86 protein-coding genes, 1 tRNA gene and 1 pseudogene are annotated in these 96,870 nt (G+C 59.5%); 71 read left to right on the top strand and 17 right to left on the bottom strand.

Translation table 11 applies throughout. The annotated features are described in order from the left end of the window. The first annotated feature begins 89 nt into the window (after positions 1-89). From fdhF to AC1D3C_RS25235, 5 genes are all read left to right on the top strand, one after another. Positions 90-2,969, top strand: a complete 2,880-nt coding sequence (gene fdhF / locus AC1D3C_RS25255; protein ID WP_477484805.1) for a formate dehydrogenase subunit alpha — start codon at positions 90-92, stop codon at positions 2,967-2,969. A 223-nt stretch (positions 2,970-3,192) separates the two neighbouring features. Continuing rightward, positions 3,193-4,020, top strand: coding sequence for a formate dehydrogenase accessory sulfurtransferase FdhD (fdhD, locus tag AC1D3C_RS25250; RefSeq protein WP_477484804.1), 828 nt, complete (start codon positions 3,193-3,195; stop codon positions 4,018-4,020). Further along, complete coding sequence (locus AC1D3C_RS25245) at positions 4,010-4,369, top strand: formate dehydrogenase subunit delta (protein WP_247037651.1); 360 nt, start codon at positions 4,010-4,012, stop codon at positions 4,367-4,369. Before fdhD ends, AC1D3C_RS25245 begins: the two co-directional genes overlap by 11 nt. Before the next feature lie 75 nt (positions 4,370-4,444). Next, the gene (locus AC1D3C_RS25240; protein ID WP_477484803.1) at positions 4,445-6,103 is read left to right on the top strand and encodes an OFA family MFS transporter; all 1,659 of its coding nucleotides are present in this window, start codon (positions 4,445-4,447) and stop codon (positions 6,101-6,103) included. Positions 6,104-6,342: 239 nt separating this feature from the next. Continuing rightward, the gene (locus AC1D3C_RS25235; protein WP_477484802.1) at positions 6,343-7,392 is read left to right on the top strand and encodes an aldo/keto reductase; all 1,050 of its coding nucleotides are present in this window, start codon (positions 6,343-6,345) and stop codon (positions 7,390-7,392) included. A gap of 142 nt (positions 7,393-7,534) precedes the next feature. Here the strand turns inward: AC1D3C_RS25235 and AC1D3C_RS25230 are convergent, their stop codons facing one another. The 5 genes from AC1D3C_RS25230 to AC1D3C_RS25210 all read right to left on the bottom strand — a co-directional run bounded on the left by AC1D3C_RS25230 (position 7,535) and on the right by AC1D3C_RS25210 (position 17,096). Beyond that, a complete protein-coding gene (locus AC1D3C_RS25230) occupies positions 7,535-8,014 on the bottom strand; it encodes a chemotaxis protein CheW (RefSeq protein ID WP_038546443.1) in 480 nt (159 codons plus the stop codon). Then, the gene (locus tag AC1D3C_RS25225; protein WP_247037628.1) at positions 8,014-9,801 is read right to left on the bottom strand and encodes a methyl-accepting chemotaxis protein; all 1,788 of its coding nucleotides are present in this window, start codon (positions 9,799-9,801) and stop codon (positions 8,014-8,016) included. Before AC1D3C_RS25225 ends, AC1D3C_RS25230 begins: the two co-directional genes overlap by 1 nt. Positions 9,802-10,207: 406 nt before the next feature. Next, the gene (locus tag AC1D3C_RS25220) at positions 10,208-14,701 is read right to left on the bottom strand and encodes a translocation/assembly module TamB domain-containing protein (RefSeq protein ID WP_477484801.1); all 4,494 of its coding nucleotides are present in this window, start codon (positions 14,699-14,701) and stop codon (positions 10,208-10,210) included. A gap of 27 nt (positions 14,702-14,728) precedes the next feature. Continuing rightward, complete coding sequence (locus tag AC1D3C_RS25215; RefSeq protein WP_477484800.1) at positions 14,729-16,654, bottom strand: autotransporter assembly complex protein TamA; 1,926 nt, start codon at positions 16,652-16,654, stop codon at positions 14,729-14,731. A gap of 178 nt (positions 16,655-16,832) precedes the next feature. Then, entirely contained in the window at positions 16,833-17,096 is a 264-nt protein-coding gene (locus AC1D3C_RS25210; RefSeq protein WP_038546432.1) for a glycine zipper domain-containing protein, read from the bottom strand. Positions 17,097-17,408: 312 nt separating this feature from the next. On the opposite strand from AC1D3C_RS25210, the gene AC1D3C_RS25205 reads away from it, so the two are divergent. The 4 genes from AC1D3C_RS25205 (at position 17,409) to hemA (ending at position 22,618) form a co-directional block, all read left to right on the top strand. Beyond that, positions 17,409-17,897, top strand: a complete 489-nt coding sequence (locus tag AC1D3C_RS25205) for a (2Fe-2S)-binding protein (protein WP_037081659.1) — start codon at positions 17,409-17,411, stop codon at positions 17,895-17,897. A 126-nt stretch (positions 17,898-18,023) separates the two neighbouring features. Continuing rightward, positions 18,024-20,369 carry a xanthine dehydrogenase family protein molybdopterin-binding subunit gene (locus tag AC1D3C_RS25200; protein ID WP_477484799.1) on the top strand — a complete coding sequence of 782 codons (2,346 nt, stop codon included), beginning with the start codon at positions 18,024-18,026 and terminating at the stop codon, positions 20,367-20,369. An 11-nt stretch (positions 20,370-20,380) separates the two neighbouring features. Beyond that, positions 20,381-21,178: an FAD binding domain-containing protein gene (locus tag AC1D3C_RS25195; protein ID WP_477484798.1), complete on the top strand. Its 798-nt coding sequence runs from the start codon at positions 20,381-20,383 to the stop codon at positions 21,176-21,178. A 225-nt stretch (positions 21,179-21,403) separates the two neighbouring features. Beyond that, positions 21,404-22,618, top strand: coding sequence for a 5-aminolevulinate synthase (gene hemA, locus AC1D3C_RS25190; protein ID WP_477484797.1), 1,215 nt, complete (start codon positions 21,404-21,406; stop codon positions 22,616-22,618). A 36-nt stretch (positions 22,619-22,654) separates the two neighbouring features. Here the strand turns inward: hemA and dxr are convergent, their stop codons facing one another. Continuing rightward, the gene (gene dxr, locus AC1D3C_RS25185; protein ID WP_477484796.1) at positions 22,655-23,842 is read right to left on the bottom strand and encodes a 1-deoxy-D-xylulose-5-phosphate reductoisomerase; all 1,188 of its coding nucleotides are present in this window, start codon (positions 23,840-23,842) and stop codon (positions 22,655-22,657) included. A gap of 130 nt (positions 23,843-23,972) precedes the next feature. On the opposite strand from dxr, the gene AC1D3C_RS25180 reads away from it, so the two are divergent. Beyond that, on the top strand, positions 23,973-25,193 hold the full coding sequence (locus tag AC1D3C_RS25180) for an FAD-dependent oxidoreductase (RefSeq protein WP_477484795.1): 1,221 nt from the start codon (positions 23,973-23,975) through the stop codon (positions 25,191-25,193). Positions 25,194-25,247: 54 nt separating this feature from the next. Continuing rightward, positions 25,248-25,787 (top strand): DUF2937 family protein, encoded by a 540-nt coding sequence (locus tag AC1D3C_RS25175; protein WP_477484794.1) that lies wholly within the window; start codon positions 25,248-25,250, stop codon positions 25,785-25,787. Positions 25,788-25,898: 111 nt separating this feature from the next. On the opposite strand, the gene AC1D3C_RS25170 is transcribed toward AC1D3C_RS25175, so the two are convergent. Both AC1D3C_RS25170 and AC1D3C_RS25165 read right to left on the bottom strand, forming a co-directional pair. After that, positions 25,899-27,134, bottom strand: a complete 1,236-nt coding sequence (locus AC1D3C_RS25170; protein WP_477484793.1) for a tyrosine-type recombinase/integrase — start codon at positions 27,132-27,134, stop codon at positions 25,899-25,901. Positions 27,135-27,137: 3 nt separating this feature from the next. Then, positions 27,138-27,416, bottom strand: coding sequence for an Arc family DNA-binding protein (locus AC1D3C_RS25165; RefSeq protein WP_477484792.1), 279 nt, complete (start codon positions 27,414-27,416; stop codon positions 27,138-27,140). Between the two features lie 101 nt (positions 27,417-27,517). Between AC1D3C_RS25165 and AC1D3C_RS25160 the strand changes: the two genes are divergently transcribed. The 8 genes from AC1D3C_RS25160 (at position 27,518) to AC1D3C_RS25125 (ending at position 31,274) form a co-directional block, all read left to right on the top strand. Beyond that, positions 27,518-27,718 carry a DNA-binding protein gene (locus AC1D3C_RS25160; protein ID WP_477484791.1) on the top strand — a complete coding sequence of 67 codons (201 nt, stop codon included), beginning with the start codon at positions 27,518-27,520 and terminating at the stop codon, positions 27,716-27,718. Then, entirely contained in the window at positions 27,715-27,912 is a 198-nt protein-coding gene (locus AC1D3C_RS25155) for a hypothetical protein (protein ID WP_477484790.1), read from the top strand. The genes AC1D3C_RS25160 and AC1D3C_RS25155 overlap by 4 nt, the downstream gene beginning before the upstream one ends. A 249-nt stretch (positions 27,913-28,161) precedes the next feature. Next, positions 28,162-28,869 (top strand): hypothetical protein, encoded by a 708-nt coding sequence (locus tag AC1D3C_RS25150; RefSeq protein WP_477484789.1) that lies wholly within the window; start codon positions 28,162-28,164, stop codon positions 28,867-28,869. Beyond that, the gene (locus tag AC1D3C_RS25145; RefSeq protein WP_477484788.1) at positions 28,838-29,143 is read left to right on the top strand and encodes a hypothetical protein; all 306 of its coding nucleotides are present in this window, start codon (positions 28,838-28,840) and stop codon (positions 29,141-29,143) included. The genes AC1D3C_RS25150 and AC1D3C_RS25145 overlap by 32 nt, the downstream gene beginning before the upstream one ends. Before the next feature lie 64 nt (positions 29,144-29,207). After that, positions 29,208-29,642 (top strand): hypothetical protein, encoded by a 435-nt coding sequence (locus tag AC1D3C_RS25140; RefSeq protein WP_477484787.1) that lies wholly within the window; start codon positions 29,208-29,210, stop codon positions 29,640-29,642. Then, on the top strand, positions 29,639-30,070 hold the full coding sequence (locus AC1D3C_RS25135) for a hypothetical protein (RefSeq protein ID WP_477484786.1): 432 nt from the start codon (positions 29,639-29,641) through the stop codon (positions 30,068-30,070). The genes AC1D3C_RS25140 and AC1D3C_RS25135 overlap by 4 nt, the downstream gene beginning before the upstream one ends. Then, positions 30,067-30,648 carry a DUF6362 family protein gene (locus AC1D3C_RS25130; RefSeq protein WP_477484785.1) on the top strand — a complete coding sequence of 194 codons (582 nt, stop codon included), beginning with the start codon at positions 30,067-30,069 and terminating at the stop codon, positions 30,646-30,648. Before AC1D3C_RS25135 ends, AC1D3C_RS25130 begins: the two co-directional genes overlap by 4 nt. Positions 30,649-31,199: 551 nt before the next feature. After that, positions 31,200-31,274 (top strand) — tRNA-Met (locus AC1D3C_RS25125). On the opposite strand, the gene AC1D3C_RS25120 is transcribed toward AC1D3C_RS25125, so the two are convergent. Continuing rightward, positions 31,234-32,961 (bottom strand): recombinase family protein, encoded by a 1,728-nt coding sequence (locus AC1D3C_RS25120; protein WP_477484808.1) that lies wholly within the window; start codon positions 32,959-32,961, stop codon positions 31,234-31,236. The genes AC1D3C_RS25125 and AC1D3C_RS25120 overlap by 41 nt on opposite strands. 803 nt (positions 32,962-33,764) lie before the next feature. On the opposite strand from AC1D3C_RS25120, the pseudogene AC1D3C_RS25115 reads away from it, so the two are divergent. From AC1D3C_RS25115 to AC1D3C_RS25090, 6 genes and pseudogenes are all read left to right on the top strand, one after another. Further along, positions 33,765-35,855: pseudogene (locus tag AC1D3C_RS25115) on the top strand (ParB/RepB/Spo0J family partition protein); the annotation flags it as partial. A 24-nt stretch (positions 35,856-35,879) separates the two neighbouring features. Beyond that, entirely contained in the window at positions 35,880-36,002 is a 123-nt protein-coding gene (locus AC1D3C_RS25110; RefSeq protein WP_477484784.1) for a hypothetical protein, read from the top strand. Positions 36,003-36,123: 121 nt separating this feature from the next. Further along, positions 36,124-36,255: a hypothetical protein gene (locus AC1D3C_RS25105; RefSeq protein ID WP_477484783.1), complete on the top strand. Its 132-nt coding sequence runs from the start codon at positions 36,124-36,126 to the stop codon at positions 36,253-36,255. A gap of 42 nt (positions 36,256-36,297) precedes the next feature. Beyond that, positions 36,298-36,714, top strand: a complete 417-nt coding sequence (locus AC1D3C_RS25100) for a hypothetical protein (RefSeq protein WP_477484782.1) — start codon at positions 36,298-36,300, stop codon at positions 36,712-36,714. Between the two features lie 143 nt (positions 36,715-36,857). Next, positions 36,858-37,154 (top strand): hypothetical protein, encoded by a 297-nt coding sequence (locus tag AC1D3C_RS25095; protein WP_477484781.1) that lies wholly within the window; start codon positions 36,858-36,860, stop codon positions 37,152-37,154. Positions 37,155-38,011: 857 nt separating this feature from the next. Further along, a complete protein-coding gene (locus AC1D3C_RS25090; RefSeq protein ID WP_168329326.1) occupies positions 38,012-38,323 on the top strand; it encodes a DUF736 domain-containing protein in 312 nt (103 codons plus the stop codon). A 421-nt stretch (positions 38,324-38,744) separates the two neighbouring features. Here the strand turns inward: AC1D3C_RS25090 and AC1D3C_RS25085 are convergent, their stop codons facing one another. Together AC1D3C_RS25085 and AC1D3C_RS25080 are read right to left on the bottom strand one after the other, a co-directional pair. Further along, positions 38,745-39,422 carry an HAD hydrolase-like protein gene (locus AC1D3C_RS25085; RefSeq protein ID WP_477484780.1) on the bottom strand — a complete coding sequence of 226 codons (678 nt, stop codon included), beginning with the start codon at positions 39,420-39,422 and terminating at the stop codon, positions 38,745-38,747. A gap of 160 nt (positions 39,423-39,582) precedes the next feature. Then, positions 39,583-40,737 (bottom strand): ROK family protein, encoded by a 1,155-nt coding sequence (locus AC1D3C_RS25080; protein WP_477484779.1) that lies wholly within the window; start codon positions 40,735-40,737, stop codon positions 39,583-39,585. Positions 40,738-40,929: 192 nt separating this feature from the next. Here AC1D3C_RS25080 and AC1D3C_RS25075 point away from each other — a divergent pair, with 192 nt between their 5' ends. The 21 genes from AC1D3C_RS25075 (at position 40,930) to AC1D3C_RS24975 (ending at position 60,650) form a co-directional block, all read left to right on the top strand. After that, positions 40,930-42,237 carry an extracellular solute-binding protein gene (locus tag AC1D3C_RS25075; protein ID WP_477484778.1) on the top strand — a complete coding sequence of 436 codons (1,308 nt, stop codon included), beginning with the start codon at positions 40,930-40,932 and terminating at the stop codon, positions 42,235-42,237. Positions 42,238-42,296: 59 nt separating this feature from the next. Further along, positions 42,297-43,187 (top strand): carbohydrate ABC transporter permease, encoded by an 891-nt coding sequence (locus tag AC1D3C_RS25070; RefSeq protein WP_477484777.1) that lies wholly within the window; start codon positions 42,297-42,299, stop codon positions 43,185-43,187. A gap of 4 nt (positions 43,188-43,191) precedes the next feature. Continuing rightward, positions 43,192-44,106 (top strand): ABC transporter permease subunit, encoded by a 915-nt coding sequence (locus tag AC1D3C_RS25065; RefSeq protein ID WP_477484776.1) that lies wholly within the window; start codon positions 43,192-43,194, stop codon positions 44,104-44,106. Between the two features lie 2 nt (positions 44,107-44,108). Further along, positions 44,109-45,221, top strand: coding sequence for an ABC transporter ATP-binding protein (locus tag AC1D3C_RS25060; RefSeq protein WP_477484775.1), 1,113 nt, complete (start codon positions 44,109-44,111; stop codon positions 45,219-45,221). A 2-nt stretch (positions 45,222-45,223) separates the two neighbouring features. Then, on the top strand, positions 45,224-46,081 hold the full coding sequence (locus tag AC1D3C_RS25055; RefSeq protein ID WP_477484774.1) for a glycerophosphodiester phosphodiesterase family protein: 858 nt from the start codon (positions 45,224-45,226) through the stop codon (positions 46,079-46,081). Positions 46,082-46,114: 33 nt separating this feature from the next. Next, positions 46,115-47,017 carry an inositol monophosphatase family protein gene (locus AC1D3C_RS25050; protein WP_477484773.1) on the top strand — a complete coding sequence of 301 codons (903 nt, stop codon included), beginning with the start codon at positions 46,115-46,117 and terminating at the stop codon, positions 47,015-47,017. Between the two features lie 183 nt (positions 47,018-47,200). Further along, positions 47,201-48,844 (top strand): Na/Pi cotransporter family protein, encoded by a 1,644-nt coding sequence (locus tag AC1D3C_RS25045; protein ID WP_477484772.1) that lies wholly within the window; start codon positions 47,201-47,203, stop codon positions 48,842-48,844. A 279-nt stretch (positions 48,845-49,123) separates the two neighbouring features. Further along, on the top strand, positions 49,124-50,320 hold the full coding sequence (locus AC1D3C_RS25040) for a DUF932 domain-containing protein (RefSeq protein ID WP_477484771.1): 1,197 nt from the start codon (positions 49,124-49,126) through the stop codon (positions 50,318-50,320). A 261-nt stretch (positions 50,321-50,581) separates the two neighbouring features. Then, positions 50,582-50,794 carry a helix-turn-helix domain-containing protein gene (locus tag AC1D3C_RS25035; RefSeq protein ID WP_168329337.1) on the top strand — a complete coding sequence of 71 codons (213 nt, stop codon included), beginning with the start codon at positions 50,582-50,584 and terminating at the stop codon, positions 50,792-50,794. Between the two features lie 152 nt (positions 50,795-50,946). After that, entirely contained in the window at positions 50,947-51,210 is a 264-nt protein-coding gene (locus AC1D3C_RS25030; RefSeq protein ID WP_477484770.1) for a DNA -binding domain-containing protein, read from the top strand. A 159-nt stretch (positions 51,211-51,369) separates the two neighbouring features. Beyond that, the gene (locus tag AC1D3C_RS25025) at positions 51,370-51,654 is read left to right on the top strand and encodes a transcriptional regulator domain-containing protein (RefSeq protein WP_477484769.1); all 285 of its coding nucleotides are present in this window, start codon (positions 51,370-51,372) and stop codon (positions 51,652-51,654) included. A gap of 31 nt (positions 51,655-51,685) precedes the next feature. Further along, positions 51,686-52,150 (top strand): DUF2285 domain-containing protein, encoded by a 465-nt coding sequence (locus AC1D3C_RS25020; protein WP_477484768.1) that lies wholly within the window; start codon positions 51,686-51,688, stop codon positions 52,148-52,150. A gap of 196 nt (positions 52,151-52,346) precedes the next feature. Further along, on the top strand, positions 52,347-52,619 hold the full coding sequence (locus AC1D3C_RS25015; protein ID WP_477484767.1) for a helix-turn-helix transcriptional regulator: 273 nt from the start codon (positions 52,347-52,349) through the stop codon (positions 52,617-52,619). A gap of 9 nt (positions 52,620-52,628) precedes the next feature. Further along, positions 52,629-53,504: a replication initiator protein A gene (locus AC1D3C_RS25010; protein ID WP_477484766.1), complete on the top strand. Its 876-nt coding sequence runs from the start codon at positions 52,629-52,631 to the stop codon at positions 53,502-53,504. A 261-nt stretch (positions 53,505-53,765) separates the two neighbouring features. Continuing rightward, positions 53,766-54,305 carry a DUF2840 domain-containing protein gene (locus AC1D3C_RS25005; protein WP_477484765.1) on the top strand — a complete coding sequence of 180 codons (540 nt, stop codon included), beginning with the start codon at positions 53,766-53,768 and terminating at the stop codon, positions 54,303-54,305. Continuing rightward, positions 54,302-54,859, top strand: coding sequence for a S26 family signal peptidase (locus tag AC1D3C_RS25000; protein WP_477484764.1), 558 nt, complete (start codon positions 54,302-54,304; stop codon positions 54,857-54,859). Before AC1D3C_RS25005 ends, AC1D3C_RS25000 begins: the two co-directional genes overlap by 4 nt. Positions 54,860-54,894: 35 nt before the next feature. Then, positions 54,895-55,221: a DUF736 domain-containing protein gene (locus tag AC1D3C_RS24995; protein ID WP_477484763.1), complete on the top strand. Its 327-nt coding sequence runs from the start codon at positions 54,895-54,897 to the stop codon at positions 55,219-55,221. 5 nt (positions 55,222-55,226) lie between these two features. Continuing rightward, a complete protein-coding gene (locus AC1D3C_RS24990; protein WP_477484807.1) occupies positions 55,227-56,234 on the top strand; it encodes a lytic transglycosylase domain-containing protein in 1,008 nt (335 codons plus the stop codon). A 241-nt stretch (positions 56,235-56,475) separates the two neighbouring features. Continuing rightward, entirely contained in the window at positions 56,476-58,215 is a 1,740-nt protein-coding gene (locus AC1D3C_RS24985; protein WP_477484762.1) for a relaxase/mobilization nuclease domain-containing protein, read from the top strand. 23 nt (positions 58,216-58,238) lie between these two features. Next, positions 58,239-60,224, top strand: coding sequence for a conjugal transfer protein TraG (locus tag AC1D3C_RS24980; RefSeq protein WP_477484761.1), 1,986 nt, complete (start codon positions 58,239-58,241; stop codon positions 60,222-60,224). A 9-nt stretch (positions 60,225-60,233) separates the two neighbouring features. Beyond that, entirely contained in the window at positions 60,234-60,650 is a 417-nt protein-coding gene (locus tag AC1D3C_RS24975; protein WP_477484760.1) for a CopG family transcriptional regulator, read from the top strand. Positions 60,651-60,828: 178 nt separating this feature from the next. On the opposite strand, the gene AC1D3C_RS24970 is transcribed toward AC1D3C_RS24975, so the two are convergent. From AC1D3C_RS24970 to AC1D3C_RS24960, 3 genes are all read right to left on the bottom strand, one after another. Continuing rightward, positions 60,829-61,884, bottom strand: a complete 1,056-nt coding sequence (locus tag AC1D3C_RS24970; protein ID WP_477484759.1) for a LacI family DNA-binding transcriptional regulator — start codon at positions 61,882-61,884, stop codon at positions 60,829-60,831. Between the two features lie 91 nt (positions 61,885-61,975). Further along, the gene (locus tag AC1D3C_RS24965; protein ID WP_477484758.1) at positions 61,976-63,148 is read right to left on the bottom strand and encodes a Gfo/Idh/MocA family protein; all 1,173 of its coding nucleotides are present in this window, start codon (positions 63,146-63,148) and stop codon (positions 61,976-61,978) included. Positions 63,149-63,161: 13 nt separating this feature from the next. Then, positions 63,162-64,214 (bottom strand): sugar phosphate isomerase/epimerase family protein, encoded by a 1,053-nt coding sequence (locus tag AC1D3C_RS24960; protein ID WP_477484757.1) that lies wholly within the window; start codon positions 64,212-64,214, stop codon positions 63,162-63,164. A 214-nt stretch (positions 64,215-64,428) separates the two neighbouring features. Between AC1D3C_RS24960 and AC1D3C_RS24955 the strand changes: the two genes are divergently transcribed. From AC1D3C_RS24955 to AC1D3C_RS24920, 8 genes are all read left to right on the top strand, one after another. Then, complete coding sequence (locus AC1D3C_RS24955) at positions 64,429-65,187, top strand: sugar phosphate isomerase/epimerase family protein (RefSeq protein ID WP_477484756.1); 759 nt, start codon at positions 64,429-64,431, stop codon at positions 65,185-65,187. Then, a complete protein-coding gene (locus AC1D3C_RS24950) occupies positions 65,184-66,359 on the top strand; it encodes a Gfo/Idh/MocA family protein (protein ID WP_477484755.1) in 1,176 nt (391 codons plus the stop codon). Before AC1D3C_RS24955 ends, AC1D3C_RS24950 begins: the two co-directional genes overlap by 4 nt. Before the next feature lie 34 nt (positions 66,360-66,393). Continuing rightward, positions 66,394-67,731, top strand: a complete 1,338-nt coding sequence (locus tag AC1D3C_RS24945) for an NAD(P)/FAD-dependent oxidoreductase (RefSeq protein WP_477484754.1) — start codon at positions 66,394-66,396, stop codon at positions 67,729-67,731. A 65-nt stretch (positions 67,732-67,796) separates the two neighbouring features. Continuing rightward, complete coding sequence (locus AC1D3C_RS24940) at positions 67,797-69,467, top strand: peptide ABC transporter substrate-binding protein (protein WP_477484753.1); 1,671 nt, start codon at positions 67,797-67,799, stop codon at positions 69,465-69,467. Between the two features lie 83 nt (positions 69,468-69,550). Continuing rightward, on the top strand, positions 69,551-70,501 hold the full coding sequence (locus AC1D3C_RS24935) for an ABC transporter permease (protein ID WP_477484752.1): 951 nt from the start codon (positions 69,551-69,553) through the stop codon (positions 70,499-70,501). 10 nt (positions 70,502-70,511) lie between these two features. Next, a complete protein-coding gene (locus AC1D3C_RS24930; RefSeq protein ID WP_477484751.1) occupies positions 70,512-71,390 on the top strand; it encodes an ABC transporter permease in 879 nt (292 codons plus the stop codon). 2 nt (positions 71,391-71,392) lie between these two features. Continuing rightward, a complete protein-coding gene (locus AC1D3C_RS24925) occupies positions 71,393-73,051 on the top strand; it encodes an ABC transporter ATP-binding protein (protein ID WP_477484750.1) in 1,659 nt (552 codons plus the stop codon). A 9-nt stretch (positions 73,052-73,060) separates the two neighbouring features. Continuing rightward, positions 73,061-74,434: an MmgE/PrpD family protein gene (locus AC1D3C_RS24920; protein WP_477484749.1), complete on the top strand. Its 1,374-nt coding sequence runs from the start codon at positions 73,061-73,063 to the stop codon at positions 74,432-74,434. A gap of 45 nt (positions 74,435-74,479) precedes the next feature. Here the strand turns inward: AC1D3C_RS24920 and AC1D3C_RS24915 are convergent, their stop codons facing one another. Then, complete coding sequence (locus AC1D3C_RS24915) at positions 74,480-74,839, bottom strand: cupin domain-containing protein (protein ID WP_477484748.1); 360 nt, start codon at positions 74,837-74,839, stop codon at positions 74,480-74,482. 147 nt (positions 74,840-74,986) lie between these two features. Between AC1D3C_RS24915 and AC1D3C_RS24910 the strand changes: the two genes are divergently transcribed. The 17 genes from AC1D3C_RS24910 (at position 74,987) to AC1D3C_RS24830 (ending at position 93,945) form a co-directional block, all read left to right on the top strand. Beyond that, on the top strand, positions 74,987-75,874 hold the full coding sequence (locus AC1D3C_RS24910; RefSeq protein ID WP_477484747.1) for a LysR family transcriptional regulator: 888 nt from the start codon (positions 74,987-74,989) through the stop codon (positions 75,872-75,874). Positions 75,875-76,061: 187 nt separating this feature from the next. Beyond that, positions 76,062-77,066: a P-type conjugative transfer ATPase TrbB gene (gene trbB / locus AC1D3C_RS24905; protein WP_477484746.1), complete on the top strand. Its 1,005-nt coding sequence runs from the start codon at positions 76,062-76,064 to the stop codon at positions 77,064-77,066. Further along, positions 77,063-77,407, top strand: a complete 345-nt coding sequence (locus AC1D3C_RS24900) for a TrbC/VirB2 family type IV secretion system protein (RefSeq protein WP_477484745.1) — start codon at positions 77,063-77,065, stop codon at positions 77,405-77,407. The genes trbB and AC1D3C_RS24900 overlap by 4 nt, the downstream gene beginning before the upstream one ends. Beyond that, positions 77,407-77,688 carry a VirB3 family type IV secretion system protein gene (locus AC1D3C_RS24895; protein ID WP_477484744.1) on the top strand — a complete coding sequence of 94 codons (282 nt, stop codon included), beginning with the start codon at positions 77,407-77,409 and terminating at the stop codon, positions 77,686-77,688. Before AC1D3C_RS24900 ends, AC1D3C_RS24895 begins: the two co-directional genes overlap by 1 nt. A 10-nt stretch (positions 77,689-77,698) precedes the next feature. After that, entirely contained in the window at positions 77,699-80,203 is a 2,505-nt protein-coding gene (trbE, locus tag AC1D3C_RS24890) for a conjugal transfer protein TrbE (protein WP_477484743.1), read from the top strand. Beyond that, positions 80,200-80,979, top strand: coding sequence for a P-type conjugative transfer protein TrbJ (trbJ, locus tag AC1D3C_RS24885; RefSeq protein WP_477484742.1), 780 nt, complete (start codon positions 80,200-80,202; stop codon positions 80,977-80,979). Before trbE ends, trbJ begins: the two co-directional genes overlap by 4 nt. Before the next feature lie 15 nt (positions 80,980-80,994). Beyond that, positions 80,995-81,282 carry a putative entry exclusion protein TrbK-alt gene (gene trbK-alt / locus AC1D3C_RS24880; protein ID WP_477484741.1) on the top strand — a complete coding sequence of 96 codons (288 nt, stop codon included), beginning with the start codon at positions 80,995-80,997 and terminating at the stop codon, positions 81,280-81,282. Further along, on the top strand, positions 81,279-82,670 hold the full coding sequence (gene trbL / locus AC1D3C_RS24875; protein WP_477484740.1) for a P-type conjugative transfer protein TrbL: 1,392 nt from the start codon (positions 81,279-81,281) through the stop codon (positions 82,668-82,670). The genes trbK-alt and trbL overlap by 4 nt, the downstream gene beginning before the upstream one ends. Then, on the top strand, positions 82,670-83,359 hold the full coding sequence (gene trbF / locus AC1D3C_RS24870) for a conjugal transfer protein TrbF (RefSeq protein ID WP_477484806.1): 690 nt from the start codon (positions 82,670-82,672) through the stop codon (positions 83,357-83,359). Before trbL ends, trbF begins: the two co-directional genes overlap by 1 nt. After that, positions 83,356-84,396 (top strand): P-type conjugative transfer protein TrbG, encoded by a 1,041-nt coding sequence (trbG, locus tag AC1D3C_RS24865; protein WP_477484739.1) that lies wholly within the window; start codon positions 83,356-83,358, stop codon positions 84,394-84,396. The genes trbF and trbG overlap by 4 nt, the downstream gene beginning before the upstream one ends. Further along, entirely contained in the window at positions 84,393-85,613 is a 1,221-nt protein-coding gene (locus AC1D3C_RS24860) for a TraB/TrbI/VirB10 family type IV secretion system protein (protein WP_477484738.1), read from the top strand. The genes trbG and AC1D3C_RS24860 overlap by 4 nt, the downstream gene beginning before the upstream one ends. Continuing rightward, positions 85,610-85,855, top strand: coding sequence for a DUF2274 domain-containing protein (locus tag AC1D3C_RS24855; RefSeq protein WP_477484737.1), 246 nt, complete (start codon positions 85,610-85,612; stop codon positions 85,853-85,855). The genes AC1D3C_RS24860 and AC1D3C_RS24855 overlap by 4 nt, the downstream gene beginning before the upstream one ends. Positions 85,856-86,439: 584 nt before the next feature. Continuing rightward, positions 86,440-86,871 (top strand): very short patch repair endonuclease, encoded by a 432-nt coding sequence (locus AC1D3C_RS24850; protein ID WP_477484736.1) that lies wholly within the window; start codon positions 86,440-86,442, stop codon positions 86,869-86,871. A 314-nt stretch (positions 86,872-87,185) separates the two neighbouring features. Beyond that, positions 87,186-88,697, top strand: coding sequence for a DNA sulfur modification protein DndB (locus AC1D3C_RS24845; protein ID WP_477484735.1), 1,512 nt, complete (start codon positions 87,186-87,188; stop codon positions 88,695-88,697). Positions 88,698-88,883: 186 nt separating this feature from the next. Further along, positions 88,884-91,028: an ATP-binding protein gene (locus AC1D3C_RS24840; RefSeq protein WP_477484734.1), complete on the top strand. Its 2,145-nt coding sequence runs from the start codon at positions 88,884-88,886 to the stop codon at positions 91,026-91,028. After that, on the top strand, positions 91,028-92,329 hold the full coding sequence (locus AC1D3C_RS24835; protein ID WP_477484733.1) for a hypothetical protein: 1,302 nt from the start codon (positions 91,028-91,030) through the stop codon (positions 92,327-92,329). Before AC1D3C_RS24840 ends, AC1D3C_RS24835 begins: the two co-directional genes overlap by 1 nt. Beyond that, a complete protein-coding gene (locus AC1D3C_RS24830; RefSeq protein ID WP_477484732.1) occupies positions 92,326-93,945 on the top strand; it encodes a DNA cytosine methyltransferase in 1,620 nt (539 codons plus the stop codon). Before AC1D3C_RS24835 ends, AC1D3C_RS24830 begins: the two co-directional genes overlap by 4 nt. 142 nt (positions 93,946-94,087) lie before the next feature. Here the strand turns inward: AC1D3C_RS24830 and AC1D3C_RS24825 are convergent, their stop codons facing one another. After that, entirely contained in the window at positions 94,088-95,797 is a 1,710-nt protein-coding gene (locus AC1D3C_RS24825) for a nuclease-related domain-containing DEAD/DEAH box helicase (RefSeq protein ID WP_477484731.1), read from the bottom strand. Continuing rightward, positions 95,797-96,870 (bottom strand): DrmB family protein (gene drmB, locus AC1D3C_RS24820; RefSeq protein ID WP_477484730.1); only part of this gene is annotated, 1,074 nt, incomplete at its 5' end. The genes drmB and AC1D3C_RS24825, both read right to left, overlap by 1 nt.

The following is a 96,870-nucleotide window of genomic DNA, read 5'->3' as shown; positions in this document are numbered from 1 at the left end:
AATCTCCCCACCTGTGGGGGAGATGGCCGGCAGGCCAGAGGGGGGCGATCTTGCTCCAACATTCATTCTTTCAAGCCAGGAGACACACGATGTCCCTCGTTCATGAAATCGACTACGGCACGCCGGCCTCGCGCTCGGAAGCGCAGGTGACACTCACCATCGATGGCCGCGCCATCACCGTGCCGGAAGGCACCTCGATCATGCGCGCTTCGATGGAGGCCGGCATCAAGGTGCCGAAACTCTGCGCCACGGACATGGTCGACGCCTTCGGTTCCTGCCGCCTGTGTCTCGTGGAGATCGAAGGCCGCAATGGCACGCCGGCCTCCTGCACCACGCCGGTCATGCCGGGCATGGTGGTCCACACCCAGACGGGCCGACTGAGGGACATCCGCAAGGGGGTGATGGAACTCTATATCTCCGACCATCCGCTCGACTGTCTCACCTGCGCCGCCAACGGGGACTGCGAATTACAGGACATGGCCGGCGCAGTAGGCCTTCGCGACGTTCGCTACGGCTATGAGGGCGACAACCACGTCAAGGCTCGCAACGATGGCGCGATCAACGCCAAGTGGATGCCGAAGGACGAGTCGAACCCGTACTTCACCTACGATCCGTCGAAGTGCATCGTCTGCTCCCGTTGTGTGCGTGCCTGCGAGGAAGTGCAGGGCACGTTCGCGCTGACGATCGAGGGCCGCGGCTTCGGCAGCCGTGTCTCGGCCGGTGCCCACGAACTTTTCCTCGATTCCGAATGCGTTTCCTGCGGCGCCTGCGTTCAGGCCTGCCCGACGGCGACGCTCACTGAAAAGTCGGTGATCGCGATCGGCCAGCCGGAACATTCGGAAGTTACCACCTGCGCCTATTGCGGCGTCGGTTGCTCGTTCAAGGCGGAAATGCGCGGCGAGGAACTCGTGCGCATGGTGCCTTGGAAGGATGGCCAGGCGAACCGCGGTCATTCCTGCGTCAAGGGTCGTTTTGCCTATGGTTATGCAACCCACAAGGATCGCATCCTCAACCCGATGATCCGCGAAAAGATCTCCGATCCGTGGCGGGAAGTGACCTGGGAAGAGGCGTTTTCGCATGTGGCCTCGGAATTTCGGCGTATCCAGTATCAATACGGCCGTGAATCGATCGGCGGCATCACCTCGTCGCGCTGCACCAACGAGGAGACTTTCCTCGTCCAGAAGCTGATCCGCGCCGGTTTCGGCAACAACAATGTCGATACCTGCGCCCGCGTCTGCCACTCACCAACCGGTTACGGTCTCGGCCAGGCCTTCGGCACTTCGGCCGGAACCCAGAATTTCGACTCGGTCGAGCACACCGATGTCGTCATCGTCATCGGCGCCAACCCCACCGATGGCCATCCCGTGTTTGGTTCGCGCTTGAAGAAGCGCTTGCGCCAGGGTGCAAAACTGATCGTCATCGATCCGCGCCGCATCGATCTCGTCCGCACGCCGCATGTGGAGGCCGATTATCACCTGCCGCTGCAGCCGGGCACCAACGTGGCCGTGCTGACCGCACTTGCGCATGTCATCGTCACCGAAGGCCTGTTCGACGAAAAATTCATCCGCGAACGTTGCGACTGGTCCGAATTCGAGGACTGGGCCGGCTTCGTTTCGGAAGACGCGCACAGCCCGGAGGCGACCGAGAAATATACCGGCGTGCCGGCGGATCTCGTGCGCGGTGCAGCCCGGCTTTACGCCAAAGGCGGCAACGGAGCGATCTATTACGGTCTCGGCGTCACCGAGCACAGCCAGGGCTCGACCACCGTCATGGCGATTGCCAACCTTGCGATGGTCACCGGCAATATCGGCCGTCCGGGTGTCGGCGTGAACCCGTTGCGCGGCCAGAACAATGTCCAGGGCTCCTGCGACATGGGTTCGTTCCCGCACGAACTGCCGGGCTATCGCCATATCTCGGACGATGCGACCCGCGACACGTTTGAAAAACTGTGGGGCGTGACGCTCAACAGCGAACCGGGCCTGCGCATCCCGAACATGCTGGATGCGGCCGTCGAGGGCACGTTCAAGGGCATCTACATCCAGGGCGAGGACATCCTGCAGTCCGACCCGGACACCAAGCATGTTTCGGCAGGCCTTGCCGCCATGGAATGCGTCGTCGTCCACGACCTTTTCCTGAACGAGACCGCCAATTACGCGCATGTCTTCCTGCCGGGTTCGACCTTCCTCGAAAAGGACGGCACGTTTACCAATGCCGAGCGCCGCATCAACCGCGTCCGCAAGGTAATGAGCCCGAAGAACGGTTATGCCGACTGGGAGGTCACCCAGAAGCTCGCCCAAGCGATGGGGCTTGCCTGGAACTATGCGCATCCGTCCGAGATCATGGACGAGATCGCCGTATCGACGCCGAGCTTTGCGCTGGTTTCCTATGACTATCTCGACAAGATGGGTTCGGTTCAGTGGCCGTGCAACGAGGCGCACCCGGTCGGCTCGCCGATCATGCATGTCGACGGTTTCGTGCGCGGCAAGGGCAAGTTCATCCGCACCGAATATGTCGCGACCGACGAACGCACCGGCCCGCGGTTCCCGCTGCTGCTGACCACCGGCCGCATCCTTTCCCAGTATAATGTCGGGGCCCAGACGCGCCGTACCGAAAATGTCACCTGGCATGCGGAAGACCGGCTGGAGATCCATCCGCACGATGCCGAACAGCGCGGCATCAAGGAAGGCGACTGGATCAAGCTCGCCAGCCGTTCGGGCGATACGACGCTGCGGGCGCTGATCACCGATCGCGTCGCGCCGGGCGTGGTCTATACGACCTTCCACCACCCGAACACGCAGGCAAACGTCATCACCACCGACTTCTCCGACTGGGCGACCAACTGCCCGGAATACAAGGTGACGGCGGTGCAGGTATCGCCCTCCAACGGTCCGACCGAGTGGCAGAGCGATTATGACGAGTTGTCGCGGCGGTCTCGTCGGATCGCGGGGAAACTGGAGGCTGCTGAGTGATGCAATTGCTTGGCGTGCTTCGCGTTACCCCCCTCTGCCTGCCGGCATCTCCCCCACAAGGGGGGAGATCGGCAAGACGCGCCGCCGTTATTCTTCAGCATTGGAAATACGTTTGCTCACTCGATGACGTTAATAGTGGGCTGGACATCGCCACATCCGATCTTCCCCCTTGTGGGGGAGATGCCCGGCAGGGCAGAGGGGGGTATTCCTGCCCCGACGTCCGATGACCTTATTCAACACCACCGCAACAGCCCCCGAGATCGCCCGCCGCAACGGCGTGGTCCGTGCCGGCTCGCGGGTGGTGCCGGAAGAAGTGGCGATCGCTTTTTCCTATGGCGGATCCACCCACGCGGTGATGATGGGCACGCCTGGCGATCTCGAGGATTTCGCGGTTGGGTTCAGCCTGACGGAAGGCATCATCGCTTCGATGGCCGAGATCGAGAGCATCACCGTCATCGAGGAAGGTGCCGGTCTCGATGTCCAGGTGACGCTCGCCGAGGATAAGGAAGATGCGCTGCGCGCCCGCCGGCGGCATATGGCGGGGCCGGTCGGCTGCGGGCTTTGCGGCATCGAATCGATCGAGCAGGCCATGCGCCCGGTACCGGATGTTTCCGCGGTGACGATGGCGCTCAGCCCGAAAGAGGTGAGCGAAGCTGTCGCGGCGCTCAACAGTGCGCAGCCGCTGCATCGGCAAACCCATGCGGTTCACGGCGCCGGCTTCGTCGTGCCGGGCAAGGGACTGGTTGCCGTGCGTGAGGATGTCGGCCGCCACAATGCGCTCGACAAGCTCGCCGGAGCGGTCATCGCCAAGGGCCTCAAGGGTTCTGAGGGCGTCGTGGTCGTCACCAGCCGCATCTCCGTCGAGATGGTGCAGAAGACGGCGATCCTCGGAAGCCCGGTGCTGATTGCCATTTCCGCGCCGACAGCACTTGCCATCCGCACGGCGGAAGCGGCGGGCATGACCTTGATCGCGCTGACCCGCGGCGAGGATTTCGAAATTTTCACGCGTACCGATCGCATAACCACTGGAGTTGTCGCCGATGTCGCATGACCAAAGCCCCGAGCAACTGGTGCTCGACAAGCTGGTCCGGATGGCCAACCAGATCGCTACCTTCTTTCTGTCGCAGCCGGAAAGCGTCCGCGCCGAGGGCGTTGCGACGCATATCAACAAATTCTGGGAGCCGCGCATGCGCCGGCACCTTTTCGAGCATCTCGACAATGGCGGGGCAGGGCTGCTGCCGCTCGTCGTCGAGGCTTCGACGCTGATCCGCCGGCCGGAGGCGAAGGTCGGATCGGGCGTTGGTGTGGGCGAAGATGCGAGGCAGGGTGCGCCGGGCGGCAAGGGGCCCGCTGAGGGAGAATCGCTTTCCGAACCGAGCATTCCGGAGAGCGCCGCATGAATTCATCCATCCGGCAGGTGAGGGGCCGGAGGGGGAATAAAGCATAGCCGTCATCCAGAGGGAGGATATTTTTTAATGGCAATTGCAGACACGACGAACGAGGGCCTGACAGGCAATGTCGGGCTCCTCGATAGGGAACGTATTATCGCAAAACCGGGCTTCAATCGCTGGCTGGTGCCGCCGGCAGCTTTGGCTATTCACCTTTGCATCGGCATGGCATACGGCTTCAGCGTCTTCTGGCTGCCGCTGTCCCGCGCCCTAGGTACCACGCAGGACCCGTCCTGCGCCAGCCTCAACCTCATCTCGGCCCTGTTCACGACAAGCTGCAACTGGCGTGTCGCAGACCTCGGGTGGATCTACACGCTGTTCTTCGTGCTGCTTGGTTGCTCGGCGGCGATCTGGGGCGGCTGGCTGGAACGGGTCGGTCCGCGCAAGGCCGGTTTCGTCTCGGCCTGCTGCTGGTGCGGCGGCATTATCGTCGCGGCCATCGGCGTCATGACCCATCAGCTGTGGCTGATGTGGATCGGCGCCGGCGTCATCGGCGGTGTTGGCCTCGGTCTCGGCTATATCTCGCCGGTCTCGACGCTGATCAAATGGTTCCCGGACCGCCGCGGCATGGCGACCGGCATGGCCATCATGGGCTTCGGCGGCGGCGCGATGATCGGTGCTCCGCTTGCCAACCTGCTGATGAACTATTTCAAGACCGGTACTTCGGTCGGCGTCTGGCAGACCTTCATCTGCATGGCGGTGATCTATTTCTGCTTCATGATGGGCGGCGCCTTCGGGTACCGTATCCCGCCGGCCGGCTGGCGTCCCGAAGGCTGGACGCCTCCGGTCTCCAAGACGACGATGATCACCACCAGGCACGTCCACCTGCGGGATGCACACAAGACCAAGCAGTTCTGGCTGATCTGGGCGGTGCTTTGCCTGAACGTTTCGGCTGGCATCGGCGTTATCGGCATGGCCTCGCCGATGCTGCAGGAAATCTTCGCCGGATCGCTGATCGGCCTGCCGAACCTGACCTTCTCGCAGCTCGATGCGAGCCAGAAGGCACAGATCGCCACGATTGCCGCCGGTTTTGCCGGGCTTCTATCGCTCTTCAATATCGGCGGGCGCTTCTTTTGGGCGTCGCTCTCCGACAAGATCGGCCGCAAGAACACATATTATACGTTCTTCGTTCTCGGCATCGTGCTCTACGCACTTGCTCCGACGCTTGCCGACATGGGCAACAAGGCGCTCTTCGTACTCGCCTTCGGCATCATTCTGTCCATGTATGGCGGCGGCTTTGCGACCATCCCCGCCTATCTCGCGGATATCTTCGGCACCCAGTTCGTCGGCGCCATCCACGGTCGCCTGCTGACGGCATGGGCGACCGCCGGCATTCTCGGTCCGGTCGTCGTCAACTACATCCGCGAAGCGCAGCTCACCGCTGGCGTACCCGCCGGTCCGGCGCTCTATACCGGCACGATGTATATCCTCGCCGGTATGCTGGTGCTGGGTCTGGTCGCCAACGCGCTGGTGCGTCCGCTTGCCGACAAATGGTTCATGTCGGACCACGAGGTCGCTTCGCTGCAGGCAAAGACAGCTGCGGCGAATGCCGGTCCGACCGGTTCCTTCGGCATCGGCACCGGTGGTCTGGATGCCAAGGCGACGCTTGCCTGGGCCGTGGTCGGCATTCCGCTCCTCTGGGGCGTCTGGGTGACGCTGCGGAGCAGTCTGGTGCTGTTCGGCTGACATTCGGCAACAGGAATGACGAGGGGCGGCTTGCCGAAGCCGCCCTTTCTTTTTGCCTTGCACACAAATGTGAGGATAAAAACGGAGGCAGCTCCGCTTGACCTCGGCCGAATCCGGGCTAGATTGCCTTCCGGAACCCGAGTTCGCATTCTTTGCGAAACGCACGCGCCCGCGTGCCCGATCCGGCTTCCAGCGACTGCTTTATCTCTTCATATCTTCAGTGCACACGGGAGTTCTCCATGCGCTACAATCAATTGGGCAATACAGGTCTTTTCGTCTCCGAACTCTGCCTCGGCACGATGACCTTCGGCGAGAACCAGACGGGCGCCGTCTGGAGTGCCGTCGCCGGTCTCGATCAGGACGCCGCCGACAAGATCGTCGAGCGCTCGCTGGCCGCCGGCGTCAACTTCATAGATACGGCGAATGTTTATTCCCAGGGCCGGTCAGAGGCCATCCTCGGTCAGGCGATCAAGAACCTCGGCGTGCCGCGCAAGGACGTGGTCATCGCCACGAAATTCCATGGCCAGATGGGCGACAAGCCGAACGATCGCGGCGCCTCCCGCGGCCATATCATGGACTCGGTGGAGCAGAGCCTCGAACGGCTGCAGATGGACCATATCGATCTCTACCAGATCCATGGCACCGACACGGTGACGCCGATCGACGAGACGCTGCGGGCGCTCGACGATCTGGTATCGCGCGGCCTCGTTCGCTACATCGGCCTCTCCAACTGGGCTGCCTGGCGGATGGCGAAGGCGCTCGGCATTTCCGAGCGCAAGGGTTATGCCCGTTTCGAGACGGTGCAGGCCTATTATTCGATCGCCGGCCGCGACCTGGAGCGGGATATCGTGCCGCTGATGCAGGAGGAGAAGCTCGGCCTGATGGTCTGGTCGCCGCTTGCCGGCGGGCTGCTCTCCGGCAAATACGGTCCGGGCGCTCCAGGTAACGGGGAAGGCCGCCGCGCCAACTTCGATTTTCCACCGGTTGACAAGGATCGTGCCTGGGCCTGCGTCGCGGCAATGCGCGAAGTCGGCGCCAAGCATGGTGCGAGCGTCGCGGAAGTGGCGCTGGCCTATATTCTGGCGAAACCGTTCGTCACGAGTGTCATCATCGGTGCCAAACGGCTGGAACAACTCGAAGAGAATTTGAAGGCCGTGAAGCTGAAGCTCGACGCGGAGGATATGGCAAAGCTCGATGAGGTGAGCGCGCTTGCTCCGGAATATCCGGGCTGGATGCTGGCGCGCCAGGCTGCCGGACGCCGGCCGGCTCCATTCGAGCCGAAGGGATAATCATGAAAAAAGCCCGCGGTGGTTTGACGCTGCGGGCTTCAAAGTCAGGTGACGGCTTAGAGGTCTTTCCAGCCAACCGCCTTGGCCTTGAGGTGATGCTGCAGGCGTGGCAGGTGCTTCCGCTTGCCTCGCCTGTCAGAAATCAGGCAGCCAGATCGTCGGCCTCGGTGCCCTTGAACATCTTGGCGAGGTTCAGGAAGCAGATCATGCCGTTCTCGTTGGCGATGATGCCTTCGGAGAAGGACTTGTCGAAGGAGGCGGAGATTTCCGGAACCGGCTGGACCTGGCTCGAGGGGATCGTCAGGATGTCCGAGACGCGATCGACGAGCATGCCGATAACCATGTTGTGGACTTCCGCGACGACGATGGCGCTGCGCTCGTTGGCAACCGTGCTCTTCATGCCGAGCTTGTAGGCAAGGTCGATGATCGGGATCACGGAACCGCGAAGGTTCATGACGCCGATGACATCGGCCGGGGCGTGCGGGATCGGCGTCGAAGGCGCCCATCCGCGGATTTCGCGGATCGTCGTCGTCTTGACGCAGAATTCCTGGTCATGGAGACGGAAGGCGATGATTTCCAGCGTTTCGCCGCTGTAGCTTGTGGAGTTGATCGTCGTAGCCATCAGAATTCTTCCCAACTATCCGTTGCCTGAGCGGCAGCGGCGGCACCCGTTGTGGTCCGCGCGACCGTTGCCATGAGTTTGCGTGCCGGCGATGCAACGGGTCGTGCATCAGGTCGCGCTATTTCAATCTTACGCGAAGAATGTTGCGCAAATCTAAACCGTCCCAGGAGATCCCGCAGGGTTTCGGCTTCGCGCGCCAGACTGTGGCTGGCAGCGGTCGTTTCCTCGACCATGGCAGCGTTCTGCTGCGTGTTCTGGTCCATCGAGTTGACGGCCTTGCTGATCTCCTTGATGCCCGTGGACTGTTCGCGGGCAGCCTCGACGATCGCTGTGACATTGCCGTTGATCTCGTCCACCTGGGACATGATCTCGTCGAGCGCCTTGCCGGTTTCGCCGACCAGCGCGACGCCACGCTTGACCTGTTCGGAGGAGGTCGAGATCAGCGTCTTGATTTCCTTGGCCGCACTGGCGGAACGTTGAGCCAGCTCGCGGACTTCCTGGGCAACGACCGCAAAGCCCTTGCCCGCTTCGCCGGCGCGCGCCGCCTCGACACCGGCATTCAGCGCCAGCAGGTTTGTCTGGAAGGCGATCTCGTCGATCACGCCGATGATATTGGAGATTTCCCGGGACGACGTCTCGATCTGGCCCATCGCGTTCACCGCGTTGCGCACCACGGCGCCGGAATGTTCGGCGCTTTTTTTAGCATGCGAGACAAGGGTACCTGCTTCTTCCGCGCGTTTGGCGCTATCGGTGACGGTACGGCTGATTTCTTCAAGCGCCGCGGCGGTCTCCTCGACTGCCGCTGCCTGCTGCTCGGTGCGCTTGGCAAGGCTGTCGGAAGCCTGGCGAATCTCGCTGGAGCCGCCCGCAATCCCCTCGGCATTGTCCCCGACCGTGCGCATGGCATCCGCCAGCGTTGTGATGGCTCCATTGAAATCGAGGCGGATCTGCTCAAGCGTCGAAATGAAAGGCTTCTCGATGCGGATGGTCAGGTCGCCGTTTGAAAGGGACGTCAGGCCATCGGCGATATCATCGACCGCGCGGACGCGTTCGGTGATATCTGTCGCAAACTTGACCACCTTGAAGACCCGGCCGTCGGCGTCGAAGATCGGATTGTAGGACGCCTGGATCCAGGCAGCCTTGCCGCCCTTGCCGATGCGCTTGAACTCGGCGGCAATCGCTTCGCCACCGGCGAGCTTCTTCCAGAATTGCGGGTATTCGGCGCTGTCACGGAACGACGGCTCGCAGAACATGCTGTGATGTTTGCCGGTGATTTCCGAAAGTTGATAGCCGAGGCAGGCGAGGAAATTTTCGTTGGCGGTCAGCACATCGCCATTGGGAGTGAACTCGATAATGGCCTGCGTGCGCGAGATGGCGTTGATCTTGCCTTCGTCCTCGGCGGATTTGAGTTTTGCGGCGGTGATGTCGGTTGCGAATTTGACGACCTTGTAAGGCTTGCCGCCCGAGGCCACCGGATTGTAGGAAGCCTGGATCCAGATCTCGCGACCACCCTTGCCGATGCGCTTGTAGGCGGCCGCGTCATATTTGCCGCTGCCGAGATGCGCCCAGAAATCCTTGTAGGCCTGCGACTTCACATAGGCCGGATCGCAGAACATGCTGTGGTGCTTGCCGACGATCTCGGAAAGAGCGTAGCCGAGCGTCTTGCAGAAGTTCTCGTTGGCCGTGAGGACTTTTCCGGACAAATCAAACTCTATGATAGCCTGGGATTTATTGAGCGCTGCAAGTACTGCTTTCGCGTCAGCACCTGGAAGTGAAAGTATGGACATCTGGCTTGCCTGCCCCCATCTGTAAGGTCCCGAACCGCTCAATTTTGCCTGCCGCCTAACGAGGTAATCTCTCGTCGCCGGGACACTGAGTTCTGCTAAAAATAGCATTGAGGACTTAACGGAAGGTCAATAATTCTTTTCGGCTCAAGTCAGGGGAAATACGTATCTGTTCTGTGTTTTGTCAAATTCCGGATGATGCGTATTTGTGCCGCAGTAGCCCCAGTTTTCGATGTATGTTCGGGACTTCCGCGAAGTAATTTCGATCGATATTTTAAATATAAACTTACGCCGCATATCAGGCGCTGGGCGACTAGGCACTCGTTTTGCGGAGGTACGCCGATCCATGTGATGTCCTCGGAGGTCAGGGTTTTCTCCCGAGCAGGCAGGAACCAATGGATATGGGAGATTAGTATTCGCGCTCATAAAAGATGCCGGCCTTGCCACCTTCGGTGCCGGCGCCGGCCTTGAGCTTCACACCGCGACCGACATCGAGGTTGATCGTCGCTTCGGCGCCGCCCTCGCCGCCCTGTTCGACCTGGATATAGGTGCGGTTGTTGATGTAGCGGCCGACCGAAACGGTGGTCTGGCCGGTCGCATCGGTGTTGATATCGAGATCGTCGACACCGAGATTGTTGCGCAGCGTTTCGAGCAGCGATGTGGAGCCGCCGCCGGCGAGTTGCGCGACGGCGTCGGCCAGCTGGGCGATCTGCAGCGGTGACAGCCGCGACATCGACTGGCCGAAGATCAGCCGCGCCAGAACCTCGTCCTGGGGCAGGGCGGGTGAGGAGGAGAATGCGATCGTCGGGTCGTTGGCGACACCGGTGACTTTTACCGTGATCGTCGTCGCGGCGGAGGTCGTGTTCGCTTCCATGTTGAGAACCGGGATCAGGCCGCCGCCGAAGGTGATGTCGCCATCGGTAAAATCCAGCCGTTTGGCGAGGATGACGATACGGCCGCGGCGCATCTGGAAGCCGCCGGCGACGACCGGCGCGACCGCCGTACCCGTCACGGTCAGGTCGCCGCCGAGCTCGGCGTCGATGCCTCGCCCGCGAACGAAAATGCCGTTCGGCGCACTGATCTGGAGGTTGAGCGCGATCGGGTTCGAACTGCCGCCGGCACTCTTCGGGCGCAGTTTTTCCATCTGCCGCAGCACGTCGGGCGGTGCGTTGCGGTGGCGGATATCGATGGCGGAAAGCGAAGTCGGCAGGCGGGCCGGTACGGTAATAGCAGCCTTGGTCAGCGTTACCTTGCCACCGAGGATGGGGCCGGAGGTCAGCGGGCCGGTGATCGTCAGGGCGCCGTCGGTGGTTGCAGCAAACAGCGTGCCGTCGGCATAGGATGCCTGAGCAAGCGTGATCCTGAGATCGGCTGGAAATCCGGAGCCGGGTGTGATGCCGACCGAGCCCTGGACCGAGACCGTGCCGCCACCCGAGAGCTTGGCCGTGAGCCTCGAAATATTGGCGCCCTTGCCATCGAAGGCGACATTGGCGGCGAGATCCGTCAGGGCGAGGTTACGGCGAACATCTACCAGGCGGGCGCCGGAGGAGGATGCCGTGCCGGTGATCGCCGGCGCTGCCGCGGTGCCGCCGATCGCAAGATCGACATTGCCGGTGCCTTCCAGCACGAACCCTTGAGCGGCCATCTGCCCTGCAAGGATGGAGAAGGGCAGTTTCCCGCTGAATTTCAGATTGAGCGGCTTTTCGCCCGCAAGCGAGACGGAGCCGCCGCCCGACAGCGAGACGCCGCCACCGCCCGAAAGGCGGGTATCGACGGTGACGGTGCTGTTCTGAAACGTGCCGCCGGCGGTGATGTTGAAGGCAGCGACCCCGGCGGAGGTGGTCTGCGCGACGCCGGCATCGGCCCAGCGCAGATCATAACGGACGGCCGGGGCTTGCGGGGTTCCCGTCGTAGTCACCGTGCCGGAAATAGTGCCGCGGGCGTCGAGGCCCGGCGCAAAGGCGTTGACCAGGCTGGCGGGCACGGCATTGGCGCGGGCGTTTATGTCGAGCGCGGGAATGCCGTCCTTCAGGATAACCTTGCCCGCGGCGGACAGGTCGAGACCGCCGGAGCCCGTCAGGCGCGTCCTGTCTAATGTGACTGTCCCGTTGGCGAAGCTGCCGCTTGCTTGGACTCGAAACGGACTGATGCCAGCGTCGCGCGACTGGCGAAGCTGTGCATCACTCCATTCTAAATCGTAACGTATGGCAGGGGCAGATGCGGCGCCGGTGGCGTTGATCGTGCCGGAAATCGTGCCGGCAGCGTTGATCGCGGGCACAAAAGCGTTGATGAGATTGGCGGGCAAGGCCTTGATATTGGCGGTCAGGTCCAGCGCCGAGCCGGCTGTGCCGTTGACGGTGACGCTGCCGGTGCCGGTTGCGATGGTGAGGTCAGCAAGCCGCGCACCGCCGTTTGCGACCGCGATGCGGGTCGGCGCGGCAAGCCGGACTGCGATGCTGCGGGGCGCGGCGGTGAAGCTTTCGATGCCGACCGAGATATCGGAACCGCTCTGGATATCGCCGATCGCAGTGAGGGGTGCGTTGTCATATTGGGCGGCGAGGTTGAAGTTGGTCCGGTTGCCGCCCTGGCTGACGCCGAGATTGACGTCGTTGATGCCGACCGATCCGGCGCCGATGCGGGTGGCGCGGATGGTGCCTTCGGCCGCGATCGCCTTGATGTCGGGAATGGCAAGATCGATGTTCGGCTGGGCGATCTCCATCGTGCCGCGGCGAAGGGCACTGCCGGATGCCCGGATCGCAGCGCCTGCCTTGCCGCCGGTATTGCTGAACATCACCGTTCCCTTGAGATCGCCCTGGGCCTGCTGGGCAGCAAGTGCCGCAAGCAGGGAGACATCCGGGAAATCGAAGGTGAGCTGGCCTTCCGGCAGGAAGGCGGGGGAGAAGTTCAGGGCGCCAGAGAGCTTGTTGGGGCCGATCTCTGCGGTGATCGCCGGCGCGCTGGTGCGGCCCTGGACGGAGGCGACGTCGGCATTGACGCGGATAGGCTGGCCGTCGAGCGAACCGGTGCCGGTCAGCTTGCCCTTGGGGGCGTTCGGATCGGCGGTGCCTTCGAGGATGAAGCTCATGTCCTGGAGCTTGCGGCCGACCAGCCGGGCGTCGGCGGAATTGACCACGGCCCTGACGCCCATTGCGGCGAGCGGCCCCTTGGCGGAAATATCGAAACCTGCGGCACCTTCGGCCTCGGGCAGCCAGCGCTTGAGATCCGGCACGCGGCCGGCGAGGCGGCCGGTGACGGTTTGGTTTTCGAGCAGCATGTTGCCATGCGCCTCGATCGCGTTCGACCGCATCACGAAGTTCTCGAGGCTGACGCGGCCGCCGCTCACCATGTTGACATAACCTTCGGCGGACAGCTTGCCGTCGAATTTCGAAACCAGCCCCGGCGGCAGAACGGCGGGATTGGCGAAAACCCGGAAATTGCCGGTGACCGCCTGCTTCGACATATCATAGGCGCCGGACAGCGTGCCGTTGACATTGCCGCTGTCGAAGGTCGCCGCATCGAGGCCGATCGCCGGCGGCGCCAGCCTTAGCGGCGCATCGAGCGTCACCGGACCGCGGATCACCCGGTCGAGGTCGTCATTGGTGAAATGCGTGCGAGCCACAGTGAAGCGGCTGCGGATGCTGCCGGAGCGGTTGATGAGGTTCAGATCTTCGCTTTCCGCCTGCAGGCGGATCTGGCCGAAGCGCCCCTGCGGCAGTTCCGCGGCGCTGAGTGCTGCCGTCGCGTTGAAGCGCGCCGAGGCGGCCGCTCCGGTCAGCGTAAAGTTGATGCTTTCGAAGGAGAAGCGGCTCTCCTGCCCGTTGATCGGCCAGACGAAGTCGACCGGGCCCTTTACGCCGTTGAGGCTGGCGGTGAGGCTGTTGTCGCCCGTCTGGTCCCAGGCCCCCTTGGCAGCGATCTTCACGGCTCCGGAGGTGAGATCACCGCGTTCGATATCCACGCGGCCGGAAGGCGCATAGACTGCGGCGATGTTGATATCGGTCGTGCCGCCGAACAGCGGACGAAAGGCGGGCGGGAGAAGCGTCGAGAGCTGACCGCCGCCGGTCACCTCCACTCTGTGCCTGCCGTTTGCGACCAGCATATGCTTGCCATCGACCGAGATGACGGGAGTGCCGCCGACGCTGCCCTGCAACTTGCCGGCCCAGTCGGAAAGAGGTCCTTCGCCATCGAGGGCGAGCTGGACCGCCGGGGTGCCGGGTAGACGCAGAACCCGGGCGAGCAGGCCACCCTGGGGCTCGGACACGGCAGCCTTGAGCGTCAGGCGATTTTCGGACGGCGCGTAGACCACGTCGGCAGATGCCCTGGCATCCGGCTCGTCCTTGCGGGTTGCCTGCAGGTCGAGCGAAATGTCAGGTCCGGTCGCATCGATCGATCCCTTCACCGAAAGTGAGAAATCCCGTCCCGAAAGTGCCTGGGAGAGATTGATGTCCGGCAGGTCGATCTGCGCGACGCGGATCCCGACGGGCAACGGCGACCCGGAGGAGTTCGTCGTCTGCGTCGTTGCGGGCGCTTTGGGCGGCCGCGGTGCACGGATGAAATTGACGGTGTCTGCGGAAATGTGCTCGGCGCGGAAAACACCGGTCACCAGGGATGTCGGCGACCAGTCGATCTTGATGCCGCCGATCTGGGCATAGGGGCCCATGTCGTCGGACAACGTGAGGGCATCGATACGCAGATCGCCGGTCAGAAGGCCTTCCGGCCGCGTGAAAGAGATGCCGCGGTCAGGCGTGGAGACGATGGCGGAAATCCGGTCCGCGGCAACGCGTCCGCCGACCGGGGTGAGGGCGACGAAAAGGACAACGCCCAGGGCCATGACGAATAGGATCGCGACCACGCCAAGCGCGGCCTTCAAGATCCATTTCAACAGGCGTACCATCAGCATCATGCCTTAAACGCTACCCTTCACTGCCTTTCAGAATGCCTGTCCTATGCCCGCATAGATACCGTACTGGCTACCGCCGTCATAGCGCTGCAACGGAATTGCAACGTCCAATCTCAGCGGTCCAAAAGGCGTGGCATATCTCACGCCGATCCCTGCGCCAGCACGTATATCAGAAAAATCGGGCACGATTCCGGTCGATACCGTACCAATGTCGACAAAAGGTACAATGCCTATATTTTCTGACACTTTTACCCTCACTTCGAAAGATCCCAGCGTATAAGAACGCCCGCCCGTGGCTTCATCGGCGCTGTTATAGGGCGAGATTTCCCGATAGGCGTAACCGCGCACCGATCCGCCGCCGCCGGCGAAGAATCTGCGTGTCGCCGGGATTCTTTCAAGGTCGCTTCCGCCGACCAGTGTTCCAGCGGCCAGACGGGCAGCCAGCACGATCCGATCCTCCTGCCCGAGGCCGAGATAACCCGAAATCGAGCCCTCGAACGACGAGAAGATCGTGCCGTCCATCAGCTCGTAGCTCGGCTTGGCCGACAGCGTCGCGTAATATCCCTTGGTCGGGTCGAGCTTGTTGTCGCGCGCGTCGCGCTCGAAGCTGATCGGCAGGCTGAGGGTGAGGTATTGATTGTTGCCGAAGGCATCGTCGGCATCGATATAGGCGATTTCCCCGCCGCCCTTGAGCTTGTCGGTCTCGTTCAGCTCATAGGTGATGCCGGCCGAATAGATGATGGTCTGCGCCTCGTAGACGTCAGGCGTCTCGCTCTTGGCTTCAAGGCGTGATTCGAAGGTCGCTTCCGGCACGAAGGCGCCGGGCTTGGTAAAGATGATGCCGGCGGAATAGTCGAAGGTGGTGACGTCGGTTGTCGCGCCGATGCCGGACACCTTGCCTTCGATGCGCAGCGACTCGGCTTCCCCGAAGAGGTTGCGGTGGCCCCAGTATCCTTCGAGACCGGCGCCGTCGATTGAGGAATATTCGGCGCCGAAGCCGAAATAGCGGTGCTTACCTTCCGATACCTCGATTGTCAGGGGCAACGAACCGTCCGGTGCAAGCTTCTCCGCCTCGTGGATCGTCACGCTCGAAAAGACGCCGAGTTCGCGCAGGCGGTCGTTCGCCTTCTTCAACTGCTCGGGCGAATATTGTCCGTGTTTGTCGAGCCGCGAATAACGGCTGATGAAGGCGGCATCGACGGTGCGCGATCCCTTGACGGCGACGGTGCCGAACGGCGCGACCGGACCGCCGACGGCACCGAGCACGACGTCGATCGTGTCGGTTCGATGGTCTGCCGTCACCTGCCGTCGGGTCAGTTTCGCGAGCGGTCGTCCTTCGTTCTTCAGATCGACCAGAAGCTGTTCGCCGGCTTTGAGGATCAGCCGCGAACCGGCCTTGCCGCCGGCGACGAGATCGTATTTTCCCGGATCGTGGCCGGCGGCATCGCCTTCGAAGCGAACCGAACCGAGCTTGAAGACCGGGCCGGGATCGATGCTGACGGTGACCGGCACGGGAGCCGCGTGGTCGAATGTGGGGTTGGGCGGCAGGCGGTCAATATCGGTGCCGGCGACGGAGATGTTGACGGTACCGCCGTAACGGGCCTCTTCGTAAAGCACGGCGATCAATCGGTCGCGGTCCTCGCGTGCCTTGATGATCACCCCGAGGTCGCCCGAGACCGGCTGTTTTTCGTCGGTGATCAGGGAAGCCGCCGATTCGAGGCGCTTCTTGAGATCCTTATCGGCGCTGCCGGTTTGGAGCGTCGCATCGTAGTGGACGGGATCGATGACCTCGACCTTGTCTTCATCGCCGCCGAACAGGGTGATGCCGAAGAGTTTAAAGGCGTAGGCCTTGCCGGAAAGCGGCGGGGAAACAAGAAGTATAGCGGCAAGCATCGCAGCTGCGCCTGCCCCCCTCAATCTCCGTTTTTCTGTCCGCCCAGTGTTTTCGTTCCGCATACGCAAACTGCTGTGGATTCCCCCGGCTGGAAGCCGTCATAGCGTCCGACGAAGCGAACTATCTAACTGCAAAAGACGAAGCCGGGTACCCCCGATCGCTCTTCGCAATGATTTCATGACAGAAAAAGCCCCGGAGAGTGCTCCGGGGCCACAGTTTTTTCTACAATCCCCGCGGTTATCAGTAGCGGCGCGGGCAGCTGTCGATATAGCGGCGGCCATACCGGTCGCGGTAGTAACATTGACCCGGCTGTTCGGCGACAGAGCCGATCAAGGCACCGGAAACGCCCCCGATCGCAGCACCTACGGCTGCGCCGCGGACGTTGCCGGTGGCGAGGCCGCCGATCACGGCGCCGGATGCTGCGCCGATGCCGGCGCCCTGTTCAGTTGCCGTGCAGCTCGCGAGCGAAGCGCCGACCATCAAAAGCACCAAGGCTTTTCTCATGAGATCCTCCTGTTTGTTCTTTGTTTTGCCCGGCCGTCTCGCAGACTCCGAACGTTTCCGCGGGTCAATTCAACAGCCATCAATGGGAACAATAGGTCGCGGCGCACAAGAGTCCATATGACCTCAATATTTTTAAGCGCCGATTTTGTTTGAATTGTCGATAGTTACTCGAAATCCGAGAAGATCGGAGGACGATGGCTTGACCGGTGGCCGGTCAAATTATTGCCGTTTCCGTAGAAAGTAGCGGTTGATCCCCTAAGTAAAAAAGCAAATGATGTCGGGCATGTCCGGGAGGGACATGAGGAGGATCATATGACGAAAGTGACGCTGACCGTGAACGGCCGCGCGATGAGCGGCGAGTGCGAGGACCGCACCCTGCTCGTGCATTTCATCCGCGAAAAACTTGGTCTGACGGGCACGCATGTGGGCTGCGATACGACCCAGTGCGGCGCCTGCGTCGTTCATATGGACGGCCATTCGGTGAAGAGCTGTTCGATCCTGGCGGTGCAGGCATCCGGCTCGACGATCACGACGATCGAGGGTCTCGCCGGCCAGGGCGAATTGCATCCGGTTCAAGCGGCCTTCAAGGAGCATCATGGCCTGCAATGCGGCTTCTGCACGCCCGGCATGGTGATGACGGCAGTCGACCTGATCAACCGCGAAGGCGGGACGCTGACCGAAGAGACAGTCCGTGCCGGGCTCGAAGGCAATATCTGTCGTTGCACCGGCTACCACAACATCGTCAAGGCGATCCTTGCCGCCGATGCCGAAATGGCAACGGGGCGGCAGGCCGCTGAGTGAGTGGGTAGTGAGTAGTCGCTAGTGATTGGTGGTCCGAGTGGCCGCATTTCAGCTCCTGAACTACTCACTACCGACTAACTCCTACTCACTTTCCATCACTAATTACCATCTCGGGAGGAGATGAACATGGGTGTTGAAGGAATCGGTGCACGCGTTACTCGGAAAGAGGACAAGCGTTTTCTGACCGGCAAGGGCCGTTACACGGACGACATGACCGTCCCCGGCATGAAATATGCCTATTTTGTCCGCAGTCCTTATGCACATGCGAAGATCAGACACATCGATGCGACCGCGGCGAAGGCCATGCCGGGCGTCATCGACGTGCTCGACGGCAAGCAGCTTCAGGCGGACGGCATCGGCAATCTCATCTGCGGCTGGATGATCCATTCCAAGGACGGGTCGCCGATGAAGATGGGCGCCTGGCATCCGCTCGCGGTCGATACCGTGCGTTATGTGGGCGACGCGATCGCCATCATCGTCGCCGATACCTCCGGCGAGGCCCGCGATGCTGCGGAAGCCGTGGTCATCGATTACGAACAGCTCCCGGTGGTGACCGAGGCCGTTGCAGCACTCGCCTCCGGCGCGCCGCAAATCCATCCGGAAGCGCCCGGCAACCTGATCTTCGATTGGCAGATCGGCGAACCTGACGCCGTGGACAAGGCGATTGCGGCGGCTGCGCATGTCACCGAAATCGAGATCCTCAACAACCGCCTGTCGCCGAACCCGATGGAGCCGCGCGCCACRCTCGGCATCTACGATACCGCCGAAGATCACTATACCTGCTACACGACCAGCCAGAACCCGCATGTGGCGCGACTGGTGATGAGCGCCTTCTATAATGTCGCGCCGGAAAACAAGCTGCGCGTCATCGCGCCGGACGTCGGCGGCGGTTTCGGTTCGAAGATCTATATCTACCCGGAAGAGATCATTTGTCTCTGGGCGTCGAAGAAAACCGGCGTGCCGGTGAAATGGACCTCGGACCGCACCGAGGCGTTCCTCACCGACGCGCATGGCCGCGACCACGTCTCGAAGGTGAAGATGGCCTTCGATGCCAACAACCGCATCACGGCGCTGAAGGTCGATACGATCGCCAATCTCGGCGCCTATATGTCGCTGTTCTCCTCGGCCGTGCCGACCTATCTCTATGCGACGCTGCTGTCCGGCCAATATGCGATCCCGGCAATCCATGCCAATGTTCGCACCGTCTATACCAATACGGTGCCGGTCGATGCCTATCGCGGTGCCGGCCGTCCGGAAGCGACCTACCTCTTGGAACGGACCATGGAGACCGCAGCTCGTGAACTCGGTGTCTCGCCGGCGGAACTGCGCCGGACGAACTTCATCCGCACCTTCCCCTACCAGACGCCCGTCATCATGAACTATGATGCGGGCGACTACGAAGCTTCGCTGAATGCGGCGATGCAGGCCGCCGACTGGACGGGTTTTGCCGCCCGGCGGTCGCAGTCCGAAGCCAGAGGCAAGAAACGCGGCATCGGCATGAGCTGCTATATCGAGGCCTGCGGCATCGCGCCGTCGGCGGCGGTCGGGTCGCTCGGCGCCGGCGTCGGCTTGTGGGAATCGGCGGAAGTGCGGGTCAACGCCGTCGGTACGATCGAGGTGCTGACCGGCTCGCATAGCCATGGCCAGGGCCATGAAACGACCTTCGCGCAGCTGGTCGCCGGCCGCCTCGGCGTGCCGATCGAAAGCATCAACATCGTCCACGGCGACACCGACAAGGTGCAGATGGGCATGGGCACCTATGGCTCGCGCTCCGGCGCGGTCGGCATGTCGGCGGTCGTCAAGGCGCTCGACAAGGTCGAGGCCAAGGCGAAGAAGATCGCCGCGCACCTGATGGAAGCCTCCGAGGAGGATATCGTCATCGAGAACGGCGAATTGAAGGTGGCGGGCACCGACAAATCGGTGCCGTGGTTCCAGGTGGCGCTCGCCTCCTATACGGCCCATAACCTGCCTTCGGGCATGGAGCCGGGCTTGAAGGAAACTGCCTTCTACGACCCTTCCAACTTCACCTTCCCGGCCGGCTGCTACATTGCCGAGGTGGAGATCGATCCGGATACCGGCGAGACGGATATCGTCCAGTTCGTCGCGGCGGACGATTTCGGCAACATCATCAACCCGATGATCGTCGAGGGTCAGGTGCATGGCGGCATTGCCCAGGGCATCGGCCAGGCGATGCTCGAAAACGTTCAGTATGATGCGAACGGGCAGCTGCTGACGGCAAGCTACATGGACTACGCCATGCCGCGCGCCGACGACCTGCCGTCGTTCAAGCTGTCGCACCAGAACACGCCTTGCCCGGGCAATCCGCTCGGCATCAAGGGCTGCGGCGAGGCGGGCGCGATCGGTTCGCCACCGGCGCTAATCAACGCCATCACCGATGCGATCGGCCATAACAAGCTCACCATGCCAGCGACCCCGATGAAGGTCTGGCAGGCACTGCATCCGGCTCACTGAGGAGAACAGACATGTACGCTACCAGCTATCATCGTGCATCCTCGGTGGAAGATGCCGTTAAGCTCAAGTCCGCCAACGAGGAGGGCAAATACCTTTCCGGCGGCATGACCTTGATCGCGACCATGAAACAGCGGCTCGCCGCGCCGAGCGACCTGATCGACCTTCGCCATATCCCGACGCTGCGCGGGATTTCGATCGGCGGCCGCAAGGTGACGATCGGCGCTGCCACGCCGCATGCGGATGTGGCGGCTTCGCGGGAGCTTGCCGCCATCTGTCCGGCGATCTGCAAGCTTGCGGGCCATATCGGCGACCCGCATGTGCGCCACATGGGCACGATCGGCGGTTCGATCGCCAACAACGACCCGGCGGCGGACTATCCCGCCGGCCTGCTCGGGCTCGGCGCGACCATCGTCACCGACCGGCGTTCGATCCCGGCCGACGATTTCTTCACCGGTCTTTTCGAGACCGCACTGGAGGAGGGCGAGATGGTGACCTCTGTCACCTTCGATGCACCGGAAAAGGCCGGCTACGCCAAGTTCAACAACCCGGCCTCGCGTTTTGCGATGACCGGCGTTTTCGTCGCCAAAACCGCCGGCGGCGTGCGTGTCGCGGTGACGGGCGCCGGCTCATCGGGCGTTTTCCGTCATCCCGGCTTCGAACAGGCGCTTGGTTCGAACTGGTCGGCAGATGCGCTGAGCAATGTCGCGGTCGACGCTTCCAACCTGATGGCGGACATGCACGCGAACGCGGAATACCGCGCCAACCTGGTGAAGGTCATGGCGAAAAGGGCGGTGGCGTCTGCCGGTTGAGGCGAATCGAGAACACAGGTGAAAAGCCTGGAAGAGCGGTGAGGCCGCTCTTCTTTTTGCTGCTTGACGTGGATCAATTCTCACATTTTCGAAATCGCTTACCTTTTTATTGGAATAATTCAAAAAAAGCGGGCCTTTTGCCGCAGGTTGGTTCTATTCACGCGGTCCGGGGTTGACGAAAAGCGTGGCTGAAACCAAAACCGAGGTAGGTTCTGGAGTGTGAGCATGGACTTCGAGGCATTTTTCAAGAGCGAACTGGACGGACTTCACGGGGAAGGCCGTTATCGTGTGTTCGCCGATTTGGAGAGGCATCGCGGCAATTTTCCCCGCGCCACGCGCCATACTCCCGATGGTCCGAAGGAAGTGACTGTCTGGTGTTCGAACGACTATCTCGGCATGGGCCAGCATCCCGCCGTGATCGAGGCGATGAAAGAAGCCATCGATCACTGTGGCGCGGGTGCGGGAGGCACCCGGAATATTTCTGGCACGACGCACTATCACGTGGTTCTTGAACAGGAACTGGCGGACCTGCACGGCAAGGAAGCGGCGCTGATCTTCAATTCCGGCTATATGTCGAACTGGGCGACGCTCGGCACGCTCGGCCAGAAAATCCCCGGCCTGATCATCTTCTCCGACGCGCTGAACCACGCGTCGATGATCGAAGGCATTCGTTATGCCAAGTGCGAACGGGTGATCTGGAAGCACAACGACCTCAACGACCTCGAGGCAAAGCTGGCGGCAGCCGATCCGAACGCGCCGAAGCTGATCGCCTTCGAAAGCATCTATTCGATGGACGGCGACATTTCGCCGATCAAGGAAATCTGCGATCTTGCCGATAAATACGGCGCGATGACCTATCTCGACGAAGTGCATGCGGTCGGCATGTATGGCCCGCGCGGCGGCGGCATTGCCGAACGCGAAGGCCTGATGGACCGCCTGACGATCATCGAAGGCACGCTCGGCAAGTCCTTCGGGGTGATGGGCGGTTATATCGCCGCATCGACTGCGCTCTGCGACTTCATCCGTTCTTTCGCCTCGGGCTTCATCTTCACGACCGCCCTGCCGCCGGCTCTGGCAGCCGGGGCGATTGCCTCGATCCGGCACCTGAAGGCAAGCCCTTTCGAGCGGGTCCGCCATCAGGACCGCGTCCGCAAGCTGCGCACGATGCTGGATCAGAAGGGCATTCCGCATATGCACAACCCGAGCCATATCGTGCCGGTTATGGTCGGCGATGCGGCCAAGTGCAAGTGGATCTCCGATATCCTGCTCGATACCTGCGGCGTCTATGTGCAGCCGATCAACTATCCGACCGTGCCGCGCAAGACCGAACGCCTGCGCATCACCCCGACTCCGCTGCATAGCGATGCGGATATCGAGCACCTGGTCGGCTCGCTGCACCAGCTTTGGTCGCGTTGCGCGCTGGCGCGGCACGTGGCTTGAACGATCAACAAAGATCCGAATAACGCATGGCCGCGCTCACGCGGCCATTTCTTTTTGCGCGACGATCTTTCCGGCGCGGCGCCGCGCCTCGGCATCGGCCGCAAATACCCCATCCATCGTCGTTGCGGGCGGATAGTCCACCATTTCATCCATCACCTGTTCGGCAATATCGGCCATGTTGAGAAAACCGATGCGGCCGGCGCAGAAGGCGTGGAAGGCGATCTCTTCGGCGGCGTTCATGACCGCACCCTGTACGCCACCGCGTTCGAGGGCGGTGCGCGCCAGCCTTAGCGCCGGAAAACGAACCTCGTCAGGGGCCTCGAAATCCAGCCTTGCGAGCTTTGCAAAATCCAGCCGTTCGACATCGAGCTTCGAACGGTTCGGATAGGTGAGCGCATAACCGATCGCGGTGCGCATGTCCGGACACCCGAGTTGGGCCAGCACCGACCCGTCGGCATAACCGACCATGGAATGGATGACCGATTGCGGATGGACGATCACCTCGATCTGGTCGGGGCGCAGATCGAAGAGATGTTTCGCCTCGATCATCTCCAGCGCCTTGTTGAACATCGAGGCGCTGCCGATCGAGATTTTCAGGCCCATCGACCAGTTGGGGTGGGCGCGGGCGATATCCGCGGTAACGCCCGCCATCTGCTCGCGGGCCCAGGTGCGGAAAGGCCCGCCGGAGGCTGTCAGCACGATGCGCTCGACCGCGTGGTGCTGGTCGTCTTCGAGCGACTGGAAGATGGCGCTGTGTTCGCTGTCGACCGGGATCAGCCGTCCGCCGCCCTCCGTGACGGCCTTGACGAACAGTTCGCCGGCCGAAACGAGGCATTCCTTGTTGGCGAGCGCGATATCGGCGCCGCGCTCCGCGGCGGCCAGCGTCGGGGCAAGGCCGGCGGTGCCAACGATCGCCGCCATGACCCAGTCGGACGGGCGCGCACCCGCTTCGATCAGCGCCCCACGGCCGGCGGCGACCTCTATGCCGGTGCCGGCAAGCGCGTCCTTCAGCGCCGCATACTGGCGGTCGTCGGCGGTAACCGCGAGTTTCGCGCCACAAGCCTTGGCCTGTTCGGCCAAAAGCGCAATATTGCTGTTGCCGGTGATTGCCACGACCTCGAAGGCTTCGCGGCCGCCGAGCTGGTTCACCACATCCAACGTATTGACGCCGATCGAGCCGGTGGAACCGAGGATGCTGATGCGGCGCTTGCCGGTTTCGGCCATGCTGTCTTCCATTTCCTAAAGCTGCCGTTGGTCTACAAGCGAAAGCCACGGCTCACAAGAGCGGGCTTGAATTCGGCCCGGCTGCGACCAAGTGCAGCTTGCACAACGGGTGCTCTTGGCGCGAAGTGGCATGATGAGCGAACACCATGAAATCCAGACGACCTGCGTGATCGCCGGCGCCGGCCCGGCGGGTCTGATGCTCGGCCTCCTGCTGGCGCGGGCCGGAGTCGATGTGACGGTCGTCGAAAAGCACGCGGATTTCCTGCGCGATTTCCGCGGCGACACGATCCATCCCTCGACGCTGGAAGTGATGCACGAACTCGGCCTGATCGACGAATTTTTGCGGCTGCCGCATACGCGAGCGCCAAAACTCTCCGCCGAAATGGGTGGGAAGACGATCATCATCGCGGATTTTTCGCGACTACCGGTCAGGAACCGCTTCATCGCCTTCATGCCGCAATGGGATTTTTTGAGCTTTCTAGCCGAGAAGGCACAGGGCTATCCGAACTTCCGGCTGATCATGCGGGCGAAGGTGGTGGACGTGCTGGAGGACCGAGGCGCAATTTCGGGCCTCGTTCTGGAGACGCCGGAAGGAGAGCTCACCATCCGCTCGGCGCTCGTCGTCGGTGCCGATGGCCGCAATTCGGTCGTGCGGGAAAGGGCCGGGCTCGATGTCGAGAGTTTCGGCATGCCGAGCGAAGTCGTCTGGATGAAGCTGTCGAAACAACCGGGCGATCCCCACGAGGTGATGGGTCATGCCGGTCCGCGCCAGGGTTTCGTGCTGATCGACCGCGGCGACTATTGGCAATGCGGTTATGTCATCCGCCGCACCACGTTCGCCGATATCCGCGAGAAGGGCATCGAGGTTTTTCGGCAATTGGTGATCGACGTTTCACCGCTGCCGGCCGAACGGATGCAGGAGGTCCGCAGTTTCGAGGATACCAACCTGCTGACGGTGCGGATCGACCGGCTGAAGCAATGGTGGCGGACGGGGTTGATCTGCATCGGCGATGCGGCGCATGCGATGTCGCCGATCGGCGGCGTCGGCGTCAATCTGGCGATCCAGGATGCCGTGGCGGCCGCCAATATTCTGGCCGCACCGCTGCGCGACAAGCGTCTGACTGAAGCGGATCTCGCAGCCGTCGAAAAGCGGCGCAGTTTTCCAACCAGGGCAACGCAGAAGCTGCAGTTGATGATGCGCAGCAGCCGGCGCACTGATGAGGGAGACGACCGGAAGCGCCGGGGCCCGCCGGCCTTCATCCGGGGGATCGCCCGTTTTCCGCTGCTTGCCCATCTCGCCGGCCGCCTGATCGGGCTCGGTTTCCGCATGGAGCATGTGCGGGTAAAATAAGGCAACCTTTGACAGCCCCGCGTCGTTGATCGGCAAAACAACCGAGGTTTTGCCATGCTCATGCTTGGACGAATGCTGACGATAGCGATGGCGCTGCTGGGCGGGATCTTCTTCTCCCAGGCGCCGGAATTCGCGCAGCAATACCGCCAGCGGATCGGCGGCGCGCTCGACGAGCTCAAGATCATGATCTCGGAATTCGACGCCCAGGCCAACCACAACGGCCTCGACCGCCAGGAGGCACTCAACATCTATTCCGCCTCGCCGCAGACCTTCCTGCGCAATCAGGGCGAAGCGATGCGGCGGACCTTTTCGCGTTACGAGATGCTCGCCGAGCAACAGAAAGAGCTGGCCCTGGCGCCGCCGTTCACCAAGCCGTTCGTGGTGATGCGAAATCCTGATTCGACGACGTTTGCAAATGCCTGGCGCGATTTCGTGCCGGGCGTGCCGGTGGATTTCGCAGGCCTCACCTGGGCCGCAGGTGGGCTCTTCTGTGGCTGGCTGATTGCAGCGCTGCTGGGAGCCGCCCGTCGCGGCGTCGTTCGCACGGTAAGGCGGCCGAAACGGACGGACCAGACGTCGACGATTGCGCGCTGAACGAGGGTGGTGATCCCAGATGGATTCGAACCATCGGCCTTAGGATTAGGAAACCGCTACAGGTCCCTATGGCGTAGGGGTTTCAGCGCAGCATGTCGCGTCGATGTTGCGTCACGCCAGAAATGCGCGCTCGGCCTCTGCCATTTCTTCGGCGTCGTCGCCCCTCGGGAATAGGTGCCCGTAGACGTCCATGGTCATGGCAATTGTGCTGTGGCCGAGGCGCTCTTGTACGACCTTGGGGGGCAATTCCAGGCCACCATCTTTCCGCCGGTTTATGCACCACGAGGCATAGAAATGGCGTAGCGCATGCAGGCCTTTGTACTTCGCATCGAGGATCGGCTTCCCCTTCTTGTCCACCTCTCCTCTGTCGACCGTGACGCCGGCAGCGATCCAAGCCGGGTGCAGGCCGCGGCGGAGAAAGTTGTTCAGCGTCTCGACATTTCCGGCACCCGTAGGGAACACGAGATCGAGAACCTTGATCTTCTCACCGGCCGCATCCTTCTTGCCGGTATCCCGTTTCGGGCAGACCAGTTTCCACTGCTTCAAGGCATTCATCACCATAGGCGGCGCCGGCAAGGATCGTTCGCCAGCGATCGACTTCGGCCTGCCGATGTCGTTGTATCGATCGGCCCGCTGATGGACCCGTATCTCGTTCTTGCCGAAATCAACATCCTGCCAGCGCAATCCGCGTAATTCCGACGAACGCAAGCCGCAGAAGATGGCCGTTAAAAACAGCGGCCTGTGACGGCCCTGCAGTACGCCGACGAGCGCTTTCGCCTCTTCCCGCGTCGGAATGTCCACGCCCACCTTCAGACGGCCCTTTTGCCGCCTCTCTTGGCGTTTCTCCCCATTTCCCCTTCTGCCTTTAAGGTCGCGGACGATATTCCGCGCCACGAGGCCGCGTTCCTGCGCGTCCGCTATCAGTGTGCCAAGGCTCACGAGAGCCTTTTTGATCATGGTCGACGTTCGGTCGGCTTCCCTCAGTGCGTCTTCGAAGGCCCGCACCTTGGCGATCGATAAAGAGGAAAGCTTGAGCGACCCGTTGAATGGCACAATATGCAGGCGCAAATGACGTTCGTATTGGTCGATTGTCGACCGCTCCAATTTCGACGCCCGGCAACTAGCAATCCACAGCTTTCCGGCGGCCTCTACGGTGGCGCTAGCGCTGTCGGCTACATGGACCCCCTCGCGCACCTCGACCGAAGCGGTCGCAGCAAACTGGTCAGCTTCCTTCTTAAGCCGAAAGGTTTTGATATGCCTTTTCCCGGCGGCATCGGAATAGTCGACGATCCATGCGGATTTCTCGACACCTTTCGGCGTGGTCCATTCGCGCTTCCGAACTGACATGGTCTATCCCCCACTCCCCACAACACCGCCCTGATACCTGCTCCAAAGCTCATCTGCGCGTGGCGCGACACGATCTAGGGTCCGCTGCAGCTCGCCGACGACGTCAGTGAGGCGGTTTACCTCAGCCCAAAGCCCTTCTTCTTCACGGAAGCTCTCCTCGAGGCGCTGGACAATTTCCGCATTCAAAGATCTTCCGGTTTTTGAGCTTTCACTTGCTATCCGGTCGCGCAGGTTTGCCGGCATCCTTAGCGTCAATCGGATTTCGTCTGTCAGATCGGTCATTTCATTCTCCAAATGTTTAGACACCAATACGACACCATCTCGACACCATCAATCGCATGACACTACATTGGTGTCGTTATGGTTACCGGAGACTGAATGAGATGACAACTATTGCAAAAAACGAAACCCCCGCTCTTGATCTGATTTGGGAGGTAGCGGACATCGCAAAGCTGATCGGTCGGACCGAGCGACAGACGTTCCATATGCTTAATAAAGGGGAATTGCCCGCCAAGAAGGTAGGGGGTCGCTGGGTTGCCGAACGCTCCAAGCTCATCGCTTTCTTCATGGGGGATGCGGCATGAAAAGCTTCAAGACCGTCACCGTGAAGCTTTTCGACGAAGAGCAGGTCTACGTAGTCGAGAGCAACATCACAGAGGCCCACATTGCCGCCGGCAACGAGGAAGGCGTCGTCTGCCACATGGTGGACGCGACCAAGGCCGAATTGATCGTCACGTTGCTGAACGAGCGCGACGTTCAGCGTAGGACCGCGGTATGAGAGACTTTCCTCGCCCCGCTCTCGTTCGTTTAGTGCTCGCCGCCATTGCTACGGCGCCCATCAATGATCGGTTGGCATTCGCCGCTCACGTCAAGCGCTGCGGACAAGGTCCGTCTTGGAAACCCTGCTTGCCGCGCCTCGGAAGGCACCCGAGTTCCTTGCCGAATGCCATCCGCATCTCGACGGCGCGACCCGGGCTGCGCGCCTTCGTCTCTGCCAGGATTGGCTCGTTTGGAAGGAGGTCCGCCGATGAGCGCCACCCGAAATGACCTAGCCGCCAAAGAGCTGACGGCCCTGCGTGAGCAACCCGGTTTCGACGAGTCGGTATTCATCGCGTGGGATCTGGGGAGCTTTGCAGACCGCTTTTGCATATCCACGCAAGAAGCCGCAGACATTTTGCGTAATACCAGGCCAGCACCGGACAAGAGCCGCTTTCAATGGCTAGAGGCAGTCACACAGGCCTGCGGCCGAGGGCAAATGTCTCAAAAGGGTGTCCTCGTGGCGAATGTCCTGTTTGGATGCTTCAACGACAGCTCTCCGTATTGCTGGCCGTCGCAGCAGACAATCGCGAAACGTGCGGGCTGGACGAGCATCCGAGCTGTCACTTACGGACTGAGCCAGCTATCCGAGCTCGGAGCCATTGAACGCATTCTAGCCCGAAACCTTCCGGTCGACGTAGCAGAGAAGGTTCTCGGGGCGAAAGAGGAAGGCGGAAGTGGTCGAGACGTCCGTTCTGCTGCCTATAAACGCGTACCGCCTTCGGTCTGGCAGAAGGTCGAAGCCCGCACAGAGTGTTCCACCAACAATAGGAACAGTTCATTCCACCTCAATCATAAAACTCAACCTGAACCGGCTTCGCCGGATACACCTTACTTATCCGTTGAAGCGTCGCCTTTAGCGTCTCCACTTGTGGAGACGTATCAGTATGGCAGTGATGGAGAAAAAGCTCATGGCTGAGGTTCTTTCTCTCCCCGCAGATTTCGACAGCCGTGTTCGATTGCTCGCCGCTGAGCTTCAGGACCGAAGGGGCACGATCCAACTCCGCGAGATCGCGACACATGCCGGACGTCTTGCTGAACAGGCTCGCTGCGCCGGGGCCCAGCGCTGGCAGGCGGTCAGGATAGAAGACACTTTCAAAGCGGCTGTGCGTGCTCGCCTCGATGAACTTGCCGGCATGCCCAGAGAACGGCCCGCCCGGGTGTTACCCCTGAAGTCCCAAGGTGCAGCATGACCGTATTCGTCGACATCAGGCTCGCCATGCGTCTGGGCGGCCTCATTTGGAAGGAGATCGGCAAATGACCTCAATTCTCAACGTCACCCGCAACGACGAGGGCCAGTACGAGATCACAGACCAGCGTGGCACGTTAGTCGAGGGTCCGTTCGACACCAACGCTGCTGCCTGGCGCGCGCTCAAGCAGATCGACCAGGGCAGCAACGGGCAGAAGGCGCGCCACGGCAAGAAAGCCCTCTGCGGAGAGCCGGAGCGGCCAAAGCAGTCGAAGAAGGTGCCCCGCAAGGAAAGTGCGAAACAGGAACGCGTCAATCACCGCATGAAGGTCAACGCAGCAAAGGCGCCCGGATGGGTCCGTGGCGTTGCTGCTGCGAAATTTGATCCGGCCGGCGAGCGCAACTTCCGGGATCACAAGCTCGGGACATTCGGCGCGGCTTCGGAAGTCAAGCGGATCGATCCGGCGGAGTACCTGGCCGCAAAGGCGCGAGGTGAAGCTTGAAGCGGCACAGCGTCAACATCTACAAGATCGCCCGGGAATGCGGCGTGAGGCTGAGGGATGCCAGCGAGCATTCGCCCGCCAGCCGCCGACCGGGCGACTGCTTCTGCAAACCGACGATTCGGGAAATTGGCGAAACCCACGGCGAGGCCCATCTCCGCCTCGTCCTGATGCTACTCACCGGCGACAAAGCCAACGCCCGCGAAATGTATGCCGATATAATCAAGGCAGTCTCTCGGCTGCTGGCGCAGCACCCCGACCTTGTCCGCTGGCCATCGCTAGTGGACGAGTTCAACGCGATCGACCTCGGCCTCATGCGCCGGGCTGCCAAGGATCTGAAATCAGGCGTTCCATCGAGCGACGTGCTCCTGGTCATGTTGTCATTGAGATTGATGGTGCCCGTCAGGGGCAGAATGGGAGAAGCAGCATGAAGTTTGGCGACTGGACGGCCAAGGCAGTTGAGGAGTGGATCATCGAGATGGCCGACACGCTGAGGAAGCTTCCGGCCGCCAGGGGTCCGAAGGTATTCGGAAACGCGATGCCGGAGGCGCTGAGGAGCTTCGAAGAGAGTTACGGCGCCCATGCCGCCCGCTATCGAGAAAATGCGTCAGCGGGCGCTCTGGCGAGAATGGAGCAGGTGTTCGGATGGATCAACGCCCTGCCCCAGGAGGCGGACCGCAAGCTGATCTATGCGTGGTCGTGGGTAAAGGTCCGTCGAGGCCGGACAATCTCCGCTTTTGCGGAAGAAAATGCCTTCAACGAAAGAACTCTGCGCCGCGCTGTAACCGCTATCTGCCAAGCCATTGCGGACAATCTCAACCAAAAAGGCCAGGTTCGGCTTCTTGCCCCGGATTGTGCCGTGTCCGAAGTTCAGGCAGATATCGCGTCAACAACGGTAACATCCGGAAATTGCGTCACAGCCTGGCGCTCACCGGATGCTAAGCCGCAAGTCGACCCTGCTCTCGCTCGTCGAAGAGTACTCGAACCCCGGCACGCCCGGGCGCGGTGAGATTCGTGGCGCAGCGCAACTGATTTTTTTCCTGTAAGACAAGCTTACAGTTTGCGCCTTTGACAAATTTGTAAGATGATCGAGGCATACCCAAGGGGAGGACAGGTTCCAGCCAATCCTCCCCAAGGCGGGTATAGCGCCAAGGCCGGGATCACGACGTTTATGGTGTTGTCAGCACCGTCGTTGTCCTGGCCTTCCGCATTATGGGCAGGCTCAAATGCCAAGATCAATGACGAATTTTACGCCAAATTAAGCGTAACCCGTTGACGAAGCAGGCGTGATTAGAATGCCACAGAGGCATCCATGGAGAATCGCTGTCGAATCAATGGGATTCATAACTGAGATCTTTTAAGAGCCATCGTTAACAGAAAAAATAAAAAAATGCTTGACGGCGCTTGGGGGGTAATTCTGGCAACTGTCTTTTAGTAAGCTGCCGGTAAATGCTGGTCATCGTTGGCTTTTTCATGCGAATCATCGCTCGTTATTGGAAGCGTCCGGGGTTGGTTTCGATCCCTGGACGGACGGCATAACAGGCGGCCACGAGAGTTTCATGTCGGAGTAGAGCAGCCCGGTAGTTCCTCAGGCTCATAACCTGAAGGCAGGTTCAAATCCCGCCCCCGCAACCAACGATCCCTGTGATCCCAAAAAAGCCCCCTCGTGGGGCTTTTGGCGTTTTTGTCCTTCGATCGTCCTGGTTCGACCCATGAGGTCTTCCAGGATTGCCTTCTCGTGGAGGAATTCGGGCTTCTTCTTGCCAGATGCAAAAGTGAGGATCGCCGCAAGATCGCCCCGCAGCACGATGACAAGTTGCTCACCATCAGGCACGAGATCGATGCGGCTGACCAGCGTGCGAAGCTTGTCGGCCGCCAGTGCCCGCGTCTCTTCGTTGCCAAGCTGGTCGTGAAGAGCGGCGATCTCCTCGTGATAATATTTTGCCAGATTGGGGTGGAGGAGGGGAGGTGGTTCTTCCGCACCGTCGAGGAAGCCGGCCAGCTCTTTCTTGCGTGCCTCAAGCTTGGTGCTGCGTTCCTTGACCATATCCACCGGCAACGCATCTTTGAGGTAGAGATCGAGGATCTTCTCAAGCTCCCGGTCAATCCGTTTCGTTTCAGTTTGCGCGGTGTCGATGGAAACGCGAGCCTCCATTCGGGCCTTGTTGACCTCCCGCGTAAACTCCTCGCAAAACTCCTTGTAGAGTTCCGGTTCCATCAGGTGCTTGTCGAGCCCATTCAGAACGGATTGTTCGAGCGTGTCGCGGCGGATATTGAGCCGGTTGTCGCAAGTCCCTTTGGTCCGGGCGTTGGTGCAGCCGAGCATGTCCTTAGAAATCATCGAGTAGCCGCCACCGCAGCAGCCGCATTTGACGAGCCCGGTGAACAGGTGTTTTGGCCGGCGGCGTTCGTTCAGAATACGGTTGTCGCCAGGCAGGGTTCCGGGTTCCAGCGCCAGCTGCTCCTGCCGCGTCTTTACTGCATCCCAGAGGTTCTGATCGACGATGCGCAGATCCGGCACGTCATTAACGACCCAATCCGTTTCCGGATTGAGACGGGATACGCGTTTGCCCGTATCTGGGTCCTTCAGGTATCGCAGGCGGTTCCAGACCAGTTTCCCCATATACAGTTCGTTGTTGAGAATGCCTGTCCCGCGTTTTGGATTGCCATGAATTGTCGACGGCCCCCATTCGCTTCCTTGCGGCCCTGGCACACCTTCACTGTTCAGCACCATGGCGATCGTGCGCGAGGATTTTCCCGCCAGATATTCCGTGAATATGCGCCGGACGATATTGGCTTCCAGCTCGTTGATGGTGCGCTCGCCGCGGTTGGTTTCGCCTGATGTGTCGACCTGCCTTACGACGTCGTAACCGTAGCAGAGGCCACCGCCGGATTTGCCTTCTTCGACCCGGCCGCGCAGGCCACGTCGCGTCTTGTCGGCAAGGTCTTTCAGGTAGAGCGCGCCCATCGTGCCCTTGAGGCCTATATGCAGTTCGCTGACTTCACCTTCGGATAGGGTAACGATGCTGACGCCGGCAAAACGCATACGCTTGTAGAGACCGGCAATATCTTCCTGGTCGCGCGAAAGGCGATCGAGTGATTCCGTCAGGATGACGTCGAAGCGCCGCTTCAGTCCGTCGGCGATCAGTTCCTGGATACCCGGCCGGATCAGAGAGGCGCCGGAGATGGCGCGATCCGTATAACTGTCGACGATTGTCCAGCCTTCACGCTCGGCGCGGCTCCGGCAAATGCGAAGCTGGTCTTCAATGGAGGCATCGCGCTGATTGTCGGATGAATAGCGGGCGTAGAGCGCAACCTTCATGAATTGGCCTCCCTATTTGAGGAGGCGTTCGGGGGTGGCACGCTCCTGTTCTGCTTCGACGAATTTACGGGCTGCCTGTCGCGCAAGCAAGCGGACAAGTTCCCGGAGGCGGGGATCGGGCTTTGACGGATCGTAAAACGGCATGTCGTCGGCGGGTGCGAGAACGACCCGCACGCTGTTTGCCGCTGTCCCTTTCCGCTTTGCCACAACACAATCCTCGACCTTGAGCGGACCGTTCCGCTTCGGGGAAAGACTGGGCCGGCAACCGGCGGATTTGAATGCGAAATCGCGGGCATGACAGCGACCTCCAGCGTAAAGTACCGTCCCTTGTCGCTTTGGCTCGCAGTCGTTCGCAGATCATGCGGCGGAAACAAAGGGCATTGGCGTAAGAATACTTGAATTTTGCGGCGAGCGAATCCCCCTGCGCGTAGAATTATTTTGCGTTCTTCCTCCTCCTGACCGGCTCAGATTCTTTCCCTAGTCATTATGCGGCACCTTCCAATGAACACAAGGAGAGCTTCGCTCGCTTTGTCTTGATCGGCTGCGGCCAAGCCTTGCCGACCCGTAGGGAGCCAAGGGAAACTTTTCCCCTTGCTCCCACAAACGCCGCCTGCGCATGGCAGGGCCGCCCGCTTGCAAGCCGTGCGATAGCAGTCAATGTCCAGACAGTCGGATCCGTCCCGCTCGCCGCGCAGCCCGGCGATGCTCGCCGGCATTTGCCCCCTCCATCCCCGCGCGCTCACGCGCCCCCGGGAGGCATGTCGGGGACATGCCTCCGGCATTAACGGAAAAGGATTGGAACAATGGCAAGGACACAGAAGAAGGCGCAGGCCGTGACGGTTGCAACGGTGGACGTGGTAGAGGCGACGGTAGCAAGTGCGGAAATCCGCAGCGTCGGTGAAGCCGTGGCAGATGTGGTTGATGCGCTGCCAACACCGAAAGTCATAAGCGGCGCAGAACTCTTCATTCCGCTCGACAAGCTCAAGAAGTCGCCGCGCAATGCGAGGAAGACCCCGCACAGCGAGGCGCATATCGAGGCGCTTGCGGCCAGCATCGCCGCAAAGGGGATGCTGCAGAATCTTGTGGTCGAACCCGAGACGGACGAGGCGGGCGAACCGACGGGCTTCTATCTCGTGACGGTCGGTGAAGGCCGCAGGCTGGCGCATCTGCTGCGCGTCAAGCGCAAGCAGATCAGGAAGTCGGAACACGTGCGGTGCGTCCTCGATACCGCGAACGACCCGCAGGAAATCAGCCTTGACGAAAACGTCACCCGCGAGGCGATGCACCCGGCAGACCAGTTCGAGGCGTTTCGCGAGCTTGCCGAACATCGCGGATGGGGAGCCGAGGAAATCGCCGCCCGCTTCGGTGTGACGGCGCATGTTGTGAAGCAGCGGATGCGTCTTGGCGCAGTCAACCCGAAACTCATGCAGGTCTACCGCGATGGCGATCTGACGCTGGATCAGTTGATGGCCTTTGCCGTCACCGACGATCATGCGCGGCAGGAACAGGTTTATGCCGGGCTTGGCTATAACCGTGAGCCGTGGACGATCCGCCGCGACCTGACACGGGCGCATGTGCAGGCGAACGACCGCAAGGCAATATTTGTCGGCCCTGACAACTATACGGAAGCGGGCGGCATCATCATCCGCGATCTGTTTACCGAGGATCGCGGCGGATATTATGACGATCCCGCACTTCTGGATCAGCTTGTCATCGCCAAGCTGGACGGCATCGCCACAGACCTCAGAGAAGCGGAAGGTTGGAAATGGGTGGAAGCCTTCATCGATTTCCCGCACGCCCACGGCATGCGGCGTATCTATCCGCAGATGGTGGAGCTTTCCGAGGCAGACGAAGCCGCCTATGCCGCAGCGAGGCAGGAGTTTGATCACCTGACGGCGGAATGGGAGAACACGGACGACGATTTGCCGCCCGATGTGGACGAACGTTTTGCCGAGCTTGAAGCCGAGATCGAGCGAATCGACGCGATGCGCGAAGGTCATGATCCCGATGACATCATCCGGGGTGGCGTCTTCGTCACGCTGAACCATGACGGAACGGCCCGTGTCGAACGCGGCTTCATCCGCCCCGAAGACGAGAAGCCGGAACCTGAACGGGAGGACGCCGGAGGCGTCATCGATGGTATCCGCGTCAATGCAGACGGGGAAGTTATCGAAGACGATCAGCGGGACGGGGAGGGCGACCACATATCCGGCCTAGCGCCGCAGGAAGAAGAGGAGGGCGATGCGGGTCAGCCGCTTACCGATCTTCTCACCCGCGACCTGACGGCGCACCGTACGCTTGGACTTCGCCTTGCGCTTGGCGAGCAGCCGGATATCGCCCTGATCGCCGTCACCCACGCCCTTGCCGCACAGACGTTCTATCGCGGCGTTGACGTCCATGCTCTCGAAATTCGCCCCACCAGTCCGCAGCTTGGCGGGCATGCGGACGGTATAGAGGACACGGCGGCGGCGAAGATGCTGGCGGATCGTCATGCCGGATGGGCGGCAGATATGCCGCAGAACGTGGGCGAACTCTGGGACTTCATCGCGGGGCTGGATCACGTGAGCATCATGGCTTTGTTCGCCCATTGCGCATCGCTGACCGTCAATGCCCTCAAGCTGCCATGGGAACAGCGGCCCCGTGCGCAGCGGACTGCTGATAAGCTGGCGACGGCGCTTGTGCTGGATATGAACCAGCAGTGGACGCCAACGGTGCGCACCTACTTCGGGCGCGTAACCAAGGCGCATATTCTCGCAGCCGTGCGGGAAGCCGTGGGCGACGAGGCAGCGGAGCGCATCGCAGCTATGAAGAAGCAGCCTATGGCGGAAGCCGCAGAGCAGTTGCTGGTCGGGACCGGATGGTTGCCGCCGCTGCTGCGCACCGAACGCACCGCATAGCAAACGGCAGGGGATGCAGTTGTGGAAACCCCGGAAGCTGTCGAACTTGGCCCGGAAACATCGGCCCCCGACACGGCAGACTACAGTTTTGAAGAAAACTGCGTCGAGGTGGATGGCGCAACCTTCCACATTGCCGCCGAGTGAACAGCCATGGCCGGAGCCGCGCAAGCGGTTCCGGCCTGTTCCCGACCGTCCCCGAGGAAAATTCCGGCCGCGCCGAACGGGCGCGGACGGAAACCTCGACCGGATCACAGGAACCACGACAATGAGCACCTATAAGGAGCAGCGGACAATGCTGGCCCGCATCATTGAACACCGGCTCAGCATCCACACGATCGCCAGCCATGCCGGGATGGTCGTCGTCCGAGCACACAATCTGGCGTGTTTGTGGTCATGACGCGTCGGGCCGACCATGTAGAGAAATCGAGGGAGTCCAGAGGTGGTTCCGCTGACAATGTTGTCCGTTGTACTGACCGGTGCAATGTGCGCGCTCGCCTATACGCTGGCGACTTACGCTCTACCGTTCCTGTTCGCTGTCACCATGACGCGCCTTGCCTTCGCGACGGGCGCCGGATTTGTCGGCGCAGGCATCGTCGGGCTGTTCGCAGGCGTGGCGGCTTACGGCTTTCTGGCCTACCTCTTTACCACGCTACGCTCATCGAGCCTGCGCCTTGCGGTTGCCCTGATATTCGCGATCCCCGCCGCCATCGCAGGGTATGCTCTCGCGTATGGCATCACCCGCGAAGCCATTCCTTCTGAAATCTGGCGACAAATCTTCTGTGTCGTTGGCGGCATATCGGTCGGCTTATCCGCACTTGCGAAGCTGGCAAATCCAACACACCTCCATGAACGATGAAATGTCCCGGAAGCGCAACCAGCGCGCATGGGGCGACGGTGGCACTGTAGAATCCTACAGTTTTAGAGCCGGAACTCATCGGTTATGTTGGTGTCGTCGTTCATGAAATCCGGGAAACCGGGCGTAGTATGTTGGAGGAAATCGTGTCTCAGGAACCGTCTTTTACTTTTTACACCTATTCAGCAGCCACAGAGCCAGAGGAACAACGGTGGGCCTACACAGGCATTCCAGATAATTTTTTTGGCGACGTTCATTCAGCGCGAGCAGCTGTTCTGGAACTCCGAAATGATATCATCGACGATCCGGACGGAGAGTGGCCGCGCATGCATATCGAGAAGATCGAGACGCTCCCCGTGTCGAAAGACACGCTGCTCGCATTTCTCAATGATGGCGTTGGTGCGTTTATCAGGTGCTACGAGATCGTGGAGACCATCGAGTAACGGCAATTTCTACATTGCTCGGAATGGAGTGATGTGCGCCGAGAGGGTGGATATAGCGTCCCCTTCGGGCCGCGCTCTATTCGCTGCCTGTGGCAACTCGCAAAGCCCCTTGCGGGTCTTCGCCTTCGGTAACGATCGCTGACGCAAGGGATGGCGGCGGTGGGTATCTCGCGAGGAAGCCAGCCACGTTCACGAAACCAGGCCGTGGCCTGTTTAGTGATGGCCCGGCGCCGATGAGGCAGTATCAAATCCCGGCATCCACCTCGACCACGCCCGCGTCCCGGTGACCGCCCAACCCTCTAGCTTGGCAGAGAGATAGGGGATGGCCCTGTTGCGACAGAAGCCTGCTTCCACGCTCGGCGAACTCGTTGCTCTGGGCAAATGCGAAGGCGAAAGTCACGTCCGTTTTTGTTTTTCGAATGGCAAATGGGCAGTTTCACGGATTTGACGTTGAGGCGATCGTCCAGTTCGCAAGGGAGCCGGCGAAGCCGTTGTCGGTGCTCAGGGGAAAAGTGCTGATCAATAGCGGTCATCAATGATTTCCTTTTCCCGACTGAACAAATCACGCCCACCGCGAACTCGATTGATCTGGTCTGACCGAAGACCGGCAACGCAAGCGCCGCCTCTATCTTGATCCCGCAACGTCCGCTGTCAGCTTTTTTCCGCCGCCTACGGCTTTGCACCGCGAAGCAAAAAAGCTGTCGTCGGCCGCCCTCCATTGCATTCCGGCCCAACGAGCCACCCCATTGCGCAGGCGCAACGGGGACCCCGGGGGGTGCGGGCCGATCGTCCCCGGTCCATCGACCATCATCGAGATCGCGATGGGCGCGACCCGATCAGCAAAAGGAAATCATGTGATGGCTACGATTGGCACTTTCTCCCGCACCGACAACGGCTTCACAGGCTCGGTCAAGACCCTCACCCTCAACGTCAAATCGGTGAAATTCGTCCCCGCCGAGGGCGAAAACGAAAACGGACCCGACTTCCGCGTATTTGCGGCGGCCACGGAATTCGGAGCCGCATGGAAGAAGCAGTCCGACAAGGGCAACCCCTACCTCTCGGTCAAGCTGGACGATCCGAGCTTCCCCGCTCCGATCTACGCGAGCCTGGTCGAAGTGGAAGGCGAGGATCTGGCCCTCATCTGGTCGCGCCGCCGCGCCAGCAACTGAACAGGCCAACGGCCCGGCCCCGCGTAAGCGGGGCTTCGCCATGCTCATGCCCCACCGCCGCCACTAGAAAATACGGAGATCTGCGATCGCTTTGATGGCGCACATTGTACTGGTCGCAAAAGTCTATATTTTGCGAAATCGCAAATGTCTGATGCAAGACAGAAACAAAAATTGGGCGTTACGCAAATCCGTGACGCACATAGTACTGTTGTTCACCAGAGAAGTTTTTCTCGGTTTTCATTGGGCCTGGAGACCGTCAGACGGTGCGCCGGATCGGGTGGCAGTCGGTCCCGCCTCCCCTTCGGGCCACTATGTTGAGGCTCCTGCGGCTGCCATGTTTCCCGCTCCGGCGCGACGAGAACTCCCGAAATCCCTCCCTGCGGGCGGCGCTTTGCTGATTTCTCCGGTGCTCTTCATTTAATCACTTCGGAAGATCGAGCGACGTCATCCCATTGGCTGCTTCGGCGAGTTCCGCCGGACTTTCGATCAACCGATCGGCGCCGGCGCTCTCCAATTCTTCTCTCGTCCCGTAGCCCCAGAGTACGCCGATCGAGCGCATTCCATTAGCATGCGCACCAGCTATGTCGTACCGCCGGTCCCCAACCATGATGCATCGATTGCGGTCGAGATTATTTTCTCGCATGATATGAGCGATCAATTCCGGCTTGTGGTCAATATTGCCAGCTGGCGTCGATCCATAAATCCCGACAAACAGCGCATCCAGCCCTTTGTTCTCGACGATCCTGCGCGCAAATGTCTCGCGCTTCGACGTGGCCAAATACAATTTGGCAAATTGGCTCATCGCCATGAGAGCCTCGGGGATACCGTCGTAAAGTTCACTGAGTAACAGACCTCTTGCGCCGTAATCCTGCCTATAAGCGTCGACACCTTGCGTGACGCGATCGTCACCAAATTGTTGAAGGAGGTAACGCATGACGTCTTCCATCGGCGGACCGATGATCGACGCGATATCCATCGCCGGATCGGTTTCGTGCCCAAGGGAACGCAACGCCGCGCGGCAGCTCGATAGGATGCCGGGCTCCGAGGCAATAAGCGTCCCATCGAGATCGAGCAGGATTGCGGAAAAATCAGATGACATATGACGGCCCTACATTGAATTGCTGAATGTGCAAAAGCGGAAGCAGTGTTCAAATACACCTCGTGAATTCGAAAGGTCTAAGACGGTGCTACTCGCCGTGGTCTCGCGTTCTGGCCCATAGCTGTCGCTGTGCTGGGTAAAGAACATGGGGTGCCGAGACCTAAAAAAACGTCAATTTGAAAGGTGTCGCAGCTGCGCCCATAGCTGCCGCGTCCGGCTTGATCTCCGAGACGATCAATTTCGGGCTGGCTCGCCAGACGCCGTAGCGCGGTTTCCCGAACAGGTGCGTCCGCTCGATCATCATTTCTGCCAGGGCCGGCGGGATCTGACCACCAAACACGATGGCCTGCGGGTCGTACACAGCCCAAATGGCATTCACCAGCCGATTGTAGGCGGGGGTCACTTCATCCAGCCATTCCTCCACGCCCGGCCATTTCGGGTCGAAGTGTTTGCGCAGGTACGTGATCGACGGCACGTCTACACCGCGCGCTCTGAGCTTCTCCATAACGAGCTGCAGGGCAGGGCGCCGGTGAACTTCTTCGTCATCGTACATCTGCGAGAATTCGCCGGCATTGCCGTTGCCACCATGCAGCAGCTCGCCGTTCCAGATCAGGCCGCCGCCGAACCCGTAGTTGAAACTCAAATAGGCAAAGTCCTTGATATATCGTCCTACCCCGAACATGGATTCCGCCACCGTGCCGGTCTTTCCGCCGTTCAGAGCCCAGACCGGCCTTTCAAAGTAACTCGTCAAAAGGGGACCGAGCTCGATCAGCGACCATTCGTGCAGGGGCAGGGACGCGTTGAAGCTTGTACCGCTGACATGGAAACCTGCGATCCCCAGCCCGACGCCGAAGAATTGCTCGTCTGAAAGGGAGAGATCTGCCTGCTGATCCCGAACCCAGTCGCGAACGCGCTCCAGCGCCTGGGCGACCGTGCGCTCGCGCAACTGCACGTTCGTCTCGGCGAGAACCTTTCCGCCGAAATCCATGAGGCAGACGTCGATGACGTCTGTGTTGACGGACATGCCGCAAGACCATGCATAGCGGCTTTCGAGCGTCAGCATCGGGCTCGGCTGTCCCTTGCCCAGACCCGCTTTGGGAGAACCCAGATTGATAATGCCGCGCTCGGCCAGTTGATCGAGCAGCCGATGGATTGTCTGCTGCGCCAGATCCGTAAGACCGGTCAATTCCGTTCGCGAAACCCCGGGGTTGCGCCAGATGACCCGGAGAAGAGTTCGTTCATTGGGCGTCGCAACTGCGTCGTCAGTCGGCCGAAAGAAACGCGGAGAGATCAATGTCTCCGGCGAATATCCCATCAATCTTCCCCCTTAAATCTACCAACACTGAGTACCAAGTCCGGATGGTTTCGCTTGGTCGATCCATAACTTGGTTCTTTTCCTGCATCAAGCTCTTGCACTTTGTCATATTATTGTTACTCTGTCTGAGTAACTAAGACGTTGCCATAACTTGCCGAGGAGGGCTCGGTGACGTTCCAACAGGAGGGCATCATGAAACTTTCCACTCTAACGGCGACGGCCGCGCTTCTCATGAGCGCAGCGTCTGCAAACGCCGCGAATATCGATTTCTGGTACGGCAACATCGGACCCGTGGAAGTTGCGATCCGGGCTCAATGCGACGCGTTCAACGCCGCGCAGAGCGAACACAAGGTCAACTGCGTCGGCCAGGGCAGCTACGAAGTCCTGATGCAGAAAGCGATCGCCGCATACCGCGCCAAGAATGCTCCGGTCCTGCTGCAGGTACTCGATGCCGGTACGCTCGACATGATGCTGTCGGGTGCCGTCGAGCCCGTTCAGGACGTCCTGCCCGACGTGAAGTGGGACAGCTACATCGCTGGTGCCCGCGCTTATTACGAGACGACGAAGGGCAAGCTCTTCGCCCAGCCTTATAATGCCTCGACGCTGCTGTTCTATACGAACAAGACCGAGCTCGAAAAAGCTGGCGTCACCAAGACACCGGAAACCTGGGAAGAGGTGATGGATGCTGCGCGCAAGCTGAAGGCTTCCGGCAGCACCTGCCCGTTCGTCACCAATGCAGAGCCATGGATCGTCTTCGAACAGTTCTCGGCCCGCCACGGCCTGCCGATCGCCAGCAAGCATAATGGCTATGATGGCCTGGATGCCGAGTACGTGTTCAACACGACATTGGCAGCCAAACACCTGACCAACCTCGTGGACTGGCGCAATGAGGGCCTCGTTCGCCTGAACGCAGATACTAAGGGCGGCAACCTTGTCGCCGCATTCAGCTCGGGCGAATGCGCGATGATCGAGGCGTCGTCCGGTTCCTACTCGACCTTCACCAAGGCGTTTGAAGGCAAATACGAGATCACCGTCGGCATGGCGCCGATGTATCAGGGCCAGGAGCGCCACAATACGCTCGTCGGCGGCGCGTCGCTTTACATCATGAAGGGACATGACAAGGCCGAGGTCGATGGTGCCAAGGCCTTCCTCAACTTCCTGCGCCAGCCTGCCCAGCAGATGTCCTTCGTCGCTGCGACCGGATATGTGCCGGTTACCAACGACGTCCTCGACGCCATTGCCAAGAGCCCGGATGCGAAGTCCCCGAAATACGCCACTGCGGCGGTCGGCATCGAGTCGATGAGCAAGCCCGCGACGCCCGACACGCGCGGCATCCGTCTCGGCTCCTACATCCAGTTCCGGCAGATCTGGACGGAAGAAACCCAGAAAGCGTTTGCCGGTCAGCAGACCATGCAAGTGGCTCTCGACAATTCCAAGAAGCGTGGCGACGAACTGCTGCGTCGCTTTCAGCAGACCTACAAGGGCGTACAACTACCCTGATCGCAATTCATGGTGCGGGGTCCATTTACCCCGCACCGTTCCACACATCGGGGTTTATCATGTTTCTTGAATCCACCATGTTCCGGCATCGCTGGCTGCCGATGCTGTTCGTTGCGCCGCTTGTGCTGCTGGTCGTTCTGTTTTTCTACGCCCCGGTTTTCCAGGCGTTCTACTGGTCCTTCTATCTGGAACGTCCGTTTGGCGGCGGCTCGGAATTCGTCGGCTGGGACAATTTTGCCCGCGTGCTGTCGGATCCGGAATTCTGGAAGGCCAGCTGGCGCACGCTGATCTTCATGGCGACCGCCTCATCCCTTGCCGTCCTCGTTCCGCTGGTCCTTGCGATTGCCGCCGACCGGGCGGTTCGCATGTCGCTTCCAGCAAGAAATGTTTTGATCTGGCCGAAAGGGATCGCTGGTGTTTCCATCGGACTGGTCTTCTCTTTCATCTTCAACCCATTCCTTGGTGTACTCGCACCACTGAACGAGTTGTTTCCCGGCATATGGCAGCCAGGTTTTGACGGGTTTGACGCCTTTATCACACTCGTCGCCGCGCATGTCTGGGGCAACATTCCATTCAATTTCGTAATTCTTCTCGCAGGCTTACGCGCCGTCCCGCATACGATCATTCAGGCAGCGGCCATGGATGGTGCAGGCCCGTGGCGCCGCATCTTCGATGTGCAGTTGCCGTTGATCATGCCGCAGCTTTTCCTGACGCTGGTGCTGGAGTTCACCGAAAGTGTGACCTCTGCCTTCGCGCTGATCGATACGATGACCAAGGGTGGTCCAGGCGGCGCGACAACGCTTCTCGTCTACAAGATCTACCAGGACGGCTTCGCCAGCTACGACCTGTCCGGCGCTTCCACCCAGACCGCGATCCTCATGGTCTTTTTCATCCTCGTCGCCGCTCTGCAGTTTGCGCTGCTCGGCCGGCGCATCAACTACGAGCGGTAAATCCATGGTCGAGAACGCACGTTCCATCAACATCGCAGCAGGCCTGATCCTGATAGTCGGCATCGCCTACATCGTCGTCCCGCTTTATCTGACGTTGACCACAGCCACGCACTCATACGAGTTCATGCTTCAAAATGGCCTCGTCTGGTCATTCGGCAGTGAGCTTCTCGTCAACATGAAGCGGATCTTCACCGAGACGTCGATCCCGTTGCAGATGATCAATAGCCTGATCGTCGCCACGGGCAATGCGGTCGCGAACTGCGTTCTGTCCTTCATGTCAGCCTACGCAATCGTTTACTTCCGTGTCCGTTGGGCAAGCATTGTCTTCGCGCTTATCCTCGCGACGGTAATCCTGCCACTCGATATGCGGTTCGTTACGACCTACCAGGTAGCATCGAACGTGTTCTCACCACTGAACGCCCTGCTTGATGTGACCGGATTGAACGACGTGATCGCAGACCTGTTCGGCGCACCGTTCCATGCCGAGTGGAGTATCCTCAATACGCATGTCGGGCTTGTCGTGCCGCTGCTTGCGCACGGGATGGGAACGTTCCTGTTCCGGCAGTTCTTCCTGACCCTTCCCAAGGACCTGTTCAAGGCGGCTCGTATGGACGGCGCTGGACCAATCCGGTTTCTGTTCGACATCCTGCTGCCCCTGTCACGCACCACATTTGCCTCGCTGTTCGTGCTGAGCTTCCTAAGCGGCTGGACCGGGTATTTGTGGCCGCTGGTCGCCTCCTCGACAGCCGAGATGCAGACGGCAGTCGTCGGTCTGGCGAGGCTTGTACCAGATGAGGCGTCCGTGCCCGACTACCCCCTCATCATGGCGGGCGCCATCCTCGTATCCATTGTGCCTCTGACGATGATCGCTCTTTTGCAGCGGTATCTCGTCCAGGGCCTCGTCCTATCGGAGAAATGACAATGAACGCCATCGATCCCGCGATCCACATCGCTGCAGCCAATATCAGGCTCGACGGAGTGAGCAAGACCTATGGATCTGTCACCATCATCCCGAAGCTCGATGTCGAGTTCAGGGAAGGGGAGTTCACGGTCGTCCTCGGACCGTCGGGCTGCGGCAAGTCCACGCTGATGCAGATGATCGCCGGTCTCGAAAAGGTGAGCGGCGGCAAGATCGTCATTGGCGACCGGGAGGTCCAGGATCTGGAGCCGAGGGAACGTGGCTGTGCCATGGTCTTCCAGAACTATGCGCTTTATCCGCATATGACGGTGTTCGACAACATCGCCTATAGTCTCAAGATCGCCGGCCTGTCCAAGGCTGAACGGCGCGCCCGCGTCGACGTCGTCGCCAAGATGCTCGGCCTGACGGACTATCTCGGCCGCAAGCCGGGCCAACTGTCCGGCGGTCAGCGCCAGCGGGTAGCGATCGGCCGGGCCATCGTTCGCGAACCGGCTGTCCTGCTGTTCGACGAGCCATTGTCGAACCTCGACGCGCAATTGCGGCACGACACGCGCATCGAACTGGCAGACCTGCATAGAAGGATCGGCGCGACGACTGTGTTCGTCACCCATGATCAGGTCGAGGCGATGACGCTGGCGGACCGGATCCTGATCCTCAACAAGGGTGAGGTCGAGCAATACGATACGCCGAAGGCGATTTACCACAGCCCCGCCTCCGTGTTTGTCGCCAAGTTCATCGGCTCGCCGCCGATGAACATTTTAGCCGTCAGTGGTGATGGATCCATGTTGCGTCTATCCGACGGCCAGCCGGTCGCCGAATGCCGTCTCAAAGGCGAATTTCAGCTAGGCATCCGACCCGAGGATATCCTGGTCGACAGGACGGGAAACGCTTCAGCTCTCAAAGGCCACGTCCGTTACCGGGAGGATCTCGGATCACATTCGATCCTGGCCGCCGACCTCTCAGGCACGATGGTTCGCATCACGACGCCGTTCGGCTCGCAGGCGCCCGATAGCAACGTGCTGCTCCTCTCATGTCCCCAGGCAAAACTGCACCTCTTCGACCCGGTGAACGGCAAGGCAATCGCAGGGGCGTTCACCGCCACAACGAAGGTATAGAAATGAACTATTTCGACTACATGACCGACCCGCATCGACAGTGCGCGATCGTCGCGCATCGCGGCGTCTGGCAGGATGCTCCGGAAAACAGTTTACTCTCGATCCAAAGGGCAATCGACGCAGGATATGACATCGTTGAAATTGATGTTCGCCGCACCGCAGATGGCGAGTTCGTTCTCTTGCACGACGAGACACTGGCGCGCATGACCGGCCTCAGCAGCGAACCCGAGGACCTGACGCTTCAGGAACTGACCGCCATTGCGCTCCGCAACCGCGATGGTGGGCCGGACAACTCCCTGACCGTCCAAAAGCTTCCAAGCCTTCGCGATGTATTCGAGCTCACCCGTGACAAGATCCTCATTCATCTCGACATCAAACATCGGAGCGTCATTCCCGAGGTCCTGGCCTATGCCCGGAAAATGGGTGTCGATCGGCAGGTCGACTTTTGGGCGGATCTCAAGACCGAGGACGACCTTGGCTGGATCAAGGACAATATTGCCCTCCACGACGTCCCGTTCATAGCACGCACCCATCTGGAGCACGACGATGCCGATGAACAGGTGGAACTTGTCTTCCGGTTGAAGCCGCTGATCTGCGAAGTCTCGTTCAAGGACATCGCGCAGGTCGAGGCGATCAGGCAGCGTTTCCAAAACGCCGGCATCACCTTGTGGGTCAACACGCTTGATGGCGTTGCCTCTCCGGGCTTCACGGACACCGCCGCTCTCAAAGATCCGGATGCGATCTGGGGCCGTTTGTTGAGGGCAGGTTTCTCAGCAGTGCAGACAGACGAGATGGAAAAGTTGCGCGCCTACGTCGCGGCACAGCACGCAGCGACGGCAAGGAGCAGGGCATCCGTTTGAGGCCCATTCATCGCTGCAGAAAGAGAGGACTTCGTGGAATTCGATCTTCGAGAACTTGGTGACAAGCTGCGCCATGCCGCAGGACAAGAAATCCTTCCCCGGTTCCAGCAGGTGAGGGACCTCGACGTCCGCACCAAATCAGATGCAACGGATCTGGTCACGGCCGCGGACGAAGCTGCCGAGCGCTTCCTCGCCCAGGAGATTGCACGCATGTTGCCGAACGCGCTGTTCGTCGGCGAGGAAAGTGCATCAAGGGACTCGGGGCTGTTGGATCGACTTGACGAGGCCGAGCTGGCGGTCGTTGTCGATCCTCTGGACGGAACGGCGAATTTCGTGGCGGGCATGCCGCTCTTCGGCGTCATGGCAGCGATCGTGCGGCACGGTAAAGCCGTCGCCGGCGTGATCTACGATCCGATGAGTGATGACTGGGTCATGGCTGAACAGGGCGGCGGCGCTTTTTTGGTCCGAGCCGATGGCACCGAAAGACGGCTCCAGATCTCGGAGCCGGCGCCTCTGGCGGAGATGACGGGGTATGTCTCCACGGACTTTCTGCCCACAGCGGTCAAGCCTGATATCCTGGCAAAGCTGGCGAAACCTCGGATGTTCTCCAGTCATCGCTGCGCAGCACACATGTATCGAGCCTTCGCCAGCGGCCACGGCCATTTCGTGATGCTCGATCGACTGACCCCTTGGGATCATCTTGCCGGAACATTGATCGCGACCGAGGCCGGCGCCTACGTCGCCTGTCTTGATGGCTCGGTCTACGACGCGACCAAACGCACTGGAGCGCTTTTGACGGCGACCGACCCTGACAGCTGGCAGCTTCTCGTCCGCGAGGTGTTCGCCCACGAAGGGTGGGGTTTTACCGACAAATCGGCTTTAGCAGCGAGTGATCGGCCATGGCAGGGCCTGTATGGACACCGGAATAACGGCTGATCAAGCTGTTGTCTGCCGGCTGGTGCAGTAGAGCCAGCATCCTCCTCCCGGGGAGGGCCGTCGCCTGCGTTAGGCGGACCCTGTGTAAAGCAGGCGGCGGCTCGCCTGGGAGCAACCGCTATTGTTCGTGTGGATCAGCCACCATTGCTGTCCCGCGATACCCAGCGAAAGAGAGGCCAAGACTTGGAAACCACGATCGTGATGATCAACCTGTTCGGCGCGGTCGCCTTGCTGCTGTTCGGTTTGGCACAGGTCAAGGACGGCGTGTCGCGTGCCTTCGGGGCAAAACTTAGAACGGGTCTCGCGTCCGGGACGCGCGGCAGTGTGCGCTCCTTCGTGTCGGGCTTCGTCGCAACCGTGACGCTGCAGAGCTCAACGGCGACGGCGCTGATGGTTGCCTCGTTCGTCGAGCGTGAACTGGTCAAGCCGCGCATGGCGCAGATCGTGCTGCTCGGCGCCAATGTCGGCACGGCTGTGACTGCCTGGATCGTCGCCACCGGCATTGAGTGGCTCTCCCCGCTCGTGATCCTGGCCGGCATCGTGCTGCATCGCAGCGGCTCGACCAGTCGTCAGGGCGGTGGTACGGCGCTGATCGGTATCGGGCTGATGTTGCTGTCTCTGCACCTGCTCGGGGCTGCGACCGAACCGATGCGTCATTCGCCTGCGCTCGCCGCCTTCATCGGTCTGCTCGACAATGCGTGGCTGGTTGCGCTTGTCTTCTCGGCGGGTATCGCCTTCGTTTCGTCGTCCAGCCTCGCCGCAGTGGTGCTGATCCTGTCGTTGGCGTCGACCGGGATCCTTTCGGCTGAGCTGATCATCGTGCTGGTCCTCGGCGCCAATCTCGGCGGCGCCATTCCGCCCGTTGTCGCATCGCTTTCCGGTCCGGTCTCAGTCAGACGCGTGACGCTCGCCAACCTCATCGTGCGGGCCGCCGGCTGTTTCATTGCACTACCGCTCGCAGGCTACGGCGCGCACCTGCTCGAAATGATGCCGCTGGCGGAAGAAAAATTGCCGGTGGATGCGCATCTCGGCTTCAACCTCGCCCTGGCGGCGCTCGCATGGCCATTCTCGCGGCTGTTGTCGCAGCTGATGATCTATCTCGTGCCTGACGGGCCACAATCCGAGAACGGTCCAAAATATCTGGACGCCCAAGAGCTATCGACGCCGGTGATTGCACTCGCCAGCGCTACGCGTGAGGTACTTGGCATCGGGGATCTCATCGAGCGCATGCTGATACGCGCCTCCGACGCCTTCGAGAAAAACGACATCTCGAAATCGAACGAGATCCCTTTGCTGGAAAGGCGTGTCGATAGCCTCCAGCAGGAGGTGAAGATCTACCTCTCCAAGCTTGGCCGGCAGGGTCTTACCGAGGAGGACGGCCGCAGGTCGATCGTCATCATCGACTACGCGATCAACCTCGAGCATATCGGTGACATCATCGAAAAAGGTCTCTTGCCGCAGGTCGTCAAGAAAGCCTCGCTCAGCCTCAAGCTCTCGGCGGATGGATACGAAGAGTTGAAAATGCTCTTCGATCTGACCATCGATAACCTGCGGATCGCCCAGACGATCTTCGTTACCCGCGACTTCACTCTCGCCAGGCAGTTGATGGAAATGAAAGTCGAAGTGCGCCGGATGGAAAAGCAGTCGGCCGAGCGTCATCTCGAACGCTTGCGCGATGGCCGCGCCGACAGCCTGCAAACGAGTTCGCTACATCTCGATATTCTGCGCGACTTGAAGCGCATCAACGCCCATATTGTCTCGGTCGCCCATCCGATCCTCGATGAGAGCGGCCTCCTGATCGAAAGCAGACTGCGCACCGCAGGCTGAGAGACCTGACCTATCCCGATTCCAAACTCGAAAGGGGAAGCCAAGGGAAACTTTTCCCCTTGCTCCCCGCAAACGCCGCCTGCGCATGTCAGGCCCGCCGGTTCGCAGAACGGCCAGGCAGTCACTCCTCCAATCCTATTCACTCCGTCCCGCTCACGCTGGCAGGCCGGCCATGCTCGCCGGCATTTGCCCCCTCCATCCCCGCGCGCTCACGCGCCCCCGGAAAGCATGTCGAGGGACATGCCTTCGGCATTTACGGGAAAGAAAAGGAGCAAAGAAATGACTTTCATCGCCAGCAGCCAGAACGGCCATCAGGTCAACAAGGGTTTCCGCGTGGATGTGACCCGTGGTGAGCATAACGGCAGGGTTTCGTCGGAATGGTTTTCGCGCCCTGACGACGAGCGGTTTTTGTCGCTCACCGAACTATACGACGCGGTGAAGGGGCGGGCAGATCGCGCCACCGCCCGAACCGTGGAAAGCCGCGCTGTACGCGTTGAAGCCAGTCGCGACAACGCGGAGCGGTTGGCACTTGTCGTTCCCGGACAGGATGAACCCATTTCGCCGACCCATTGGAGTTTTGGCCAGCTTTGCAGCCTCGTCGGCGCACCGGCAACCTATATGCGCCAGCTCCCCGCGCCTCTGGCGGGCATCAATCTACAGCACGGCTTGCTTTCGCACCGGGCCGAACTTGTGAAAACCTATGAGGCAGATGAAGGCCGCATCGAACTCCGGGCGGTGACAGGACCGGACTACGGAAGGATTTTTGACCATGAACTTATTGCAGCCGTCATGAAAATCGCGGGCAATGGCGTGGGCGATACCATGTGGAAGGTGCCCGGCATTCTGGATTGGGCAACCATGACGCATAACCCTTTCGTTGACATCACCAAGGACACCACGACGCTCTACGCCAGTGACCGTGATGTTTTCGTTTTCCTCGTGGACGATACGCACCCCATCGAAGCCGGACGCCTACCAAACGGAGAGCCGGACCTGTATTTCCGGGGTTTCTATTGCTGGAATAGTGAAGTCGGCAGCAAGACGCTCGGCATCGCGTCTTTTTATCTTCGGGCGGTTTGCATGAACCGCAATCTTTGGGGCGTCGAAAATTTCGAGGAGATCACCATCCGGCACAGCAAGTTCGCCGCGCAGCGTTTCGCCCACGAGGCAGCCCCTGCGTTGTCCAGCTTCGCAAATTCCTCACCTGCCCCGTTCATGGCCGGGATCAAGGCGGCGCGGGAGAGGATCGTCGCCCGCACGGACGAGGACCGCGAAAGCTTTCTGCGCAGGCGTGGCTTCTCCAAGGCCGAAACCGGCAAGATCATCGAAACCGTGTTGCAGGAGGAGGGTCGCCCGCCCGAAAGCATCTTTGACTTTGTGCAGGGCATGACCGCCCATGCTCGCACAAAAGCGCATCAGGATAGCCGTCTTGAACTGGAGGCAAAGGCGAAGGTCTTGCTTGAACGGGCCGCATAAATGAGGCCGGGACGCGGCGGAAGCAATTCCGCCGCGTCCGATCCCATCGGTCCGCCGCAGGGTTTTCCGATTTTTGCATCATGCCAGATTCCCGCTACGCCGTGCGGCCCCGATCGATGCCCTGACGCCGCGACCGCGCTCGCCGGGATGTGCCCGGCTCGCAAGATCACACACAGATTTTTCCAAGGGTATCTATCTCGACAGACGAATACCTAGTATATTGGGTGGTTAGTATATTAGGTATGCGGCGACTCTCCCTACATGAGCTTACGGGAGAGAGTCGCCAGAAATCTGCGTCGTTTAAGGCAGGAGCAATCCATGTCGCAGGAGGAGCTTGCCCACCGTGCCCATGTCAATCGCAACTATGTCGGCATGCTGGAGCGCGAAGAATATGCCGCGTCGATCGACATGCTCGACAAGCTTGCAGCTGGTTTCGGCGTCGATCCAGTCGAGTTGCTGCGCGACGAAATCTGACGCGCCATCAAAAATGATCCGACACCGTTCGTTGACGTGGTTCCGGCATGCTGCCATTCCATGAGCGCAACAACCTTGTTATCGTGTACGGATCGCTTTCCACGAGGACAGAGATTGGTCCGGTCGGGACGGGAGTTTTTAAGGACATATCGATGAGCAAGCCTCTCCTGGATGACGGCCCACCGCTGACCGAGCGCGTAAGCGCCTACGACGAGGCCCATTTTTCTACCTATCTGCGTCTGCTCGACGCGGCAGAGGAAGGTGCGGACTGGCGTGAAGCGACCAGAGTCATTTTCGGCCTGGATGTCGCTGCCGATCCAGAGCGTGCCAAGCGCATTCACGACACGCATCTTGCTCGCGCCCGCTGGATGACCGAGGCCGGTTACCGCCATCTGCTCGAACCGGGTATTCAGTAACGCGGGGATCCTTGGTCACCGATGACATCCACTGATTGAGAGCCTTTGCGCTTATCGCACTCCGATGGGTTGCATATTCCGATTATCTGCATTGTTCCACGGCTCCTGACCTGAAAACCTGACAACTTCTCTCATAATTGTCGTTGGGGAGACGAGGGCATGGAGCCATTGCCGGATTGGCGTTCGCCGCAGTTCGAAGAACAATTGAGCCGTCTCGATCGGAGTGGCGTCGCATTCGAGTTTCTCCGCCGCAACAAAAACTACCAGACGGACTATGCGGACACGGTGGATGGGATTTCATCCAGCAAGGTGAAAAAGCGCGACGCGATAGCGGATTTGTCCGAACGGTGGGGCGTCACCTTTCCCGGCCGATCCATCTCAGTCGGCCCAAAAATCCCGCCCGATCTGGCGACCGCAGCTCTTTCCCGCGACGGTTATCGTTGAACAAGCGGCAAACGGCTTCGACACCACATCATTGCTCGATCCTCTCGCCCTGTCGATTGAGGGGGAAATGGCCGAGGATGGGTTCCACGCCATTGTGAGGGACGATCAGGGCGATCACCGGATATGGTTGCCGCAAGGCGGGCAGACCATGAATGCAGCCGTTGTTATCCCCTTGGACGAACATTTTTCCGAGCGCATACAGAACATCCAGCGTTTCCAGCGCTGGCTGACCGGCAAGCCATCCGGACCTTTACCCCGCTGGCAACGGTTCTCGCGCTACCAGATTTACAGGTTCAGCTTGATGCTGCGGGCCTGGGACGGCATGACTGGCGGTGCCTCACGCCAGGAAATTGCCGGCATCCTGCTCAACCGGGATGTAGAGGCGCTACGCTCTATTGACTGGAAGAACGCACCCGAGCGTCGGCGTGTCATCCGCCTGCTCAAAAGCTCCCGGGAGTTGATTGAGGGCGGCTATTTGCGCCTGCTCCAGCCATAGCTTCAAGCGGCCATCTACCTTTCCTGTGATCCCCTGTCATCGTTGCATCCACGGTCCTTACCGGCTCTTTTCGCTGCGGCTTGAAGGGGGACACATCCATAGAATCTGGATTTTTGTCACTCCGCCGGACCGCATTTTTTTCGCCATTGTCGCAGCCAACCCGCCGCTTTGACGGCGGCCGCGATGGAGGCAGACGATGCAGGAAAAAACCGACAGCAATTGGCCGCGCTTCGTGCGTACCCCCGAAGCGGCCCGCCTTCTCGACCTTTCGCCCCGCACGCTCGAAAAGCATCGCTGCGACGGAACCGGGCCGATCTATCACAAGCTCGGCGGTCGCGTCGTTTATGCCGTCACCGACCTTCACGCGTGGATTGACGCATCCGCACGCCAGTCGACCTCCGAGGCCGCTTCGAGCGCGCGGATGCCTCACGTGTCGATGGCAGCTCGTGCCATTGGCATGACGCGCTGATCGCCGCCGATGCTCGGGCACAGGACATATCAGGGACAGCAGCTTGAGCTGTTTCAGCCAAGCGGCGGCAACATCGCCGCCCGGGACGCGCAGGATCTCATGTCCTGGCCGTTCTTCTCGCTCGCCAAATCCCGCCGTGTAACGCCGATCGATTTCCGCATGGGTGATGTTTCGATCCGCGTCGAGGCGACTGCCGAACATGGCATGGCGACCATATGGGACGCAGACATCCTGATCTGGGCTGCGTCGCAGATTGTCGAGGCCCGCGACAACGGCTTGCGGACCTCACGGCTGATGTCGGCCACTCCCTATGAAATCCTCACCTTCATCCACCGGGACGATTCCGCCCGCAGCTATGAACGGCTGAAGGCAGCCCTCGACCGACTGCAATCCACCACCATCGCCACCACGATCCGCCAGCCGTCCGAACGGCGTAGGCATCGCTTCTCATGGATCGCCGAATGGAAGGAGCGACTTGACGCTCACGGACGGCCGCTCGGCATCGAGCTCATCCTGCCAGACTGGTTCTATGCGGGAATCGTCGACGATGCGCTGATCCTCACCATCGATAGGGATTATTTCGACCTTAAGGGTGGCTTTGAGCGTTGGTTATACCGGCTCGTGCGCAAGCATGGTGGCCGCCAGACATGGGGCTGGAGCTTCGATCTCAAGCACCTGCATCTGAAATCCGGAAGCCTCTCGCCCCTCAAACACTTTGTCTATGACCTGCGCGGCATCGTCCAGCGCCAGCCGCTGCCTGGCTACCGACTTGCGCTCGTCACCGATCCGGACGGCCGCGTACGCCTCACCTTTCAACCAACCTCAACCGATCCGTCTGGCATCGCCGCGTTCCGCGCGCCGCGCCGCCGTTCGATCAGACTGTGAGCAAGCTGTGGACAGACCCGTGCTATCGAGGACCCCCAGGCCCGTGCTATCGGGGACCGGATTCCCGTGCTATCAGGGACCGAAATCGGACTTAACCATCCGTATTCCTTCTGTTATTCGCTCCCCTAACGTTCCTAACCTAGATTCCTTCGGAATCTTTCTAACGGACCGCCCTGCATCGGCGGCCGGTGGAGCTCACGCAGCGTCATATGTCTGCAGCCTCATTGCACCCCTCTCGTCTTTCACATCGGGAGCGGGACAATGAAAACGGGTATGCACATTGACAGCATTCCGCCCAGTCGAACCCTGGTCGAACTGACATGGCGCGAGAAGCGGATCGAGCATTGGATCCGCTTCGGCCGGATCGCTGAAGAACAGCGCATCGATCGCCACCGCCGCATCGTTGGCTTTGCTCCCGGAAGCGTCTTTGCCTTCGTCCGTTGGGCCGCGAATAACTACGGCACCGTCGTTTCCCGTATCGATATCCTGCGTGCGGTGGCGGCAGGCGAAGCATTCCAGACGCTTCCTTTTGTGCGTCCCGGCGGCGACATCCTGTTACGCATCCACGGTTGGCCGAAGGTCGAGATGGTCCTGAACACCATCGACACGATCGAAATACTTGGCATCGATCCGGCCGACGCCGCGCCGGATCACTGGCGGCATGTGCACAATCGCCTCAGCGTCAACGAGCCGTTTCGGACCTACAGCCGCGAGCAGCACCGTGCCTGGCTCAAACGGCGGACCATTCTTCGGGCGACCGGCAAAACCACAGGCAACGATCGCACTGGAGACACCCCATGACGCGCTTCGCATGGGTGATGGTGACATACTTTTCCGCACTCGCGACTGGCGTGTCGGCGTTTATCAATATGCCGAAGATGCTGATCTGGAACGCCAGCGCCAGCGCGCCGGTCGGGCTTTATCGAGTCGTTCCGGTCGATCGCATCGACGTCACCGATCTGGCTGTGGTTATGCCGCCCGACGAACTGGCAAACTTCCTTGATGAGCGCCGCTATCTTCCGAAGGGCTTGCCGCTTCTCAAGCGCGTGCTGGCGCTTGGGGGCACCGAAGTTTGCCGCTCCGGCACTGATATCACCGCTTACGGCATGAGTTACGGACAGGCCCGCGGGCGCGACGGCCAAGGCCGCTCGTTGCCCGTCTGGCAGGGATGCCGGCAGATCGCCGAGAGCGAAGCCTTCTTCATGAACTGGCATGCACCCGACAGTTTCGACAGCCGTTATTTCGGGCCGCTTCCCCTCACAACCGTCATCGGTCGGGCGATCCCGCTCTGGACGACCGACGGTCCTCATGCGGCCACAGACAGCTTCAGTGAGCCGGTACCCGACGAGCCGTGATGGCTCGTTCAACCACCAACGAAAAGGATTTTCCCATGACCCAGATTGGTACCTTCACCCGCAACAGTGACGGCTTTTTCGGCCGCATCCGCACGCTCACCCTCGATGCCGAAGTGACCATCCTGCCAGCCGACGAAACCGACGCTGAAAATGCGCCGAACCATCGCATCTTCGGCGATGGCCTTGAGGTTGGCGCGGCATGGGACCGCACCGGAGAAAGGGCAGGGGCGTATCTGTCCGTGACCATAGAAGATCCGTCCTTCGTCGAGCCGATCCGCGCCCGGATGTTCGAGTCTGACACCGGCAAGGATGTCTGGAATCTTCACTGGACGCGCAAGACGCGGCGCGACGAACAGGCGTGACCGTCATGCGCTGCCGTCCTTCCCGCGAACCTTCAGGCGTAATCCTCTTGATCGATCGAGCGCCGATCAATCCCCTCGACCCGATCGCCTACGAGCAAGCCGTTGCGCGCAACGGAGGTCAGGGGCGGCGGCATGTTTTCCGGGAAGTGGACACGTCATCAGGCGTCGACCGTCCGGAAAATATTGGCCGGCGGCGAAGCCTCGCCCTTGACCGAAGCGAGCACGATGGCAGGCTGATGGCGTTTCGGGACGGCGGTGCTCACGCTGCTGTTCCGGCGATCACGGCGATGTTCGTCGCGGTCATCATGATCGTCACGCAGCCATACATAGTGTTGGCTGATCCTCTGAAAACCGCTGCTCTGTCAGATAGCTCAGACGCGGCCGCGCCGCCGTCTGATCCATGGGCAAAGCACATCACTGAAGCTGCCAGACGTTTCGCCATTTCCGAACGATGGATACGCGCTGTCATGCAGGCTGAAAGCGATCGTGATCCGCTTGCCGTCTCGCCGAAAGGCGCGATGGGTCTGATGCAGATCATGCCCGCCACATGGACAGAATTGCGCACCCGCTATCACCTTGGCGACGATCCTTATCAGCCGCGTGACAACATTCTCGCTGGTTCTGCCTATCTCGCAGAACTGCATGATCTCTATGGCTCGCCGGGTTTCCTCGCCGCCTACAATGCCGGCCCTGGCCGCTACGAAAAGCACCTTGTCACCGGCGGTCCGCTGCCGGCCGAGACCGTCAATTACATCGCGAAAGTGATGTCACTGATTGACGTGGATACAGCGCTGGCCAATCGCACGGTCGTTCAGCCGTCGCGCTCTTCATGGTCGATTGCACCGCTGTTCATCACGCGTTATCTCGCCGGAAATAGTGATGATAACAAGACCGCCAATCTCCCTTCCGGTCGTTCCTCTAGCGCTCGTACGATCGTCGATCTGTCGGCGCTCGCACCGCCGTCCGATGGCCTGTTTGTGCGCCGCAACGTTGAAGAGGAGCAAAAGCGATGATTGTCGTGGCTTCTGTTACTGCATCGGGCTGGATCGTAGGGATTGCGGGGTGGGGAGGGACATCGGGAGACACGACCGAGGGAAGGCGAGATAAAAGCAGACGATGTGCGCCTGTGTTCGGTCGTGTGTTTTCAGGGACTTATGGCGCATTTACGCGAGGTGCGCCTGATCGGCGCAGCCTGCGCATTCGTCATCTTTGCAAGGATTTCCTCAGCTTTGCGCGATGTGCGAGGCCCCAGCCATGAGCGGCGAGGAGGATTTCCGCATACGGCCAGGCCGCATCCGCTCCACCCGCGCACAACAGGCGCGGCCCTTCATCGCCCAGGCACTGGCGGCCGCTCAGCGCGCCGGCGGCAGCGTCTCGCGCTCCGGCAAGATCAGCTCGGGCAACCGCTCGCGGTTCGGGCGAGGCCAGCGCGCGACCGTGCAGGCCAATCGGCTGCTCACCGGCCGTTCGCGTAATACAGTCATCAAAACGCGCGTCGTCCGGCACACTGCTCGTTCGGCGCCCCTGAGCGCCCACCTTAGCTATCTCCGGCGTGAGGGCGTTACCCAGGATGGGGAGAAGGCGCGGCTGTTCGGGCCGGAGACCGGGGACGCCGATCCCAAGGCCTTTGGGGAGCGGATCCAGGACGACCGGCATCACTTCCGGTTCATCGTCTCGCCCGAGGACGCGACCGAGATGTCCGACCTCAAAACCTACGCCCGGGAACTCATGGGAAAGATGGAGAAAGACCTTGGCACCAAGCTGGACTGGGTCGGCGTCGATCACTGGAACACCGACAATCCCCACGTTCATATTATCCTACGCGGGCGTACCGGTGACGGTCAGGACCTCGTCATCTCCCGCGACTATATCAAGGAAGGCATGCGCGCCCGCGCCCAGGATCTCGTCACCCAAGAGCTCGGGCCGCGCACCGATCACGAGATTCGCAACAACCTCGAACGGCAGATCGAGGCGGAGCGCTGGACCAATCTCGATCGCCAGCTTGCCCGAGACAGCTATCGCACCGGCGTCGTCGATCTCGCTCCGCATCCTGACCGCCAGCCTGACGAATTCCACACGATGAAAGTCGGCCGGCTGCGGAAGCTGGAGATGCTCGGCCTCGCCGATCAGGTCGGTCCCGGTCAGTGGGTGATGGGGGACAATGCCGAGGCGACGTTGCGCGAGCTGGGCGAACGCGGCGACATCATCAAGCGCATCCATCGCGGTCTGACCGAACGCGGTATCGAGCGCGCCGCCGCCACCTATGTGCTCGCCGGCGAGAGCCTTGACGATTCCGTTGTCGGCAGGCTTGTCGATCGTGGTCTCGACGATGAGCTGAAGGGCACCGCCTATGCCGTCGTCGATGGCACCGACGGACGCACCCATCACATCAAGCTGCCCGACCTTGACGCCGCTGGCGACAGCGCGCCCGGCTCGATCGTCGAGCTGCGCAAGTTCGATGACGCGCAGGGCCGCAGGCGCGTCGCGCTCGCGATCCGCTCCGATCTCGACATCGAACGGCAGGTTCATGCCACCGGCGCCACCTGGCTCGACCGGCAGGCAATCGCCCGCGAGCCGGTGGCGCTCGGCGGCGGCGGCTTCGGCGCCGAGGTGCGCGACGCGATGGACAGGCGAGCCGAACATCTTGTTGGTCAGGGTCTCGCAGAACGGCAATCGCGCGGCGTCAGCTTTTCGCGCGGTCTGATCGATACGCTCCGACAGCGCGAGGTGGACGCTCTCGGCCAGAAGCTTGCAGCCGAGACCGGCAGGCCGTTCACGAAAGGGGGGACCGGCGAATACGTCGCCGGCACATATCGGCAGCGCTTTGCGCTCGCCTCCGGCCGCTTCGCCATGATCGACGACGGCCTCGGCTTCCAGCTCGTGCCCTGGACGCCATCCCTCGAAAAGCAAATCGGCCAGCATGTCTCCGGCGTCTCGCGCGGCGTTAGCGGCGTCGATTGGAGCTTCGGGCGCAAGCGCGGGCTCGGGATGTAATCCAATTAAAGAAGGAACTCGCCATGTCAGCGACCAAGATCCTCTGGGGCCAACTTATCACCGTCTGCCTGATCGTCCTGGTCACGATTTGGGCGGCGACACAGTGGACAGCATGGCGGCTCGGCTTCCAGCCGCAGCTCGGCGTGCCGTGGTTCGAATTGGCCGGCTGGCCGGTCTACTATCCGCCCGCCTTCTTCTGGTGGTGGTATTTCTACGATGCCTACGCACCGCCGATCTTTGTCGAAGGTGGTTTCATTGCCGCGTCCGGGGGCTTCATCGCTATTGCCGCGGCGATTGGCATGTCGGTCTGGCGGGCGCGCGAGGCGAAGCATGTCGAAACCTACGGCTCCGCCCGCTGGGCAGGTCCCGACGAGATCAAAGCGGCCGGTTTGCTCGGCGCCGATGGCGTCGTGCTCGGCAGGCACGATCGCGATTACCTTCGCCATGACGGGCCGGAGCATGTGCTGTGCTTCGCTCCGACGCGGTCCGGCAAGGGCGTTGGCCTGGTGGTGCCGTCACTGCTGACCTGGCCTGGCTCAGCGATCGTCCACGACATCAAGGGCGAGAACTGGACGTTGACCGCTGGCTTTCGCGCCCGCCATGGTCAGGTGTTGCTGTTCGATCCGACTAACGCGAAGTCTGCGGCCTACAATCCGCTGCTGGAAGTCCGTAAAGGGGAATGGGAGGTTCGCGACGTCCAGAATATCGCCGACATTCTCGTGGATCCGGAAGGCTCGCTGGAAAAGCGCAATCACTGGGAGAAGACCAGTCACGCGCTGCTGGTTGGAGCGATCCTCCATGTCCTCTATGCCGAAGCCGACAAAACACTCGCTGGCGTCGGGGCCTTCCTGTCTGATCCAAAGCGGCCAATCGAATCGACGCTCGCCGCAATGATGAAGACGGCGCACCTGGGCGAGGCCGGGCCGCATCCCGTCATCGCGTCCGCCGCGCGCGAGCTGCTGAACAAATCCGACAACGAGCGATCCGGCGTGCTGTCGACCGCCATGTCGTTTCTCGGGCTTTATCGCGATCCCGTCGTTGCCGAGGTCACTCGGCGCTGCGACTGGCGGATCGTCGATATCGTCGGCGGTAAGCATCCCACCACGCTCTACCTCGTGGTGCCACCGTCCGACATCAACCGAACGAAACCGCTGATCCGCCTGATCCTCAATCAGATCGGACGCCGCCTGACCGAAGACCTGCAAGCGAAAGGCAACCGCCACCGACTGCTGCTAATGCTCGATGAATTTCCCGCACTCGGCCGCCTCGACTTCTTTGAGAGTGCGCTCGCCTTTATGGCTGGATATGGCCTCAAGGCGTTCCTGATTTCACAGTCGCTGAATCAGATCGAGAAGGCTTATGGCCCGAATAACTCGATCCTCGACAACTGCCACGTGCGCGTCAGCTTCGCGACCAATGACGAGCGCACCGCCAAACGGGTATCCGATGCGCTCGGAACAGCCACCGAGATGAAGGCGATGAAAAACTATGCCGGCCACCGGCTCTCGCCATGGCTCGGGCATTTGATGGTTTCCCGCTCGGAGACGGCGCGGCAGCTCCTCACACCTGGCGAGATCATGCAGCTTCCGCCCTCGGACGAAATCGTCATGGTTGCCGGCATCCCGCCGATCCGAGCCAAGAAAGCCAGATACTATGAGGATCGACGCCTTCAGGAGCGCATCCTCACCCCGCCCACCCTGACCAAGCCAAAGAGCGGACAGGCCGATGACTGGAGCAACATCGAACCTCCGAAGCCGCCGGTATTAGACACGCAGGTCGCGGCAGAAGCGCAGACGGACGACGATCCGACGGAATCCGAACGCCGACATCAGCCGGAACTGAGCCGAACCAAGACGGTCGAACGTAAGGATGTGATCGAGAACGAATTCGAGATCGATCCCCGCGACGATGTGGAGGAGGACACCGCCCGCCTCAGCCGTATGAACCAGACCATGCGCCAGGTAGCACGTCAGGCCTCGCTCGATCCGGGCGATGGGATCGATCTGTAGGAGACGATTGTGATAAAAGCTCCCAAGAAACAGCGCCTCTCAGTCTATCTCGATCCTGATGTCATGAAGGCGCTCGCTGCGTATGCTGCTCGGCGCGATCAATCTCTATCCGTGATAGCCGAAGCGGGTATCGCGTCCTTCCTGTCACCCGATGCAGCCGAGCGACAGGAGGCTGCCACTACCAAGCGGCTCGACCAACTCGACCGCCGCATGACGCGAATGGAGCGCGACCTCGGCATTTCCGTCGAGACGTTGGCAGTGTTTGTGCGCTTCTGGTTGTCGACAACTCCAGCGCTGCCAGAGCCTGCTGCGCAGGCTGCTCGGGCCAAATCGAGCGAACGCTATGAGGCGTTCGTCACCGCGTTGGGGCGAAGACTCGCGAAAGGTCCAAAGCTGAGGCAGGAGATTTCTGAAGACCTCGAGTAGCCGGTCAGAAGGCCGCTGATCTTGGGCGAGGAACAACTTACTTAGGGCAAGCAAGCCCGTTCCCACTTCCCAAATGGTGGGAACGAGTTGCGCCAAGGGCATTTTCGACGACCTTAGTTATTTTGTTCCGCAGCAATCCGGACGGACCATGTTCTACTAGGTCTGAACTATCAGTTCCCTAGCCGCGACGGAAGCTGGCTCCACAGCTTTCTCTGACTACCAACTCATGGTCGACTATGATGCGTTTCGCCTTTGCCGAAGGATTTTTAAGATTCTTGAGCAGCATTTGGGCGCCCAGTTCCCCCATCTTGCGCCTAGGGGTTCTAACTGTAGTCAACGCGGGCTCATACACGGCTGCGAAAGGAATGTCGTCGAATCCGACGAAGGCGACATCTTCGGGGACGCGCAAACCATTTTTTCTCGCATGGCGGATTGCGCCCATTGCCATTTCGTCACTCGCGCAAACGATCGCCTCGGGGGGGGCGCCATTTTTCAACAACTGCTCCATCGCGATCTGTCCGCCGTCAATGTTGAAACGCTCGACGGCTTCGACGCGGGCCCGGTCTGCAAGCCCGGCCCCCGCCATCGCCATTTCATATCCTTTGATGCGCGCCGCAAAGGTTGGACTGATCCTTGGGCCGCCGAGGTGAGCGATGTCGGTGTACCCTAAGCCGATAAGATGGAGGACCGCCGTTTCGATCGCTTTCTCGTTGTCGATATTTACATAAGGAATGTTCTTTTCTTCGATCGCGCGGGAGACCGCGACGATGCGCTGTTCGAAGCCTGGAAAACTGCGGACGGCGTCTGGAAGATGACCATTCAGAAGAATGATTCCATCTGCCGCACCGTTGAGCAGTTGACGCGCAAGTTCATCTTCTCTGGCGCGATCGTATTGCGTGCTGCCGATGATTACACTCATCCCCTCCTTATGCACCGTTTCCTCAATCCCTAATATTACTTCGGGAAAAAAGGTGGCTGCGATGTTTGGAAGTATCACAAGTATATTTCCGGCCATTTGATTGCGAAGCATACGTGCGCCGTGGTTGACAACGTAACCGGTCTCTTCAACGATCTTTCGTATTCGTTGTTTGGTCTCGTCGGTTACTCTTGAAGAACCGGCCAACGCCCGGCTGACCGTGGAAACATCGACTTCAGCAAGGCGCGCGATATCGATCATGGTCGGCCGAGATTTGCGGGGGCGRTTGGATTCTACCAATGCTGTTTTGGAAGGCAATTTGCCTCCTCCTTTTTAGTTGGCCCTCGCGGCCTGCATTTATCAATGACCATTAGATGCCTCGGGTGGCCGATGTCACTATCAGACAGGCTCAAAGCTTAACCCAAGCACTGTTTCTTTTCGAAGAGACAACGCAGGCTTCCACGAACGCGACCCCCTTAACGCCGTCGTCGATGGTCGGGTAGATCACGGCCTTGTTGACTGCGACGCCATTCTTGGCGGCGTTAATGGCGTGGGCGGCTTCCGTGTAGATAGTCGCGAAGGCTTCGAGATAACCTTCCGGGTGGCCGGACGGGATGCGGCTGACGCGGGCGGCGGACGGGCCGGAACCGGCACCGTTGCGGGTGATCAGGCGTTTCGGCTCGCCGAACGGCGTGAACCACAGATAGTTCGGATCGGCCTGCACCCATTCAATGCCGCCCTTGGTGCCGTAGACGCGGATTTTCAGGCCGTTCTCATGGCCCGGCGCCACCTGGCTGCACCAGAGCATGCCCTTGGCGCCGCCCTCGTAGCGCAGCATTACATGCGCGTTGTCGTCGAGGCGCCGGCCTTCGACAAAACTGTCGAGATCGGCGGCGAGGCTTTCCAGTGTCAGGCCGGTGATGAAGGCTGCGAGGTTATAGGCATGCGTGCCGATATCGCCGGTCGAACCGCCGGCACCCGATTGGGCCGGATCGGTGCGCCAGACGGCCTGCTTGGCGCCGGTCTGCTCGACGGCCTCGGTCAGCCAGTCCTGCGGATACTCGACCTGCACCACGCGGATTTTCCCGAGATCGCCATTGGCGACCATTTCGCGGGCCTGCCGCACCATCGGGTAACCGGTGTAATTGTGGGTGAGGATGAACAGCGCGCCGCTCTCGTCCGCCGCCTTCTTCATTTTCTTGGCGTCGGCGAGGTTGGAGGTCAGCGGCTTGTCGCAGATGACGTGGATACCGCGCTTCAGAAATTCCTTGGCGGCATCGTAATGCACGTGGTTCGGCGTGACGATCGACACCGCCTCGATGCCGTCCTTCAGCCGCGCCTCGCGGATCGCCATCTCCTTGTAGGAGCCGTAGGTGCGCGACGGATCGAGACCGAGGTCGCGGCCCGAGGCGATCGCCTTTTCCGGCGTCGATGACAACGCGCCGGCGACCAGATCGAACTGGTCGTCCAGCCTTGCCGCCATGCGATGCACCGCCCCGATGAACGCCCCCGCCCCGCCGCCGACCATTCCAAGCCGGATGCGTGGCTGATGTGCACAATCGCCCTTGCCTTCGATCGTCATGTTTCACTCCTTTTCAAAGGCCCAGCATCCGCCGGTTTGCCGCCTCGTCGGTCCCGCCACTGGCGAAATCGTCGAATGCCTTTTCCGTAACGCCGATAATGTGGGCCTTCACGAATTCGGCGCCTTCGCGGGCTCCGTCCTCGGAATTCTTCAGCGCGCATTCCCACTCGACCACGGCCCAGCCGTCGAAATCGTTGGCGGTCATCTTGGAGAAGACCGAGCCGAAATCGACCTGGCCGTCACCGAGCGAGCGAAAGCGGCCGGCGCGGCCGACCCAGCCCTGGTAACCACCATAGACGCCCTGCCGGCCGGTCGGGTTGAATTCCGCGTCCTTGACGTGGAACATCTTGATCCGGTCCTTGTAGATGTCGATGTTGTCGAGATAGTCCAGGCATTGCAGCACGTAATGCGACGGGTCGTAGAGCATGTTGGCCCGCGGATGGTTCTTCACCCGCTCCAGGAACATCTCGAAGGTGACGCCGTCATGCAGGTCCTCGCCGGGGTGGATTTCGTAACAGACGTCGACGCCGCAGGAATCGGCATGGTCGAGGATCGGCGTCCAGCGCTTGGCGAGTTCATCGAAGGCGGTTTCGACCAGGCCGGCCGGGCGCTGCGGCCACGGATACATATAAGGCCAGGCAAGCGCGCCGGAAAAGGTCGCATGCGCCTTGATGCCGAGATGTTTCGAGGCGGTGAGCGCCATCTTGACCTGCTCGACGGCCCAGGCCTGGCGTGCTTTCGGATTGCCGCGCACCTCGGGCGCTGCAAATCCGTCGAATCCCTCGTCATAGGCCGGATGCACGGCGACGAGCTGGCCCTGGAGATGGGTGGAAAGCTCGGTCACCTCGACGCCGTTCGCCCGCGCCACGCCGGCAAATTCGTCACAATAATCCTTGGAGGAGGCAGCCTTTTTGAGGTCGATGAGTTGGCCGGCCCAGGTCGGCACCTGCACGCCGACATAACCCTTGTCCGCCGCCCATTTTGTGATCCCATCCCATGTGTCGAACGGAGCGGCATCGCCCGCAAACTGCCCGAGAAAGATGGCAGGTCCTTTGATCGTAAGCATTTTTGAAATCCAATCGTTTGGATTGTTTGTTTGCGAGGTATAGTTTGATGCGCCGGTTGGTTCAAGCCATCGTTTTCAGTTTTCCAGTACCCAACCTCGCCCCGTCCCTTCAGGCGACAATAAATCTTTCCTAAGTGGCATTGACAATCATACAAACGTTTGGATAGCGTAGTACAAACGATTGTATTCAGTTTTTTAAGGCCGAGGGAAATAAATGACCGTTTTGTCTGTTCAACTTTTCACGTTGAGATCGATTGAAGACGATCCTCGCTTACTCGACGCTGTTGTGGCGGCCGGATACTCGAACGTCGAACTCTACGGCGGCAAACTCGCTCTCGGACTCGACCTCGCAAAGCTCATGAAGGAGCGTGGGTTGAGGGCAACCGGAAGCCATGTAGCCCTGTCCGATCTTGCAGGTGATCTCGAGCGGGTAGTGGCCAATGCGCAAGCGTTCGAACTGACGTCGCTGTTCGTACCTTCGGTACCTGTACCTCAGCGTGGGATGGCTGCGGAAGGTTGGCGGGCCCTAGGGAAGCAGTTGGCCGACCTCAGCGACAGACTTTTGCCCTTCAACATGACGCTTGGTTATCACAACCATAACTGGGATCTGGATCTCAAGGAGGGTGACAAAACCGCTCTTGATCTGGTGTTTGAAGCAGCAGGCTCTGCGCCGGTGCAATGGGAAGCGGATATCGCTTGGCTGACCCGAGCTGGAGTTGATCCAGTGGTCTGGCTCAAGCGACATTCCAGCCGTTTGTCGGCAGCCCACGTCAAGGATATGGCGCCGGCTGGTCAAAATGAGGAAGAGGCCGGCTGGGCTGACGTTGGAGCAGGGACTCTTGACTGGAAGGTTCTTTGGCCTGAAGCAATCTCGAATGGCGCCAAAGTTATGGTGGTCGAGCATGATCGCCCACTCAATCCGGCCAAGACTATCGCGCATAGCTTCCGTTACCTACAGGAGGAGGTGCTTTGAATACCCCTCCGATGTCAATCGGCATCATAGGTTGCGGCGTCATTAGTGCGGCGTATCTGCGAGGTGCCTCTCGTTCAAAGTACATACGGGTCAAGGCAGTCGCTGATATCCGCGAAGAGGTCGCAATCGCCCAAGCATCGGCATTTGGCGTAGACGCCACGAGCATCGACGCAATGCTCGGGGATACATCGATTGATTTAGTGATCAACCTTACCGTGCCGAATGCACATGCGGAGGTTAGTCGCCGGATTTTGGAAGCCGGCAAGCATGTCTATTCAGAGAAGCCGCTAACGGTTTCGATCGACGATGCGCGGCAACTGTTGCAAATGGCCGCAGAGCGGAAACTTCGCGTGGGTTGCGCACCGGACACATTTCTTGGTGCCTCCCATCAGGTTTGTCGCGAGATGATTGACCAAGGGCGGTTGGGAACGGTCCTTAGCGGTTCGGCGTGCTTCCTGTCCCGCGGGATGGAGGCTTGGCACCCCAATCCTGATTTCTTTTTTAAGCCCGGTGGCGGACCGGTCCTTGATCTCGGACCCTACTATATTACCGCCCTCGTCAATCTTCTTGGTCCTGTCGCATCTGTTGTCTCGACCTCGGCAACGGGCTACGCGACCCGAACGATCGGCGGCGGGAACCGCGTCGGCGAGACGATCTTAGTGGAGACGCCGACCAGCTACAGCGCTTTGCTTTCGTTCCGAAGCGGATCACGGATCACGCTAGACGCATCTTGGGACGTGTGGAAACACAAGCGTTCACCGATTGAACTTTACGGAACCAACGGCACTCTTCTCGTTCCCGATCCAAATTTCTTTGGCGATGAGCCTAAAGTGAGTGAGCGGGACGGTGACTGGCAAGACGCCGACATATCCGTTTTCGCCTTTGGCGAGCGCAACAGAACGCTTAGGACTGGGCGCGAGGTCGCTGATCATCGTTCGATCGGGGTCGTTGACATGGCGCTTGCTATCAGGAGCGATCGTCCTCACCGCGCGAGCGGCGAGCTCGCTCTGCATGTGCTTGAGACACTGCAGGCGATTGCAGTGTCAGCGGCCGAAAGCCGCGCTGTCAGCATCTCGTCTCATTGCGAACGCCCATTGTCTTTGCCGAGAGGCTTAGACGAACGTGTATTTGCGGCGCCGGCCGAGTTGGCAGGCGGCGAGTTGGCGCAATAGCTGCCAACTTTTACAGGAAGAATAGGAGATTGGTATGCCGGGACCCAGAGTGGATTCGGTCCATGGAGACGAGCACTTACCCGAAAAGGTTGATGTCGTCATCATCGGCGGCGGCATCGTCGGAGCATCTACCGCACTCGAGTTGGCTGAGCGTGGTATCAAGGTAGCTCTGTGCGAGAAGGGTGGAATCGGACAGGAACAATCAAGCCGCAACTGGGGTTGGGTACGACTATCGCGCCGTGACCCGCGCGAAATTCCACTCATGATCGAAGCGCTCCGTATCTGGGACACGCTCGACAACCGCATTGGCAGAGATACGGGTTACAAGCGGGCGAGCATCACTTTCGCATGCGCGACCGAAACACAATTCAACACCTACGCCGACTGGATGCGCTATCTGGAGCCCTACCAGATCGAAAGTCATATGATGAACGGCGACGAGTTCGCCGAAATGTTTCCTGGTCTTACAATCAAGCCGTATGGTGCACTTCACACTCCAGGGGACGGTCGTGCCGAACCCCAGAAAGCGACAGCTGCCATTGCTGAAGCCGCCCGTGAGAAGGGCGCTGTCATTTTGACGGAATGCGCGGTCAGGGGGTTGGATTTATCAGCCGGACGCGTCAGCGGCGTCGTGACGGAACGCGGAACGATCGCTTGCGATGCCGTTGTGATGGCAGGCGGCGTCTGGAGTAATTTATTCTGTCGACGCTACGGTATTAATGTGCCGCAACTCAACGTCATGAACTCGGTATTGAGCACAAAGCCCGTAGAAGGCGGCCCTGAGGGTGCGCTTTGGACAAAGGCATTTGCTATACGGAAGCGACAGGACGGGGGCTATACGATTGCGTCAGGGCATGAAAATATCGTCGATATTGTCCCCAACTCCTTCAAGTATGCCCTTAAGTTTCTACCCTCGTTTCGGGAGGAGTGGCGCTCGTTGCGTTTCCGCGTTTCCGGCCGCTTCTTCGAAGAATTGCAGATGGCGAAAGCCTGGCAGATGGACGAGGCCAGCCCTTTCGAATATTGCCGCGTCCTAGATCCTGTTCCGTCAAAGAAGTATGCGGACGGAACGCTCGCTAAACTTGCGGCGACTTGGCCAGTGTTTGCCAAGGCCGAGATCGCGCAGCGCTGGGGCGGCTATATCGACGTTCTGCCTGACGCGGTGCCAATCATTTCGGCCGTCGATTCCATTCCAGGCTTTCATATCGCCACCGGCTTTTCGGGTCACGGCTTCGGCATCGCGCCAGCCGCCGGACGCTTGATGGCGGATATCGTCACGGGCCGTTCGCCGGTCGTCGATCCGTTTCACTTTCGCCTGTCCCGTTTCTCGGATGGCTCAAAGATCGAGCTTATGCCCGATATGCGCCAGTAACCGCAACTGCCCGACAAGAGGCAGCCGCACTAAGGTATACTTCAAACCAAAAAAGGGGTTCCGCCATGACGAACGATAAAGAAACGCATAGCTTAAATTTCACTCGCAGAAAGATGCTTGCCCTTCTCGGCGCTGGGGGAGCAGTAAGCCTATTTGCTCCCAATTTACTTGGTCGGGATCAGGCTTTTGCCGCGGCGCCTTCCAAACCGCACGGCCAGCTCATCGTTGGGCTTTCTCAGGAGTCGACGGTCTTCAATCCGCACAAGCTTCATCTTGAAGTGGACGAAGGGATCCAGTTCGCCCTTTTTGACACGCTCTTTATCGTGAATGCAGAGGGCATTTTCGAACCATCCCTGGCCGTCGAGGTGCCGACGGTTGCCAACGGCGGCGTCTCTGAGGACGGCCTCAACTGGCGCATCAAGCTGCGCGACGACGTCAAGTGGCACGACGGCAAACCGTTCACTGCGGCGGACGTGAAGTTCACGCTCGAACTTCTCGTCGATCCAAAATTCAATAGTTGGCGCCGCACTGGGCATCAACTCATCCGCGACCTTACTGTGGTATCCCCGACCGAATTGACTTGGCGTATGGAACGGCCGTTCGCGCCTTATCCTTCGATCCTCGCCGCAACGTTCATTGTCGCTGCTCATACGTTCGATGGTGTCGCAGACAAGAATTCGGCTTCGATCGATAGTGCTCCCATCGGAACTGGACCTTTCAAGTTCGTGAATCGCAGGCCGGGAGACAGCATCGAAGTGGTCGCTAACCATGATTATTTCGGCGAAGGGCCGTACATCGAGAAGTTGGTCTTCCGCTACATTCCCGATCAAACGGTGCTCTATACGCAGTTCACCACCGGCGATATCGATCTGATTAGCATTTCCTACATACCGCCCGACAAGTACAAGGCCGCCCAAGCTCTCCCTGGCAAAGCCGTGGAGTTAATGCCGGCATCGTCGATCGAATGTATCGCATTCAACACCGGGCGGGCGCCCTTGGACGAGCAAGCGGTCCGCCAAGCCATCTACTATGCTTTCGACAGGGATGCAGCGCTTGAGCAGATCTATTCTGGCGTGCCGCTGGCGACCGAGAGCTACATGCCGCAGCAGTCGTTCTACTACAATCCCGACTTGCCCAAGCACGAGTTTGATCTTGAAAAGGCGAAGCAACTCCTCGACGCTGCCGGATGGGTTCCAGGTTCTGATGGCATTCGCGTCAAAAATGGGCAACGCCTGTCCTTCACGAACTCGACGACGGCCGGCAATTACGTCCGCGAGCAAGTGCAGCAGTACCTGCAGCAAACACTTCGTGAGGTCGGCATTGAGATGAACATCGAAAACATGCCCGCGGCAGTTCTGTTCGCCGATTTCTGGCTGAAGTCGCAGTTTCATAGTGTCATGCACGGCCAGGATTATCTCACAGGATCCGACCCGGACACGAGTGACTTCTTCTTGTCGACCAACAGCGCAGCCAAGGGCGGCGGTGGCCTGAACTTCTGGCAATATGCGAACCCGGAAGTGGACAGGCTGTTGGGAGAAGGCGGTAAGCTGTTCGTGCCCGAGGAACGCAAGCCCATTTACGCGAAGATCCAGGAGATCGTGCGCAATGATCTGCCGTTCATTACGATGTGGCAGCGGCGTACCGCTCGCGGCCATAAGGAGGGCCTCAACGGTTACGCGGGCAATGTGAACGTACGTATCGACACTTGGAACATCGGCGACTGGTATTGGTCGTAAGCGATGTTGAAGGGGAGGCCTGACCGGGCCTCCCGTCTCCAAATTTGGGCGCCTTCACGCCCAGGAAGACAGGGAAATCTCCGATGTTTCGATACGTTTTGGGACGTCTGTCGCAGAGCATAGTTCTGCTGGCAATCGTTTCTTTTATCGGCTTTTTTATCATCCATCTCGCGCCCGGCGGCCCTTTGGCGCAATTCGTTGCGATACCCGGAATGACAGCTGCCGATTTGGAGCGCATTAGCGAACAGATGGGCCTGAACAGGCCCCTTCCGATCCAATATGTAGAGTGGATCGGAAGGATGCTCACTGGCGAGTGGGGTCGGTCCTATCGAGACAACACCCCTGTTCTATCCGTCATCGCCTCGCACTTGGGCGCAACACTCGCACTCATGGTCGCGGCTACGCTGATCGCAGTGCTCGTTGGTTGCTGGGTCGGCATACGGAGTGCTGTCCGCCAGTATTCCCTTTTCGACTATTGCACCACAATTGTGGCCATGGTTGCCCTCTCGATCCCGACATTCTGGTTTGGCCTAGTCGGCATCTATATATTCTCAATCAGACTCGGCTGGCTGCCACCCGGCAACATGTACACGGTAGGCGATGAGAGCTTCCTCGGATATTTGAAACATCTCATCATGCCGTCTCTGGTGCTTGGCCTCGTGCACCTCGCCGTCTGGAGCCGATATATGCGTACAGCAACGCTTGAGGCTCTCAATCAGGAATATGTCCGAACCGCTCGGGCGAAAGGCATGTCTCCGCGCCGTGTCCTAGTGCGACACGTGTTGCGCAACTCGCTCCTGCCGATGATCGCGCTTGCCGGGCTGGAGCTCCCAATGCTCCTAAGCGGTGCTGTCGTGACCGAAACGGTGTTCACCTGGCCTGGCATGGGCCGGCTGTTCCTCGATAGCCTGAGCTACAAGGACTATCCGGTCATCCTGGGTCTTTTAATGTTCTCCGCCGTGCTCGTCATCGCCGGAAATTTTATCGCCGATGTCGTGATCGCCCTGGTCGATCCCCGCATCCGCCATGCGTGAGGAGGTAATAATGACATCCGGTTCCGACGCAATCTCGCTTCCTCCGCGGCCAGCGACCAACCCCGCTCTTCGGCGCTTCATGCGCCATAAGCTGGCGATCCTTGGCATCGTCTGCGTTGCGACACTTATACTGGCGAGCATATTTGGCCCGTATCTCCTTCCCTACGACCATCTCTACATCGACTTGCGAGCGCGCTTCGCGGCGCCAATGACAGGTAACCATTTTATGGGTACGGATCCGCTAGGCCGCGACGTTGCCGCGCGGCTGCTAATGGCGGGGCGCTTGTCCCTTCTTGTAGCATTCTCGGCGATGTTCATCAGCATTGTCATCGGCGTCAGCGTCGGGATCATCGCGGGCTACTATGGTGGCAAGGTCGGTGCCATGATGATGCGCATCGTCGATGCCTTCCTATGCTTTCCATCAATTTTGCTCTTATTGACGCTTGCCGCCTTCATTCGGCCAAGCCCCACTATGATCACCTTGCTGATCGCCGCCACAAGTTGGATGGAGATCGCTCGTATCGTCTCGGCGGAGGTCAAGTCTCTGAAAGAACGTGATTTTATTGCGGCCGCCCGAATGGCAGGTCTTTCCGCTCGCTGGATAATGACTCGTGAGCTGCTACCGAACGTGATGGGGCCAATCATCGTCGCTGCTACTCTGACGGTCGCCCGCGCCATCCTTTCGGAGGCCTATATCAGCTTCCTTGGCTATGGAATTCAACCGCCCTATCCAAGCTGGGGCAATATGCTTAACGGAGCGCAGCAATATCTCGCCACCGCACCGTGGCTGGCAATTATTCCTGGCATGGTAATAACGCTGGCCGTTACCAGCTTCAACTTCATCGGCGACGGATTGCGCGACGCCCTCGATATCAGGAGCCAAGACTGATCATGATGGCAGGAAATCTCTCCGTTGGAACCACAACTGCAGCTACGCCACTGTATTCTGTCCTCTCGGTCAGAGGGCTTTCGGTCCGGCTTCCGAAAAATATGGAACGGACCTTTGCGGTCGAGGATATTTCGTTCGATCTGATGAAAGGAGAAATTCTTTGCATCATCGGCGAGTCCGGTTCCGGTAAATCGGTTACGGCAAATACCATCATGGGGCTTCTGCCGCACACGATCAAGGCTACCGCCGGCAGCATCCTGATGGGGGGGCGTGACCTCCTGAAGCTTCCGGAGCGCGAGTTGCTATCGTTGCGCGGACGCACGGTCTCAATGATCTTCCAGGATCCGTTGTCGGCGCTCAATCCGTTGATGCGGATTGGTGACCAGATTGCCGAAGTGATGGAGGTTCATGCCGTAGGCTCGACCGCCTCGCGCCGAGCAAAGGTTTTGGAACTCCTGGAAGACGTCGGCTTGCCCGATCCCAAGGTTTTACAGCACCAGTATCCTTTTCGTTTGTCAGGAGGGCAACGCCAGCGCGTGATGATCGCGATGGCTTTGGCCCTCGATCCGGATATTCTGATCGCCGATGAACCTACCACTGCGCTTGACGTTACTACCCAGGCTCAGATCCTCGAACTTATCCGCAGAATTCAACGACGCAAAAACATGAGCGTGATGTTCATCACCCATGACTTCGGCGTGGTGGCGGAGATCGCCGATCGTGTCCTTGTGATGGAAAAGGGCAGTCTTGTCGAGCAGGGCGTTGTCAAGGACGTCTTGGAACGACCGACCCATTCCTATACACGAAAGCTTATCGCCGCCGTCCCGAGGATGTCGCAATCCGACCGCAAAAGCTCAACTGATGCCGATGTCGTGCTGAAGATAGAGCATCTTAGCAAGACCTATCAAACCTCTATCGGTATCTTTAAACCTCACCGTATTGTAAAGGCCGTGGATGACGTTAACGTTACCCTGTTTGAAGGGCGAACATTAGGAATTGTCGGAGAGTCCGGATCTGGAAAGTCTACGCTTGGCAAAATAATCGTAAAGCTAATGGACAGCGATAGCGGAAGCATCGTTTTTCGGGGAACGGATATCGCGAAGATGTCCGACAAAGACTTCCGTTCCCAGAGACCTCTCATTCAGATGATCTTTCAGGACCCATTCGCATCCCTCAATCCCCGGCATACTGTTTTTACGGCCTTGACTGCCGGGCCACTCGGCCAGGGAGGTATGACGGTTTCCGCCGCGCGCGAAAAGGCGGTGCGCCTTCTCGATCTTGTTGGCCTGGATGAGAAAAGTTTGTCTCGATATCCGCACGAATTTTCCGGTGGCCAGAGGCAGCGCATCGGCATTGCACGGGCTTTGATGTTCGATCCGCAAATCCTAGTGGCCGACGAGGCTGTCTCCGCGCTCGATGTTTCGATCCAGGCGCAGATTCTCGATCTCCTCACTCAGATCCAGAAAGAGATGAGAATCGCGATGATCTTCATCACCCATGATTTGCGCATAGCAAGCAAGATTTGCGACGAGATCATTGTCATGCACCGAGGCCGGATCGTTGAGCAAGGCTTGCCGCATTCGATCTTTCGACGGCCCAGTCACGAATATACAAAGGAGCTGGTTGCTTCCATCCCTGGCACCGACTGGGCAGAATCTTGAGGATAGCCAATGATCGTTGAGAACCCCACGTTGGCGTTCGCGAACGCCATTGAAGCTTCCGCGCAAAGCTACACCGACGATGACCGAAAATCGGGGCTGATGAATTTCATTGACGGATTGGCTACAGCCTACGCCGGATACCGGCGGCCGGAAATGAAAAGGCTGCTTGAAAGCCCGATCGTGGATCTCTCTGTCAACCATCCGGCATGGCTGGTTGGCAGTCCGTTGAGAGCCCGTCTGCCGGATGCTGTATTGCTCAACGCAATGGCGGCTCACATTGATGATTTCGATGACGACGAGGCAATCGTTTCCATCGCACATGTGACAGTGCCGACCATGGCCGCTGTTCTCGCCGCAGCCGCTACCCAGAATGTGGATGGATCGGCCATTCTTGATGGCTATCTTTCTGGCGTCGAAACCATGGTGGCCCTTGGAGAGTTGCTTAACCCAGAACATTATGCGCTGGGGTGGCATGCCTCGGCAACTCTCGGTGTCTTCGGCGCAGCGATGGCGGCCGCGCACATACTCGGATTGACGGCTGAGGAAAAAGCAACAGCCCTCGGTTTTGCCGTTACTGGTACCAGCGGAACGCGTTCCGCTTTCGGAAGCAGTGCCAAACCGTGGCAGGTCGCCGCTGCGGCTCGTGATGGCTTCAACGCCGTGCTCCTGGTCAGGGCCGGTCTCGACGCAAATGCGTCGCTTTTCGGTCGAATGGGATTGGCAGAACTCTATGGCGGTAATCCCGACCGCATCGATGCGGCATTCGCCAGACTCGGCCGCGGCTCGCCATTCATCGAGCCGGGTGTTACGATTAAGGCTTATCCTTGCTGCACCGCTGCTCATACGGCGATGGAGGCGTGCGAGATGATTCGTAAGCGGGCCTCCGCCATGTCATGGCGGGACATCGCCGCGGTAACCGTCGATGTCGGGAGAACGATTCCCTCCATTCTCGCGCACAGCACGCCGAGAACAGCGCTGGAAGGCAAGTTCAGTATGCAGTTCTGTGCCGCGGTCGCGCTTTGTTTGCCTTCGGCAGGTCTGGCGGCCTTCACCGACGCCCAACTGGCTGATCCCGCCATTCGTCATGTGATCGAACGTGTCGAGATGCGCGGGCTCCCGGAGCAGGATGATCCCTTTTTGTGTAAGGTTACGGTTACATTTATCGATGGCACATCAGCGTCTGAAGTCGTGGAGCAAACGAAGGGCAGTCCGCAGAGGCCTTTTAAGCGCGGCGATCTGCAGCACAAATTTTTATCACTTTGCGGCAGCCCAGATGGGGAAGAAGCATTCGAGCATTTGTATGGATTGCCGTCTGCCCCAAATTGGAAGGCTTTCGAGCGGCATTTGGCGAGCCTTCTGAAAGTCAATCGCGCTGATGCTTAGGGGCAAGCTTGAAGGAAGCCGGCGATGCCGGCTCCCATTATGCTGTCAGCGTACTACGACATACATTTTGCGCACGGTCTCGATCGTCCGCCAAGTGCCCCGGAAACCGGGTTTGAACAGGAAGCTATCGCCCGAGCGGTAGATCTTGGGCTCTCCTCCATTTTCGGTGATTTCCACGACGCCTTGCAGAATAAGGCAGTATTCGTAGACACCCTCCTTGATGGCATGGGTCAACCCAGGCGTGGCTTCCCAGATACCGGTTCGGACCTTCCCATCAAATGACTCGTCTTGAAGCCAGGTGCGGAAATCCGGATCGCCTTCGATCTTTTCCTCTGACGAAGGTTTTCTGGTTGTGGGATCGGGTAGTTTGTCAACGTGATTTTCCAAAGTGACGAGAAGTGACATAGCAATTCCTTATTCGTTTGCGCAATCGTTTGTATTTTGCAATACAAACGATTGTCAATGTAAAATGACCGCCACCTCAGAGTTTTTGCGCTGAGAGAAAGAAACTGCCGCGCGGAAGAATGGGCGCCCAATACAAGGAATACGCAAGTGGAATTGCGTCATCTTCGATATGTTGTGGCCACCGCTCGGAATGGAAGTTTCAGTGCTGCAGGCAACGAGCTTAACGTCCACCAGCCCATCATCAGCAAGCGAATACGTGAACTGGAAGATGAACTCGGTGTCCCGCTTTTTGACCGCTCCACATCAGGCGCACGGCTGACCCCGGTCGGCGAGGAATTCGCAGTGTCCGCGCGCCGTATCATTGAGGATATCGAGCAACTCAGGGATCGTGCCAAGGCGAGCGGTTCGGGAAGGTTGGGGCGGGTCGTCGTCGGTTTTTACAAATCCCTTTCATCCGGACCGTTACGCGCCGCCTTGCGGGATTTCCGAAACCAATATTCCGATATCGAGGTAGAATTGATCGAGACCCCGTTCATCGACGTTGCGGCCGGTGTGTTGTCCGGCGCCATAGATGCCGCCATCGTGCTGGGAGACGTGATTAGAGGCGAGGCTTTTGATTTTGTACCGCTGTGGTCGGAAAACCTCGTGGTAGCGTTACCACAAGATCATCCTCTCGTGGAAAGGTCAGTCATCTATTGGCCGGACCTGAAGGGTGAGCGCTTCCTGATCAGCTACCACGATCCCGGCCCGGATATCCACGCGATCCTTCTCCGGCATCTGGCTGCACCTTCCGATCATCCCGACATCATCACACGGCGTCTCAGCCGCGAAAGCATTCTGAGCGAAGTCGCCAGCGGGCAGGGCATAGCGCTGCAATCCGAATCCGCAGTTGGCTTGTCCAGTCTCGGGGTCGTCTTTCGCCCGCTGCATAGTGGTAGCGGAGCGACACGCCTCGGCTATATGGCTTACTGGAAACCAGACAACCAGAACCCGGCACTCAAGACTTTCATCGATACCATCAAGCGGCAAAGCTGATTCGTCCTGCCATGCGCAGTGCAAGACAAGGGCAGCCGGTAGCACCGTATCTCGCAAGTAATTTTTCGCTCGTCTACGAGCGCCTACGATCCCGGAAAGAATAGTGTTGCCGGCACATAATTTGTGCCTTTCTTGATTGTCCCTGTTGCCATCCGACCGTTTTGCGGATGGCCCGAACGGGGGCATCATGGCCAATCATCATCACGAAGGGCAAGCCGTTTCACGCGGTGCGCGCATGCTGCGCACGGCGCTCGGCCCGGCAATCGCCGCCTATCTCGAAGATCCCGCCATCGTCGAAGTGATGCTGAACCCGGACGGACGCCTTTGGGTCGATCGTCTGAAGGAAGGTCTTGTCGCCACAGACGACATACTGATCCCGGCCGATAGCGAACGTATTGTGCGGCTGGTTGCCCACCATGTTGGTGCCGAGGTGCATGCCGGCGCACCGCGTGTCTCGGCCGAACTGCCGGAAACCGGTGAACGCTTCGAGGGATTGCTGCCGCCGGTCGTTGCTGCCGCGACATTTGCCATCCGCAAGCCTGCCGTTGCTGTCTTCACCCTCTCCGATTATGTCGCCGCCGGCATCATGACCCAAGACCAGGCCGAGGTGCTTCGGCTGGCGGTGGAGAAGCGCAAGAACATACTTGTCGCCGGCGGCACATCCACCGGCAAGACGACACTCACCAACGCGCTGCTGGCGGAAGTCGCCAAGACTTCCGATCGCGTGGTGCTGATTGAGGATACCAGAGAGTTGCAGTGCGCGGCTCCGAACCTTGTCGCGCTGCGCACCAAAGATGGTGTGGCCTCGCTTTCCGATCTGGTGAAGTCATCGCTGCGCCTGCGACCTGATCGCATTCCGGTCGGTGAGGTGCGCGGCGCGGAAGCCCTCGATCTTCTGAAGGCCTGGGGCACCGGCCATCCGGGTGGCATCGGCACGATCCACGCCAATACGGCGATCGGCGCGCTGCGGCGGCTGGAGCAACTCGTGCAGGAAGCCGTCGTCAGGGTACCCCGCGCGCTTATCGCCGAAACCATCGACATCATCGCCGTTCTGGCCGGCCGTGGCGCTGCCCGCCGTCTTGTGGAAATCGCTCTTGTCGATGGGCTTGATTCCGCCACCGGCGATTACCTGACCCTCAACTCTCACCTTCCTCCCGCTCACCAACCGCTCCCGAAAGGAGACCAGCAATGAATAAACCTGTCTTGTCTGTCCTTCGTCGTTTCCGCAATCGCCTTGTCAATGCGACCGCGCTCGCCTCGATCACGCTGCTGATGGCGGCACCCGCGCATGCCTCCGGCTCGTCCATGCCCTGGGAGGAGCCGCTTCAGCAGATCCTGGAATCCATCGAAGGGCCGGTCGCCAAGATCGTCGCGGTGATCATCATCATCGCCACCGGCCTGGCGCTCGCCTTCGGCGACACGTCCGGCGGCTTCCGCAAGCTGATCCAGATCGTCTTCGGGTTGAGCATCGCGTTTGCGGCCAGTTCCTTCTTCCTGTCGTTCTTTTCCTTCGGCGGCGGAGCGCTGGTCTGATGGCGGGCGGTTTTCAGCAAGAAGATGACGTGCGTGGCTTCTACGCCACCGTCCATCGTTCGCTCGCCGAGCCGATCCTGCTCGGTGGAGCTCCCCGTGCCGTTGCCATCGCCAACGGAACGCTCGCGGCTGCCGTCAGCCTCGGTCTTCGCCTCTGGATCGCCGGGCTGGTGATCTGGGCCATCGGCCATTTCGCGGCCGTCTGGGCAGCGAAACGTGATGCGCAGTTTGTCGATGTCGGGCGCAGGCACCTGCGCTATCCGGCGCACATAGGCGTGTGAGGTATTGCCGATGATGAACCTCGCAGAATATCGCAAACGCTCCTCCTACCTCTCCGACTTCCTGCCATGGGCGGCGTTGGTCGCACCCGGCGCCGTCCTGAACAAGGACGGTTCGTTCCAGCGCACCGCCCGGTTTCGCGGACCCGATCTCGACAGCGCTACGCCGGCTGAACTCGTCGGCAGCACGGCACGGCTCAACAACGCGCTGCGTCGCCTTGGCTCCGGCTGGGCGATCTTCGTCGAAGCACAGCGCAATCCGGCCACCGACTATCCGGAAAGCCTGTTTCCGGATTCGGCATCTGCGCTTCTCGACATAGAGCGGCGCGAACAATTCGATGAATCCGGCCTTCTCTACGAGAGCAGCTATTTCCTGACCTTCGTCTGGCTGCCGCCTGCGGAAGAAGCCTCGCGCATGGAAAGCTGGCTCTACGAGGGCCGGGAGAAAAGCGGCGTTGATCCGTGGGAACTGCTGAACAGTTTCGTCGATCGCACGGACCGGGTCCTCCATCTCGTGGAAGGCTTCGTGCCGGAAGCCGGATGGCTGGATGACACTGAGACGCTCAGCTACCTGCATTCGACCATTTCCACCAAACGCCATCGTGTCCGTATTCCGGAAACACCGATGCACCTCGACGCGCTGCTGGCCGATCAGCCCTTGGCCGGCGGGCTTGAACCACGGCTTGGCGACTTCCATCTGCGCACACTGACTGTGATCGGGTTTCCGACGGTCACCTTTCCCGGCATCCTCGACGATCTCAACCGGCTGGCCTTTCCGTATCGGTGGAGCACCCGGGCAATCATGCTCGACAAGACCGACGCGACACGGCTGGTGACGAAGATCAGGCGGCAGTGGTTCGCCAAGCGCAAATCCATTGCCGCGATCCTCAAGGAAGTGCTGACCAACGAGCAATCGGTGCTGGTCGATAGCGATGCCGCCAACAAGGCAGCCGATGCCGACGCAGCCCTGCAGGATCTCGGCTCCGATCAGGTCGGGGAAGTCTACGTAACTGCCACGGTCACGGTCTGGGACACCGATCCGGCGATCGCCGACGAGAAACTGCGGCTGACGGAAAAAGTCATCCAGTCACGCGACTTCACGGCGATCGTCGAAAGCGTCAATGCCATTGAGGCATGGCTTGGCAGCATTCCCGGCCAGACCTATGCCAATGTCCGCCAGCCGCCGATCTCGACGCTGAACCTCGCCCACATGATCCCGCTGTCCGCAGTCTGGGCGGGACCGGCGAAGGACGAGCATTTCGACGCGCCACCGCTGTTTTATGCCCGCACCGAAGGATCGACGCCGTTTCGGTTTTCTCTGCATGTCGGCGATGTCGGCCACACCATGATCGTCGGTCCGACCGGTGCCGGAAAGTCCGTGCTGTTGGCGATGATGGCCCTTCAGTTCCGCCGATATCTCCGTTCCCAGGTCTTCGCCTTCGATTTCGGCGGGAGCATAAGGGCTGCAACGCTCGCTATGAATGGCGACTGGCAGGATTTGGGCGGCTCGCTCTCCGACGATACATCGCTCCTCAATACCGTGTCACTCCAGCCGCTTGCCGGGATCGAGGACACACCGGAACGTGCATGGGCCGCCGACTGGCTTGTCGATATCCTGATCCGTGAGGGCGTCACCATCACGCCGGTCGTCAAGGAATATCTCTGGACGGCGTTGACGTCCCTGGCTTCCGCACCGGTCGTGGAAAGGACCATCACCGGCCTGACGGTGCTGTTGCAGTCGTCGGCGCTCAAGCAGGCCTTGCGTCCCTACTGCATCGGCGGCCCATACGGTCGCCTGCTCGATGCAGAAATGGAATGGCTTGGGGACGCGCAGGTGCAGGCGTTCGAGACCGAAGGATTGATCGGCACGGGAGCGGCGCCCGCCGTTCTTTCCTATCTGTTCCACCGGATTGAATCCCGCTTCGACGGTCGGCCGAGCCTGCTGATCATCGACGAAGGCTGGCGGGCGCTGGACGACGGCGGCTTCGCCCAGAAAATCAAGGAATGGCTGAAGACGCTGCGCAAGAAGAATGTCAGCGTCGTCTTCTCCTCGCAGTCGCTTGCCGACATCGAGGCCTCGCCGATCGCGCCCGTCATCGTCGAAAGCTGCCCGACGCGCATCTTCCTCGCCAACGAGCGGGCCATCGAGCCGCAGATCACCTCTATCTATGAACGCTTCGGTTTGAATGCGCGCCAGATCGAGATCATCGCCAGGGCAACGCCGAAGCGGGACTATTACTGCCAGAGCCGCAGAGGCAACCGGCTGTTCGAGCTTGGCCTCGGATCCGTCGCGCTGACATTTTGCGCCGCATCGACCAAGGCTGACCATGCGCTGATCGATGAACTGATCCGCGAAGGCGCGCGCCCATACTTCCTCGAAGCCTGGCTCGAGGCCAACGGCTTGCGCTGGGCCTCCGATCTTGTTCCCGACCTCACCAACGTCGTCGACCAGTCGGCGGAAAAGACGAGCGGCTCGAATCCCATCCCCCTGTCACCCGAAGAGGAGATTTCCCCATGAAGACTACCGTTGTCCGTGCTGGCCTCAAAGGCCGCGTCCGCGCACTCGCCTGCGCCGCAGCCATTCTGGTCCTGCCGTGCGCTGCCGTTCCATTCCTGGCGACGCCGGCTTTCGCATGGCGGATCGTCTACGACCCCACCAACTACAGCCAGAACCTGCTTTCGGCTGCCAGGGCACTGGAGCAGATCAGGAACCAGGTCACGTCACTTCAGAACGAAGCGCAGATGCTGATAAATCAGGCCAAGAACCTTACCAGCCTGCCGACCTCGATGCTGTCGCAGATCGAGGACAATTTTTCCGAGATGAAGAACCTGCTCGGGGAAGCGGACCAGCTTGCCTACGACGTTCAAAATATCGACGAGCAATTCAACGCCACCTATCGCGATTTTGCCGCGGGTGACCGAACGGCAACGCAGCTCGTCTCGACCGCGCAACAGCGCTGGCAGCAATCGGTTTCCGCTTTCGAGCATTCGCTGAAGGCGGGAGCCGTGGCAGTCGACAATATCGAGGGCACGCAACAGCAGACCAGCGAACTGGTCGATGCCAGCCAGTCGGCGGTTGGCGTGCTGCAGGCGACCCAGGCCGGCAACCAGCTCATGGCCGTGCAGGCAAAACAGATCTCCGACCTGACCGCGATGCTCGCCGCGCAGGGCAGGGCCAGTGCGCTGGAACAGGCGAGGGCAGCGGCAGCACAGGAACAGGCCCGTGAGCAGTTCAGCCGCTTCATGACCGGCTCGGCCTACAGTCCGTCCAGCGTCCGCATGTTCCACGATTGAGGAGCACGGAGACAAATGGACCTGAAGATCGCCGCCCGGCTACTTGCCGTCTTCGCACTTGGTGCAGGGCTGACCGCCGCAATCGTGGCCCTGCAAGATGAAGACGCAACCGATGCAAAAGCCCCCAGTATCGGGCGTCCGGGCGGCGAGCCCGTCAAGACCGCGCTCTCGCGCTGCCGTGACCTTGGCATGGCCGCTGCCGATGAAGCCGCCTGCCGCAAGGCCTGGGCAGAGAGCCGCCGCCGCTTCTTCGCAACCGATCGGCCGGTCGCACCGAAGACCGGCGAGGTGCCGTCGCCATGAACAATACCGGCATCATCGACCGTTTCCTCGAAACCTTCACCGCCTACATCGACAGCGGCTTCGGTCTGCTCGGCGGCGAGGTGGCTTTCCTGACCTCAACGTTGATCGTTATCGATATCGTGCTCGCTGGCCTGTTTTGGGCATGGGGCGCGGATGAGGACGTCCTGCAGCGGCTGGTGAAGAAGACGCTTTATATCGGTTTCTTCGCCTTCATCATCGGCAACTTCAACCGGCTCGCGGGCATCGTCTTCGAAAGTTTTTCCGGGCTCGGTCTCAAAGCCGGCGGCTCCAGCCTCTCGGCTTCGGAACTGTTGCAGCCCGGCCGTGTGGCGCAGGTCGGTATCGATGCCGGCAATCCCATCCTTCAGGCCGCCGGCGAACTGATGGGCTATATCGCCTTCTTCGAAAACTTCGTGCAGATCTTCGTATTGATGGTCGCCTGGGTCATCGTTCTCGTTGCCTTCTTCATTCTCGCCATCCAGATCTTTGTCACGCTGATCGAGTTCAAGCTGACGACGCTTGCGGGCTTCGTCCTGATCCCCTTCGCGTTGTTCAACAAGACATCCTTCCTCGCCGAGAAGGTGCTCGGCAATATCGTCGCCTCCGGGGTCAAGATACTGGTGCTGGCCGTCATCGTCGGCATCGGCTCCGGCCTGTTCGACGAGTTTACATCCAGTTTCTCTGAACAGCCGACCATCACCGAGGCATTGTCGCTGGTGCTCGGCGCTCTCTCGTTGATGGGCCTGTCGATCTTCGGCCCCGGTATCGCGAGTGGCCTAGTATCCGGCGCCCCGCAACTTGGAGCAGGCGCTGCCGTCGGAACCGGTCTTGCAGCGGCCGGTTTGGGAGCCGCCGGGTATATGGGTGCCAGGGCTGGACTGGGTGCTGCCGCAAGTGCTGCCAGCGGTGCGGCAAGGGGAGGGGCCACACTCGCCGGCGGCGCCAGGACCGCATACGGTCTTGGTGACGCAACCGCTGGATCGACAGGGACCGGCGGTGGTGCTGCCGGTTTTGCCGGTGTCGCAAAAGCAGCCGCGGGTCTTGCCATGAGCAAGGGCAGGGCCATGGGGTCCGGCGCATCACAATCCATGAGCTCCAGCTATCGCTCTGGACAGGCCGCCGCATGGAAGGCGACAGGCGGCAAGAACGACGTTGGCGTCGGCATGCCCGAAGCCGCCAACGATCCTTCGTTTGCCGGTTCGCAGTTCGCAAGTTCCGCCGCCGTGTCCGGCTCTGACATATCGCCCTCGACGCCGCCCGAATGGGCGCAGCGCATGAAGCGAAGCAGCGCCGTCAGTCACGGTGTCAGCACCGCCGCCCATACGGTCCGCTCCGCAGATCACGGCGGTGGCTCCATGTCCGTCTCTCTCAATCAGGATGCCCGATGATGAACATCTTCAGACGACCTTCCGTGCGCTACGCACGGACCCCGGAACCCGAAACGCCCTATCAGAAGGCAGCGCAGGTCTGGGACGAGCGCATAGGGTCTGCCCGTGTGCAGGCGAAAAACTGGCGGCTGATGGCTTTCGGTTCTCTGTTTCTGGCTGGCGGTTTTGCATCGGCGCTGGTCTGGCAATCGACGCGTGGGACTGTGGTGCCATGGGTGGTGCAGATCGACAAGTTCGGCGAGGCGCAGGCCGTTGCCTCTGCCGTGACCGACTATCGGCCGACCGATCCGCAGATCGCCTGGCATCTCGCCCGTTTCATCGAGCAGGTTCGCAGCATTCCCGCCGATCCCGTCATCGTGCGGCAGAACTGGCTCCGCGCCTACGAATATACCACCGATCGCGGGGCGATCGCGCTCAATGACTATGCCCGTGCCAATGACCCGTTCACGAAGGTCGGCAAGAACCAGATCGCCATCGAGATCTCCAGCGTCATCCGGGCATCACCCGACAGTTTCCGCATCGCCTGGACCGAACGGCAGTTCGAGAACGGCCAGCTTTCGGCCACCGAACGCTGGACCGCAATTCTGACCGTCGTGGTCCAGCCGCCGCGCACCGCCGAAAAGCTGCGCGCCAATCCACTCGGCGTCTACGTCAACGCAATCAACTGGTCCAAGGAGCTTTCGCAATGAAGGGGGCATATAGAAAAGGTGCATCGCTGCTGCTGGCAACGCTATTATCCGCATCGGCGCTTGCCGGCTGCGCGAAAAAATACATTCCGCCGGAGATCGACTACGACGATGCGGCACCCGCCGTGCTCACCGCCGATCCGGTCGGGCCTGTGAAGGTGGTCGAGTTGCCGAAACCTCTGCCGCTGCCCGGTCAGTTGAAGCCAATCAACGGGGAAAAGGCGAAGGCAGAACCTGTCGATCCAAAGACACGGATTACGCTTGCCAACGAAGCTGCCCGCATCCAGCCGGTCCGCGACGGCTTCATCAACGCTGTGCAGGTCTATCCTTTCTCGGGCGGCGCTCTCTATCAGGTCTATGCCGCTCCTGGTCAGGTGACCGATATCGCCCTCCAACCTGGTGAGCAGCTTGTCGGCTCGGGACCGGTGGCTGCCGGTGACACCGTGCGGTGGATCATCGGCGATACCGAGAGCGGTATGGCAGCTTCAAAGCAGGTGCATATTCTGGTCAAGCCGACACGGGCCGATCTCCAGACCAATCTGGTCATCAACACCGACCGGCGCACCTACCATCTGGAACTGCGCTCCACGCCCTCGACCTACATGGCATCGGTCTCATGGCAATATCCGCAGGACCAGTTGATCGCGCTGCGACGGCAGAATGCGAGGGCGACAGAGACGCAAGCCGTCGCCACCGGCATCGACATCTCGAAACTGAACTTCCGTTACCGCGTTGAAGGTGACACAGCACCATGGCGACCGATGCGCGCCTTCGATGACGGAGCCAAAGTCTATATCGAATTCCCCTCGGGCATCGGACAGGGCGAAATGCCACCGCTGTTCGTTATCGGCCCGTCCGGCAATTCCGAACTCGTCAATTACCGTGCCCGCCAAAACTATTATGTCGTTGATCGGCTGTTCGCTGCGGGGGAACTCCGGCTTGGCGACAAGGACAGCGAGAGGCGGGTTCGCATCGTCCGCACCGATGGTCGGACAGCGGCGAAGCGGACAACGCTATTTTCCCCGGAGCGCAGCCGATGACAGGGTCTGCAAAATCATCGGAGATGGGGCTTCAGGCGGAACTGCGCTTACGCGCCGAGCCGCGGCGTGTCACGCGGCTTTCTCGCAAGGTGTTGATCGGTCTCGGTAGCGTGGCCAGTATCGCCATTGCGGCCGCCCTGTTCTGGGCGCTCGATACGAACCGGCGCGGTAACCAGTCTGCGACGGAACTCTATAACACCGACAACGCGACGCCGGCCGATGGCCTGGCCGGTCTACCGAGAGATTATACCAACATTCCCAAACTCGGTCCGGCCCTGCCGGGCGATCTTGGCCGTCCGATCCTGCGTGCACAGGAGGAAGGCAGGCCTGTCGTCACACCGAGCATCCAGACGCCACGCGTCGATCCTGAGGAGCAGCGCCGACTTGCCGAGATCGAAGCCGCCCGCCTGGCAAAACTCTTCACTGACAGCCGCGGAGAAAGGACGACCGGAAGCCAGACGATCGTATCCGCGACAGCGCCAGGTTCCGGCTTAGATCCTGCCACCGGCATGCCGATTCCATCCGAAACGCCGCCACTTGACGCCGGGTCCGCGCAGAATATGCAGGACCGCAAGCTTGCTTTCGTCAATGGCGAAACAGATCGGCGCACCGTCAGTGCCGACCGCGTGCAGGAGAAGGTGTCTCCCTATGTCGTGCAGGCGGGTACTGTCATTCCGGCGGCCCTTATTACCGGCATCAAATCCGATCTGCCCGGCCAGATTACCGCGCAGGTAACAGAACACGTCTACGACAGCCCGACCGGTTCGCATCTGCTCATTCCGCAAGGCGCACGCTTGATCGGTCGATACGACAGCCAGGTTGCCTTCGGGCAGAGCCGCGTGCTGCTGGTCTGGAACCGCCTCATCATGCCGGACGGTTCGTCCATCGTATTGGAGCGTCTGCAGGGCGCCGACACTCAAGGGTTCTCCGGGCTTGAGGATGAAGTCGATCATCACTGGGGACAGTTGTTCAAGGCCGCGGCACTTTCGACACTGCTCGGTATCGGCACGGAACTCTCGGCCGACGACGAAAGCGACATCGCTCGCGCCATCCGTGAGAGCGCCCAGGACAGCGCCTCCGACATTGGCCAGCAGATCGTTCAACGCCAGTTCAATATTCAGCCGACGCTTACAATCCGGCCGGGCTTTCCGGTTCGCGTTATCGTCAACCGCGATCTGGTGATGAAACCCTATGGGGCGATGAGGGAGCCGACATGACCAAGTTGAAGCTGTCTGCTATTCCCGATGACAAGCCAGTCAAGATCACCATCGAATTGCCAGCGCCGGTGTTCCGGGATTTGCAGGCATATGCTGCGATACTTGCCGAAAGTTCGAGTGAGGCCACTCGGCCCGATCCAGCCAAGCTCATCGCGCCGATGCTTCAAAGGTTCATGGCTAGCGACAAGGGCTTCAGCAAGGCGAAGCGCTCCGACCCAACTACCGGCATTGTGGCAAATTAATTCATTGCTGACAAAGGGGCGCTGACGAGCTCGCGGAATTGATGGGTCTGCGCTACGAAGATGTCTGGCTGGTAGTTGATCGCAGGTGATTCGCTGCTAGGGGGCCTCTGTTGCTACCGATCTCGTATCTGCGTTTTTTGCCGAGGGTGCGGAGACAAACCTTCACGTGGGAGTAGCTGGTCAGCGCCACGCTGTCATGGGAACGGCATACCACTGCTGCTAGCCGAGCGCCTGCAAAAGCCAGCGAATAGCAGCGGATTGACCATCCGCCAATCCGTGTACCGGAACGACCAGTTAGGACGGTGCTGTCGGCTTTGTGCCTGTGACTTTAGCGCATACATCCATGACGGAGGCTCGATGTTTTTGTCAGATGCCGCACGCAACTACTAATTCTCGCTTCCTTCTGTGGGATAAATTCCGGAAATCGAAAAGACCTCAATTATCCGCCTTGCGGTACGATCAATTGAATGAACGACGGTGGATCAATATCATTTCCGCGTTCTCTGAAACTGTCCGCATCATGTCACCATTGAGTCGGGCCTGATGCACCCCCAATTTTGAAACATGCGGATATATGAAGGCTCATGATTGATCGTATTACTCAAATACAACGCAGTGCGAATATGGCGCGGATCCGCTCAAAAAACACCTCGCCCGAGCTGCGTGTCAGACGATTACTACATAGCCTCGGCTATCGATTCCGCATTCACTGGAAGCCTGCGCCTGGCCGGCCTGACGTCGCCTTTCCTGGGCGAAAGAAGATGATACAGGTTCACGGATGTTTTTGGCATCAGCATGCGGGGTGCAAAAACGCCACCTTTCCCAAAACACGGCAGGAATTCTGGAGCGAAAAGCTTTCACAAAATGTAGCCCGCGATTTACGCAACCAACAGGCGGCCGAACAGATGGGATGGCAGGTGCTTGTTATTTGGGAATGTGAAACCACAGACTCGCCTGCATTGGCTAAAACCCTCATGCAATTTCTGGGGCCAAAACGTAAGCTGCCATCATCGTAAAATGTCGCCAGGTTATTTTTCATGAAACCGCCAGGCGAATTTTATTTTACACCAGGCCATTATGGCTTGACGCTGAAATGCGTTTGGGTTAGCTTCCTTGCAGTCGCCGAGTGTCTGGAAAACCGCGGACGACGACCACCGTAACCCGACTGAGCGAGAAGGAGGGGGCATGCTCTGGCTAATTTGTGTCAGGAGAGACTTTGCGTGAACGGACCCTGTCCGTTCACGCATAACAACGCGCGACCGGAGTGTCTGGAAACCGCCGGTCGCGCTATTCACACCGAAAACCCGCTTAAGCGGAGAAGGAAAGTCCGATGGACAATATAACTGTAGACGAGGTAGAGCCAACTGTCACCAACAGTTTGAGTGATCTGCTGCAGCAAGGTGACCATTCGGGGCGCCCGTTCAACGTTCTCGTAGGATCCAACATGGGGAATCGGACTCTTATTATGAGTGTCCCCATGGCTGTCTTCTATGAAATTTCGGAAGTAGCGAACAAAGCAAATCTGGAAGCGTTGCCTGCACACCGGGAGCTGCCTGCAGCACAGCGGCGGCTTGATGAGACGCACGCCAAAAAACTTGCAACATTTATATTGAAGGGTCTTGTCGATACGACTCGACGGAAGTTGGAGGCTCAGGGTCACCCAATTCCGCAGGCTCTTGTCGCGATTCAGAAAGAGATAGGTGCGCAACCCTATATCGCGATGCAGCCGATTACCGCAAATATACGGAACTGTAAATTCGGCGGTGACGGGCTCCGCTTTGAACGCAAAGGCGGGGTGATAACCGTTTTCCTTTCAGACAAGCATGTTTTGTGGGTCATAGACGGCCAGCACCGGCGGTTCGCAATGCATATGGTGTTCGAATTCCTCAAGTCCGTAGTAAATAACGGTCGGTACCCGCGCAAACCTTCGCTTTATGTGCCGGCAGGGGATGCTAAGCGAGACCCAACGCTTGATGAGATTCAGGTTTGGGCGGCGGCATTCGAAGTGGCGCGCGCGGAATGCTCAATCGTTGTTGAGACCCATCTGGGTCTGAATTTTGAGCAGGAACGCCAGCTCTTTCACGACCTGAACCACCTCGGAAAGACTGTCGAAAGCGGACTCGTTTAYGAATTCGATAACTCAAATGCGGTCAACCGGTTTATAAAAGACCATCTGCTTGGCCATGACATTCTTAAAGCAACTATGGTTGAAACCGACAGCCCGCACGACTGGCACAAAGACGAGGGTGTGATCTCCCGTAAAGATCTTATCTCTGTCAACGCGCTTCTTTTCCTGAACAAGACGACAATAAACGGAGCCTCGCCAGCGGATATCAGTGCCAAGGAATCATACGGCTGCCGCTTTTGGGGTGCGATCGGCCAGATACCTTATTGGGGAGAACAGGGGGCTAAAAAGAATACAGTCGCAGCTCAGCCCGTTGTGCTGAAGGCATTGGCAAAACTCGCTTATGACTTCGGGTATGGCCGCGATGAAAATCCGGAATACCTTGAGCGTCTGTTTGCGGCGATCGAGGAGAATGAGATCGATTTCGCGCACACAAATCCCATGTGGCGCTATTTCGAGATGAGTATATCTGAGCGCGAAGATAAATGTCCTGGAATGAAGGATGCTGTCACTCCCGATGAGGCTGGTTACAATCTGGACCTCGGTAACTTTGATGAAAGCACTCAGGTTATGCGTTTTGGTGCGAAGCACAACGATATCCAGCGCCACCTCGGCGATATGATCCGTTGGAAACTGCAGCTACCCAAGCGCAAGGCGCTGATCAAACTGCAGGAGGAGTTGGCCGTTGAAAACGCCACTTCGCGTGCCTCTACTTGAACTGGGGCGGCCGGACCAGGTTAATGTGTTTAAAGGGGTCTTCTTATTTCGGTGAATACAGTAGCGCCGGTAAAGACAGAGCGATCAATGGCAGCTAGTCTGAGTTGTATCTGCCCCAATGACGCACTTGGTGTCGGGGCAGGTACGTCCGACTGCAGTTGATAGATTATTGTGAAGGGAATTGGGGTGACGGCAGCTGATAATCGGGTTCTGCAACGGGCATTCAAACCCCGAGCGAGGTTGCTGCAACTGCTCGGAGACCAGCTTATTAGCTCTCCGCGTCTGGCGCTCTTTGAGCTCGTGAAGAATGCTTACGACGCCGATGCAGACGAGGTTGTCATTACATTTGACGATATCGGAACAGAAGCGGCGAAAATCTCTATCCGCGATAATGGTCAGGGAATGTCGCTGCAGACGATTGAGAACGTATGGCTCGTCCCTGGTCACGACCACCGCGAGCAGGATCGCGAGAGGCAAGTCCGCTCACCCCGATACGGCCGTCTCCCACTGGGCGAGAAGGGCGTCGGCCGGTTTGCTGTCCATAAACTCGGGGACAGAATCCGCCTTGTGACGAAAGCGGAGAACGAACCTGAATGCGTCGCGGATTTTGATTGGGACACACTGCTGGAGAAAACCTTTCTAGCGGACGCCGAGATTACTGTGCGACAGCGCGTGCCGGAGGTTTTTCCGTCAAATACCGGTACCCTAATTGAGATCAGCCGTTTGCGCACTACAGACTGGACAAGAGGCGAGATCCGCGATCTGTACAGACAGGTGACTTCAATAGCTTCTCCCTTCGGTGACCGGGTGGGCGACTTTGATGTGAAATTGCACGTTCCCGATCACCCGGAATGGCTGACAACTCTCCCAGGCGTCAAGCAATTGCTGGATATGGCGCCGTATACGTTCGAGTTCGAATTTGACGGGAGTAAGCTGCATTACAAGTACGAGTTTCGCGGAGTTCCCGGTCTGAAGTTGGAAAAGCGCATCGTAGAGCGCGATGAGTTCTATTTTCAGATCGCCCAACTCGAGGAACCAGACGTTCTCGATCCGGGTGAGGAACCGCGAGCTAAGCGGCGGAGCAGAGTGACCGCAGACCAGTCGACCTTAGAGGGAATCGGTCCCGTTAAAGGTCGTTTCCACATATTCGACCGCGACAAGAAAGTTCTGCCGCTTTATGGAGACACGCGTTTTCTTGAGCGTTTCCTTACCCAGAATGGCGGCGTACGCCTTTATAGAGACGGCGTACGAGTGTACAATTATGGTGAGCCGAGTGACGATTGGTTGGGCCTCGATCTCCGGCGTGTAAACGAGCCGACAAAACGGTTGAGCCGTAACATCACCATAGGTGTTGTCGATCTCAGTCTGGCCGACAGCCACGGCCTACATGAGAAAACCAACCGCGAGGGTTTCGTCGAAACTGACACGTATGACCGCCTGAGGCGTGTCGTGCTCGGTGCGCTGATGATCCTTCAGGCTGAGAGAAACATCGACAAGGAACGGATCCGCAAGATCACGGGAAGCGGAAGTGAAACGCCTGAAGGAATGTTCGGTCCGCTGACCGAACTCCGTCGCCTGGCGCGGGCGAACAACGTTGACAAAGTGCTCGAACCGGCGATCCGCAAAATAGAATCCGAATACGCCACTCTTCGTGAAAACTTTGCCCGCTCCGGGGTTTCACATGCGGGGCTTGCTGTCATCTTCCATGAAGTTGAGCGCGGCGTGAGGGTGTTGACAGGGGCAATCAACAACCCTGAAATGACAATCGAGAATCTACGCGAGCAGGCGGGCCAACTTCAAGGCCTATTGGAGACATCGACCCAATTGCTCAAGAATACCTCGAGTAAGCCGGGGTCTCTGCGGGACATTGTGCGCACTGCTCGTGATCTAAGCCTTCTCCGGTTTCGGTTACATGGCATTAAACTAAGCTGCCCGGCTTTGGAGGATGATGGCCCAGACGCCGAGGCCACATTTGCGGCAGGCCTTGTTCTTGGGGCTCTAACTAACCTGATAGATAACGCGGTTCACTGGGTCAAAGTCAGACACCCTGATCCCGGGGAGCGACGTATTTACGTCAATGTAGATCCTGACTTTGAGGGAGGACCAGCCATTGTCGTGGCTGACAATGGACCAGGCTTTATCGACGACCCGGCCACAATTGTAACGCCCTTCTTTACGAGACGACCTGCTGGGAGTGGTCTTGGGTTATACTTCGCCAACCTGGTTATGGATCTTTGCGAGGGACGGCTGGTCTTTCCCGGGAAAGGCCAGGCGGATGTGCCGGATGAATTTGATGGCGCAGTGGTAGCTATGGTCTTTGGCAGGCCCTGATGTTCACACCAGCAAGATATATCGCAATTGATGATGACCCAATGGAGCTTTCTCCACTCGTCGACGCGCTTCATGGGCTTGGCGCTCCATGTATAGGTATACGATTTGATGCCGCCGGCTTGCCGGCGCCTGCTCTGTTCACCGGCTTCCGTATTTTGTTCAGCGATCTTCATCTGTTGAGAGCAGCTGCCAGTGCTGTTCAGCACTATGATGCTCTTGGAAGCATCCTCAACCACTGTGTTCCCGATCATCACGGCCCGTACATCCTCATACTCTGGACCTCGCATGAGCAGGAACGGACAGCCTTAGCGGACCGTCTCGGGGTGATACTACCGGCAGATAAGATGCCGCTGGCTATTCTTGCGCTGGATAAAAATGCTTTCAGTATGGGCCGGGACCAGTGGGATGGCGCTGCACTCCAGCATGCGATAACGCAGCAAATTGCGGCGATGCCCCAACTCGCTGCGCTCCTTAGTTGGGAGCGCGATGTTCTAGCGGCGGCGAACGCAACACTCGCTTTGGTGAGCAATCTGATACCGAGCGATAAGCGCACGCTTGCCTTGTACCCCGGCGCGATGGATGGCATTCTTAGCCTCCTGGCATCTGCGGCCGCGGGGCCTTCGAACGCACTAAGCGATCCGAGAGGTTCGGTGGCAGCTGTTCTATCCCCCTTGTTAACTGACCGGATACTCAATCAGCCCGCCGCCGCCGGCACACCTGACCTGTGGAAAACCGCAGTGACTTTTCCGCAGCCGGGGCTTGCGCTCAGCGAGGTTCAGAAGGCGGAGATGCACCGGATGCTGCACTTGGCGGTTCCTCCCGGTGAGCCGGTTGGCCAGTCTGATTGGGGTGCGATAATTCCCTTGGCCGAGCTTGACGATGACGCTATGAATGCGAGGTTTGGGGTCACAGTCGACTATCTCCGAGAAAAGGAATTTAAGCTGAAGGCAGAACGCCGCGGTGAGGGCCAACTGGTTCTCATACGCGGAGGTGCTGCCTGTGATCAGGCCCAAAGTAATGCCGGCCCTCTTCCATTTCATCTGGGGCTCCTGGTTCCGCAAGGTGCGGTGCAGAAGACATCCCGAAGCCCGGCTGTGCTCGTGTGCGGCGAACAATTCAAGCTCGACGAGTTTGCTGAACCCGTCTGTCTTCTTGTGCACGCCCGTTTTAATACCACTATTGTGCCAGGTGACCTGGCAGCTTGGCCGGCTGCAACGATGCGTTTGCGTGAACAGATGCTTACTACCATCCTTGTCCACACCGCGTCTTACGTTATGCGTCCGGGGACCTTACGCTTTTGAAAACGACATCAGACACCCCATTCGAAGTGGTCGATTTGTTTGCGGGGCCCGGCGGGCTTGCTGAGGGATTTGCATCGGTACGTGACACCAACGGAAACCCGGTGTTCCAAATCGCCCTCTCCGTTGAGAAGGAAAAGTTGGCGCACCGGACGCTCCGATTCCGTGCATTTCTCCGGCAGTTTGAAGGCTCATTTCCTGATGAATACTACGCTTTCCTCAATGGCTCGATCGAAGAACCCGACTGGGCTCTGAAATATTCCAAACAGTGGGAGAGGGCGGAGAAGGAAGCTTTGTTGCTCGAGCTGGGTGAGGATGGGGTAAGTGATATATTGGCGCCATATCTTCAAACGATCAGAGAAAGGGCTGGCGACCGGACGATTGTTATCGGCGGTCCACCCTGTCAGGCGTATTCCGTTGTCGGCAGGTCTCGCAACCGTGCAAAAGCTGAATACCTTCCTGAAAAGGACAAGAGGCATTTCCTTTATCGCGAATACATCAGCATTTTGAAACATTTGAAGCCTGCAGCATTCGTCATGGAAAACGTCAAAGGGATGTTTTCCTCAACCGTAGGCGGTAAAGCAGTATTCGATATGGTGCTTTCCGATCTTGAGGCAATCGGTGGTGATGACAGAACCTATGATTTCTTTGCGTTTGGCGCAGGTCCTGGCGGAGCCGCGTATTTGACCCCGACGCGCAGACCCAAGGATTTTCTAATTCGGTGTGAGACATTTGGGGTTCCCCAGGCAAGGCATAGAATTATAATTATCGGATTGAGACGCGACCTCGTTCATTTAGATGGGTTGCAAAGCCAGATACCAACAGGCTCGGGCGGAATGAAGGTCACGGTCCGCGACATCCTTCAGGGTATGCCTTTCATAAGAAGTGGTGTTAGCAAATCGGATTCGCCTGATGCTTGGCGCAATGCGATGTCCAGGTCGATAGAGAAAGTCATGGACGCCACCCGCGACTCTGAAGATCAGAACCATCAAAAGGTTTACCGGCATTCTGAAGTTCTGGCCGGCAGAATGGCGGAGGCCATAAGCACGGCGCCCCGGAGTAGCTCCGGGATGGGTCACATCGCTGATGATTGCCCCCCTGAACTTCGTGAGTGGATCCTTGATAGCAGGATGACCTGCCTTTCAGGGCATGCGAGCCGAGGTCACATGGAATCCGATTTGGGCCGGTATTTTTTCGCTTCTGTTTATGCAAGTGTGTGTGGAAGATCGCCGGTCGCCCGTGAGTTTCCGCCTTCTTTGGCGCCTAAACATAAGAACTGGGAGAGTGGTATCTTCTCGGACCGGTTTCGTGTTCAAGTATGGGGTAGCCCATCGACGACAATAACAAGCCACATCGCAAAGGACGGGCATTATTTCATTCACCCCGATCCTATGCAGTGCCGGGCTTTGACGGTCCGTGAAGCGGCGCGGTTGCAAACTTTTCCAGACAATTATCGGTTTTTCGGAAATCAGACCGAGCAGTTCACGCAGGTGGGTAATGCTGTGCCCCCGTTTCTCGCACGGCAAATCGGTCAGGCCTTACATCCAGTTCTATCGGCTGGATTTTCCGGAGCGCTGTCTGGCGATGCGCTGAAAAAATTCAAGCGCGATGCGGCATGACTGCATCGCAGCATAGCCGTCGTGTCGTAATTCCATTGCGCACAGCTGAAATCAGTATCGTACCCCTGCCCACGAAATATGTTCCAGTTGAAAATCGGCAACTGTGAGTTCGCGTAAACGCAAATGGTTCAATCAACCGATATCAAATCGTTGGTAAACTCTGCGCTCCTTTCGCATCCTGAAGTGCCTTCAGCCAAATCATGTCAGATTGGCGGGCAATCACAGCGAGGTAGAAACGGGGCCTTGAAAAACCAACGTAGGCTAACTCCGCTCTGGCGAGATTGCTTTCTCCCACAACAACGACTATCGCCGATCTTTCGAGTCCTTTGAACCGCCTTATAGTGTCAACCACTATGCGTTCCGTCCGGAGATCTCCGCAGTCCGCGAACTCAAGATGCGAGCGCGACGCCGCAATTTGGAATTGCTCGACCCACTTAGCGCTTGGCAGCAATACAGCTATATCGCCCGGTGCCACCTCTTCTTGGTAAACGAGGCGCCTGATCTCTCCATACGCGGCCGCCACCAGTTTCTCTGTGGAATCCTCTTCGATCCAGTGGACCTGCGGACCTTCCGGACCTTCCGCGATAATTTCCGGTCCATCATAGTGCGCCGACGCTGCGGAATGAATCGATCTCGTATTTCGCAGATTGCGTGACAGTCTGATCGGAATGAGTTGAAGGTCCTTGGTTGGAACTCTGCTGCCGGAATAGACGCGCTGGTTAGTGTCAGAGAAAACGCGAAGGACGCCGCCGCTGCCAAGCGCTGCGTCCACTGCGATCCACCAGCTTTCCTCGAAATCTTGGGCTTCGTCTACGACGATATGCTGCCATCTCAGTTCTGGACGGGAGATCATGACGTCGAGAAACAGGCCGGGTAGAATGGAATCGAAGAATGCTTGGTTGCGATCACCGGGCGGCGGCAATTCAGCTCCCGCCGCCGCTACTGTTTCCAGACAGACGGAATGGAAGCTGCCAACCGTAAGATGCTCTGAGGTTCCGGCAAGTCTTGCGAGGTCATTTGCCAGTGGGCGGCCATGGCATATCAGAAGCGTCCGCCGGCCCGCACCCGCCGCACGCCTGGCCTCCTCAATTGCCACGATCGTTTTTCCGGTTCCCGCGGCACCCCGGATCTCAACGCGTACGATGTCGGCAATGTGCTCAAGAATGTGAAACTGCGTTGGTTCCAAAACGCCAAATCGTTCTCTGGAATCCTCCATTGCTCCTGCGATATGGAAGCTCAAGGTAAATGGTTGAGCGAGTATCTTTTCGAACGCAGCTATTCCGTCTTTGCCAAGCCCACGCGATGCGCGAGGCTGCCGCGCCTCTAGCATCCGCGCATCGATCCATTTCCGAAGGCCGTTCGCCAACTCTTTCGAGCAGCAGAAAATATGCGCGGGCCTGTCAGCGCCTAGGTCACGCGGAGGCGTAGCCGCGTCAGTGAACACAACACCGTGGCTGTTGTGGATCCAGCGTTCCTGCCAATGGTTTGTCGCCCTAAGTTTCTTTAGCAATTCATGTTTGGCGCTGCGAGCCTGTTCCACGGGATCTTTGATTCTGAACCGAAAACCTTGGGCGTCTGTACTCCACCACTGTCGTTCCGCGGGATCAAACGAGATACCACCTCCTTTTACTTCAAGAGTCAGGTATCCAAGGTCCGGATGCGCGACCATGAAGTCACACTCGCCATCTCTTTCGTTTCCAAGGTGGTCGGTGCCGAGCCATGGGCTTGAGTAGAAAACGGTGAAGTTGTCATCCAAGACAGAAGAAAGCTTGTCATAGACGCGAACTTCAGCCCGACGTCGTCTATCCTGCCTTATGGAAACCGGCAGTTCGCGTGGCCAGAGTTTTGCCATCAGTTTCCCGCAACAAGATCAACGAAGAATCCGACTGAGGGCGCATCGGGTGTGCCTACCAGAAGTGCGCGGTCCAGAAAGTGGTTAAAGGCTTCGCATGATGTTTCCGGAGACAGAACGCAGGAGTGACACGCAGAGTGCGAAAACGCGTTCAACGCCCCCATCATGTCGGTAATGCATAGTGGATCGGAGGAACACCATTCCATACCAGCAATCGCGCGGCATAGAATACCTTCGATACGGTTGGCTGCTCCCTGCCTTTGGAGACCACCCAGTGTCCCGTCGGCATCCGTGGTGGCAGTGTATATCAGCACTCCTGCCATCGGATCTTCCCCCATCCCGGCATAAATGCGCTCCTGAAGCGACGAACTTGAATATCCGCATTCCAGTGTCAGCTGACGCATAATCGCGTGCGAAAGCGTGTGGCAAAGCATATAGCGAGCGCTGATCGTACGGGCGGGCTCATTCCCGGGACCGTGACGAGATTGCCAGTCCAGCCTGTACCGTTGATGGCATTCAGCCGCGCGAGCCACCACCTCAGGCAAATTCTCCCATCGAGTGAGTTGTTTTTCGTTCAGTGAAAGAAATATGCCCTCGCCCCTTACTTCAATGGCGGGCAGCCAGGATAGCTTTGTCTTGGAAAGGCTTGCCACCTCTGGCGAATCCGGATCACCTGGTGGATTTATCCTTGTGAAGCCCGTGATTGCCCTCACCTCCCTGAGGCGAACTGCACGCACCACTGTCGCTATCCAAGGAGCTATCGTATCTGGCACAGTTTCGCGCCGGATTTCGAAATCCAGGTCCTGATCAATGCGGTCGCCAGGATCTTCCACAAATTGCCGGAACTCAGCAGGCCGCAAGTCCGAAGTGTCGATTTCGCTGTAGTTTTCAACTCGCCGATCCACCGCGGCAGCCAACTGCGCCGGCGACATTTTAAGTTCCTTGAGGATCGGCCCCAATTCGCCTCTACTCATCATTTCAATAAATGACTCGCGCTGGGCGCTGTCGATGCTGATCAAGGTGTTCCAATAGTCGCCGACACTGTCCTGAAGCCGGTCTGACCATGGCATGGC

The sequence above is a fragment of the Neorhizobium sp. P1_A6 genome (assembly GCF_056406795.1).
The sequence above is the reverse complement of the archived record's forward strand: the minus strand, read 5'-3'. Positions and strand labels throughout refer to the sequence as shown.

What these genes read in the sequence shown, in the direction of transcription:
- AC1D3C_RS25070 (WP_477484777.1), top strand. Translation starts at nt 42,297, where the DNA reads ATGTTTCTTGAATCCACCATGTTCCGGCATCGCTGGCTGCCGATGCTG.
- AC1D3C_RS25160 (WP_477484791.1), top strand. Translation starts at nt 27,518, where the DNA reads ATGACAACTATTGCAAAAAACGAAACCCCCGCTCTTGATCTGATTTGG.
- AC1D3C_RS25065 (WP_477484776.1), top strand. Translation starts at nt 43,192, where the DNA reads ATGGTCGAGAACGCACGTTCCATCAACATCGCAGCAGGCCTGATCCTG.
- AC1D3C_RS25060 (WP_477484775.1), top strand. Translation starts at nt 44,109, where the DNA reads ATGAACGCCATCGATCCCGCGATCCACATCGCTGCAGCCAATATCAGG.
- AC1D3C_RS24835 (WP_477484733.1), top strand. Translation starts at nt 91,028, where the DNA reads ATGTTCACACCAGCAAGATATATCGCAATTGATGATGACCCAATGGAG.
- AC1D3C_RS24855 (WP_477484737.1), top strand. Translation starts at nt 85,610, where the DNA reads ATGACCAAGTTGAAGCTGTCTGCTATTCCCGATGACAAGCCAGTCAAG.
- AC1D3C_RS25215 (WP_477484800.1), bottom strand. Translation starts at nt 16,654, where the DNA reads ATGCGGAACGAAAACACTGGGCGGACAGAAAAACGGAGATTGAGGGGG.
- AC1D3C_RS24825 (WP_477484731.1), bottom strand. Translation starts at nt 95,797, where the DNA reads ATGGCAAAACTCTGGCCACGCGAACTGCCGGTTTCCATAAGGCAGGAT.
- AC1D3C_RS25055 (WP_477484774.1), top strand. Translation starts at nt 45,224, where the DNA reads ATGAACTATTTCGACTACATGACCGACCCGCATCGACAGTGCGCGATC.
- AC1D3C_RS24980 (WP_477484761.1), top strand. Translation starts at nt 58,239, where the DNA reads ATGTCAGCGACCAAGATCCTCTGGGGCCAACTTATCACCGTCTGCCTG.
- fdhD (WP_477484804.1), top strand. Translation starts at nt 3,193, where the DNA reads ATGACCTTATTCAACACCACCGCAACAGCCCCCGAGATCGCCCGCCGC.
- hemA (WP_477484797.1), top strand. Translation starts at nt 21,404, where the DNA reads ATGGACTTCGAGGCATTTTTCAAGAGCGAACTGGACGGACTTCACGGG.
- AC1D3C_RS25225 (WP_247037628.1), bottom strand. Translation starts at nt 9,801, where the DNA reads ATGTCCATACTTTCACTTCCAGGTGCTGACGCGAAAGCAGTACTTGCA.
- AC1D3C_RS24985 (WP_477484762.1), top strand. Translation starts at nt 56,476, where the DNA reads ATGAGCGGCGAGGAGGATTTCCGCATACGGCCAGGCCGCATCCGCTCC.
- trbE (WP_477484743.1), top strand. Translation starts at nt 77,699, where the DNA reads ATGATGAACCTCGCAGAATATCGCAAACGCTCCTCCTACCTCTCCGAC.
- AC1D3C_RS24895 (WP_477484744.1), top strand. Translation starts at nt 77,407, where the DNA reads ATGGCGGGCGGTTTTCAGCAAGAAGATGACGTGCGTGGCTTCTACGCC.
- AC1D3C_RS25075 (WP_477484778.1), top strand. Translation starts at nt 40,930, where the DNA reads ATGAAACTTTCCACTCTAACGGCGACGGCCGCGCTTCTCATGAGCGCA.
- AC1D3C_RS24940 (WP_477484753.1), top strand. Translation starts at nt 67,797, where the DNA reads ATGACGAACGATAAAGAAACGCATAGCTTAAATTTCACTCGCAGAAAG.
- AC1D3C_RS24960 (WP_477484757.1), bottom strand. Translation starts at nt 64,214, where the DNA reads ATGCTTACGATCAAAGGACCTGCCATCTTTCTCGGGCAGTTTGCGGGC.
- AC1D3C_RS25030 (WP_477484770.1), top strand. Translation starts at nt 50,947, where the DNA reads ATGAGCAAGCCTCTCCTGGATGACGGCCCACCGCTGACCGAGCGCGTA.
- AC1D3C_RS24900 (WP_477484745.1), top strand. Translation starts at nt 77,063, where the DNA reads ATGAATAAACCTGTCTTGTCTGTCCTTCGTCGTTTCCGCAATCGCCTT.
- AC1D3C_RS24925 (WP_477484750.1), top strand. Translation starts at nt 71,393, where the DNA reads ATGATGGCAGGAAATCTCTCCGTTGGAACCACAACTGCAGCTACGCCA.
- AC1D3C_RS24990 (WP_477484807.1), top strand. Translation starts at nt 55,227, where the DNA reads ATGCGCTGCCGTCCTTCCCGCGAACCTTCAGGCGTAATCCTCTTGATC.
- trbG (WP_477484739.1), top strand. Translation starts at nt 83,356, where the DNA reads ATGAAGGGGGCATATAGAAAAGGTGCATCGCTGCTGCTGGCAACGCTA.
- AC1D3C_RS25105 (WP_477484783.1), top strand. Translation starts at nt 36,124, where the DNA reads ATGAGCACCTATAAGGAGCAGCGGACAATGCTGGCCCGCATCATTGAA.
- AC1D3C_RS24995 (WP_477484763.1), top strand. Translation starts at nt 54,895, where the DNA reads ATGACCCAGATTGGTACCTTCACCCGCAACAGTGACGGCTTTTTCGGC.
- AC1D3C_RS24955 (WP_477484756.1), top strand. Translation starts at nt 64,429, where the DNA reads ATGACCGTTTTGTCTGTTCAACTTTTCACGTTGAGATCGATTGAAGAC.
- AC1D3C_RS25035 (WP_168329337.1), top strand. Translation starts at nt 50,582, where the DNA reads ATGAGCTTACGGGAGAGAGTCGCCAGAAATCTGCGTCGTTTAAGGCAG.
- AC1D3C_RS25150 (WP_477484789.1), top strand. Translation starts at nt 28,162, where the DNA reads ATGAGCGCCACCCGAAATGACCTAGCCGCCAAAGAGCTGACGGCCCTG.
- trbF (WP_477484806.1), top strand. Translation starts at nt 82,670, where the DNA reads ATGAACATCTTCAGACGACCTTCCGTGCGCTACGCACGGACCCCGGAA.
- AC1D3C_RS25180 (WP_477484795.1), top strand. Translation starts at nt 23,973, where the DNA reads ATGATGAGCGAACACCATGAAATCCAGACGACCTGCGTGATCGCCGGC.
- AC1D3C_RS25025 (WP_477484769.1), top strand. Translation starts at nt 51,370, where the DNA reads ATGGAGCCATTGCCGGATTGGCGTTCGCCGCAGTTCGAAGAACAATTG.
- AC1D3C_RS25220 (WP_477484801.1), bottom strand. Translation starts at nt 14,701, where the DNA reads ATGATGCTGATGGTACGCCTGTTGAAATGGATCTTGAAGGCCGCGCTT.
- AC1D3C_RS25165 (WP_477484792.1), bottom strand. Translation starts at nt 27,416, where the DNA reads ATGACCGATCTGACAGACGAAATCCGATTGACGCTAAGGATGCCGGCA.
- AC1D3C_RS24920 (WP_477484749.1), top strand. Translation starts at nt 73,061, where the DNA reads ATGATCGTTGAGAACCCCACGTTGGCGTTCGCGAACGCCATTGAAGCT.
- AC1D3C_RS25145 (WP_477484788.1), top strand. Translation starts at nt 28,838, where the DNA reads ATGGCAGTGATGGAGAAAAAGCTCATGGCTGAGGTTCTTTCTCTCCCC.
- AC1D3C_RS25230 (WP_038546443.1), bottom strand. Translation starts at nt 8,014, where the DNA reads ATGGCTACGACGATCAACTCCACAAGCTACAGCGGCGAAACGCTGGAA.
- AC1D3C_RS25040 (WP_477484771.1), top strand. Translation starts at nt 49,124, where the DNA reads ATGACTTTCATCGCCAGCAGCCAGAACGGCCATCAGGTCAACAAGGGT.
- AC1D3C_RS24930 (WP_477484751.1), top strand. Translation starts at nt 70,512, where the DNA reads ATGACATCCGGTTCCGACGCAATCTCGCTTCCTCCGCGGCCAGCGACC.
- AC1D3C_RS24915 (WP_477484748.1), bottom strand. Translation starts at nt 74,839, where the DNA reads ATGTCACTTCTCGTCACTTTGGAAAATCACGTTGACAAACTACCCGAT.
- AC1D3C_RS24850 (WP_477484736.1), top strand. Translation starts at nt 86,440, where the DNA reads ATGATTGATCGTATTACTCAAATACAACGCAGTGCGAATATGGCGCGG.
- dxr (WP_477484796.1), bottom strand. Translation starts at nt 23,842, where the DNA reads ATGGCCGAAACCGGCAAGCGCCGCATCAGCATCCTCGGTTCCACCGGC.
- fdhF (WP_477484805.1), top strand. Translation starts at nt 90, where the DNA reads ATGTCCCTCGTTCATGAAATCGACTACGGCACGCCGGCCTCGCGCTCG.
- AC1D3C_RS25090 (WP_168329326.1), top strand. Translation starts at nt 38,012, where the DNA reads ATGGCTACGATTGGCACTTTCTCCCGCACCGACAACGGCTTCACAGGC.
- AC1D3C_RS25245 (WP_247037651.1), top strand. Translation starts at nt 4,010, where the DNA reads ATGTCGCATGACCAAAGCCCCGAGCAACTGGTGCTCGACAAGCTGGTC.
- trbJ (WP_477484742.1), top strand. Translation starts at nt 80,200, where the DNA reads ATGAAGACTACCGTTGTCCGTGCTGGCCTCAAAGGCCGCGTCCGCGCA.
- AC1D3C_RS25000 (WP_477484764.1), top strand. Translation starts at nt 54,302, where the DNA reads ATGACGCGCTTCGCATGGGTGATGGTGACATACTTTTCCGCACTCGCG.
- AC1D3C_RS25170 (WP_477484793.1), bottom strand. Translation starts at nt 27,134, where the DNA reads ATGTCAGTTCGGAAGCGCGAATGGACCACGCCGAAAGGTGTCGAGAAA.
- AC1D3C_RS25005 (WP_477484765.1), top strand. Translation starts at nt 53,766, where the DNA reads ATGAAAACGGGTATGCACATTGACAGCATTCCGCCCAGTCGAACCCTG.
- AC1D3C_RS25015 (WP_477484767.1), top strand. Translation starts at nt 52,347, where the DNA reads ATGCAGGAAAAAACCGACAGCAATTGGCCGCGCTTCGTGCGTACCCCC.
- AC1D3C_RS24860 (WP_477484738.1), top strand. Translation starts at nt 84,393, where the DNA reads ATGACAGGGTCTGCAAAATCATCGGAGATGGGGCTTCAGGCGGAACTG.
- AC1D3C_RS24945 (WP_477484754.1), top strand. Translation starts at nt 66,394, where the DNA reads ATGCCGGGACCCAGAGTGGATTCGGTCCATGGAGACGAGCACTTACCC.
- trbL (WP_477484740.1), top strand. Translation starts at nt 81,279, where the DNA reads ATGAACAATACCGGCATCATCGACCGTTTCCTCGAAACCTTCACCGCC.
- AC1D3C_RS25130 (WP_477484785.1), top strand. Translation starts at nt 30,067, where the DNA reads ATGAAGTTTGGCGACTGGACGGCCAAGGCAGTTGAGGAGTGGATCATC.
- AC1D3C_RS25155 (WP_477484790.1), top strand. Translation starts at nt 27,715, where the DNA reads ATGAAAAGCTTCAAGACCGTCACCGTGAAGCTTTTCGACGAAGAGCAG.
- trbK-alt (WP_477484741.1), top strand. Translation starts at nt 80,995, where the DNA reads ATGGACCTGAAGATCGCCGCCCGGCTACTTGCCGTCTTCGCACTTGGT.
- AC1D3C_RS25195 (WP_477484798.1), top strand. Translation starts at nt 20,381, where the DNA reads ATGTACGCTACCAGCTATCATCGTGCATCCTCGGTGGAAGATGCCGTT.
- AC1D3C_RS25080 (WP_477484779.1), bottom strand. Translation starts at nt 40,737, where the DNA reads ATGGGATATTCGCCGGAGACATTGATCTCTCCGCGTTTCTTTCGGCCG.
- AC1D3C_RS25175 (WP_477484794.1), top strand. Translation starts at nt 25,248, where the DNA reads ATGCTCATGCTTGGACGAATGCTGACGATAGCGATGGCGCTGCTGGGC.
- AC1D3C_RS25010 (WP_477484766.1), top strand. Translation starts at nt 52,629, where the DNA reads ATGCTCGGGCACAGGACATATCAGGGACAGCAGCTTGAGCTGTTTCAG.
- AC1D3C_RS25140 (WP_477484787.1), top strand. Translation starts at nt 29,208, where the DNA reads ATGACCTCAATTCTCAACGTCACCCGCAACGACGAGGGCCAGTACGAG.
- AC1D3C_RS25210 (WP_038546432.1), bottom strand. Translation starts at nt 17,096, where the DNA reads ATGAGAAAAGCCTTGGTGCTTTTGATGGTCGGCGCTTCGCTCGCGAGC.
- AC1D3C_RS25240 (WP_477484803.1), top strand. Translation starts at nt 4,445, where the DNA reads ATGGCAATTGCAGACACGACGAACGAGGGCCTGACAGGCAATGTCGGG.
- AC1D3C_RS24935 (WP_477484752.1), top strand. Translation starts at nt 69,551, where the DNA reads ATGTTTCGATACGTTTTGGGACGTCTGTCGCAGAGCATAGTTCTGCTG.
- AC1D3C_RS25235 (WP_477484802.1), top strand. Translation starts at nt 6,343, where the DNA reads ATGCGCTACAATCAATTGGGCAATACAGGTCTTTTCGTCTCCGAACTC.
- AC1D3C_RS25085 (WP_477484780.1), bottom strand. Translation starts at nt 39,422, where the DNA reads ATGTCATCTGATTTTTCCGCAATCCTGCTCGATCTCGATGGGACGCTT.
- AC1D3C_RS25120 (WP_477484808.1), bottom strand. Translation starts at nt 32,961, where the DNA reads ATGAAGGTTGCGCTCTACGCCCGCTATTCATCCGACAATCAGCGCGAT.
- AC1D3C_RS24965 (WP_477484758.1), bottom strand. Translation starts at nt 63,148, where the DNA reads ATGACGATCGAAGGCAAGGGCGATTGTGCACATCAGCCACGCATCCGG.
- AC1D3C_RS25205 (WP_037081659.1), top strand. Translation starts at nt 17,409, where the DNA reads ATGACGAAAGTGACGCTGACCGTGAACGGCCGCGCGATGAGCGGCGAG.
- trbB (WP_477484746.1), top strand. Translation starts at nt 76,062, where the DNA reads ATGGCCAATCATCATCACGAAGGGCAAGCCGTTTCACGCGGTGCGCGC.